The following is a 109,299-nucleotide window of genomic DNA, read 5'->3' as shown; positions in this document are numbered from 1 at the left end:
GATATTTCGTCCAGTCGTTCCAGAAGGTGGAACCCGGCAATACCTCGCGCTTCACCTTGAAGCCGGCCTCGCGGATCTGCGCGGCAATCGCATCGCCCGTGTTCTTGTGCCAGTCCTCGTCGACCGTGATGAGCACGTGCTCGTAGTTTGTCTGGCCGGCCTCTTCCATCAGCGCCTTGGCCTGCTCGACGTCACGCGCGAAGGGCGCAAGCTCGGCATATTCGGGATGGATCGGGCAGACATGGTGGTTTTCCGCCGGTTCACCGGCATTGCCGTAGCCGAGCGCCAGCACCGTGGCGGGGTCGACCGCAAGCTGCAGCGCCTTGCGCACCTTCTGGTCTTCATAAGGCGCGTTGTTGACATTGGTGCGGGCGACGATGGTTGCCGCCGTCACCACCTCCGACTTCACGAGATCGAGAGAGTCGAGGATGTCGACGAAGTCGGCACTGGTCTCGTAGTTGGTGTGTATCTCTCCCGCCTCGAAGGCGGAGACCATGGCGGAGGGATCGGTGCCGTAGTCGATGAACTCGATGCCGTCGAGATAGGGTTCGCCGCCCCACCACGTCCCGTTCTCGCGCCGCTTCAAGACGACCCGGTTGCCGACCTCATAGGAGACCAGCTCGAACGGCCCGGTGCCGATCGGGTTCGCCACGAAGTCGCGGCCGGTATCCTCGAAGCTCGGATGCACGATAAGGCCCGGATAGTCGGCGAAGCCGGCGATGATGGAGATGTCCGGCTCCGGCAGCACGAGCTTCACCGCGTGGTCGTCCACCTTCTGGATGGCACCCTCGCGCGCCTTCTTGGTCTCCGGATCAATGAGCGAGGACATGCGCGCGGCCATCGAATTGCCCTCGACGCTCTGGTCGCACCAGCGGGTGATGTTGTAGATCACGTCGTCGGCGGTGAAGTCGTCGCCATTGTTCCAGGTCACGCCCTGGCGCACGTTGAGGATGTATTCCGTCGCGTCCTCATTCACCTCCCAGCCTTCCAGCAGCCGGCCCTCGAAGGTGAAGTCGCGCGTATACTTGACCAGCGGCTCCAGTGTCTGGCGCATGGCGTTGGCGATCTCCGACCAGTCGGCCGTCATCGGATCCTTGTTTTCCTTGATCCACATCGCAACGTTCAGGACGCCGCCCTTCTTCGGCTCCTGCGCCAGCGCCCGGACCGGCGCCGCCAGCCCCGCCATGGCATAGGCACCCGCCGTTGTGGCGCCAAAGATGCTCGCCAGCGCGAGGAACTCGCGCCGGTCCATCCCGTCCGTTCTCGCCTTCTCCGCCAGCGCCGCTATTCGCTCCGGGACACGGCCGCCATTGCTCTTGAAGAATTTCATCGACGCACTCCCATTTGTTCGTTTGCGTGTTCTTCCCAATCACCCACGGGTCTGACCGTGCGCTAGCATTCCGCATCCGCACCGGCTTGTCAAAATAACTTGCTGTGAAACCGTCCCCCACAAATTGCTCCCGCAGTGTGCTTCCTGAACACGCTCCGGAACGCCGGAAATACGACAGAAATGACGCAAAAGCGATAGCCTCCAACGATTCTGCGGCACGAACATGTCTGTTCCCGCCAAGCCGGAAAATCGCCGCCCCCGACACTGCTGCGCAGCGCCCGCCCGACTGATTGACGGCATCGGGGGCGATTGATAATCCTGCCCTCGTGCCAGAGGTGCCCGGGCGGCCTGCCGCCGGGGTTAAAAGGGAATACGGGAGGGCCAATTCCGCCCCAACCGTAGCTGCTCCCGCAACTGTGAGCGCCGAGGCTTCCACACATGCCACTGGGCTTGAAGCGGCCTGGGAAGGCGGGAAAGCCGGAGAAGCGCGAGCCAGGAAACCTGCCTCGGGTCGTCACCGTCCGGATGCGGGCAGCTTCCGGGGCTGTGGTTTTCGCAGTGGTGGCGGACGACGTGTCATCGCTGGCGGAAACTGCGGCCGACAAAGGCGTCCGTTCCCTCCAGCATCAATCGGGATACTGCGGAGGGGCATCATGATCGCATCTTTGAACAAATCCTTCTTCCTCATCACCGTTTCAGCCATCTCGCTGGCATTCGCCGCCGGCCAACCGGCCGCCGCCCAGGATCTCGAACTGGGCGAGATCGTCATCACACCGAACCGGACGCCGATGGAACTGTCGACGACCGGATCGTCTGTCACACGCATCGACCGTGAAGAGATCGAGGAGCAGGCGCAGCCGCTGGTGACCGACTACCTCAACCAGGTGCCGGGCGTCTCCATCACCTCGCCCGGCCCCGGTTCGGAAACCAGCCTCGCCATCCGCGGCGCCCCGCGCCGCTACGTCAAGACGCTCTATAACGGCATCGACATCTCCGACCCCACCAACACGCAGGTCCAAACCTCCTATCAGTATCTCCTTTCAAGCGGCATCGACTCGATCGAGGTCCTGCGCGGCTCGCAAAGCACGCTCTACGGCTCCGACGCGATTGCCGGCGTCATAAGCATGTCGACCCTGGGCGACATCGATCCGGGCGTAACCCACCTCCTCGCCGGCGAAGGCGGCTCCCACGGCACCGCCCGCGCCTCCTACGGCCTGCGCGCCGCCGCCGGCGGCTCCCGCCTCTCCTTCAACGCCACCGGCTTCCACACCGACGGTATCTCGGCGGCGGACGCCGGCGCAGAACGCGACGGCTATGAGAACGTCACGCTGGATGTCGCCGGAGAGCACGAATTTTCGGATATGTTCTCGGTGTTTGGGTCGGCGCTTTTCATCGACGCGGAGGCGGAGTTCGATAATGGCTTTGTTACACCTCCAGTCGATGATCTCTTCAACAAGAATCTATCTCGCCAGCTAGCTGGCCGCGCTGGTTTCAATCTCGATCTCATGGACGGGCGCTTTCGCAATACCTTTTCAGTACAAGCTTTCGATCTGGAGCGGACCATCAGCACGGAATTCGGCGACACAGTATTCGAGGGAAAACGCTATAAGGCTGACTACCAAGGCGCCTTCGACGTCAATGAACAGCTTACGGTCCAAGCCGGAGCTGACTACGAGAGTCAGGAAGCATTTTTTCCTGGTTCCCCGGAATTTTCTCCGGACGTAACAGAAGACTTTTCCATAACCGGCATTTGGGGACAGCTAACAGCCGCACCAATCGAAAACTTCACGGTCACAGCCGGCATCCGTCATGATCAGCATTCAGAGTTTGGAGGTTATACCACTTATCGCGCCACTGGTTCCTACCTCTTTGCAGACAGCAGGACGAGAATCCACTCATCGGTCGGAACGGGCTTTCGGGCACCGAGCCTCTACGAAATGTTTGGAGATACGGTCAGCAATCCAAACTTGGAACCGGAGACTAGTTTTAGCTTTGACCTGGGTGTGGAGCAGACACTTTTGGGCGGCAACTTAATCGCCGACGTAACCTATTTCCATTTGACGGTCGATGACATGATCGACTGCTATCCGGTTGGCGCTTGGCCCTGCCAATATCAGCGCATCGAAGGCACCTCGAAATCCCGCGGCGTCGAAACCTCGCTCGCCTACCGGATCAATAGTCAGCTTTCACTCGGCGGCTCCTACACCTATACCCACGCCGAGGACCAGAATGGCACGCGCCTGCCGCGCATCCCGCGCCACGCCGTCGGCCTCACCGCCGCCTACAAACCGGCCGAGAAATGGACCGTCTCCGCCGCCGGCAAGATCGCCGTCGACACGGTGGATACCGATGGCGCATCTCTCGATGACTACGTCCTCCTCAACGCCAAGATCGCCTATAAACCCACGGAAGACACGGAGCTTTACGTGCGTGCCGAAAACATCCTCGATCAGGAGTACCAGACCGCCCGCGGCTTCGGCACACCGGACTTCTCCGTCTTCGCCGGCTTCAAGGCTAAGTTTGGGCCATGAGTGAAAAGGCCGCCCCCTCGCGCTTCCCCTCCCCCTTGAGGGGAGGGTGGACGGCCGCCAAAGGCGGCCGGACGGGTGGGGTCCTCTCGGCCGTACTCAACGCTTACCTTCCCCGCCTGCGCCGCACACTTCGATCGGGCGCCTCCCTCTGGCTGCTGCGCAGCCATCTCCCCCTCAAGGGGGGAGACCGCGCCTCGGTCCTCCCGGCCGCCCTCCTCACGCTTGCAACGCTGACAGCCCCTGCCGGCGCCCAGCCCCCCGCCCGCGTCATGTCGCTCAACGTGTGTACGGACCAGCTCGCCATGGCGCTCGCCGCCCCCGGCCAGCTCGTTTCCGTCTCCTTCCTGGCGCGTGAGCCGGACCTTTCGCCGCTCCACCGCGAGGCCGAGCGTTATCCCGTCAACCGCGGCATGGCGGAGGATGTGTTCCTGGCGCGGCCCGACCTCGTCGTCACCGGCACCTACACGCTTCACAACACCACGCAGCTCCTGAAGCGGCTAGGCTTCCGCGTCGAGGAATTCAGCTTCGTGCAGACCCTCGACACCATTCCCCGCGACATCCGCCGCATGGGCAAGCTGCTGGGCCGCGAAGAAGAGGCCGAGGCGATGGCCGCCGAGTTCGAGGCAGGCCTTGCCGAGGTGGAGGCCAGCCAGTGCGGGCCGCGCCCGACGGCCCTCGCCTACGAGCAGAACGGCGTGGCGCTGGGCAAGGGCACGCTGGCGGACTCTGTGCTCACCGCCGCCGGCTTCAAGAATCTGGCCACTGAGGAGGGCGTCGAGGGCATGGCCCCCTTCCCGCTGGAACTGGTGGTGGAGAAAAAGCCCGACATCGTCATCGTGCCCGGCAGTAAGGGCGACGCCCCCTCCCTCGGCGCCTTCGTGCCGCGCCATCCGGCGCTTCGTGCGCTGCCAGCCACCCGCATCGGCGCCTTCGTGCCGCGCGGCAGCTGGTCCTGCGGCGGCCCGGCGGTGCTGGAGGCGGTAAAGGCGCTTAACGCGCTGCGCCAGGAGATCGCATCCTGCGAGGCATCGCCATGAAGCCCCTCGCCCTCAACCTGGCGCTCGCCCTCCTGGCGCTCGCCCTCTTCCTCGCCTCGCTCGCCGTCGGCCCCGCCGAACTCGGCGTTTCGGAAAGCGTGCGCGGCCTCTTCGCCGGCGGTGGCGAGGCGGCGGCGATCATCATGCGCGAAATCCGCCTGCCCCGCGCCCTGCTGGGCTTGAGCATCGGCTTCACGCTCGGTATGGCCGGCGCCGTACTGCAGGGCTTCCTGCGGAACCCCCTGGCCGAACCCGGCATCATCGGCGTCTCGGCCATGGCCGCCTTCGGCGCCGTCGCCGTCTTTTATTCCGGCCTTGCCGGCAGCGCGCTCTACGCGCTTCCGGCCGGCGCCCTCACCGGCGCCCTTGCCGCCGTCCTCCTCCTGATGGCGCTCGCCGCCCGCAACGGCTCCACACTCACCCTCATCCTCGCCGGCGTGGCACTTTCCAGCCTCGCCGGCGCCCTCACAGCCCTGGTGCTCAACCTCTCGCCCAACCCCTTCGCCAGCTACGAGATCATCTTCTGGCTGCTCGGCTCCCTCAAGGACCGGTCGATCGCGCATGTCTGGCTCGCGCTCCCGCTGATGGCTGCGGGTTGGCTGCTCATCGCGCTGTCGGCCCGCGCCATAGACGCCCTGTCGCTCGGCGAGGAGGCGGCCGCCAGCCTCGGCATCCACATGGCGCGCACGCGCTTCCTCATCGTCGCCGGCGTGGCGCTGGGGGTCGGCGCGGCAACGGCGGTCGCCGGCACCATCGGCTTCGTCGGCCTCGTCGTGCCGCATCTCATCCGCCCGCTGACCACCCGCATGCCGAGCCGCCTCCTCCTGCCGGCGGGCCTCGGCGGCGCTGCCCTGCTGCTCGCGGCGGATGTCGCCGTGCGCCTCGTCCTGCCGGCTGGTGAACTCAATGTCGGCGTGCTCACCGCCCTCATCGGCGCCCCCTTCTTCCTGTGGCTGGTCGTGCGCGCGCGCCGGGAGGTGTTCTGATGCGCCTTGCGGTGGAAAACCTCGACGTCTCACTCTCCGGCCGTCCCGTCCTGCACGGGGTCGGGTTGACGGTTGAACCGGGCGAGGTCGTCGGCCTCCTCGGCCCCAACGGCGCCGGCAAATCCACCCTCATGCGCGCACTCGCCGGCCAGATCGCCGCCTCAGGCACGATGCGCCTCGGCGCAGACGACCTTGCCGCCCTCCCATCCGCCGCCCGTGCGCGGCTCCTCGCCTATCTCCCGCAGTCGCGCATCATCGGCTGGCGCCTCATGGTCGGAGATCTCGTCGGCCTCGGCCGCCTGCCCTGGCGCGGCTTCGGCGCCCGGCTGAGACCGCACGACGCGGAGATCGTCGCTCGCGCGCTCGACCTGATGGACGTCGCTCACCTCGCCCACCGCCCGGCGACGGAGCTTTCCGGCGGCGAGCAGGCGCGGGTGCTCGCCGCCCGCGCCGTCGCCCAGGACACGCCGGTCCTCATCGCCGACGAGCCCGCCTCCGGCCTCGACCCCGCACACCAGATCACCATGATGCGCGCGCTCGCCCGGCTCGCCGGCGAGGGCCGCGCCATCCTCGTCTCCCTGCACGACCTCACGCTCGCCGCCCGCTGGTGCGACCGCGTGGTGATGCTGAAGGACGGCCGCCTTGCCGCCGAAGGCGCTCCCGAGGCCGTCATGACCGCCGAAAACCTCGCCGCCATCTACGGCGTCGCCGCCCATATCACGCGCGACGAGGGCGGCCTCATCCTGGCCCCCATCGGATTGACGGACGGAGGTGCGCCATGATCGCTTGGCCCGATACCGCCCGCACACGCGAGATCGCCGACGCCGAGCCGGTGGAAGCCCCCCCGCCCTCCGCACCGCGGACCGATGCCGCCCCCTCTCCGCCCCTCGAACCCCACGGATCGCCGCCACAGGAGGCCGCCCCCGCTCTCCCGGCCGCCGCACCGCCGCTTTACCTTTCGGCGAAGAGGGCCCGCGCCCTTTCCCTCGGCCTTATCGTGGCGCTCAGCTTGTCGGCGGCGGTGCACGCCGCCGTGCTCGCCTATCTCGGCGAGGGCATGGCCCGGGAGGGCCTGGAAGCGGCCGACGACGCCATCAGTGTCGAGATCATCCTGGAAGCACCCCCCGCGCCGCCGGCCAGGCCAGTGGAAGGCGAGGCGGTGGAGACGCCGGAGCCGGAGGCCGCACAGAAACCGGCTGCAAACCCTACGTCGCAACCGGTAGAGGCGGTGGAGGCCGACATCGCGCACTCTCCCCTACCCGCCGAGGAGACAGCCCCTACGACAGCCGAAACCGCTTCAACCGGGGAAGGCGAGCCGGCCGATACCATAGAGCCGCAGCAGGCGACGGAAGATATCCGGCCCACCGAAGCACAAGAGAACCAAGCTCCCGAAGTGGCCTTACCGGAGCCGGCTGAAACCCCATCGCAGCTCGTCGCAGAGCCCGCGCCGGAGACCGCAACCGCCCTCGCCCTATCGCGCGAGAATATCCCCGTCCCCACACCGAGGCCCGAGCCGCAGGTGAAGGCGGAAGCACCCACCAAGCCCGCCCGCAAGGCGCCGGGAAAACCGCCCCGCAGCCAGGCCGCGGCCCCGGCAAAACCCACCGCGAAAAAGGCACCCGTCCAGGCCAGCACGCAAGCGCCCGCTGCCAACGCCGGCCGCAAGGGCGGCGCAACGGCCGGCGAGAAGGCCGCCTACGCACGCCGGCTCCTGAGCCACGTCGAGCGCCACAAGCGCTATCCCTCCGGGGCCGCCCGGCAGGGCGCGGCGGGAGCCGCCGCCCTGTCGATCACCATAGACCGGCGGGGCCGGTTTTCAGGCGCGCAGCTTGCCCGCAGCTCCGGCCACGCGATCCTCGACCAGGAGGCGCTGGCGGTCGCCCGCCGCGCCGCCCCCTATCCGCGCCCGCCCGAGGGCGTCGGCGACCGCACCATCACCTTCTCCGTCACCCTCCGCTTCAAACAGTAGGGAAAGCCCGGAAACCCTTGACCGGAGAAGCCGGCGCCCACACCTTCAATCCGGTCATCGGGAGAAACGCTGTGGCCAGGAGCCGCACTGCCATGCACGGCAATACCGCGAGCACGGCGCCTGCGCGGCGGCGAAAGCACCTTGCTTTCTACGCTGCGGCTCTGGCGCTCCTGGCCGCCGCGGCGCTTTCCTCCCCCTCCCACGCCCAACGGTCTGCCACCGAGCGCTGCCCGCCCGGCACCACTACCATCGGCAGACACTGCAGTCCGGCACCGCCCGCAGAATGCCCGCCCGCCACCCTCGGCATCTATCCCAATTGCCGCCCGGTCGTCAGCTCACGCTGCCCACCCGGCACCTTCGGCGTCTTCCCGAGCTGCCGGCCCACAGTGCGCGGCGCCTGCCCGCCAGGCAGCACCGGCATCTATCCCACCTGCCGCCCCTTGCGCGGCACGCCGCCGCAAGTAACCCTGCCGGAGGTCAGGCGACCGCCGCGGCAGATCGACCCGAAGATCCCGCTGCCGTAGGGGCTGTTGGGGCCCGTCACGCGCGGTTTCAACACCCTGGCATTATCGTCACAGGAAATATCTCCGCCCTTCGCCCCCTCTGGCCTGCCAGAGGGGGCGCGACGCAAACGCAACTGTAGTGTTAGTCGAAAGCCAACCGTCGGAAATCGGAAGGGCTGCCCGCCCCCCACCAAAACAAGCCCGGCCGGCGGAGGGATGGCCGGCCGGGCTCCTTCCCGTACGTCCCCAAGGCTCGGGGAACGGGGCCGGGAAACCCCTTACTGTTGTCTCGCCACCGGGGTCACCAACGGCGTGATGCGGCGAATGGCGACGCGGCGGTTTTCCCGTTCAGGCTCTTGCGTCGCAACCTTCAGGTACTGCTCGCCATAGCCCTGGGTGACGAGGTTTTCCGGCGGCACCCCGAAGACGTTCGTCAGCCCGACAGCGACGGCCTCCGCGCGGCGGTCCGAAAGCGCCAGATTGGCCGTTTCCGAGCCGACCGCGTCCGTGTGACCCTCGATCAGGAAGGTCTCCGCCGGATTCTCCTCCAGCATCCTCAGCATCGCCTCGGCCACCGCCTCGAGATCGGCGATCTCGCTCTCCTCGATACGCGCCGAGCCGAACTCGAACTCGATGGTGTCGAGGTCGATCCGCCGCACCGTGTCGCGCACGCGGGCCGAATATTTCACCTCCTCGAGCGAATAGAGGCGGCGCACCGGCTCCACCGGCGGCTGCTGCAGGAATGTGTAGTAGCGGTCCGGATCCTCGACCTGGTCGGCCTCCAGGACGTACTCGCTGGCGGGGATGGTGAGCCGCAAGGGCGGCAGGCCGTACGTCGGGTCCTCGAAGGAGAGCACCTCGTCGTAGCGCTCTTCCGGCACGTAAACGAGCACGTACTCTCTTCCATCCGGCAGCACCCGCACGCGGCGGATCACGTCGCCATAGCGGTTGCGCACGGTGATGACGCGCGTGCCGTCGGCCCGCTCGATCACCTCGCGCACGCGCTCGCCGCGCAGTTCCTCGTAGTAAACCTGGTCATCCTGGAGCGCGATGCGGTCGTAGTCCGGGCTTTGCACGTAGATGTTGTTGTTGATCTCCACGATTGTGCGGTTGTCGTTGTATTCCTCGACCACGCGCACCTCTTCGCGCCGCTGATAGAGTTCGGCACGCTGCACCCGGATGTCCTCGGGCGTATCGCCAAGTTCGATCGGCTGCCCTTCCTCCTCGACAAGCGCGCGGATTGCCTCCTGCACCTGCTGCGGATCGACAAGTTCCTCCTGGGCCTGTTCGTCAGACTCCGGCACCGGCGCCTCTTCCGCCTGCTGCTCGGGCGCCTCGTCGGCCGGTTCCTCGGCCTGTTCGGCAGGTTCCTCGGCGTCGTCGACTGGTTCTTCGGCCTGTTCGGCAGGCTCCTCGCCCTCGACGGGCTGTTCCTCACCCTCGCCGGTCGTCTCCTTCTGGCTGTCGAGCACCGGGGCGGCGTCCTCGGGCGACACCTCTTCCTCACCCGCCTCCGCTTCCTCGTCGACGGGTGCCTCTTCCGGCTCAGCCGGTGCGGCCTCTTCCGCCGGCGCTTCCTCGGCAGGTGCTTCCTCGGCAGGCTGCTCTTCCAGCGGAACGTCCTCGTCTATGACGACGCACCCGCCGGCTTCCGTCATTTCGGCGTTGGGCGGGCATTCACCGGCCTCGGGCGCCTCCTCGGCAGGCGCTTCTTCGGTGGCCTCGGGCTCTTCCGCTTCACCAGCATCGGCCGGCGCTTCCTCCATGGCAGGCGCCTCATCCTCGGGTGCTGCCTCCACTGGCGCCTCCTCAGGGGCCTCGCCGCCGTCGGCAGGTTCCTCGGCAGCAGGCTCTTCGGCGGCCGGCTCTTCCTCTACGGGTTCTTCAGCCGCAGGCTCTTCCGCCTCGGGCGCCTCCTCGGCCGGCATCTCCGCCTCAGGTTCTGCAGATGGCGCAGCCTCGGGCTCGGCCGGTTGCATCTCCGCTGGCGGCTCCTCTTCAACCGGAGCTTCTTCGGCGGGAGCCTCCTCAGCAGGCGCTTCCTCGACCGGAGCCTCTTCGACAGGCGCTTCTTGGACAGGTGCTTCCTCTACCGGAGCCTCTTCGGCAGGAGCCTCTTCGGCAGGCGCCTCCTCCGCCGGAGCTTCCTCTACCGGAGCCTCCTCGACGGGCGCTTCCTCAACCGGCGCTTCCTCAACCGGCGCCTCCTCTTCGGCGGGAGCCTCTTCCTCCACCGCCGCGCATTCGCCGTCTACGGGCGCGGTGCCTGGGGGGCATTCGGCTGCACCCGCCGGCGCCTCGCCGGCTTCAGGCTCGGCCGGAGCCTCCTCCTGTGCCAGCATCAGCGGTGCTTCACCGCCATTTGCCGGCGCCAGACCACCGTCCGCCTGAGCGCCAATCGGCGCCATCATCATGAGGTAGAGCGCCGATCCGGCGAGGAATTGATTTGTGTTTTTCATCTATTCTGTCTCCTTGAACAGGAGCATCCCTTCGGCGCATGTAATCGGCGAACCCTCCTTTTGGTTCCCTTCGCCCGGCGACGGAAATGGCTCCTCCCCTCTTGAGAACACGGCAAAGGCACCTTTTAGGGCAGTGTTTTCCGCCCCTTGCTTGACCTCTGCGCCGCCACGCGCCACATCGTCGCCATGGACCCCTTCTGGAAAACCAAGCCGCTCGAGGCCATGAGCCAGGCCGAATGGGAATCGCTGTGCGATGGCTGCGGCAAGTGCTGCCTGGCCAAGCTCGAGGACGAGGACACCGGTGACATCCACTGGACCAGCGTCGCCTGCCGCCTCTTCGACGCCGGGACCTGCCGCTGCAACGACTATGCCGGGCGGCTGAAGCGCGTGCCCGATTGCGTGCGCCTGACACCTGAGAACGTGCGCAAGCTCACCTGGCTCCCCGCCACCTGCGCCTACCGCCTGGTGGCCGAAGGCAAGGATCTCGCCTGGTGGCACCCCCTCATCTCCGGCGATCCCGAGACCGTGCACGAGGCCGGCATCTCCATGCGCGGCCGCGTCAGGGCCCTTGAAGACGAGCTCGACGCGCCCGAAGACTATTTTCCCTATGTTTTGGAGGAAGAGCCATGAACGAGGCTGACACGCGGGCGCTGGTCGAGCGCTATCTGACTGCCTTCAACGCCAGCGACCACGAGGCCATGCTTGCCTGCCTTTCCGAGGATGTCGTCCACGACACCCGCGAAGGTGAGCGCCAGATCGGCAAGGAAAAGTTCCGTTGGTGGCTTGCCGAAAACGCCCGCCACTTCCGCGAGGAGCTTGCCGACATCATCATCATGACCGCCCCCGGCGGCGTGCGCGCGGCGGCCGAATTCACCGTGCGCGGCACCTATCTCGCCACCGCCGAAGGCCAGCCGGAGGCGCGCGACCAGAGCTACCGCCTCCAGGCCGGCATCTTCTTCGACGTCGACGACGATCTCGTCACACGCCTCACCGACTGCTTCAACCGCGCAGCCTTGAAGGCACAGCTCGAAAAAGGCTGAAGCCCGGCTGAACGTATTATGAACGTCCGGTTCGCGCCCAGTTCAGGCGCCCTCTGGCAGCGTTGCCCCAATCGCTTCGACGAACAGGCATCGAAACCAGGAGGAAAGCGCCATGTTTCGCCAAATCGGGATCGTCGCCCTTTCGGCCTTTCTAGGTCTCGGCACGCTGGCGGCCATACCGGCGGTCGCCCAGGCCGACGGCTTCTATTTCAGCTTCGGTCATAAAAACCCCCACTACGGCACGCCCCGCGGCCATAGCCGCTACTACCGCCATCACCGCCCGCGGCATGCTGCCGCCTGCACGCCCCGCAGTGCCATCCACAAGGCCTATCGCATGGGCCTTCGTCACGCCCGCGTGGCGGATGTCGGTCGTCGGGCGATCCGCGTCTCCGGTGTCCGGCATCACCGCCGCGCCAGCATCGTCTTCGCCCGCGCGCCCCACTGCCCCGTCATCCGTGCGCTTTAACCTCAGGCAGGGCCGAAACGAAAACGCCGCCGGGATTGCCCCGGCGGCGTCTTTCATTGCCGGATTCAGGCGCTGGTCAGTCCTGCTCCAGCGCGAAAGTAACGTTCACCCGAACTTTGTAGCTGTTCTCGCCCGCCTCGATCGGCACCGACGAATCGGCCGCCGCCTCCATCCGCATCGCCCTGGCCATGGGCTGGGGTGGGGGTGCGCTCATCTGCTCGGAGATTTCCTGCACGTCGCCCAGGGAGACGCTTGCCGCCTCCGCCAGCGTGCGCGCCTTCGCGAACGCGTCCTCGACGGCGCGCGTGCGCGCCTCCTTCAGCGCCTCCGCCGGATCGTCGTTGGTGAAGGTGATGTCGCCGCCCTGGTTGACGCCGAGCGAGACGGAGCGGTCGAGCACCTCTCCCACCTTCTCGATGTCGCGCACCCGCACAGTCAGCGTATTGGTCACCTGATAGCCGGTGATCCGCGGTCTCTCCTCCTCGTTACGCTCATTGGGGTAGACATATTGCGGATTGATCGCCAGCCCGCCGGTCTGCAGGTCCCGCGCCTCCACGCCCTCTTCCTTCAGCGCTGCGATGACCGCGGCCATGGCCGCATTGTTCTCGTCCATCGCCGCGCGCGCCGTCTCCGCCTCGCGCAACACGGCGAATGTAATGACCGCCATATCCGGGCTGACATTTGCCTCGCCCTCACCGGTCACCATGATCTTCGGTCCGACGTCGGCTTCCTGGGCGGCGGCCGGTGCGACAGCCAGAACGGCCACCGCGAACGCCAGCGGAATGAAGCAACGGGTCATCGGCAATCTCCTTTTGGATTTTTGAAGCCTGAGTCTTGAAGCCGGCATTGGATAAGCGCCGATTATGGATCGATTGCGGCGTCCCTGTCTTGTGCGCAGCCGCGAAAGCCACTAATTCAGCGACACCGGGCCTGTAGCTCAATTGGTTAGAGCCGGCGGCTCATAACCGCTTGGTTGGGGGTTCGAGTCCCTCCGGGCCCACCAAAGCCTTTATTTTCAAGGGTTTTTGTGAGGTTGGTCAGCTGCCCCGGCACGTCGGCATTCGCTCGCCGTCTCGCCCCTCCACGAGGAGGCACCCCCCTACCACAGCGCAACCGCCTGCACCCCTGCTGCCACGGCCATGTAGCGCGCGGTCTTGCCGAGCGCCACGAGAACGAGAAACGGGCCGAAGCCGGTTTTCAGCACCCCTGCGATGGCCGTCAACGGGTCTCCGACAATGGGTAGCCAGGAAAAGAGCAGGCTCCATCGGCCGTAGCGGCCGAACCAGCCTTCCGCCTGTTCCAACCGCTTCTTGGTGAGAATGAAGGGAAGACGCTCGGCCACCGGCCGCCCGATCCAGTAACCCAGCGCATAATTGACGGCGGATCCCGCCGTGTTGCCGGCAGCCGCCACGGCAACGAGGATGCCGGCCGCCTCCGGCGACTGCGTCAACAGCGCGATCAGCAGCAGTTCCGACGCCCCCGGCAGGAGCGTCGCCGACAGAAACGAGGCGAAAAAAAGAGAAAAGGACGCGGCGATCAACGGTTCCGCGTCCTTATCCCCATGCCCTTCCTTCCTTCGTTCATCGGCTCAGTCGCACTGGAGGCGGCGGCAGGCCCGCCGCCGCCTGGCGGCACGGTCCTCCGGCGAAGCTGCGGTTCTGGGAAATGGCCGGGAAAGGGGCGGACAAGGCCGGTATGGCCTGCCTCAATGGGCCTCTCCCGCCAGGTCGTCGATGATGGGACAATCCGGACGGTCGTTTCCATGGCAGTTGGCGACGAGATGCGACAGGACCGCGCGCAGGCTCTGGAGCTGAGCGATCTTCTTGTCGATCTCGTCGAGCTTGTTGCTGGCAATCGCCTTCACGTCCGCGCTGTCGCGGTCCTTGTCCGCATAAAGCGAGAGGAGCTGCCGGCACTCCTCGACCGTGAAACCGAGGCTGCGGGCCCGCTGAAGGAACTTCAGCCTGTGCAGGTCGTCGGTCGAATAGTCACGGTAGCCGTTCGTGGCCCTGGACGCCCGCAACAGGCCGATATCCTCGTAATAGCGGATGGTCTTTGCGGGAAGGCCCGAGTGCTCCGCCGCTGCTCCGATGTTCATGAACTGGTCTCCACGGTCTCGCTTCGCATTCCGGCCAATAAAGGTTCTAGTAACTGGAAGTTCAAGCCCTTTCAGGAATAACGGACGATGGTCATCATGCCGGCCGCCATGTGGTAGAGATGGTGGCAGTGGAACGCCCACTCGCCGGGATTGTCGGCGTCGAAGGCGATGGTGACTTCCCGTTCCGGCGGCACCCAGACTGTATCGCGCAACGCCCCGCTGAAGCGGCGGCCGTCGATGGCGACAACCTGGAAGCGGTGTCCGTGCAGATGCATCGGATGTCCCATCACGCTCTCGTTGCGCATGACGAATTCCACCCGCTCGCCCTCGCCCACCTCCAGCACCCGGTGCGTCCCCCACGCCGCGCCGCCCAGCGTCCAGGTGTAACCGTCCATCGAACCGCCGAGCGGAACCTGCTCCGACCGCGCGGCAGCCACCTCCTCAAGCGGGTTCTCGCCCTGCAGGGATTCCTCGATGGCCAGATCGAGCGCCCCCGGCGCCTCTTCGCCCAAGGAAGCGATGCGTTTGACCGCGCCACCGGCCGTGGCGAGATAGAAGCCCGTCCGCTCCCGCGCCCCCTCGCGCAGCGCGAGGATCGGCCAGGCGCCCTCCTGCCGCGGCAGCCGCAGGCGGATATCGATACGCTGGCCCATGCCGAGCGGAAAGCGCTTGCCGGCAACCGGCGTGACCGGATTGCCGTCGACGGCGATCGCCTCGCCTTGCAGCGCCCCCAGGTCGATCCAGAAGGCCGTCGCGGAAGCGCCGTTGATGAGTCTCAGCCTAACCGTACCCCCGCGCTCCACCTGGAAGCTCTGCGGATCATCAAGTGTGCGATCGTTGGCGAGATAAGCGTCGTATTCGATATCGTTGAGGTCTGGAGCCATGCCGCCATGCCCCCCGCCGTGCCCCCCATGGCCGCCGCCATGCCCGGCCATCCCGCCGGACATTCCCGTAAGGCCCGAAAGCAGTTCCTCCGGGCTCCTGAAGCTGAAGTCGTGCAGCAGAACCACGACATCCTGCTCGTCCGCCGAGGCTTCCTGCACGTCCCTCACGATCAGCGGAGCGGCAAGAAGCCGCTGTTCTTGCAGGGTGTGCGCGTGCATGAAATGGGTGCCCCCACGGTCGACCGGGAAGCGATAATCGTAGCTCGCTCCCGCCTCCAACAGAGGCTGCGGCATGTCGGGCACGCCGTCCTGCCCGAAGGGCGGTGTCAGCCCGTGCCAGTGCAGCAGCGTCGGCTCGTCCAGATGGTTCTCCAGCCGAACGTCGAAATCCTCCCCGGCTTGCAGGAAGAGGCCGTGCGTCCCGTCCGGCTGCACCAGCCCAAAGACATCGGCCGCCTTCCCCGCCACCTCGATCACCCGCTTCTCGGCGCGGATGATCGTGGGTGAGCCGGCGAAGGCGCGGACCGACGTGGAAAGGGGCAGCATCGCGCCGGCCGCGCAGGCGGCGGTGGAAGCCAGGAACTGGCGTCGTGAAATCATGTGCATAGTGGCATTCTCTCATGCTCGTTGCGCATGGCCGGAAGATCCGGCCGGCCGTCGGACAGCGCACGGGCAGGAGAGGCACGCGCGCTCAGGAGCGGGCGGGCCGGGGCGGTGGGAATTCGGGAACGGGCGAGATAGAATCGAGCGAACGAAGCGGCAGTTCATCCTGCTCGCTTGCAAAGGCGCGGAACGACAGCGGATGCGCCTCGTGAGCAAGAAAAAGCCCGCATCCGGCAGCCGGCACACAGCACTCGCCGTCGGCAGGGATGCCCGCGGCGCGGTCCTCGCATGGCTCCTGCGGAACATGCGCTTCCGCAGTATGGCCATGCGGCAGCGCCGCATGCACCGTTCCTTCATGGGCATGCAGACCGCCGACGAGGGTCATTGACGCAACGAGCAGCAACGCAAGCACCATCCGCTGCGGCGCCGCGAGCGCGTGCCGGAGACGCACGAGACGCCCTTCCCTTCCCTTGGCCCGCAGGATGCGCATCGCCCTTCTTCCGCCGGCTTCCAAAACTTCACCCTCGACCGCTCACCCCGGAGCGTCCTTGAGGTGGATCAAGCGATAACGCCAAAATTGCGGCGACCCTTGACCTTACACAATCATCCGCACTTCGGTGTCCGTCTCCTCGAGCACCTCGTCCGGCACGAAGAAGTCGCCGGCGAGCGGGCCGGTCACTCCGGGGGCGTACTTGGCGAAATCCATCACCCCCTCCTCGCGCAGCACCATCTCGTCGATGAAGAAATTGCCGGTGCATTCGCGCGCCGGCCGGCTGAAGATCGCGTGCGCTGCATCGGCTACGATCTCCGGCGTCCGGCACACCTTGGCCATCGCCTCGCCGCCGAGCACGTTGCGCACCGCCGCCGTGTCGATCGCCGTCAGCGGCCACAGCGCGTTGACGGCAATGCCGTCGGCGGCGAATTCCGCACTCATGCCCAGCGTGCACATGGACATGCCGAACTTGGCCATCGAATAGGCGACGTGGTTCTTGAACCATTTCGCCTTCATGTCGAGCGGCGGCGCCAGGCTGAGGATGTGCGGGTTCTCCGCCTTCTTAAGATGCGGAATGCAGGTCTTGGAGACGAGGAACGTGCCGCGCGCGTTCACCTGGTGCATCAGGTCGTAGCGCTTCATGTCCGTCTGCAGCGTGCCGGTAAGCTGTATGGCGCTGGCGTTGTTGATGCAGATGTCGATGCCACCGAAGGCTTCCACCGTCGCCGCCACCGCCTCCTCCACCTGCTCCTCGGAGCGGATGTCACACAGGATCGGCAGCGCCTTGCCGCCCGCCGCCTCGATATCGCCCGCGGCCGTATGAATCGTCCCCGGCAATTTCGGATGCGGCTCCGCCGTCTTGGCGGCAATGGCGACATTCGCTCCGTCCCGCGCCGCCCTCAGCGCGATCGTCAGCCCGATCCCCCGGCTGCCGCCGGAAATGAAAAGCGTCTTGCCCGCAAGCGACATGTCCGTTCCTCCTGGCCAGCACCACACGTCATCCCGGAAGTCGGAGCGACAGCGGAGGCCCTTCGCTCAGCTCAGGCCGGCTTTCGGGACGACGCGGTGAGGTTCGAGCCGGCCTACATCCATCTTGTCCCGCACCAGGCGAAACCTTATGCGGACTTTTACGTCAACGTCAACCAGACGCCTTCGGCAACTCCGCAATCCCGCCATGGGCAGCCGACCATGCCAGCGGCTGGTTCAGGAAACGCTCCGCCTCGTCCAGCGCATCGGCCCCGAAACGCTCCTCCTTGCGGCAAACATCGAGCACATCCCACCACGTCGTCAGGTAGTGCAGCCGCATGCCCGCGGCCTTCAGCCGGTCCGGCGTGTCCGGGAAGATGCCGTAGTAGAACACGGCGAAGGTGTCCGTCACCTCGGCCCCGGCATTGCGGATCACCTCGGCAAACTTGACCTTGCTGCCGCCATCCGTCGTCAGGTCTTCGACCAGGAGCACCCGCGCCCCCTCCGCCAGATCGCCCTCGATCTGTGCATTGCGCCCGAACCCCTTCGGCTTCTTGCGCACATAGAGCATCGGCAGTCCCAGCCGGTCGGCAAGCCAGGCCGCAAACGGAATACCCGCTGTCTCGCCGCCTGCCACCGCATCGAACTGCTCGAACCCCGCCTCGCGCAGGACCACGGAGGCGCCGAAATCGGTCACCGCCGAGCGGATGCGCGGATAGGAGATGAGCTTGCGGCAGTCGATATAGACGGGACTGGCGATGCCGGAGGTGAAGGTGAAGGGCTTGTCGGCGCGGATATGGACGGCCTCGATCTCCAGAAGCATTCTGGCGACCGTCTCGGCGATCAGCGCCTTGTCGGGAAAGGTGTTGGCGAACATGGGCAGGCTCCCGCTATGATGCTCTCTCGCTAGCAGGGTAGCACCCGGCTAGGAAGCGTCGTCCTCGACTTTCCAGTGGATGGGAGACATCGGGTCGAACACGGTGATCGTCTCCGCCCCGGCCGTCACCTTGCGCACCGTCTCGATCGGCTCGCTATGGCGCGTAAGCCTGATGCGCCTCTCGTTGGGCGGCAGACGATAGAACGCCGGCCCGTTGAGCGAGGCAAACGCCTCCAGCTTCTCGAGCGCACCTTCCTCCTCGAACACCTGCGCCAGGCAGGCCATCGTGTTCGGCGCGTTGAAGACGCCGGCGCAGCCGCACGCGCTCTCCTTCAACGGGTCCACATGCGGCGCTGAATCCGTGCCCAGGAAGAACTGCCCCTCCCCCGAAGTCGCCGCTTCACGCAGCGCCAGCCGGTGCGTCTCGCGCTTGGCCACCGGCAGGCAGTAATAGTGCGGCCGGATGCCGCCGGCCAGAATCGCATTGCGGTTGATGATGAGGTGATGCGTGGTGATGGTGGCGCCAACATTGTCGTCCTGTGCCCGCACGAACGCCACGCCGTCCTTCGTCGTCACATGCTCCATGGCGATCCGAAGCTCGGGCAGCCGCCGCCGCAGCGGCGTGAGCACCCGCTCGATGAACACCGCCTCGCGGTCGAAGATATCCACCGCCGGGTCCGTCACCTCGCCGTGCACGCAAAGCGGCATGCCGATCGCCGCCATCCGTTCGAGCACGGGATAGACCGCCTCGATATTGCGCACCCCGCTCTCGGAATTGGTGGTGGCCCCGGCCGGATAAAGCTTCACCGCCGTCACCAGCCCGTCGCGGAAACCCGATTCTACATCAGCGGCTTGCGTCGCTTCGGTAAGGTAAAGCGTCATCAGCGGCGTAAAGCCGCTCCCTTCCGGCAGTGCCGCCAGAATACGCTCCCGGTAGGCCGCCGCGTCGGCTGTCGTCACCACCGGCGGCACCAGGTTCGGCATGACGATGGCCCGCGCGAAATGCGCCGCCGTATAGGGCGCCACGGCCTCGAGCACCGCTCCGTCACGCAGGTGAAGGTGCCAGTCGTCGGGCTGTCTTATGGTGAGCGTCTTCATGTCGGCGCCGACTAGATACCCGGATTCTGCCCCCACGCAAGGGGAAACAGCCCTCGCCCCGCCCCACAAAAATCCTCGACCGCCCCTGTCGGATTGAGGCATGCTCCAGCGTCTTCCAACCGAACGAGGTGAACCGAATGCTCTACGCCATCCTGTGCTACCACGATGAAGACGTCGTCAGTTCCTGGTCCAAAGCCGAGGACGACGCCGTGCTGGCCAAGCGCGAACGCGTGCAGCAGGAGTTTGTGGAAAAGGGCAAGATGGGCCCGGCGATCCGCCTCATGCCCACCTCCGCCGCCACTACCCTGCGCGTGTCGGGCAATGAGCAGCTCGTCCTCGACGGTCCCTTCGCCGAAACCAAGGAACAGCTCCTCGGCTTCTACATCGTCGATTGCGACAGCCTCGACGAGGTCGTCGAGTTCAGCAAGCGCCTGAAGGAAGGCGAGGCCTGCACCTTCGAAATCCGTCCTCTGAGCATCTTCAAGGAAGGTGTTCTGCCCGAAAAGGTAAAAGTAGCATCATGAACGACCTCGCCTGGATCGAGACCGCACTGACAGGAGCCCGCCCGCAGGCCATGGGCGCGCTTCTGCGTTATTTCCGCGATCTCGACCGGGCGGAAGAGGCGTTTCAGGAGGCATGCCTGCGCGCCGTGAAGACCTGGCCGATCAAGGGGCCGCCGCGCGACCCCGCCGCCTGGCTCATCTTCGTCGGCCGCAACGCGGCGCTGGATGCCGTGCGCCGCGACAGCCGCAACACGGAGCTTCCCGAAGACGCGGCCATCTCCGACATCGAGGACGCGGAAGCCGACATGGCCGAGCGTCTCGACGATGCGCACTACCGCGACGATATCCTGCGCCTCATGTTCATCTGCTGCCACCCGGACCTGCCGGCCACCCAGCAGATCGCGCTGGCCCTGCGCATCGTCTGCGGTCTCACCGTGCCGGAGATCGCCAGCGCCTTCCTCGTCAACGAAAAGGCGATGGAGCAGCGCATCACCCGCGCCAAGCGCCGCGTCACCGGCGCCGACGTGCCCTTCGCCGCGCCGGACGCGGTCGAGCGCTCCGAGCGCCTCGCCGCCGTGGCCGCCATGATCTACCTGATCTTCAACGAGGGCTATTCTGCAAGCGGCGGCGAGAAGCATGTGCGCGAGCAGCTGTGCGAGGAGGCGATCCGGCTTGCCCGCCTGCTCTTGCGCCTCTTCCCCGCCGAGCCCGAGATCATGGGCTTGCTCGCCCTGATGGTTCTCCAGCACGCCCGCACCCCCACCCGTCTCGACGCCAACGGCGACATCGTGCTTCTGGAAGATCAGGACCGCAGTTTGTGGAACCGCGAGAAGATCGCCGAGGGCCTGGCGCTGGTCGACAAGGCCATGCGCCACCGCAAGCCCGGCCCCTACCAGCTCCAGGCTGCCATCGCCGCGCTCCACGCCCGCGCGGCAAAGCCCGAGGATACGGACTGGCAGGAGATCAACCTCCTCTACCAGATGCTGGAGCGCTACCAGCCCTCCCCCATCGTCCGCCTCAACCGCGCGGTTGCCGTCTTCAAGGCGCAGGGCCCGGAAGCCGCGCTGCTCCTTATCGACCCGCTCGCCGAGCGCCTGTCAGGCTACTTCTATTTCCACGGCGTGCGCGGCGCCCTCCTGATGGAGCTCGGCCGCAGCGCCGAAGCCCGCACCGCCTTCGACAAGGCCATCTCCCTCGCCCGCACCCCCGCCGAAGCCGCCCATATCCGCCAGCACATCGACCGGCTTCTCGCTGACAGCAAGAAGCGTGCGAGCTAGGCTTTCCCTCCGATGAGGGGGAAGAAAAATGTCGGCTCCGCCCCTAGCCAATCGTCCTGCGACCGCACAACCCGCAGCAAAAGGAGAAGGAACATGCGCTACGTCTGCCTGGTCCACGGCAACGAGGCGAACCTGATGGCCTTGCCGGAAGAGAACGCCCGCAAGCTCACACGCGATTCCATCGACTATGACAGCAGTCTTGATAAAGCCGGCCACCTGATCGTCGCCCACGCCCTGGAATCGCCCTCGGCTGCTACCTGCCTGCGCACCAAGGGCGGCAAGGTCGTCGCCACCGACGGCCCCTACTCCGAGACCAAGGAGCAACTACTGGGCTTTCTCCTGATCGAGGCGAAGGACCGGGAAGAAGCAATCGCCCTCGCCTCCAGAGTGCCCATGCTGCAGCACGGGCCGATCGAGGTGCGCGCCGTGCGCCGCCTGGAAGGAGAGTAGCCGTCGAGGATGCAAAAAATGTCGGATACCCCGCTCGCCGCCCCGTCCTACGGCCGCACGATTCTGAACAGGAAAGAGGAAGATCATGCGATACGTGTGTCTCGTCTACGGCGACGGAACGGCCATCGGAGCCCTGCCCGAGGATGAGCTGCGCCAGCTCCAGCGCGATAACATGAACAACGACGAGGCCCTGGCCGAAAGCGGGCACCTGATCGTCGCCCACGCGCTGGAGCCCCTCGCCGCAGCAACCTGCCTGCGCACCAAGGGCGGCAAGATCGTCGCCACCGACGGGCCCTACGCCGAATCAAAGGAGCACCTGCTCGGCTTCCTCCTGATCGAGGCGAAGGACCGGAACGAAGCCGTCGAACTCGCCTCGACCATCCCGATGCTGCGGCATGGTCCCGTGGAGGTACGGGAGGTGATGACGCTGGAAGGGGAGTAGCCGCTCTCGACCCCAGAGCGGACCGCGACGTAAGGTTAGCTGCACTTTGTGATCGCCCGGGCGAGACCGACGAATCCGGGTGGAGAAACCCTGGCTTCAAAGCGAAAGGAACACACGATGGCAAAGAATACGATTTGCGTCTGGTACGACAAGGATGCCGAGGCTGCTGCCCGCTTTTACTCCGAGACCTTCCCCGACAGCGTGGTGAGTGCCGTGCACCGCGCACCGAGTGACTACCCCTCCGGCAAAAAGGGCGATGTGTTGACTGTCGAGTTCACGGTTGCGGGCATTCCTTGTCTCGGCCTCAACGGAGGGCCCGCGTTCAAGCATAGCGAAGCCTTCTCGTTTCAGATCGCCACCGACGATCAGGAGGAGACCGACCGCTACTGGAACGCCATCGTTAATAACGGCGGCCAGGAGAGCATGTGCGGCTGGTGCAAAGACAAGTGGGGGATCTCCTGGCAAATAACTCCTCGTGTAATGACTGACGCGCTGGCGGCTGGCGGCGAGGAAGCAAAGCGCGCGTTTGAGGCCATGATGACCATGAAGAAAATCGACGTCGCCGCGATCGAGGCAGCACGGCGCGGGTGACGCTCTTCTGAGGCACTACCCGAAATTTCCCCTCCTCACGGCTCGAAAGTGTCGGAACAGCCCCCTCTCGTTCGTCCTGCGGCTGTGCGGGGACTGAAGGAGAAGGAGAGGACCATGCGCTACGTGCTGCTGGTTTACGGCGAGGAGGCAGCCCTGAAAGCGCTGTCGGAGGAGGAATTGCGCGAACTCGACCGCCAGGGCGCCGTCACCGACGAGATCTTGGGGGAGTCCGGGCATCTGATAGTCGGCCACCCCCTGGAATGGACGTCTCAAGCCACCTCGCTGCGCACCAGGGGCGGCAGGCTCGTTGCCACCGACGGCCCCTTCGCCGAGACCAAGGAGCAGTTGCTGGGCTTTATCCTGATCGAAGCGAAGGACCGCGACGAAGCCCTTTCCCTCGTCGCCAAGCTGCCCATGCAGGAGGGATACACGATCGAACTCCGCGCCGTGGGAACCTGCGGAAAAATGCCGTCCTGAATCCGGCGCCGCCTCCGAAAAAAAATGTCGGAGACGGGCTCCCGCTTTCGTCCTGTGTGAAGGATCGCCCCCGCGATCCCTGAGAGAGAGGAGAAGGACAATGCAACATCAAGTCGTTTCTCGCGAAGAGTGGCTCGCCGCCCGCAAGGCGCTCCTGGAAAGGGAAAAGCAGGCCTCGCGCCTGCGCGACGAGATCAACGAGGCGCGCCGGGCGCTGCCCTGGGTGAAGATCGACAAGGACTACGTCTTCGACACGCCGCAAGGCCGCAAGACGCTTGCCGATCTCTTCGATGGCCGCAGCCAGCTCGTCGTCCAGCACTTCATGTTCACACCGAGCTGGGAGGCCGGCTGCCCCGGCTGCTCCTTCGAGGCCGACCATGTCGACGGCGCCCGCCAGCACTTCCTGCACAAGGGCGTTACCTACGTCGCCATCTCGCGCGCACCCGTCGAGAAGATCGAGGCTTACCGCAAGCGCATGGGCTGGAGCTTCCCCTGGGTCTCATCCGGCGACAGTGACTTCAACTACGACTTCAACGTCTCCTTCCGCAAGGAAGACCTGGAAAAGGGCACCGCCACCTACAACTACACGCCCCTCAAGGAAGACCCCGGCGTCGAGGACCTCCCCGGCATGAGCGTCTTCTATAAGGATGCCGACGGCACGGTCTACCACACCTATTCGACCTTCGGCCGCGGCGGCGAAGAGGTGCTCGGTGCGCTGATGTATCTCGACCTGACCCCCATCGGCCGCAACGAGAAGACCCCGCTCGACTGGATCCACCGCCACGACGAGTATCCGGAAGAGCAGCGCAAGGCATCCTGACACAAGGCTGACAGGAGCCCTGTGCGATAACACGAAAAACCAGGCTGCCGGGCCACGCCACGGCGTCTCCCGGCGGCCCTCCCAAGATTGCGACCCATCCATGCCGCGGCGGGACAGCCGGCCCTGGCCATAGGTTGAAAGGACTTTGCCATGAACAAGGCCCCGGAGATGCCCCGCGCGGGCCGGCGCGAATGGATCGGCCTCGCCGTCCTCGCCCTCCCCTGCATCCTCTATTCCATGGACATGACGGTGCTCAATCTCGCCGTCCCGGCGCTCAGCGCAGACCTGAAGCCGTCGAGCGCACAGCTCCTGTGGATCGTCGATATCTACGGCTTTCTCGTTGCCGGCGCCCTCATCACCATGGGCACGCTGGGCGACCGCATCGGCCGGCGCAAGCTGCTTTTGATCGGCGCCACGGCCTTCGGCCTCGCCTCCGTCTTCGCCGCCTTCGCCACCAGCGCCGAGATGCTGATCGCCGCCCGCGCCATCCTGGGCGTCGCCGCCGCCACGCTCGCCCCCTCGACGCTGTCGCTCCTGCGCAACATGTTCCATGACCCGAAGGAGCGCACCTTCGCCATCGGCGTGTGGATCTCCAGCTATTCCGCCGGCGCCGCCATCGGTCCCGTGGTGGGCGGCGTTCTGCTCGCCTATTTCTGGTGGGGCTCGGTGTTTCTGATCGCCGTCCCGGTCATGCTCTTGCTTCTGGTCGTCGCTCCGTTCCTCCTGCCGGAATTCCGCGATTCCAATGCCGGCAGGCTCGACATCCCGAGCGCGATCCTGTCGCTCACCGCCGTCCTCGCCGTCATCTACGGCATCAAATGGGTGGCCGAATGGGGCTTCGGCGTTCCCGCCATCCTCACCATCGCCGCCGGTCTGGCGCTCGGCTACGTCTTCGTGCGCCGTCAGAAGGGCCTCGACGATCCGCTGATCGATATCGGCCTGTTCCGCAGGCCAGCCTTCAGCGCCGCCCTCCTCACAAACCTTTTGAGCCTGTTCGTCGCCTTTGGCGCGTTCCTCTTCATCGCCCAATACCTGCAGCTCGTCCTCGATCTCACGCCGCTTCAGGCCGGCCTGTGGTCGCTGCCCTCCAGCCTTGCCTTCATCGTCGGCTCGATGATGACGGGAAAGCTCACCGCGCTCGCCCGCCCCGCCTTCGTCATGGCCGGCGGGCTGCTGCTCGCGGCAATCGGCTTCGCGGCGATCGCCTGGGCCGCGCGCGCGGAAAACCTGGTCGCCGTGATCGCCGCCTTCACCGTCTTCTCGCTCGGCCTCGCCCCCGTCTTTACACTGACGACGGACCTCATCATCGGCACCGCACCGCCGGAGCGCGCGGGCGCGGCGTCCGCCATCTCCGAGACGGGTGCCGAGCTTGGCGGAGCGCTCGGCATCGCCGTGCTGGGCAGTATCGTGACCGCCGTCTATCGCGGCACCATGCGGGCCGACGGCCTCGCCGAAATCCCCGCCTCCATGGTCGAGACCGCGCGCGACACGCTGGGCGGCGCGCGCGCCGTCGCAAGTGAACTGCCGGACGCCCTCGGCGCACCGCTGCTGGCCACCGCCCGCGCGGCCTTCACGGAAGGTCTGGTGCTCGCGTCCCTCATAAGCGCGGCCATCGCCATCCTGACCACGCTCCTCATCCTCGGCATCCTGCGCCGTGAAGGCACATCCGGCCCGGCCGAGGAGGCCGAAAAACCCCTGCCCGCGACTGCCTCCTGAGCCCGCTTGCGGCCGCACCGTTCCCCCATCTTTTGGTGCGGCCGCCTTTTTTTCCTGAACCCCGCCCTGTCGGATTTCTGCTCCCCTGCCCGTCCTTTGTTCGAGTTCCACAAGAGAACTCGTGACAAACCATGGAGAGAAAAATGTCGGCAATCGAACTGGCCCCCGGAGAAACCGGCGAACCGCGCGGCGGCGTCATCGCCTATCTGATGCTCGACGGCACGACCAAGGCCGCCGCCCTTTACGAAAAGGCCTTCGGCGCCAAAGAAGTGGCGCGCCACCCGGTCGACGAGAAGGGGCGCACGATGCACCTCCATCTCTACATCAATGGCGGTTCGCTGATGCTCAGCGATCCCTACCCCGAATACGGCCATTCAGCCGAGAAACCGGCCGCCGTCACGCTCACGCTCTGCGTCGACGACGTCGATTCCTGGTGGAACCGCGCCATCGCCGCCGAGGGTGTCGAAGTGGTCATGCCGCTGGAAAAGATGTTTTGGGGCGACCGCTACGGCCAGATACGCGACCCCTTCGGCGTCTCATGGGCGGTGGTCGGCAAATAAGGCGTGGCGCCCGGTGCGCTGCATGCCGAGCGCCGGGCGCGGACCACCGGCCACGTCCGATTTTCCACATCTTCGATTTTTCAGGGAGGCTCCGATGCAATATCTGGCCATTTCGGCACTCGCAGGCTTGCTCCTGTTCGCCGCACCCCCGCTTCTCCTTGCACAGGAGCCCGCGCCCCCCAAGAATCAGGTAAAGCAGCATCCACAAACACCTGAGCCGGACCGCGCAGGCTATGCCTCCGTCCACGGTCTTGAGATGTATTACGAGATCTACGGCGAAGGCGAGCCGCTGCTCCTCCTGCACGGCGCCTACGGCACCATCGGCAACAATTTCGGTGCCTTCATTCCCGCACTGGCCGAGCACCGCCAGGTCATCGGCGTAGAGCTTCAGGGTCACGGCCGCACCGCCGATATCGACCGCCCCATCACCTATGAGGCAATGGCAGCCGACGTGGCGGCGCTCATGGATGTGCTGGAAATCGGCGAGGCCGACATCTTCGGCTATTCCATGGGTGGCGGCGTCGCTATCCGCTTGGCGATCGACCGCCCGGACCTGGTGCGCCGGCTGGTCGCCGCGGCGGCGACCTTCAAGACCGAGGGCATGTATCCGGAGGTCTACCAAATGATCCAGACCATCACGCCGGAGACCTTCGCCGGCACACCCTTCGAAGAGGACTATCTGGCACTGGCTCCCAACCCGGAGGACTGGCCCGTCCTCGTCGAGAAGCTCAAGGCGCTCGACAAGAAAATTCAGGATTGGCCGGAGAGCGAGATACGCGGCATTGAGGCTCCGGTTCTGATCATCATCGGCGACGGCGATATAGTCCGCCCCGAACACGCGGTTGAGATGTTCCGCCTCCTGCGCGGCGGCGTGCCGGCGGATCTTACCGCCCCGCCAGCCTCGCAGCTGGCCATCGTTCCGGGCGCCACCCATATCACGCTGATGTTCAAGACGGATCTGCTCCTGTCCATGATCGTGCCCTTCCTCGATGCCGCGATCCCGGACGGGAAAACCGATTGATCGGCCGCCGCCGGTGCAGTCTTCCTCGGCGAAAATATCTTCGCCACAAGGGTTTACATCCCGCGCTCATGTCCTACCCTTGGGGAGTAAGGCTGCGGCAGTCGTTTTGACGCGGCCTTTTCGCCGGTGCGGAAGGTTCTGGCTAGGACCAAGGATTTCCCGCGCCAGGATTGATCACAGCGAAAGACAGAGAGCCCACCCATGAGCCAGGCGAAAACCGGCGACGTCGTGCGCGTCCATTACACCGGCAAGCTGGAGGACGGTACCAAGTTCGATTCCTCCGAAGGCCGTGAGCCGTTGCAGTTCCAGGTTGGCGGCGGTCAGATCATCCCCGGCTTGGAAAAGCAGGTGGAAGGCATGGAGGTCGGCGAGAAGTCGACCGTCACCGTCCCCGCCGAGGAAGCCTACGGTCCGCGCGACGAGCGCCAGGTGCAGACCGTGCCGCGCGACGCTCTTCCCGCCGATCTCGATCTCAGGATCGGCGCCAGCCTGCAGGCCACCACCCAGGACGGACGGCAGATCCCGCTCACCGTGGTGGAGGTCGACGACATGCAGGTGACCGTCGACGCCAACCACCCGCTTGCCGGCCACGACCTCGTCTTCGACGTCGAACTGGTGGAGATCGTCGGCACGGAGCCCGGCCCGGCCTTCGGCTGACCGCACCGGCACGCACCGCCGCTCCCCTCCCGACCTTTTCGGAGGGGCTACGGCATCGGCCGAAAACCGGAATCGGTTTTTGGAAAGCACGATGCGTAGATTCAAAGTCTTAGAGCGTCCTTGTGGAGCGTCCGAACGGACGCACGGCGCTCTAAGGAACGGCGCCCACACGGCCGCCCCTTCCCTCCTCAGCTTCTCGAAGGGGGCCATCGTATATGGACAGCGTCTTTGTTCGGCTTCGCCGGCCCCCACCCCTAACCTCAGGGGGAGGAGAAGGTATGGCTCGCCGGGCTTCCCTCCCCCTTGAGGGGAGGGGTTGAGGGTGGGGGTCGGCGCAAAGCGCCAACAAGGCTCTTCCCCCTGACAGGCTGACGCACCCCTACTCCGGCAACGCCTCCACGTCATACTGCGCCGCGAACTCTGCCGACGGCGGGATGGGCTTAATCACGTCGATCAATACACCGTTCGGGTCGGCGGTAATGAAATGCCGCTGCCCGAATTCCTCGTCGCGCAGCTCCTGCAGGATCGGCAGCCCCGCAGCCCTCGCCCGTGCGTATTCACCATCCGGGTCGGCGACCTCGAAATTGAGGATCAGCCCCGACACCCGCCCCCGCCCGGCCTCCGGGATGGTGGCGTGATCGCCGTCGAGGATAGCGAGATTCACCCGCCGGTCCTCGCGCGACTGAAGATGCACATACCAGTCGCTTTCGAACAGCGCCTCGAACCGGAAATGCGTCCGATAGAACGCCGCCGTCCCGGTCACATCGCCCGTCATGATGACGGGATAATAGCTGGTCGTCTTCATCGCCCGCGCCTTCCTTCCTTATCGACATTGACATACAGTGTGCATGTAAATTGAACTAACATACAGGCTGCATGTATGCAAGATCGAAACGACCGCCGCTCCAACCGTGAGCGCACGCAAGAGACCCGCGAGAAGCTGATCGAGGCGGCGCGGCGTCTGTTCGTCGAAAAATCCTATGCCGAGACCGGCACCCCGGAGATCGTCGCCGCCGCCGGGCTGACACGCGGCGCCCTCTATCACCACTTCGCCGACAAGCAGGCCCTCTTCCAGGCGGTGGCAGAGCGGGAGGCGGCGCGGGTGGCGCAGGAGATTGAGACAGAAGCGGGCGCTGCGCGCTCCCCGATCGATGCCCTGATCCTTGGCGGAGATGCCTATCTGGCGGCTATGGCCGTCCCGGGCCGCACGCGGCTTCTGCTGCTTGACGGGCCCGCGGTCCTGGGGCGCGCGGCCATGGACGAGATCGACGGCCGGCATGGCAACCGGACCCTGCGGGAGGGTTTGGCGGCAGCAATGAGGACAGGCGCAATCCGCCGCCTTCCGCTCGATCCACTGACCTCACAGCTCGGCGCCGCCTTCGACCGCGCCGCTCTAGCCATCGCGGCTGGCGGTGACCTTGCGGCCCACCGCGAGGTCCTCGCCGCCCTCATCAAGGGCTTGGCCGCTCAGTCCACCCGCAAGACGACGCATCCAACACAATTGGGATTGCCGCTCTGAGAGTGGCCGATGCCTTCCAAGGGAGCCCCTGGTCCGTGGCAGGCGCGGGGCGAATTCCTCCTCCTGCAACTCCAGCAGGATAGGCGTAGCGACGTTCAGTGCCAGCAACAGATCGCCGTGGTCATTGCGTGGTCAGATCTCGAGCCTGTCTATCCGAAGATCGTCTCGCCCTGCTCGTCGATAATCTGCTTGCCCTTGCGCAGGGCCTGATCGGCGGCCAGATCCGCGCTCGGGAAACGGTCGGCCCGGATGAACTTGTGCTCCTTCACCGCTCCGTCGATCTCCTTGGAGATGATGCCGCAGGTCTGGTACTGCCCGTCCTGCGGGAATGGCGTGGCGCGGATGGTGAAGCCCTTGTGCTCGGCCGGCGTGCCCACGACCTCCGCCGTGCCGCCACCCTGCCCCGCACCGCCGAAAAGCCGTTTCAGAAATGACATCGGAATACTCCCTTGACTTGCCCTCTTTTCTAGCGCGGATGCACGCCGCCTGCCACCCTGGCGAGCCTCAGCTTGAATTTCGGCTGAGGGTGGGCGCGGAAACTTGAAGCGGACATGCACAGTGGCTGCATGAGCTACAACCGGACCTACATCGCGACCGGCAGCGCATTCGCAGCCCTTGCTTGATGCGCTGTAGGCTAGCTTACGCTGCACATATCGATGATAAGGCGATCTCCCGATCGGCCGCCGCGAAAGTCGCTAATGAGCCGCTTTCGGCTTGTCCACGAGTTTCTCGACCAGCCGCCTGAGTTCGGATGGAGTTGTGTGGCCGGCCAGGACCTCGTGATAGCCGATGCCTGCCCGCCGCAACGCCTCCTTCTTGACCGCATCACGCGCTGCGGCAGCACTCTGATGGTGCGCAGCACCTTGATATTCGATCGCATGCCGAGGCCGGCAATCCTCGTCCACCAGCAGGAGGTCGACCCGTTTCGAGTTCACGCAGCGATAGGCATCGGCGTCCTTGCACCGCAGAATCTCGCCCAGCGACACCTGCGCCATCACCTGCCATCCGGGATTGCAGCTAATTACGAAGCGGTCGAGTTCCTTGAATACGCGCGCTTCGCTCTTGTTGAGGAGCGGTTGAATCGTGAAGTTAGCCCCTAAAACAATCCGTAATTGATCAGCAGCATCGGGTTGCCTTGGCAAGACCTGATCAGGCTTCGGCGATGGCATTCTGTAAATGTTGCCGAAGTTGCGCTTCCGCTCCCAGCGCCAACGGTTCTTCTCCCGCCACGCCCGCCGTTGCATGTCGGACAAAACATGTTCGACGGTCATGCCAGCAATATAGCCTGCCAAGGCGCCGACCAGCAGAACGGCGACCAACAGATAAGGTTTCTCGACTAGCGCAACAATCTCCGGCGGCATGCCGACAACTTATCCTGGTCGAGTAGAGAAACTATTAAAGCCCATTTCCACTTGTTCCACCAGCAAGTAACGACACACGGAGCGCTTTTGGACAGAGGGGCGAATCAAATATAATTGTGAGTACTAGGCTGCGTACTCATAAACGGTTACGCTTGCTTTCAGCCACCGGGCGGATAGGTACTGCGCGGCCGGCCATGTCTCAGATGCGGACGAAGCTGCAAATGAATGGGTGCCGCTTACCGCCTCGCAAGCATTGGCAAAATCAAGCCCCACCGCGTCTCTTGAGGTGATCCGAACGGTTCGAAACCCAGTTTCTTGTAGACGGCAATCGCCCGTTCATTGGCCGGGTGAGGATCGGTCGCGATAACGGGTACACCCACATCGAAGAGAGCCCGCATTCTCGCCCCGATAAATGCTGATCCGTGCCCAACACCGATCATTTCGGGGTCTCCTATGTATTGATCGATTCCCCGCGATCCCCTGGGAAGCTTGGCAAAATGGTGATCTTCCCAGCCGTGGACGGTATAGTCCTGCATGAACGCAAAGGGGCGTTCGGCGGTTGAAACAATCCAACGCGCTACCCGAGGATCAGCCAAGTCTGCTGCATCGTACGGGTCATCTGAGTCCCACCATGCGCGGACATGCGGGTTCGATTGCCATGCTGTAAGCAACGGGAGATCATCCAACGTCGCTTTGCGAAAACTGTATTGGTTGGCCGCCGTCATTTAACAAGCTTAGCACGTCGCTGGCCGGTAGAAACGGGCTCTTTTGAGACGATCAAGCTGCGGCGCACGAAGTCTGGTCACGGAGGCGAACCAGACATTGAACGAGGGCCTGCCGGCGTGGTTCAAGCTCCGAAAAGGAACCGTCCGAATGCGCTATGCCCTCACCGACGTCGAGTGGCGTCTGATCGAACCGATATTGCCCCGCAAGCCGCGAGGCGTCCCCCGGGTAAACGATAGGCGGGTCCTGAATGGGATATTCTGGGACTTGAAGTCCGGAGCGCCGTGGCGGGACTTGCCGAGCGGCGGCATGGTGCTCGCCGACAAGGCTTACGACGCGACCGATATACGAGCGTTCGCGCGTTCACGTGGAGGCGAATATCCCACCCCGTCGGAACCGGTGTGATCCGATTTGCTTCAGCCCATACCTCTACCGACAAAGAAACCTGGTCGAGCGGTTTTTCAACCGGATCAAGCATTGTCGGCGCATTGCCACGCGCTACGACAAGCGCGCTGCCAACTACCTCGCTTTCGTCAAGCTCGCGGCCATACGGCTCTGCTGAGCGTTTATGAGTCCACGACCTAGAAGAAGTCGTCCGGTTCCTTCAGTCTCAGATCAAAATCCGCCCAAGCCGACTAAATAGCGTCAGGAATTTTCGCTTCGGCTCGAAACTCATACCGAGCCCCACGGCGCCTCGCTCACACCCGCTCGCCGTTTATCGCCGGCGCTCACGAAGAAAATCGACAAGCGCCTTCAGGGCAGGCCGCACGTGACGGCGGCTCGGATAGTAGAGAAACCAGCCTTCGACCGGAGGCGGCGCCCAGTCGTCAAGAACCGTCACAAGCCGTCCCGCGGCAAGTTCGGGCTCCACGATATCGCGCAGCCCCTGGACTAGGCCCGTGCCCTCCACCGCGGCCCTGAGCAGCATCGTCGTATTGGCGTTCAGGCGCCCCTCCAAATGCGCTTCGACCCTGCGGCCCTTCATGGTGAAGCGCCAGGGTATCGTCGCCCCGCTCGGCAGAAGAACGCCGAGGCAATTGTGCCTCGAAAGCTCCTGCGGCGTCTTGGGCTCCCCGTGCTCGGCAAGATAGCGCGGTGACGCCGCGACCACGACCGGGAGTTCGTTGCTGACACGCACCGCGATCATGTCGCGCTCGAGCTGCTGCCCCGCCCGGATGCCCGCATCGAAACGGCCGGCAACGATGTCGACAAACCCGCCGTCCACGGAAACGTCGAGGCTGATCTCCGGATAGAGCGCGAGGAAGTCCGCGACCACCGGCTCCAGGACCGAATCCGCCGCCGGCGGCGCCACCGTCAGGCGCAGCCGGCCCGCGGGTTTTTCGCGGAATTCGTTGGTGGATTCGAGCGCTGCCTGATAGTCGTCGAGTACGGGCCGGAGCCGCTCCAGAAGTCGCTCGCCTGCCGCTGTCGGGCTGACCGAGCGCGTGGTGCGCTCGACGAGGCGCACGCCCAGGCGCTCCTCGAGATTGCGCACCAGTTCGCTGACGCGCGGCAGCGAAAGCCCCAGCTGTTTCGCTGCCTTGGTGAAACTCTTCTGCTCGAGCACCGCGACAAAGGCGCTCGTTTCCGCAAGCCCCGGTGCATGCACGGCGCGACCCCTTCCCTCGGCAAATCTGGCGCGATTCCCACCCGGTCGTTCTACCTCATTATTCGGGAAAACAATATAGTCCATTCGGACAATTCGGAATTATCGTATTCTCTCTCTCGGTTCATATTGGCGGCCATAGAGAGCGCGGGAACGAAACCAAGCCCAAGACGCCCTCTCAACCCGAACCTGAAGGAGAAATATCATGCGTAAATTCCTCGTCGTCGCTTCCGCTCTGTCGGTCCTTGCTGCTGGCAGCGCCTCCGCCCAGGGCTTCAAGGTCAGCAACCCCGATGCCGCGCCGGGCGATCTCGGCCCCGTGGCGATCTACACGGGCGAAACCGCCGGCGCCTCCCCGGTCCAGATCGGCTACAATGCAGCGGACGACTTCGGCCCGAGCCGCTCCAACGCCACTCCGAAGGATCGGACGGCGCAGCAGGCAAAGGCCGTAGATCAGGAGATCGTCACCTCCAGCACCGGCACGCACAAGGTGTACACCGGCTACAATGCCGCCAACGGCTTCGGCGCCAGCGACAATTGAGTTCTCGCCGAACGCTCCTCCCGGCCCCACCGAAAGGCAGTCTTCCTCCGAAGGCTGCCTTTTGGCCTGCCGCACACCTACCCCAGATGCAAGACCACCTCGCGCCGATGCGGCCGCTCGCGGTGCTCGAACAGGTACAGCCCCTGCCACGTGCCGAGCACCATCCTGCCCTCCATCACCGGAATGCCGATGGAGGTCTGCGTCAGCGCGGCCTTGATATGCGCCGGCATATCGTCGGGTCCCTCGATCCGGTGTGTGATCCAGCTCATCGACTTGTCGTCCGACGGCGGCACCAGCCGGTGGAAGAAGGCAGCAAGGTCGCGCTTCACATCCGGGTCGGCGTTCTCCTGAATGATGAGCGAGCAGGACGTATGCCGCACAAACACCGTCAGCAGCCCCGCCTCGACGCCCGCCTCGCGGACGAACCGGACCGCCTCTCCGGTGAACTCGTAGAGACCGGGACCGGACGTGGAGACCGTAAGAACCGTCTGTCGCATACCCCGGTGGTGCATCCGCACGCCTTACCTGTCAAGAACGCCGCTTGAAGCACCAGCCCGAAAATCGACATCGATTTTCGGAAGGCACGATGCGTACATCCAAGACTTGGAGCGTCCTTTTTGCGGACGCACGGCGTTCTAGTCGAGCGACTTGACGATCTCCCGATAGGCCTCCTCTGGAAAAGCCTTCAGCGTGCGGGTGCGCACATTACCTGCCATGCCGAGCTCCAGCGCGAAGCGCGCCGCCACCGCGTCGTCAGGCGCCTCGGCGATCGCCACCATGTCGTACTCGCCCATGGTGAGATAGAACGCCTTGAAAGCGCCGCCCATCTCCGAGAGCGCCTCCTTGGCGGCGTCGAGCCGGCCGGGCGATTCGCGCACGTTCTTCACGCCCTGCTCAGTCCAGTTCACAAGCATGATGTAGGTAGTCACGACACACCTCCCCCGGCGCCGTGCCACGCTCGGGAAAGCCCGCCGGCGCCGGACCTTTCGCGCCCCATCGCCACCGCCAACTATGCGCCCGCCGCGCCCGTGCTGCAAGATGTGCGGTCCCTCCCCCTTTAAGGGGAGGGATTGAGGGTGGGGGTCCGGCGCAGCCGAACAAGACTCCATCCATAGGCGAGAGCCCTCGCCCCTGGAAGAAGAAGGGCCGGCCCAGCGGACTGGCCGACCGCGCCCAGGACACGGCGTCAGTGCGAGCTCAGAATGAAACGGCGGTTCGGGGAGACGATCGGCCGGGCATTGGCCGGATAGAGCGCAGTGAACCGCTCGATGTCGGCGGCGGCCACTTCCACCGGCTCCCTGGCCACCATCCAGTCGACGTTCTCGCTGCATGGCGGCGTCGTCAGCGAGCCTTCATAGGTAAAGTAGCGCAGGGAGTTCGGCAGAAGGCCGTTGGGGTCGACGGCATCGACGGACACCTCGGCGCCTTCCCGCGGCGGAAAAGCCGCGGCAAGACCTGCGAAGGTCGCGTTGGCGGCACCCGGCGTCAGGAACACGGCAAGCACGCCGAGGGCGCCCGTGTCGCGGTCCTTGTGCACGAAATGCGCTTCCATGGGGTAGGTCCTGCCTTCCACATGATGTTCGCTCGGCGCGTGGAAATGGAACTGCAGCAGGTCGTATCTCTTGTCCCCACGCCCGAGCGTGCTGCCGGCGGGCATGTCGACCTGGATGGTATGGCTGTTGTTGACCATCACGCCGCCGCCCCTGTGCCAGCCGATGGAGATGGGCGGCAGATCCGCCTCGATAGCGCCTGAAACATCCACCGGCGACTGCTGCGAGCCGTCCGAGCAGACGAAATTATTCCTGTCCAACTCGGCCCAATGCTGCGGCCCTTCCCGTCCGGAATAGCTCCAGTGAGCGCCTGCCGCACCAGCGGCTTCAGCGCAGATCGGGCAGGCACCAAGCGCGATAAACCCCTTGATGAAATTACGCCGTTCCATAAGACTTTCCTCTTTTTCATTAATAAAATCAATAAACTATGTCTCGCCAAACTAAGGCGACGCGCAAATACGCCCCTTTTGATCCTTCTTGATGATGACGAAATCGCGGCGAACAGGCGCAGCCGCCGCACACTGCAGGGCGACAAATCTTCGCACCCGCGAAAAGAAAAAGCCGGGCGCGAGGCCCGGCTTAAAGAGTGGTCGGCTATGGCTTTCTAGCTGTCGAGGAAGCTCCTGAGCTTCCTCGAGCGGCTCGGATGCTTCAGCTTCCTCAGCGCCTTCGCCTCGATCTGGCGGATACGCTCGCGCGTCACCGAGAACTGCTGGCCGACTTCCTCGAGCGTATGGTCGGTGTTCATGCCGATGCCGAAGCGCATGCGAAGCACGCGCTCCTCGCGCGGCGTCAGCGAAGCGAGCACCCGCGTCGTCGTCTCGCGCAGGTTCGCCTGGATCGCCGCATCGATCGGCAGCACCGCCATCTTGTCCTCGATGAAGTCGCCGAGATGTGAATCCTCCTCGTCGCCCACCGGCGTTTCGAGGCTGATCGGCTCCTTGGCGATCTTCAGGACCTTGCGCACCTTTTCGAGCGGCATGGCGAGCTTCTCGGCCAGTTCCTCCGGCGTCGGCTCGCGGCCGATCTCGTGCAGCATCTGGCGCGAGGTGCGGACGATCTTGTTGATCGTCTCGATCATGTGCACCGGAATGCGGATCGTGCGCGCCTGGTCGGCGATCGAACGGGTGATCGCCTGCCTGATCCACCACGTCGCATAGGTGGAGAACTTGTAGCCGCGGCGGTACTCGAACTTGTCGACCGCCTTCATCAGGCCGATATTGCCCTCCTGGATCAGATCCAGGAACTGCAGGCCGCGGTTCGTGTACTTCTTGGCAATCGAGATGACGAGGCGCAGGTTGGCCTCCACCATCTCCTTCTTGGCGATGGCCGCCTCGCGCTCGCCCTTCTGCACCTGGTTGACGATGCGGCGGAATTCGCCGATGGAGATCGCCGTCTCCTGGGCGAGGTTCTGGATTTCCGTCCGCAGCGCCTCGATCGTGTCGGCCTCGTTCTTCGTGAACTCCTTCCAGCCGCGGCTGGTCAGCTCGGCCACGTTGCCGGTCCAGTTCGGGTCCAGTTCGGAACCTTGATAGGCCTGAAGAAAGTCCTCGCGCCTCACACCGTAGCTTTCGGCGAGGCGGAGAAGCCGCCCCTCGTTCTGCACCAGGCGCTTGTTAATGTCGTAAAGCTGCTCGACCAGCGTCTCGATGCGCTGGTTGTTCAGCGACAGCGACTTCACGGACGTGATCAGCTCACCCTTGAGCTGCTTGTAGCGGCGCTCCTGACCGGCCGAAAGGTTATCGCCGTCGGAGAGCCGGCTTTCCACCTTCTGGTCCTGCAGCTTGCGCAGCTTGGCGTAGGTGTCGGCGATGAAGTCGAGCGTCTCCATGACGGCGGGCTTCAGCTCCGCTTCCATGGCGGCCAGCGACAGGTTGGCCTCGTCTTCCTCGTCGTCCTCTTCCTCGGCGCTGCTTTCGCCGCCGACATCGGTGATGTCGTCCTCGCGCGCCCGCTTCGGCTTCTCTTCGGCCGGCTTGGCGTCCTCGTCCGGCCGCGTCACCACCGGCGCCTGCTTGGCCTCAGGGCCTGCATAGGTCGCTTCCAGATCGATGATCTCGCGCAGAAGGATCTTGCCGTCGTTGAGCTCGTCACGCCAGATGATGAGCGCCTGGAAGGTCAGCGGGCTCTCGCACAGCCCGGCGATCATGGTCTCCCGGCCGGCCTCGATGCGCTTGGCGATGGCAATCTCGCCCTCGCGCGACAGAAGCTCCACCGAGCCCATCTCGCGCAGATACATGCGCACGGGGTCGTCGGTGCGGTCCGTCGGCTCTTTCTTCGTGGCGGTGGGCGCGACCGCGGTGCCGGTCTGCTCCGTCAGTTCGGTGCTTTCCTCGCTGTCGGAAGTATCGCCGTCTTCGCCCGCCTCATCGTCCTCGACGACGTTGATGCCCATGTCGGAGAGCATCGCCATCGTGTCCTCGATCTGCTCGGACGAAACCTCGCCCGAGGGGAGAACGGCGTTCAGCTCGTCCATGGTCACGTAGCCGCGCTTCTTGGCGGCCTTGATCATCTTCTTGACAGCGTCGTCCGAAAGGTCGAGCAGAGGGCCGTCGGCGCTCTCGCGTTCCGTTTCGACTTCTTCTTTTTCCTTGGTTGTCGCCATGCCTTGCTTTCTCCAACCGGTTCGCGCTTCATGCGTCACCGCGCCGCATGATTCGCGCATTCACCTGGCTCTAGCCGCTGCAGCGTTAACGCGCGGCTAACCTTAACATCTATAGCGGACCTTACGGTCTTCCATGCCGGGCGCCGTTTTCGTTCGTTTTACGCCCTGTCGAATCGATCCTGATTCCTTCAATCGGCGCCGAGGTCAAGCTGCTGTGCCATGATTCGCATGAAAAAAGCGAATCACCCGCCCTTTGCCGGCGATCCGCTCTACGGGCCACATCATGACCGTCCAGCGCGCCCGGAGAGGAGTCCAAACCCCTCGATCAGCGCTTCTGTCGCTTGCACATTGCGCAACTCGGCCTGAATCTCCACCAGATGCCGATAGTTCTCTTCGGTCGGTTCGTTGGCGAGCGCCTGCTCGGCCACTTTGAGCTCCTTATGTAGAAAGCCGGCGCTGCGGTGCAAGTGCAAGGTTTGAAGAAACGCCTCGCGCGCGTCCTCCAGCGCCGCATCCGGCAGTGCCGGCCACTGGTTGGCCCGCCGCACCAGCATCTCCGCCTGCTCCAGGGCCCCACCGGCGCCAGCGGCGTCCAGCGCCTCCCTCAGCGCCTCCCGCTCGTGCGCCACCCCGTGGGCGAGCGCGTCGAGCAGGGCCGAGCGCAGGCGGACGAGCTCGGCGCTTGCCAGCGCCATCATCTCCACCGCGTCGAAATGCTCGTCGATAAGGGCCGGATGGTTGACCAGCGCCACCATGATGGCCGCTTCGCGCAGCGACATATGCCCGCCCGCCGAGCGCACCAGGCCCGAACGCGCCAGGCTTTCCGAGACGGCCAGCCTGCCCGCCGCCGCCCCCGGCCTGCCCTGCTGCTTGCCGCCGAAGCCGCGCTCACCGCCGCGCCTCCTTTGCTGCGCGGCTCCGAAGAAGGTCTGCACCCTCTCGCGCAGCTCCTGCGCGTAGTGGCGCCGCACGCTCTCGTCGCGGATCCGGCCGGACAGCGCCCTGAGGTTCTGCTCGAGCTCGGCCCGCCGCTCCGGCGTGTCGAACACCCGCCCCGATGTCTCGCGCATCCACAGGATGTCCGCCAGAGGCCGTGCCTCTGCCACGAGCGCGTCGAAAGCCTCGCGGCCCGCCTCTCGCACAAGGTCGTCCGGGTCCTTGCCCTGCGGTAAAAGCGCGAAGCGCAGCGTGCGGCCCGCCTGCACCATGGGCAGCGCCATCTCGGCGGCCCGCCAAGCCGCGCGCAGGCCCGCCTCGTCGCCGTCGAAGCACAGGACCGGCTCCCCCGTCATGCGCCACAAGAGTTCCAGTTGATGTTCCGTCAGCGCCGTGCCGAGCGGCGCCACCGCATTCTCCACCCCCACCTGGGCGAGCGCGATGACGTCCATATAGCCTTCCACCGCCACCACGGGCCCGCCCCGCGCCGCCTTGCGCGCCCGCGCATGGTTGTAGAGCACACGCCCCTTGTGAAAGAGCTCCGTATCCGGTGAGTTCATGTATTTGGCCGGCACGTCGGAGGAGAGCGCCCGCCCGCCGAAGGCGATCACACGCCCGCGCACATCCTCGATGGGAAACATGATGCGCCCGCGGAACCAGTCGTAGGAGACGGGGATATCCGGCCCGTGCCGCACCAGCCCACATGCCTCGATCTGGCCTTTCCCCACTCCTTTGCCGGCCAGGAACTCCTTCAACCCGTTGCGGCTGTCCGGCGCAAAGCCGAGCCGGAAGGCCTGCTGCGTCGCCGACGAGATCCCCCGCCCGCGCAGATATGCCCGCGCCTCCGCCCCTCCATGCCCCTGCAGGTTGTCCTGAAAGAAGCCGGTCGCCATCTCCATCACGTCGGTGAGGCTCGCCCGCTCCTTCTCCTTGCGCTCGGCTTCCGGGTCGCGCGCCGGCATAGGCACGCCCGCCATCTCCGCCACCCGCTCCACGGCTTCGGGAAAGCTCATCCCGTCGAGCTCCGTCAGAAACCGGAAATGGTCCCCCGATACCCCGCAGCCGAAGCAGTGGTACCGCCCCTTCCGGTCCTCGCAGTGAAAGCTCGGCGATTTCTCCCCGTGAAAGGGGCAGCACGCCCAGTAATCCCCGCGCGCCGCATTGGTCTTGCGCTTGTCGAACGTCACGCGCTGCCCCACCACCTGTGAAATGGGCACGCGGTCTCGGATTTCGTCCAGGAAACTGGTGGAAAAGCGCATGGTCGACCGTTAGGTTTGTCTACCGTCTATACATGAGAAGCCAGCCCGCCACGACGACAAAAGAAGGCTTTGCCCGCTTTTCACAATCGGCATCGGTTCCTGTTTCATACGCGTGATATGGTGCACAACGTTGGAAGCAGTCCTTGAACAAGCGAAGCATTGGGCGGAGGAGGGTCGGCAAGATTTGGCCGACCATGCTCGTGTGATCGAGGCGCGTCGAACCGGCACATACCGTGTGAGCGAAGCCGAGCGCGAAACGTTGACCACGGCGCTGAAGGAAGCTGACCAGGGCGAGTTCGCCACCGAGGGCACTGTTCGTCGGTCACTATCCCTACAAGATATTCTGTCGCGCTAAGGCCTGTAGACATTCGAGCTGGAGGCCCCCTCACTCGCAAGGGGAGAGATAGGCGCTGCACCAGCGCCGCTGCAAATCGCCAACCTTTGCGATTGGCCGCAAGGGCGAGGCTGGCGATATCTCCCCCTGGCGGGGAGAAAGCAAATTCTTGGGCTTAGCCGAAGCTAAGTCCGTGGAATTTGCAAGAGAGAGGGTCGTCGCACGCGCATTACCTGCCGCCTCACGCAACGCTCGACACCACAGTCAGCGTCCTTCTCTTGACGCCCAGAAGCGCGTCGATCTGACTGAGCGTGACCGGGGACGAGAACAGGAAGCCCTGCAGTTCGTCGCAGCCGACCTGCTTGAGATAGTCGCTCTGCTCCCGCGTCTCGACGCCTTCGGCTGTCGTGCGAAGCCCTCGGGCACGGGCGAGATGGATCATCGCCTGCACGATCGCCTCGTCGCCGCTCAGCCGCCCGAAGCCGTGGACGAAGCTGCGATCGATCTTGATCCGGTCCACCTGGAGCTGCTTCAGCCTGCCGAGCGAGGAAAACCCTGTTCCGAAATCATCGAGCGCGATCTGCACGCCCATCTCCCGCAACGCCCTGATGTTCTGCTCGCAATGGCCGACATTGTCCGAGATGGCACCTTCCGTCACCTCGATCTCCAGCCGTCGCGGGTGAAGACCGCACGCGCGCAGCGTCTCGCCCACCTTGGCAGCGAAGCCGGGATTGCGCAGTTCGATCACCGAGGTGTTGACCGAGACCGTCACCTCCGACCACAGGACGGCCGCCTTGCAGGCCTCCCGCATCACCAACTCGCCGAGCGCCTCGACAAGCCCCGTCTCCTCGGCCACCGAAACGAAGACCGAGGGGGAGATCCACCCCTTCGTCGGGTGGTTCCAGCGCAGCAGCGCCTCGACGCCCGTGATCCGCATATCTTCGGCGGCGTAGCGGGGCTGATAGTGGATGCTGATCTCGTCTTTCCGGCCCATGGCCAGCCGCAAGTCGCGCTCGATGTCCCGGCGCGTCTGCAGCACCGCATCCATGGCATTGCCGAAAATGGCATAGCGGCTGCGGCCGGCGCTCTTGGCGTGGTAAAGCGCGATATCCGCCTTCCGGGTGAGCTCCGTCCGCTCCGCGCCATGCGCCGGGGCGAACGCCACGCCGATGCTCACGCCTGAAAAGACCTGATGGCCGTCGACCTCGAACGGCCGCTCCAATGTCTCGACGATCCGCTGGCACAGGGTCTCGACCTCCCTGGCCTGCCTCAGCTTCGGCATGATCACGATGAATTCGTCACCGCCGATGCGTGCGACCGTGTCGCCCCTGCCCGTCAGCGCCTTCAGCCTCTCGGCAAATTCCCGGATCACCATGTCCCCCACGGGATGGCCGAGCGTATCGTTGACGTGCTTGAACCGGTCGAGGTCGAGATAGAGCACCGCCACTCTGGCGCCCGCTTCCCGGACCGCCCGCAACGCATCATCCAGCCTTTGGTCGAACAGGGCCCGGTTCGGCAGGCCTGTGAGCGGATCGTGCAGGGCGAGAAACTGCATCCTGGCCTCGCTCGCCTTCAGCTTCTTGGACCGTTGGTTGATGACAAGCAGGAGCGTGGCGATGGTCACGAGCACCAGCCCCAGGATCACGAGGAGCACCGGAGCCATTCGGTAAAGCACCGCCTCTCCCGGCTTGTAGGGTTGCCAGATGAAGTAGCCGATCACCTGCCCGGAGACAGCCTGTAAAGGCATCGCCTCCTCGCCCTCCGCCCTCTCGTCCGTCCAGGCAAAGCGCATCCCCTCGAAGAGATAGTCCCCCTCCAGCTCCGTCACGAAATCGCCGTCCAGATATCTGATGGCGACATGCAGATACTCCTCCCCCGGGGTCTGCTCGATATCGCCCGTATCGGAGACGATCGGCTTGACGCTGACGACGGCTGGATGGCCGTGCACCACAACGAGGTCCGAGGCACCCGGAGAGAGCATGCGGTCGCTCACTCCCTCCATGTCCCCGGTCAGCATCTTCGTGCGAACCACCTTCAGGAGAGGCGCCGCCGGGCCGGCGACTTCTGCGAAGGCTTCCTCCCCCTTCTCGATCTCCGTCGAAAAGGCATAAACGAGCTTGCCGGCCGGATCGAGGATGAAGGCCCCGTCATGGCCGAAATAGGTGTGCATCCACTCGCCAAGATTATAGTCCAGCCATTCCCGATCGGCGCCGTCCCTGACGGCCCTCACCGCGTCGTCCCAGACGGTAACGCTCTCCTGGTTGTGTGCGATCGACGTCTGCAATTGCGACACGACCAGCTGCACCAGCCTTTCCTGCCGCTCGATCGCGACATGGTCTGTCTGCTGGCTCGACCACATAAGAAGCCCCGCGACCCCCACGCCTACCACGGCAGCGATCGCAAAGACTGGAATGACAATTTTTGCAGTGAAGTGACCAAAGAGCGCGGAAAGCCGCATTAGCTGTACCCCCGGGGAATCGCACAGCACCGTGCGGCGGAATTATTTAATCTTGGATTGATGTCTTCGCGCAAGTTGAAGCTTTCACCGCCTTGGTCAACGGTATTGGCGGCGCAGCAGATGCGCGAATCGCCGCAGCCGAGCGCTGGCCTCTCATCTTCTTGCGCTCGGAACAGGCGATCGGCGGGCTAGAGCGTCTTGCACCATCCCGCAGCCGCACCTACAGCACCCAGTGAAAGGCCCGCTTCAGTTCCGCCGCACCATCCTTCTCGTACCAGCGGCCGTGGGCGATGATGATGCGTTTCGGGTTCCAGGCGATCATCCTCTCCACCGCCGCCTTGAGCGCCGGCTTTTCCTTGGCGAAGGTCAGCCGCATGTCGCGCGGCATCTGGCCGTCGGGATCCAGGACACCGCCCAGATGGGCGAGCAAGCGCATCGGCCGGCCGAGCTTGTCCGGCTCGAAGTTCTCGATGAAATCCGTCAGTACCAGCGTCCGGCTGGCATGGTGGAAGAACTCGACCTCCGTCATGAAGCTGCCGGTAACCGGCAGCGTGTCGATCTCCCTGTCCCACGGATAGCCGCTCTCGCGCTCAAGCTCCCGCGCCGCAAAGTCGATGCGCCCGCCCGCCTGCTCGCGGATGCGCGGGGCGAGCCAGACCTGCGCTTGGCCATAAGCCTCGCGCCACTCCGGAATCCACCAGTAGTGGATGCGGTTCGGCCCGATGATGAAGCGCACCTCGCCGATCGTCGCGATCTCCTGTCTGAGCCCCTCGGTGAGCGGCGTCGGCGAGTGAATGAAGAGGCCGCCATCCTTGAGCCGGATCACCGTCATGCGCGTCGGAAAGGGCATCTTCGGCCACGGCATGCCGAAGCGGATCGTCGGGCCGTCGACGATCCAGACACTATCGCAGACCGGCTTCAGCGTGTTGAGTGGCGGATAGGTGGCTTCATCTTCTGTCATGGCGGCAGCATGCACCGCCGATCCCCAACCGGGCAACAACCCGCCACGGGCGCATTTTCGGGGTTCCGTCGCCGCCCGCCATTGCCTATAAGGCCCGCCTAGCCTGACAGTTTTGACTTCCTCTGCCGCGGGGGCGCAACGCCCGCGCAGGCCCGAGCCACGGACGGACCCTCCATGCCAAAACGCACCGACATCAAGTCGATCCTGATCATCGGGGCCGGCCCCATCGTCATCGGCCAGGCCTGCGAGTTCGACTATTCCGGCACCCAGGCCGTCAAGGCGCTGAGGGAGGAAGGCTACCGCGTCATCCTGGTCAACTCCAACCCGGCCACCATCATGACCGACCCGGAGCTGGCCGACGCTACCTACATCGAGCCCATCACCCCCGAGGTGGTCGCCAAGATCATCGCCCGCGAGCGCCCCGATGCCCTGCTCCCCACCATGGGCGGCCAGACCGCGCTCAACACCGCTCTCTCCTTGCGCCGCATGGGCGTGCTTGATCGTTACAATGTCGAGATGATCGGTGCCAATGCCGAGGCCATCGACATGGCCGAGGACCGCAAGCTGTTCCGCGAGGCGATGGCCCGCATCGGCCTTGAAACGCCCATATCCAAGCTCGCCAACGCGACCGACGTGAAGGAGGAGGACCGCAAGACCCACGAGGCCCGCCGCGCCGAACTGCGCGCCAGATACACGGACGAAGAGCTCGACGCCGCGCTCGACGCGCTGGAGACCGAATGGCAGCTCGGCGAAGGCGACCGCAAGCAGCGCTACATGACCCACGCCATGGCCGTCGCCGCCACCGCGCTCGACGAGGTCGGCTTACCCGCCATCATCCGCCCCTCCTTCACGCTGGGCGGCACCGGCGGCGGCATCGCCTACAACCGCTCGGAGTTCTTCGAGATCGTCGAGCGCGGCCTCGACGCCTCCCCCACCACCGAGGTCCTCATCGAGGAATCCGTGCTCGGCTGGAAGGAGTACGAGATGGAGGTCGTCCGCGACAGGGCGGACAACTGCATCATCATCTGCTCCATCGAGAACATCGATCCGATGGGCGTGCACACGGGCGATTCCATCACCGTCGCCCCGGCCTTGACCCTCACCGACAAAGAATACCAGATCATGCGCAACGCATCGATCGCGGTCCTGCGCGAGATCGGCGTCGAGACCGGCGGCTCCAACGTCCAGTTCGCCGTCAACCCTGAGACCGGCCGCCTCGTCGTCATCGAGATGAACCCGCGCGTCTCCCGTTCCTCCGCGCTGGCGTCGAAGGCCACCGGCTTCCCCATCGCCAAGGTCGCGGCAAAGCTCGCCGTCGGCTACACGCTCGACGAGCTCGAAAACGACATCACCGGCGGCGCCACCCCGGCAAGCTTCGAACCCTCCATCGACTACGTCGTCACAAAAATCCCCCGCTTCGCCTTCGAAAAGTTCCCCGGCTCCGATCCGGTGCTCACCACCGCCATGAAATCCGTCGGTGAGGTCATGGCCATCGGCCGCACCTTCGCCGAATCCCTCCAGAAGGCGCTGCGCGGCCTGGAGACCGGCCTCACCGGCCTCGACGAGATCGAGATCCCCGGCCTCGGCGAAAACGGCCCCGACGACAAGAACGCCATCCGCGCCGCCCTCGGCACCCCCACGCCCGACCGCCTGCGCATGGTCGCCCAGGCCATCCGCATGGGCACCTCCATCGCCGACGTGCACGCCATGTGCCACATCGACCCCTGGTTCCTGGAGCAGATCGCCGCCATCGTCGCCATGGAAGAGCGCGTCCGCGAGCACGGCCTGCCCGAGGACGCCGCCAATTTCCGCATGCTCAAGTCAATGGGCTTCTCCGATTCCCGCCTCGCGTCGCTTGTGAGGAAAGAGACGGAAGAGATTCTGAAGATTCGCGAATCCCTTGACGTCCACCCCGTCTTCAAGCGCATCGACACCTGCGCGGCCGAGTTCGCCGCCCCCACCGCCTACATGTACTCCACCTACGAGACCCCCTTCGCAGGCCGCCCCGCCGACGAAGCCCGCGTCTCCGACCGTAAGAAGGTCGTCATCCTCGGCGGCGGCCCCAACCGCATCGGCCAGGGCATCGAGTTCGACTATTGCTGCTGCCACGCCGCCTTCGCGCTCGCCGACGCCGGCTACGAGTCGATCATGGTCAACTGCAACCCCGAGACCGTCTCGACCGACTACGACACCTCCGACCGCCTCTATTTCGAGCCCCTCACGCCGGAGGACGTGCTGGAAATCCTCCGCGCCGAGCAGGCCAAAGGCGAGCTCGTCGGCGTCATCGTCCAGTTCGGCGGCCAGACCCCGCTCAAGCTCGCCGACGCGCTGGAAAAAGCCGGCATCCCCATCCTCGGCACCGCGCCGGACATGATCGACCTTGCCGAAGACCGCGACCGCTTCCAGAAGCTCCTCGTCAAGCTCGGCCTCAAGCAGCCCAGGAACGGCATCGCCTTCTCCGTGGAGCAGGCCCGCGTCGTCGCCTCCGAGCTCGGCTTCCCCCTCGTCGTGCGCCCCTCTTACGTGCTCGGCGGCCGCGCCATGCAGATCATCCACGACGAGACCCGCCTGCAGTCCTACCTCCTCGACACGGTGCCGGGCCTCGTGCCGGAGGAGATCCGCCAGAAATACCCAGCCGACAAGACCGGCCAGATCAACACGCTGCTGTCGAAAAACCCCCTCCTCTTCGACACCTACCTGACGGAGGCCATCGAGGTCGACGTCGACTGCCTCTCCGATGGCAAAAACGTCTTCGTCTCCGGCATCATGGAGCATATCGAGGAGGCCGGCATCCACTCCGGCGACAGTGCCTGCTCGCTGCCCGTCCACTCCCTCACCCCCGACCTCGTAGGCGAACTGGAGCGCCAGACCGCAGCCCTTGCCCGCGCGCTCAACGTCGGCGGCCTCATGAACGTGCAATACGCGGTGAAGGACGGCGAAGTCTACGTGCTCGAAGTCAACCCCCGCGCCTCCCGCACGGTGCCCTTCGTCGCCAAGACCATCGGCAAGCCCATCGCCAAGATCGCCGCCCGCATCATGGCCGGCGAGGCCCTCGAAGACGCCTTCGCCCACTACGGCGCCATGCCCGACGTGCGCAACCCCGGCCACATCGCCGTCAAGGAAGCCGTCTTCCCCTTCGCCCGCTTCCCCGGCGTCGACACCCTGTTGGGCCCGGAGATGAAGTCCACCGGCGAAGTCATGGGCCTCGACCACGACTATGCGCTGGCCTTCGCCAAGGCCCAATTGGGCGCCGGCGTCGATCTCCCCCGCTCCGGCACCCTCTTCGTCTCCGTCCGCGACGACGACAAGCCGCGCGTGCTTCCCGCCGTCAAACGCCTCTCCGACCTCGGCTTCAAGATCCTCGCCACCGGCGGCACCGCCCGTTACCTACGCGAAAACGACGTCCCCGCCGAAAAGATCAACAAGGTCCTCGAAGGCCGCCCCCACATCGAAGACGCCATCCGCAACCGCCAGGTGCAGCTCGTTTTCAACACGACGGACGGGCAGAAGGCGGTGTCGGATTCCAAGTCGCTGCGGCGCGCGACGCTGATGCAGAAGGTGCCGTACTATACGACGATGTCGGGGGCGCAGGCGGTGGTGGAGGCGATTGCGGCGTTGAAGGCGGGGAGCTTGGAGGTCAGGCCGCTGCAGGGGTATTTTTGATACCAGCCGCTGTGCCTCTTGGTTAGCAGACATAAATAATTAAGAATGCGGTCCGCTTCATTTGGGAGGGCGGGCCATGGCGACAATTCACTCTATCGGTTTCTCCGAGTTCAAAAAATTCGAGCGCTTTTCAATAGTCTGCAAAGAGACAAACGTTTTTGTCGGCCCAAACAATGCTGGCAAGTCTACAACCTTAGATGCACTCAGGGTTTTTCGGGATGTTTATCGGTATGCCAGTAGAAACAACCCTCAGCTTAGGGATCACGAGGGAATAGGAGTTTGCGCATCATATCGAATGCCACAAACCCTCATTGGCATTCCTATTGAAAACGTCGTACGCGACTATGGTGACGAGCCCGCAAAAATTAACATTAGACTGAACAATGACGTTCAAGTCCACATTTGGCTTCATCCTGAAGAGCCCGTAAACGCGTTCATTCAGACGGATAAGGCACTTCCACGAACAGCATTAGATTTTAGGAAATTACTTCCAGTAGATTTAGTTATAGTTCCAACACTATCAGCCCTCGAAGAAAGGGAAATCTCTGTTAGACCAGAGACAGTAGCGCGAAATGAGAATACCCGCCTTGGAAGTCGAAATTTTCGAAACATATTGCATTTAAAGTCGGAAAGAGAATTTCAAGGATTCATTGAGCTATGCAAGGAGGGATGGGAGGAAATTGATATTGAGAGACCAGAGATTGTAAGGGGAGATCCATCATACTTAACAATGATGTACATAGAAAATAGAATTCCAAGAGAGGTATATTGGTCTGGATTTGGCTTTCAGGTTTGGATGCAGATGATGGCGCAGTTCTTGCGCGCAAAACAAGAGTCAATTTTGATACTAGATGAGCCCGACATCTACCTTCACCCGGAGCTACAGAAACGTATCCTCAAAATGGCTAAGGAACGCTTCGCCCAAACGTTCGTCGCAACGCATTCAACCGAAATCATGAACGAAGCGGATCCAGGCGATATTGTATCTATTCTCCCGAGCAAACGCACCGGAGTACGCGTCACGACAGATGAAGGATACAAAAAGGTATATTCTTATCTCGGCTCCTCAGAAAACGCCGAGTTCGCTCGGATTGCACGAGCTGACAGGATAATTTTCTTTGAAGGCAGAGAAAAGAACCTAATACGAAAATTTGCAACCAAAGCCCGAGTCGACAAGATATTTCAAAGTCCAAAAACTGCTTATCTACAGGCAGGGGGATTCTCGCAGTGGATTAGAGTAAGGGAAGTTGATTGGGCGTTGCATAATATATTTGGTCTGGACGTAAGAATTGCAGCGCTATTTGATAGAGACTACAGGTGCGATGAGGAAATTGAAAAATTTAAGAAGACACTTAATAATCAAGCTCTGTGGATAGACGTCCTTTCTCGTAAGGAGATCGAGAACTACTCATTGGTTGGCAGACCCTTATTAGCTGCTATTCATAAACGATTGCGCGCTCGGGGTGCTCAGCAAACGGATCAGCAAATTGAAGCGCACTTGTTGGAGTTGACGGAAAGGTTTCGAGGCGCTTGCCAAGCGCAGTATTCAGCGAACTATCTCTCATTTCACAGGGAAGTAGATAGACGCACTGCGGAACCAACGCATTTGGAGAGAGCGAATCAGCGTTTTGAGGCGTACTGGCGCGATCTAGAATCGCGGCTTTCTATCGTGCCGGGCAAGGAATTCATTGCTGTTCTGTCTACTGAATTACAGCGGGATTTTGGAAGTAGTATCACGATCAATCAAATTATTGATGAAATGGAACCTGCGGATATCCCCGCCGACTTAACCGGGAAGCTGGAGTCGATGGCGGCATTTCTGCATTAGCCCAGGCGCGCTGGCCGAAGGACTGACAGGCATGACCCGCTACATCGCGCTCATCCACAAGGAGCCGGACAGCGGCTACGGTGTGTCCTTCCCCGACGTGGCGGGCGTGATCGCCGTCGCGGATACGCTGGACGAGACCTTGCGGGAGGCTTCCGCCGCCCTCGGCTTCGCCTTCGAGGACTGGCCGGGCGAGCGCCCTGAGCCGCGCTCCCTCGACGACCTGCGCCGCGACCCCGATTTCCTGCGCGAACCCGCCGACGCCGTCGTCGCGGCAATAGCCCCCGCCCCGAACATGGCCGACGCGGCTTAGCCCCACGGGAGCCATAGCGGAGGGCGGCGCCAGCGGGGATAAATTCCCACCCCCTCAAAAAAACATTCGTTCCAAAACAATCGCTTATAATTTCTTTGCTCCGCCAACCGCGCATTTTATCCCCGCTGCCCGAGCCGCCCCTATCATGCTCCCCGTCCCTCCTGCGGGAACGCAGATCGCGACGGCGGTCTCGTGGGGAGGGGCCGGCGCCTCCGGCGGGCCGCTAACGTGGCGGCCGGCCCGGGGAGGCTCCGCCCAAGGGTTCCCCTGCCGCCACTACGGGCGGCGCGTGCCGGACGGTGCACTTTAAAGGGGAGTGGAGGAATGACGGGCAACGTGGCAGCCCCGAGCGGGTCGAAGGGCCACCCCCGTCGCGGAAGGCAAAACCTTCCACAATCCACTCCCTGGAAGCGGAACGGGCGGAGACGGAAATCGCCGGACGGGCGGCCGAGAGGTCGCTTAAAAAATTTAGACTGGCGACACTTCGGCCGCCCGTCTTCCCACCACCTCAAGGGAGCCTTCCCGAAGGGTGGGTTCTTTGAAATGGCCAGACGCGAGCAGCGGGCGTGGCAATGATGCCGCGCGCCATCGCCCTTGCGGGAAGGGCGATGCGTCGCAAAATCCCCTCCCCCTTGCGGGGAGGGAAAGGGAGCCCTCAATTCCGCCGATAAAGCCACAGCACCACCGGCGCCAGCACGATGGTCAGCACCACCGGCGCCGCCAGCGCCAAAAGCACCTCCCCCGTCGTCGCACTCCCCGCCATCAGCCCGCGCAGCGCCGTCGTCTGGTGCGAGACCGGGTTGCGCACCACGAAGGCCTCGAGCAAGCGGGGCATGGTCTCCGGCCGCACCATGATGTTGGAGGCGAAGACCAGCGGGAAGATGAACGTGAAGCCGATCGTCATCACCGTCATCGGCGTGCGGATCAAAAGCCCCAGCACGAGGAAGATCCACCCCGTGCCGAAGCCGATGGCGATCAGGAGCAGGAAGGAGAAGAAGACACCCGAAATCCCCGCCTCCGGCCGATAGCCCAGCGCAAGCCCGATGCCGAGGATGATGCCGCCGGCGATCACGTGGCGCAGGACGTCGCCCACCATCAGCCCGGCGAACGGCGACAGCGACCAGATGGGCAGCGACCGGAAGCGCTCGAACAGCCCCTTGGAAAGGTCCGTCGAAAGCCCCATGCCGGAATAGACCGAGTTGAACACCACCGTCTGCACCAGGATGCCCGGCAGGAAGAACTGCAGATATTCGCCCGGCGAGCCCGCCAGCGCGCCGCCGAAGACGAAGGTGAAGAGCAGCGTGAACATGAGCGGCGTCATGATCAGATCGAAGAGCTGCTCAGGCACGTGCTTGAACTTCAGGATCGCCCGCCATCCGAAAACGAGCGCATTGGAAAAGGCCGAAGGTGCCGCCGGGCGCGGCACGTCCTTGAGCATGGCGGGCGTGATCTCGCTCATTCTTCTTCTTCCTTCTTCTCGTCTTCCAGCCCCTGCCCCGTGAGCGCGAAGAACACCTCGTCGAGGCTCGGCGACCCCATTGAGAAATCCGCAAGCTCGATGCCGGCGGCGATCAGCGCGGCAAGCGCCTCGTTCGCCGCCTTCGGCGTCTCGGCGACGACGGAAAGCTGCGCCCCTTCGGCATTCCGCTGCACGGTGTTGCCGAGGCGGGCTTCCAGGATGCCCTCCGCCTCGTCGAGCCGCCCCTGGTCGGCCAGCGCCACATGCAGGAAACCGGAGCCGATCTCCGCCTTCAGTTCGCGGCTCGTCCCCTCGGCGATCTTCTTCCCGTGGTCGATGACGGCGATGCGCGCGGCCAGCTGGTCGGCCTCCTCCAGATACTGCGTCGTCAAAAGCACGGTCACGCCCGACTGCGCCAGCTGCCGGATCATCCGCCACACGCCCTGCCGCGCCTTCGGGTCGAGGCCGGTGGTCGGCTCGTCCAGGAAAAGGATGCCCGGCGTGACGATGAGCGAGGCGGCGATGTCGAGCCTGCGGCGCATGCCGCCGGAATACGACTTCACCTGCTTCTTCGCCGCATCCGAAAGGTCGAAGGCGGCCAGAAGCTCATCCGCCCGCTGCTTCGCCGCCCGCCCGGCAAAGCCCCACAGGCGCGCCAGCATCAGAAGATTCTCGCGCCCCGTCAGGTCCTCGTCGAGCGAGGCGAACTGCCCCGTCATGGCGATGGCCCCGCGCACGGCCCGCGGCTCGGAAACGAGGTCGTGCCCCATCACCGTGGCCGAGCCCGCGTCAGGCGAAAGAAGCGTGGCAAGCACGCGGATCAGCGTCGTCTTGCCCGCACCGTTCGGCCCGAGGATGGCGAAGATCATGCCGCGCGGCACATCGAGATCGATCCCGTCGAGGGCCTTCACATCACCGAAATGCTTGACCAGCCCACGCACGGAAATGGCGAGCGGCAAGGCCCTCTCGGCGGCCGCGGGACGGTTCGCCAGCACTGTATCGTTCATGACAGCCCTCTCTCGGCAAATCTTCTATCGAAGACGAAGCGGCCCCGCCCAAACCGACAGCGCGGCTACATACACCCGTTTGGCTGTACTTTTAAAGACAGTCGCAAGAGGCAGCGGACACCTCTTGCCATCGCCCCCGCGCGCAAAGAGCGGCCGGCCGGCAGACGACGCTTCAGCTGCGCAGCCCGGTTTCCTCGAGCAGCCCCTTGCGCTTGGCGTCGTAATAATAGCCGCTCGCGTAAAAACCCACCGCCCGGTCCTCGTTGCCGCCGGCGGTGATATAGGCCCCGCGCAGATATTTGACGGCATATTTGAGGTTGGTCTCGGCATCGAGTAGCCCGCTCGCCGGCCCGCGATAGCCCATGGTCCGCGCGGTGTCGTGGCGGATCTGCATCAGGCCCCAGTAGATGCGGTTCTGTGCCGCCGGATTGAAGTTGCTCTCCCGCTCGACCACGCGCCGCACCAGCCCCACCGGCACCCCGTAAAGCGCGGCGTATTTGGCGATCAACCCGTCGAGCTCGGCGCTCTGCGCTTCTACCGCGCGCACCGCCCCGCTCTCCTCGAAGGCGGTCAGCGCCGGCGACGGCGCACCCCCGGCATAGGCGTTGGGCGCGATCTCCGCGACACCGGCAAGCTCGGCATCCTGCTCCGCCGCCAGGCTGCTGGCGACCACCTTATCGTCCGCTTCAGCACTGGCCGTCGTTCCGCCACCCGTCGTGCTGCAGCCGACAAGAAACGGTGCACCAAGAAGCACGCCGAAGCTCAAAATTCGGGAGATTGGAGGCAAGACCCCTCTCGCTTTCCGTATAGACCGCTGCCCCAGTTGCCTTTGCATACAACGGCAGCGCCGGTCGTTCAATCTTCAAAGGATACCGTCACAATCGTTCTTGCTTTGTACCCGCCCGGCGTTATCATGGCCGCCGAGCGGAATTGCCGTGGAGTGCCCCATGACCTCCCAACACGTCTCCTTCCATCACGTCTTCGAGACCGCCTTCGGCTTTTGCGGCATCGGATGGACCGAACACGGCATCGCCCGCTTCATGCTCCCCATGGCCACTCCCGAGTCGGTCGCCGAAACGCTGGTAAAACGCACGCCTGGCTCCCGCGAGGCCGCCCCTACCGGTACAACGGCCGAGGTCGTCGCCGCCGCCACGCGCTATTTCGCCGGCGAGCGCGAGGATTTTTCCGCCATCGCGCTCGATCTCGACGGCGTCGATCCCTTCCGCCGCGCCATCTATGCGGCAGCGCGTCGGCTCGGCTACGGCGAGACCACCACCTATGGCGCGCTCGCCGAGGAGGCAGGCTTTCCCGAGGCCGCGCGCGAGACTGGCACCGCGCTCGGCCGCAATCCCGTGCCGCTCATCGTCCCCTGTCACCGCATCCTGGCGGCGGGCGGCAAGCTCGGCGGTTTCTCCGCGCCCGGCGGCACGACGACCAAACTCAAGATGCTGGCGCTGGAGCGCGCCGTCCCGCCCGGCGCGGAGCCCGCGCAGGCCTCCTTCGCCTTTTAGCCGCCCGACTCTTGCGCGCCGATTCGTGCCGGGCATAATGGCTCTGGGCTGATTCGCCCTCCCCGCCGCGCTTCGGCGGCCGCGTATTTTCCGTTTCGTGCAGCCGCGTATCAGGCTTGACGGCACATGTTGGATCCGTGCCACTCAGCCAGGGGAAGAACCATGCGCCACCTAAGGGAAGACAGCATCAAATCCCGTTTGACCGACCGCGCACAGCTCATGCTGGCGGTCGGCAAGATGATGGAGCGGGGCATACCGGAAGAGCTGATCCCAATTCATCTCGCCCGTGCCTTCTACGTAGACATGGACGAACTCAACGCCGTCCTGGACGCGATGCGTATGGCGCCGGAAGAGAGACCGCGCCAGCAAGCGCTGCGCGCCGTCGCCTGACGCGCGTCAGGCGTTAACTGCCTCTGCAAGCCGCTTGTCCGCTCGTGCCGGCACGGCCGGCAGATCGAGCTCTTTCAGCCTCGCACCGCTCTCCGCATCAAACAGATGCGCCATCCCCAGCTCGATGGCGAGCGCCAGCCGGTCGCCCGGCCGTACCTGCGTACTCCCCGGCAAGCGTACCACCAACTCGCCGCTGCCGTTCTCGACCCCCGCAAGCCGCCCGTGCGCCAGCGTGTCCGCGCCCAGCGTCTCCACCGCCGCCACGTCGAGCTCCAGATCGGCATTGGGACCGGAGACCGGCGCCATGTGTTCCGGCCTGACACCCAGGATCGCCTTGCGCCCCTTTTCCGGCAGGCGAATGTCGCGCGGTTTTACCGTCCTGCCATTGGCAAGCATGAGGCCGCGGTTGCCCGCCGCTTCCACCGGCAGCATGTTCATGGCCGGCGAGCCGATGAAGCCGGCGACGAAGGTGGTGGCCGGCCGCGCATAGACGGCCATCGGCGTATCGATCTGCTCGGCCACCCCGTCGTGCATGACCACCAGCCGGTCTGCCAGCGTCATCGCCTCCACCTGGTCGTGGGTCACGTAAAGCGCGGTGGTGCCGACGGACTGCTGCAATTGCTTGATCTCAAGCCGCATCTGCACGCGCAGCTTGGCGTCGAGATTGGACAGCGGCTCGTCGAGAAGGAATGCGGCTGGATCGCGTACCAGGGCGCGGCCCATTGCCACCCGCTGCCGCTGTCCACCGGAAAGCTGGCGCGGCTTGCGGTCGAGGAAGGGCTGAAGCTGCAGCATGGTCGCCGCCTTGTCGACGCGGGCGCGGATATCGTCCTTGGAAAGGCCGGCGATCTTCAGCCCGTACGCCATGTTGTCGAACACGCTCATATGCGGATAGAGCGCATAGTTCTGAAACACCATTGCGATGTCGCGCTCGCCCGGCTCCAGCCGGTTGACCACCCGGCCGCCGATTTCGATGGTGCCTTCGGTGATCGTCTCCAACCCCGCCACCATGCGAAGCAACGTAGACTTACCGCAACCCGAGGGGCCGACGATGACGATGAACTCGCCGTCGGCGATGTCGATGTTCACTCCGTGGATCACTTCGGTCTTGCCGTAGCTCTTCCTGACGTCGCGGATGGCTATTGCGCTCATGATCTATTTCTCGCTTTCAACCAGGCCCTTGACGAAGAACCGCTGCATCACCACCACCACGACCACCGGCGGCAGCATGGCGAGCACGACGGTCGCCATGACCAGGTTCCATTGCGGGATAGCGTCGGCCACCTCCGCCATGCGCTTGATGCCCATCACGACGGTGTAATAGCCGGGATCGGTGGTTACCAGCAGCGGCCACAGATACTGGTTCCAACCGTAGATGAAGAGGATGACGAACAGTGCGGCGATGTTGGTCCGCGACAAGGGCAAAAGGATATCGCGGAAGAACTTCAGCGGCCCTGCACCGTCCACGCGTGCCGCCTCCGTCAACTCGTCGGGGACGGTCAGGAAAAACTGCCGGAAGAGAAACGTTGCCGTCGCCGAGGCGATGAGCGGGATCGACAGCCCGGCATAGGAATTGAGCATACCGAGGTCGGCCACCACCTTGAAAGTCGGCACGATGCGCACTTCGACCGGCAGCATCAAGGTGATGAAGATCGTCCAGAAGGCGAGTTGCCGGAATGGGAAGCGGAAATAGACAATGGCGAAGGCCGAGATGAGGGAGATGGCGATTTTACCGATGGCGATGGCGAGCGCCATCACCAGACTGTTCGTCATCATCAGCGCGATGGGCGGCGCGCCGGAGGTAGATACCCCGGAGAACATGATCCGGCGATAGTTATCCAGCGTGTGCGGGCCGGGAAGCAGCGGGATGAGGCCCGACATGAAGTCGGTGGGCCCGCGCGTGGAGGCGATGATCGCTACATAGACCGGGAAAGCGACGACAACCACGCCGGCGATCAGCACCAGATGCGAAAGCAGGTTCAGGAGGGGCCTGTTCTCAACCATTCTTCGGCTCTCAATATTGGACCCGGCGTTCGATCCAGCGGAACTGGATGACCGTCAGGACGATAACTATGGCCATGAGCACCACCGACTGGGCGGCGGAGGAACCGAGGTTGAGGCCGATGAACCCATCCTCGAACACCTTGTAGACGAGGATGTTGGTCGATTGCGCCGGCCCGCCTTCGGTGGTGGCATGGATCACGGCAAAGGTGTCGAACATGGCGTAGACGACGTTGACGACGAGCAGAAAGAAAGTCGTCGGCGAAAGGAGCGGGAAGATGATCGTGAAGAAGCGCTTCATGGGTCCGGCTCCGTCGATCGCCGCCGCCTCCACCAGCGAGTGGGGGATGGCCGCCAGCCCCGCCACGAAGAAAAGGAAATTGTAGGAGATCTGCTTCCAGCTCGCGGCGACGATGACCAGGATCATCGCGTCGACCGAGGAACTGCGATGGTTCCAGTCATACCCGAGCATCTCCAGCACGTAGGGCAGGATGCCGATCGTCGGATTGAACAGGAACCACCACATGATGCCGGCAACCGCCGGCGCGACGGCGTAGGGCCAAACCAGAAGCGTCGTGTACGTCCGCGCAGCGCGCAGCGTACGGTCCACCGCCAGGGCCAGGATGAGGGCCGTGGCGAGCGACAGAAAGGCAACGCCGAGCGAAAAGATCACCGTCACCCAAAGGGAGTTGTGATACAGCGGGTCGGCGAACAGCTTCTCGTAATTCTCGAACCAGACGAACCGGGTCTTGAACCCAAAGGCGTCCTCGCGCAGGAAGGACTGGCGAAACGCCTGTCCGGCCGGCCACAGGAAGAAAACGCATGTGATGGCGAGCTGCGGTAAAAGCAGCGCATAAGGCAACACGCGATTGCCGAAGATCGTGCGCTTGGTCTGCATGTGAAGACTGCGAATGAGGTGGAAGCCCGCGCCGTGGCGCGGGCTTCACGGAGGGTGACGATCGGCGGCCTAGCTGTTGGAGTCCTGGAAGTCGCGGATCAGCGCGTTGCCACGCTCCACCACCGCATCGAGCGCTTCCTGCGCGGACTTGCCGCCCGAAAGAAGGTGCTCGAACTCCTCATCGATAATAGCGCGGACCTGGACGTAGTTGCCGAACCGCAGACCCTTGGAATTCGGCGTGGGCTTGTTGAGCGTGATTTGCCTGATGGCGACGTCGGTGCCGGGGGTCTTAGCGTAGTAACCCTGGCTCTTGCCGAGTTCGTAGGCAGCCGTCGTGATCGGCAGGTAGCCGCTGAACTGGTGCCAGTCGGCCTGCACCTCAGCCGAGGACAGGTAGCTGAAGAAGTCGGCGACGCCCTTATACTCCTCGTCCTCATGGCCGGCGAGGACCCACAGGGTGGCGCCACCGATGATGGAGTTCTGCGGCGCGCCCTCCACATCGTCATAGTAGGGCAGCATGCCGTAGCCCACTTCGAAGTCCTTGGCATTCGCCACCACGCCTGCGCGCGAGGCCGAGGAGTTCATGTACATCGCGCATTCCTGGGCATAGAACTTCGGCGGTGCGTCGTTGCCGCCGACCGGGCCGCCATACTGGAAGATGCTCTCGTCCTGCCACCGCTTCATATTCTCCCAGTGCTTGACCTGCGCCGGGCCGTTGACGGTCAGCTCCGAATCGATACCGCCGAAGCCGTTTTCAAGAGTGCCGATCTGCTGGTTATGCCAGGCCGAGAAGTTCTCCAGTTGCACCCAGGAGATCCAGCCGCTCGTGAAACCGCAGTTTGCCGCGCCCGAATCGATGATCTTTTTGGAGAATTCCTCGACCTCCGCCCAGGTCTCAGGCGCCTTTTCCGGATTGAGGCCAGCTTTCTCGAACACGTCCTTGTTGTAGTAGAGGATCGGCGTCGAGGAATTGAACGGCATCGACAGCATGTTGCCGTCGGTATCGGCGTAGTAGCCGACGACCGCCGGCAGATAATCCGCCGGATTGAACGTCGCGCCAGCGTCTTGCATGAGCTGGTAGACCGGATAGATGGCGCCTTCGGCGGCCATCATCGTGCCGGTGCCTACCTCGTACACCTGGACGATATGCGGCTGCTGCCCGGCGCGGAAAGCGGCGATTGCCCCGGTCATGGTCTCCGGATAGGTGCCCTTGAAGACCGGCACCACTTCGTACTGGTCCTGCGACGCATTGTAGCCGGCGACGATCTCCTCGAGCTTCGTACCGAGCTCGCCGCCCATTGCATGCCACCATTCGACCTTGGTTTGCGCCTGTGCACTCAAGGGCAAGGCGATCATGGCGGTCGCCGCCAGAAGAAACGTGCGAGTCATTAGGGTCTCCCTCATTTGTCATCCGTTGATGAGACCCTTTTGACGACGTTCTATAACGCTTGCATGACAGGTCTGAGTTAAGCTGTGAAGGTTGGGAAGGGAGGGTTCAGCGCTTCTCCTCGCCTATCCCGTATGCTCCATTGGCACATGGCCGGGATCGGCCTCGACCCTCTTCAGCCAGGCGGAGACGGCTGGAAAGGCGGCAAGGTCGTAGCCTCCCTCCTCAGCGTCGTGCGTATAGGCGTAGAGCGCGATGTCGGCCACCGTCAGAGCATCGCCGATGAGGAACGGCGTCTGCGACAATTGCCGTTCCATGACGCCGAGCGCCTGGTTGCCGCCCTCCAGCGTTGCCGCCATTTTCTCCGGCGTCGCCACGGCCGCTCTTTCAGGATACCGGATTAACGACCGGCGGACAGCGATGTTGGGCTCGTGGCTGTATTGCTCGAAGAACAGCCATTGATGGACCAGCGCGCGCTCATAAGCATCGGCCGGCAGGAAGCGCGTACCTTCTGCGAGGTAGAGCAGGATGGCGTTCGATTCCGACAGATGACGCCCGCCGTCGAGCTCCAGAAGCGGCACCTTGCCGTTGGGATTCTTGGCCAGATAGTCGGGTCTGCGGGTTGTGCCGTCACGCGAACTGGTCTCAACATGGGTGTAAGGGATGTCGAGCTTCGCCAGAAGCAGCCGCGGCTTGTAGCAGTTGCCGCTGTCGGTCATTCCGTAGAGTTTCATCACGTGTTCCCGTCGGTTCGCGCGCATCCCGCATCAGGTCCGATGCCTAACGCGGCGTGCGCACGCCCGCGAATGAAAAGTTGTGGTGAAACGATCAGCAGGATTGATAGCAAGCGGCTCAGCGCGCCCCGTTGCGGTCGGCGAACAGCGAGATCACCCCGTCGCCGGGTGCAAGCAGGCGTTCCGTGTTCAGCGGCTTCGTATCGAAGATGGCGCCGGCAAGTCTCGGCCGGCCGAGCAGATATCCCTGGAGGAAGTCGGTGCCCGTTCCGAGCGCGACCCGCAACTGCGAGGGTGTTTCGATGCCCTGGATCAGCACCTCCCGGCCCTCGCGCTGAAGCGCATCGACGAGCGAACGCAGAAGCTTGGCGGCCATGATCACTTCCGCGATGCGGCGGAACCACCCGCCATCCACCTTGACCACCTCCGGGTTGAGCAGCCTGACGCGGGACAGTGTCGAGCGCCCGATGCCGAAATCGTCGACGGCGATCCGGATGCCGTGGCGGCGCAGTTCGGCCGCAAGCTCCGTCATCAGCCCATCGTCCGTGGTCTCGGCGATCTCGCACACCAGAAGCGCCGGATCGACGGAAATCTCTTCGAGGAAGCGAACCACGTGCTCGACCTGGCCTATCGCCTTCTTCAGCCCGAAATCGGCGCTGGAGTAGAGCTTGACGAACAGCGTCAGCCCGTCGACGCCGATATTTGGGTAGTTATGCAGGTGTAGCGTCTGACAGAGGTTTTCGATGAAGAACGTGTCGTCCGCTGCGGTGACCTCGCGGAAGAACTCCCGCGCGGCGACCAGCTCACCATCCTTATGCGGTCCCGCCAGGCCTTCCAAGCCAATGGGCATCAAGTCCTTGCCGGAGTTGTGGAAGACCGGCTGGTACAGGGTCTTCAGAAAGTAGGGCCCGTAACGGCCCGTCTCGATCCCTACCTCGTCGACCAGGATCGCCTGATCGATGCGGGCAGAAAGACTGTCCACATCCGCCATGATGTCAGCCCTTCCCAAGCCGACAGGAGGCCGAACTGCGGCCCATCGGCCGCGCCTGCCGTAAAGTGTCCGATGCCGAAATGCAGGAACCGACAGCCAATCGAACGACCCTTGCCAAACCTGTTCTGTACGCCACCGCCCGCCTCTTTTTTTATCTGCGGCGAACCTTGCATCGAACGATTGAATCCCGGTTAAAAAAGTCGTCCGCATTTTTCGCGTCCGCCCGATTCAAGCTGAAAAAGCCGTCCGCGCCGGCCAGTCGATCACACGGGGGAGACAGGCCGCGACGCACGCCTGCCCTTGCGATCTGCCGCGTGATGAGACATTAAGACCTATCCCGCCCAAGCCCGGCGGAGACGGCTGAAAAATCCCAGTGGAGAAAACCGATCATGGCTTTCCTTGCCGATGCCCTTTCACGCGTGAAGCCCTCCGCCACCATCGCCGTGACCCAGAAAGCGCGCGAGCTGAAGGCGCAGGGCCGCGACGTCATCGGGCTGGGTGCCGGCGAGCCCGATTTCGACACGCCGGACAACATCAAGCGGGCGGCCATGGACGCCATCAAGCGCGGCGAGACAAAGTACGCGCCGGTCTCCGGCATCCAACCGCTGCGCGAGGCGATCGCTGCGAAGTTCAAGCGCGAGAACAACCTAGACTACGACTGGAAGCAGACCATCGTCGGCACCGGCGGCAAGCAGATCCTGTTCAACGCCATGATGGCGACGCTGAACCCAGGCGACGAGGTGGTGATCCCGGCGCCTTACTGGGTGAGCTACCCCGAGATGGTGGCGATCTGCGGCGGCACGGTGACGTTCGCCGAGACCCGGCTGGAGGACGGATTCAAGCTTAAGCCGGAGGCGCTGGAGGAGGCCATCACGCCGAAGACCAAATGGCTTATCATGAACTCGCCGTCGAACCCCTCGGGCGCGGCCTATACGGGCGAGGAACTGAAGGCGCTCGCCGACGTGCTTCTGAAGCATCCCAACGTCTGGGTGCTGACGGACGACATGTACGAGCACCTGACCTACGGGGACTTCGCCTTTCGCACCATCGCCGAGGTGGAGCCGCGGCTCTATGAGCGCACGCTGACCATGAACGGCGTCTCCAAGGCCTACGCCATGACCGGCTGGCGCATCGGCTACGCGGCCGGCCCCATCGAGCTCGTCAAGGCCATGGACATGATCCAGGGCCAGCAGACCTCGGGGGCGGCCACAATGTGCCAGTGGGCGGCCGTCGAGGCGCTGACGGGGCCGCAGGACTTCATTCCGCGCAACAAGGAAATCTTCCAGGGCCGGCGCGACCTCGTGGTCTCTATGCTCAACCAGGCAAGCGGCATCGATTGCCCGGTCCCCGAAGGCGCGTTCTACGTCTATCCCTCCTGCGCCGGTACCATCGGCAGGAAGGCGCCCTCCGGCAAGGTGATCGAGAACGACGCCGACTTCGTCTCAGAGCTTCTGGAGGCCGAGGGCGTTGCGGTCGTGCACGGCTCGGCCTTCGGCCTCGGCCCCAACTTCCGCATCTCCTACGCCACCTCGGAGGCGCTGCTGGAGGAAGCCTGCAGCCGCATCCAGCGCTTTACGGCGGAGCTGCGGTAGGGCTCGCAGCAGCTCGACGATCCGCTTTGGGCCTTGTGTGCCGCAAGTCCTGTTGACCCAGGATCCACGGCGAAGGGTTTCAGGCGTATATTTGACTCAGTCAACTAATTGCCCGACACTCGCTGCAAGGAGGTCGTGCCATGCAGCCTGTCCAAGCGCCCTCGGAAAGACAAATCGCCGACATGAGACGCTTCAACCGCTTCTACACGCGCCAGATCGGCGTGCTCGAAGAGGGCATGTACAAAAGCGAGTTCTCACTGACGGAGGCCCGCGTTCTCTTCGAGCTGGCGCACAGGGACCGCCTGACAGCCAGTGTCCTCGGTAACGATCTCGGTCTCGACGCGGGCTATCTGAGCCGCATGCTGAAGAAGTTCGAGCGGCACGGTCTCCTGAAACGGCAGCCTTCCACTGAGGACGGCCGGCAGTCCCACCTGACGCTCACCGAGGAGGGGCGCCGGGCCTTCGAGCCGCTCGACCGCGCTGCCCGCGACTTGGTGGAGGCACTGCTCGCTCCCCTTCCCGCGGCTGACCGGGAGACCCTGACGGCGGCGATGAGAACGGTCGAGCGCCTTCTGGGCCCGGCACCGGAACGCGAGGCCCCATACGCCCTCCGCCCGCTGCGGGTCGGTGATATCGGCTGGATCATCCACCGCCAGGGGCTGCTTTACCATCAGGAGTACGGCTGGGACGAAAGCTACGAAGCGCTCGTTGCGGAAATCCTGAGCGCATTCGTGACCAATTGCGATCCCCGCTTCGAAGCCTCCTGGATCGCCGAGTGCGACGGCGAGATCGTCGGCTCTGTCTTCGTCGTCAGGGCCTCCGAGGAGACGGCCAAGCTCAGGCTGCTTTACGTCGAGCCCGCCGCGCGCGGCCTTGGCATCGGCCGCAGACTGGTGGACGAGTGCATCGGTTTTGCCCGTGCCAAGGATTACAAGCGCCTGACGCTGTGGACCAACGACATCCTCGTTTCCGCGCGCCGCATCTACCAGGCGGCCGGCTTCCGGCTGGAGAAGGAGGAGCCTCACCATTCCTTCGGCAAGGACCTTGTGGGCCAGACATGGACCTTCGATTTGTGATCGGCGCCTCGCCGCCTCAACTCTTCTTCCACTTGCTCTCTTTCCCCTCTCGTGTGACGATGCCTTGACGGCGGAATACTGGCTAACGGTATCCGCCCGCGCGACGGCCGACCGAGGCCGGCCGCCGCTCATGGGAGAACGCGTGAGAGGAGGTCGGCAATCATGGGAAACCGCGCGGGAGAGAGACACACGGGGCCAAAATGCATCGCCATTCTTGGCCCCCTTGAAAGCGGCAAGACAACACTTTTCGAAGCCCTATTGGCGCGCACCGGCGCCGGCACCCAAGCCGGCAATCACGGGGAAGCGCGCGAGCACGCCATGAGCGTGGAGGCAACCTTCGCCACCACCAGCTTCATGGGCGAGAGCATGACTTTCGTCGACTGCCCGGGCTCCGTAGAATTCGCGCAGGAAGCCGAGCCGGTGCTGGCCGCCGCCGACGTGGCGGTGGTGGTGACCGAGGCCGACGACAAGAAGCTGCCGGCCCTCCAACTCATCCTGCGACGGCTCGACGAACTGGGCATGCCGCGCATGCTCTTCCTCAACAAGATCGACAAGAGCGCGGCCAGCGTGCGCGACACGCTGAAGCTGTTACAGCCGGCGAGCGGCAATCCGCTGCTCCTGCGCCAAATCCCGCTGCGTAAGGACGGCATCGTCGTCGGCTCGATCGACCTGGCGCTGGAGCGCGCTTACATCTACCGCGAGCATGCGGAGAGCGAGATCGCCGCCATCCCCGACGACGAGAAAGCGCGTGAGATCGAGGCCCGTTTCTCCATGCTGGAAACGCTAGCCGACCACGACGACAACCTGATGGAGCAGCTTCTTGAGGAGATCGAGCCACCACGCGACGCCGTCTTCGACGATCTGACGGCCGACCTGCGCGAGGGCGCGGTGACCCCGGTCCTGATCGGCGCGGCGGAAAAGGGCAACGGCGTTCTCAGGCTCCTGAAAGCGATCCGGCATGACGCGCCGGACGTCACCGCCACGCGCCGAAGGCTGGGCGTCGAAGGCGGCGACCTGATGCTTCAAGTGACGAAGACCATTCATACCGGCCATGGCGGCAAGATCTCCGTCGCCCGCGTGCTTTGCGGCAACGTCGCAGACGGGATGGAGCTTCCAAGCGCCGGCCGTGTTTCCGGCCTCTATCGGCTGATGGGCCGCGAGCAGACCAAGCTTCCCTCCGCCGGCGAAGGCGAGACGATTGCGCTCGGCAAGCTGGACGGCGCCAACACCGGCGATACACTGTCGGCTGGCAAAACCGCAGCAGCACAGCTTGTCCGGCTGGAACCTCCCCAGCCGGTCTTCGCCATGGCGCTAAACCCGCGCGACCGCAAGGACGAGGTCAAGCTTTCAACTGCCCTGCAGAAGCTCATTCAGGAAGATCCCTCGCTCATCATGGAACAGAACCAGGACACGGGCGAAACCGTGCTCTCCGGCCAGGGCGAGATGCATCTGCGGGTGGCCAGGGAGCGGCTGGAGGACAAGTACCAGATTGCCGTCGAGACCCGGCCACCCATGATCCCCTACCGCGAAACCATCCGCAAAGCCGTCACCCAACGCGGCCGCCATAAGAAACAGTCGGGCGGCCATGGACAGTTCGGCGACGTGGTGCTGGAAATCCGCCCACTGCCGCGCGGCAGCGGCTTCGAGTTCACGGAGACCATCACCGGAGGCGTGGTGCCGAAGCAATACATCCCCTCGGTGGAAACCGGCGTGCGCGATGCGCTGAAGGGCGGGCCGCTTGGTTTTCCCGTGGTCGACATCGCGGTGAACCTCTCCGATGGCTCCTACCATTCGGTCGATTCCTCCGACATGGCCTTCCAGCTCGCCGCCCGTCTGGCCATGCGCGAAGCCCTGGCGGCGGCAAGCCCGGTGCTGCTGGAGCCAGTGCTGAAGGTGCAGGTGGACACGCCGTCGGAGGCCACGGCGCGCGTGACGGCGATCCTGTCGCAAAGGCGCGGGCAGATCCTCGGCTTCGATACGCGCACGGACTGGCCCGGCTGGGACATGGTGGAAGCAATGCTCCCCGAAGCGGAGATCGGCAACCTGATCATCGAATTGCGCTCGGCGACGGCGGGCGCAGCCACCTATCGGGCCACCTTCGACCATATGGCTGAGCTCACCGGCCGGCTGGCTGACGAGGTGCTGAATGGGAGAGGCAAAGCGGCCTGAACCGCCCTTCCCCCAAAGGAAGGATAAAAAAAGAGCCGGATCGCGAAGATCCGGCCCAGTCGTTGGAAGTGCCATTTAAGGCGAAACCTCCAGAGGGGAACACTCGCGGGGGCAAATGGGAGGAGAACACCCCCGGGAGTGACCAAGATATGAGCATTGGATGCTCAATTAACAACCACGGGTTTTTGCATTTCAGCCATGCATTTTTGCATGGAACCTCCGCAAATTTTGCGTCAGAACGACCAGGTGCGCGATTTCGAGATGAGGAAATCCCTGAAAACCTGCAGCTTTGCCTGGTTTTTCATGGTGTCCGGATAGCAGAAGTAGGTGTCGAAGGAGGGCACCGCAGTCTCCGGCAGGAGCTGCACCAACCCGCTCTCGTTACCCACAACATAATCAGGCAGCATGGCGATACCGGCGCCGCGCTGCACGGCGAGCTTGATCGACAGGATGTTGTTGATCTGCAGTCCGACATTGCGTTTCGTGCCCTCCGGCCGCCCCGCCGTCTCCAGCCAGTTCATGTCGCTCAGATGCGCCGGCACCGTCTCTCCGAAGGTGACGATGCGGTGCCGGTCGAGATCGTCGATCGAAGCCGGCTTGCCGTGCCGGTTGACGTAGGCCGGCGAGGCATAGAGGTGGAAATGCACGGTGAACAGCTTGCGCTGGATGAGGTCCGGCTGCTGCGGCTGGCGCATGCGGATCGCACAGTCGGCCTGGCGCATGGTAAGATCCAGCTCCTCGTTGTCGAGGATGAGCTGGAGCTGGATGTCGGGATAAAGCTCACCGAACTCCGGCAGCCGCTCCGTCAGCCAGCCGGTGCCGAGCCCGACGGTCGTCGACACCTTGAGAAGGCCCGAAGGCCGGTCCTTCGTCTCCGAAAGGCGCACCTTCGCGCTTTCGAGCTTCATCAGGACCTCGTGGGCGGTGCGGTAGAGCATATCGCCCTGCTCCGTCAGCACGAGGCCGCGCGCGTGCCGATGGAAGAGCGGCACGCCCACCTCCTGCTCGAGCGCGCTCACCTGACGCGAGATCGCCGATTGCGAAAGATGCAGCGTCTCCGCCGCATGCGTGAAGGATCCCGCCGCGGCAGCAGCGTGGAATACCCTTAGCTTGTCCCAGTCCAACGCCGGATTCCCCTTTTATTTTTTAGGCGTTCGCCGTCTTTTTATTCAGCCGCCTCGCGGTGCGTCTCCATCTCCGCCAGATACTTTTCCGCTTCCAACGCCGCCATGCAGCCGAGACCTGCAGCCGTCACCGCCTGACGGTAGATGTCGTCGGTCACGTCACCTGCGGCGAAGACGCCGGGCATGTCGGTGCGCGTGGAGTTCGGCTCGGTCCATAGGTAGCCGTTCGGCTTCTGCTTCAACTGGCCCTCGAAAAGCTCCACCGCCGGCGCGTGACCGATGGCCACGAACACGCCATCGATGGGCAACTCCTTCGTCTCGCCCGTCTTCGCGTTCCGCACACGGATGCCGGTAGCAGACGGCGGCAGCGGCGGCTTGGGCGTCTCGCCAGTGATTTCCTCCAGCACCGTATCCCACATCACCTCGACATTGTCCTTCTGGAAAAGCCGCTCCTGCAGGATGCGCTCGGCACGAAACTCGTCGCGCCGGTGGATGACCGTCACCTTCCTGGCGAGGTTGGACAGATAAAGCGCCTCCTCGACCGCCGTGTTGCCGCCGCCGATCACCACCACATCCTTACCGCGATAGAAGAAGCCGTCGCAGGTGGCGCAGGCCGACACGCCGAAGCCCATGAAGGTCTGCTCCGAAGGAAGGCCCAGCCACTTGGCCTTGGCTCCGGTGGCGATGATGAGCGCATCGCAGGTATAGACCGCGCCCGAATCGCCGATGAGCCGGAAGGGCCGCTGCTTCAAATCGGCCGAGACGATGAGATCGTTGACGATGTCCGTACCGACATTCTCCGCCTGCGCGCGCATCTGCTCCATCAGCCACGGCCCCTGGATCGGCTCGGCAAAGCCAGGATAGTTCTCCACATCCGTGGTGATCATGAGCTGGCCGCCCTGCTCCAGTCCGGCGACGAGCATCGGCTTCAGCATGGCGCGGGCGGCATAGATTGCCGCGGTGTATCCTGCCGGTCCCGATCCGACAATGAGAACGGGCGCGTGGCGGCTGGTCATGGCTCCAAGTCCTTCTCAATACCAACGGGCCGCACGGCAGCGCCGCGAGCCGCAGTCGATCTAATTATTCCACACCCCTTCGCGCAAGGCGAAGAACGGTTTTCCAACAGCTACCGGTTGTCGCGCAGTGCCTGTCCTGTCGAAGGCGCGCGCTTTAAAATGCGGATCGTGCAAGGCAACTTACTTGGCTACAGCCAGCGTATGCCATAAGTTTTATTTCGCAAATACGACAGATTCGTGCGCATCGTCGCAGGATAGGAACCGCATGCCGTTGAAGGCTGACCTCGACGCCATCGACTGGAAGATTCTCCGCGAACTGCAGGACGACGGGCGCATCACCAATGTCGAACTATCGCGACGCGTCGGCATTTCCGCCCCGCCCTGCCTGCGCCGTGTGAAGCGGCTGGAGGAGAGCGGCATCATCAAGGGCTACCGCGGCCTCCTCAACAGCCCCGCACTCGGCTACGACGTCGTCGCCTTCTGCCTTATCGGCCTGCACCACCAGTCGGAAGTAGAGCTGAAGACCTTCGCCGAGCGCACCCGCAAGTGGCCCATCGTCCGCCGCGCCTGGATGGTCTCGGGCGATTCGGACTTTCTCCTGCACTGCGTGGCGACGGACCTGGGCACCTTCCAAACCTTCGTCATCGAGGAGCTGACCTCGGCACCGAATGTCGACACCGTGCGCACGGCGCTGACGATCCGGCAGGTGAAGGACGAGGGGCTGGTGGCGATTGAGTAGGCTACGTGCCACACTGATCAGTGACCTTAAGGTAAGCGAGTTAAAAAAAGCCTCTGTGGCAAGCGCTTGCTGGTGTGACATATTATTCCATGTCTTGCGAAATTGCCTACGGAAGATATCCCTTCACTCCCACGATGCTTTCGTCTATCAGGTTCCTTTTCGTCTATCAGGTTTCAGCACTGGTCATACCTAGACCGCTTTGTATTTTCCAAGGACAAAACTACACATGACAGATACGCACGATGTCAACCTCGTCACAACCATGCACCGCGGCGGCTATGAGAAATATGGTCAGACGATGGTGCAGACTTTCCTCGAATATTGGCCGGAAAATGTACGGCTCACGGTCTATGCCGAAAATTTTGAGTTGCAGGAACAGTCCAAGCGCCTTGAAGTCGTGGATCTGCACCAGGCATGCCCAGCTCTGGTAGCCTTCAAGGAAGCCAACAAAGAACCTTGGCAGAACGGGTTGCCGGAATCGAGCGCAGCAAAAGAGGCACGCACAAAGCTGACGTATAAGTACAATTTCAAGTATGACGCGGTGAAGTTTTCAAACAAAGTCTTTGCGTATTGCACCCAGGCATCGCGCACAAGTTCCCGTTACCTTGTGTGGCTTGATGCCGATACAGTGACGACAAAGCCTATTCCAGAAGACCTTATCTCCTCGCTAGGCGATGCCTTTCTCCTCTATCTCGGCCGCCGCTACACCCATAGCGAATGCGGCTTCCTGCGCTTCGACATGGGCCACCCTAACGCACTGGAGTTCTTCAGGACGATGCAGGCAATGTATGTGTCGGGCGAGATCTATACACTGAATGAGTGGCACGATTCCTTCGTTTTCGACGTGGTTCGCAGCGTCCTATGCGCAGTGGGCACAATCGATGCCGAGACAATTTCCAGTTACGAGGTTTCACGCCATCCATTCGTCCACTCGGCTCTCGGAACCTACATGGACCACTTGAAAGGTGATCACGCCAAACAGCTTGGTAGGTCAAGCTTGCGCTCTCGGGGGATGGAACCGCTACCGCGCAAGATTCTCCGTAAACTTGGGCTGGTAGGCGACGTCTAGAAATCGTGACTCTCTACGGCTTCCACACCGGGGTTGGTCTGAGCCCCACCGTAACGGGGGCATTCTGCCGCGGCGCAAAGGCCCCTCTGCGACACGTCTCAACGATCCTCGAGGACGGGCTTCCCGCGGACACAACAGCGGTGGCGATGTACGGCATACTCCGTGGTACGGGGCTGCTCTACAGATACTCTCAAAAACGGAAGATCGACTTCTACTACATCGATCACGGCTATTTCACTCGAAGTACGCATTGGCTTGAACGGCTCGGTCGCTCACATCGATGGTTCCGTGTCACCAAGAATGGCCACGCCACAAACTGGATGACGGGCGGGGTAAAGAACGCTTTCGTCGCTATTTTGCCAAGCACTATCCTCTCTTGCCTTGGCGCGGAGGAAAGGGCGATGCCATCCTTGTCCTACCGCCCACACCGGCCATCCGCTGGTTCTTCGGCTGCAACGACTGGTGCGAGGAGACTATCCGTCGCATACGGCACTTCTCCGACATGCCTATCATCTGGCGTGAGAAACCTGGCGCAAAAAACGTTGATGAACGGGGAAGTCCGGACGGGACGCTTTCAGAGCCCTCCCCTCCCGCCGATGCAAATCTGGTGGTAAGCAGCGGCAGCCTGCAAGACGATCTTGATCGTGCGGCGGCTGTCGTTTGCTTCAACAGCAATGTGGCGGTTGAGGCTATTCGGCAGGGTATCCCGGTGCTTTGCGAAGAGCATTGCGCGGCCTATCCCATTCGCTTCCCTTGGGAGGCGCTTGCCGGTCCGCAGATGCTGCGCATCGAGCCCGACCGGCAAGCTTGGTTTGCACATCTAGCAAACAACCAGTACTCGCTTTCGGAACTGAAAAATGGCTATGCGTGGGAACATCTTAGAGCCTGAATCGAAAAGAATGGCGTGATTTCAGGCTCTTAAAAAGATGCGGTCTCTCCTGTTCGAAGGTTGGCCTTGGCCCGGCGGGCGCTGGAAACCGGTCCGCCCGCCGCCGGCCCCTCAGATCGGCTTCCAGTTCGGATCAACTTTATCCGCTTCCGCGCGCCAGAGATCGCCGTAATCCACATTCTGCCAGTCCTTGAACCATGGACCGCCATTGGTGAAATGGATTGCACTCGGCGTGCCAGCCGCCGGCTTCTCGCTCCAGCCTTCCAGCCAGTTCCAGGTTTCAGGGATTCCGCCGATTTCCTCGTCCTTCGCCCACTGCATGCGGTGCAGGTAGGCGCCGGTCTCCCGGTTGATCACCTCCGGCGTGAGCGTCTTTGTAGAAGGATGCTCGCAGTTGAAAAGCATGAAGGACGACCAGTTCTTGCGCGGATAGTTGGTCTGCGCCTTACCGTCCATCTTCACCGTCGCCTTCGGGGTGTAGTCGTGCTTGACACACAGCACCGCCTTGGTTGGATCGCGGTAGTCGAGCAGCTTGGCCACATCATCGAGGAAGAGGAAGTCGCAGTCGCAGAAGAGCGCCCAGCCCTTGTAGTCGGCGAGCCACGGCGTGAAGAAGCGCGAATAGGTGAATTCCGTGGAGGCAAGCGGGTCGACCTCGCGCGTATAGGCGCCCTTCTCGACCAGGTCGGCAAGCTTGATCGGATGCACCTCGACGGGAATGCTTGTCCGTTCCATCAATGTCTTTTTTGCAACGTCATAGGCGATTGGCTCACGGGAATCCCAACCGATATAAATATTAAGCTTTCTATCCAATTTCCTTGTCCTTTTCGTTCGAGTCCGCCCGGTCTTTCTCGACCGACCATATGCGGATACTGCGCTCCCCCACCTTCTGCTTCACCCAGGCCTGCTCATCACCCCAAGCGTGGCGTTTCCAGCCTTGCCAACTGAAACCGGCAATCTCCACGTCCCATTCCTCAGCGGGAAGACGCTCAAGCGCGTACCGGATACCAAAGTATCCGGAGCTTGGGAACACGCTGGTCAGCATCGCAGATGTCAGGCCCAACTCCGCGCACCCCTCTTCGTAATAGGTCGGGGGCAGGATCGCCACCGTCTTGCCCGCCTCGCCGAACATTGCGAGCGCATCCTGGGTCCAGTCTCCGCGTCGCCCTTTGAGACGCGACAGGAAATTGGGCTGAATGAAGTAGTTGCGTATAATTGTCGGGTGATAGAGAAAGAAGACCATGTCTGCGGCCCGCACGATCGGCGAAGTGGGATAGTTTGGGTCGTTCAGCCGCCGCTGCATCGGCTTTCCCGAATTGGCGACAAACAGCCATTTGGTCTTTGTGCCGCTCATGCCGATGGACTTCTTCGGCTCGTTGAAGCGAACGACATGATCGCTGGCGTCGACACGCTCTGACATGTCGAAAGGCAAAGAGCCGTTGCCCACAATGAATGCTCTCTTTCTGACCATATCGACCATGCCTCTCGTTCGTCCGCCGCGCCTACCGTGCCAACATTCGCAGGTCCAGAACGTTGCGGGCCCTTACCGACGCCCGATAGATCGTCCGTTGCACCTCCCGCGCCAGAACTTCCACAAACGGCTTTCCCTTCCCCTGCACCGTCGTCCCGCCCAACTCCCCAGCCACTTCGCGGATGGCGACCGGCATGGCGCTCAGCACGCGCACGCCGTGCAGCCACTGCATCTGCACCGTCGTATCGACAGGCCTGTCGAACACATGCGTGAAGGTGAGCAGCGCTTTGGCCGCATCGCGGCTGACGAGCTGCGCCTGCATGCCGAGGCGCGGGTGGCGCGGAGCGATGAGTCGCGCCACACCGGAATGTGCCGCCACGCGACCCTTTTCGCCTCGCGCCTTCTTGGGAAAGCGCACGAGGTCGTTGCCTTGCATATGGGCAAGTGCCAAGTCGAAAACCTCGGCGAAGCGCGCAGTGTCGATCTCCACGTCGTCCTCGACCACCAGCCCGGCGTCGAGCTTGCGGTCGACGATCGCCGCCCAGGCCTTGCGGTGCGACAGGAAGCAGGCGATTTCTGAAATGCGCAGAGGAAAGGGGTAGCGCGGCCTGTGGAGCCGCGGCTTGTAGACCTCGGCGACCTTCTCCTCGGGCAACGTCTGCCCGTCCACCGCATCGATGACGGTAACGGGTAGCGGCAGGCTTTGCCGCAGGCGCTCCACTTGGCGTGCCCGGCCATGCGCGCGGGCAAGGTGGATGATGAAGGCTTCGGCTTTCATGCCTCCCCCTTCCAGAGCCCTTCATAAACCTCCGCGAGCGCATCCGCCTCGCGTGCCAAGGCGAACCGGGCGGTCACATGGGCGCGTGCGGCTTCGCCTTGCTGCTTCGCCATCGCAGGATCGGCCATATAGGCCTCGATGGCGCCGGTGAGTGCCCTGCCCTCGCCGGCCGGCACCACGGCGCCGGTTTCCCCCGGCACGATCATCTCCGCATAGGCGCCGGCATCGCTCGCCACCGTCGCTGTGCCCGTCGCCATGGCTTCGAGCGGTGTGAGCCCGAAGCCCTCGTTGCGTGAAGGAGCCACGCACAGTGTAACGCAACGGTACCACGGTGCCACATCCGGAACCTCGCCCATGAAACGGATCCGGTCGCCGAGCCCCGCCTCCCGCACGCGGTCTCGAAGCGCATCCGCGAAAGCACCATGCTCCGTCGTCACACGGCCGAACACCAGCGCCGTCCAGTCCGGGTAGCGTGGCAGCAATTCGACCATGGCGGCAATGAAGAGATCCGTCCCCTTCTGGTGGCGGATGCGCCCGAAACAGCCGATACCGTAGCGCCCCGGCAGCCCGGTGGCCGCCCAATCGTCCCCGATCCCGCGCGGCGGATGGAACCGCTCAACGTCGATGCCATGCATGACGACTTTATGAGGCACCTTGAGAAAGGAGCCGGAGCGCGCACTGGTGGCCACCACCGCATCCATGCGGCGGATGAGCCATTTGGTGTAGGCACGGTGGTCGCGCTGGGCCGCAGAGGTGAAGACAAGCCTTAGCGGCGCGCGGAAGACGTGCTTGGCGATGATCCCCGCCAGCATCTCCGTATTGCGCCGCGCATGCCAGATGCGGAACGGCCTTTCCGCCGGCTTGGTCAAAAGCGCCGGCACCTGCCACCACCGCATCTTCGGCAGATCCTCGGGCAGGCCGGGCCCCAGCGCGGCAACCCCAGTCGCCCGCGCCTGCAGCGGGATCAACTGCACGATAGTGCTGGTGACGCCGGAGAGGCGGCGCTTGAAGTTGGGCGCCACCACCTCGACGCGGCGCATGTCGGGCGGAGCGGCGGCAGCGCTCGCCTCGGCACCCGCCGTCACGGCTTCGGCCTCCATACTCAGCCGTACTGGACCCGGAGCACCTCGTAGCCGCGCGCGCCACCCGGCGCGTTGACCTCAATGGAATCGCCCGCGCCCTTGCCGATCAGCGCCCGCGCGATTGGCGAGGAGATGGAGATGCGGCCGGACTTCACGTCCGCCTCCTGATCGCCGACGATCTGGTAGGTCTTCTCCTCGTCCGTGTCCTCGTCCACCAGCACCACAGTGGCACCGAACTTAACCGTATCGCCGGAAAGCTTCTTGACGTCGATCACCTCGGCACGGGCGATGAAATCCTCAAGCTCGCTGATGCGGCCCTCGTTCATGCTCTGGGACTCTTTGGCCGCGTGATATTCGGCGTTTTCGGAAAGGTCACCATGGGCGCGAGCCTCAGCGATCGCCTCGATGATGCGCGGCCGCTCTTCCTGCTGGCGCCAGCGCAGCTCCTCCTTCAGCGAATCGTATCCGGCCAGGGTCATCGGGACCTTGTTCATCTGCACTACCTTCCTGACGTCATCCGGGCTGTTCTCCGGGCACTGGCCCGGCGCCTGCGGACACAAAAAGAAAACGGTCCGGCAGCCTTGGCCAACGGAACCGCTTCGTTCGATTTCTACGAAATATAGCAATCTTTGTGACTTTTTCACGCGGAATCTTCGCCCCGCGCCGGAAACCCAATGGTTGGCTGGCAAACGGATATGATCGTTCCAAAGGGAGGAACGCCCCAACGATGCACAGATCCGGCCTTGGCCTGCCGTTTGCCTTACACTATTTCAACCGGATCGAGGGTTGAGCAAGGGGTCGAAGCAAATGCCGAAAATCGTTCTGGCCGCGCTCGTTGCGGCGCTCCTTCCCGCCAGCGCCGGTGCGCAGGTCTTCCAGGCCGGTGACGTGGCACTGCGTGCCGAAATACTGACCGACGGGCTGGAACATCCCTGGGGCATCGATTTTCTTCCCGACGGCGGCGCAATCGTCACCGAGCGCACCGGTACCGTGCGCATTTTTGCCGACGGCAGGCTCTCTGAGTCGGTCTCCGGCGTTCCCGAAGTGGCCGTGATGGGCCAAGGCGGGCTCCTGGACGTCGCGCTCGCCGCCGACTTCGAGGCATCGCGCACGCTCTTTCTTTCTTATGCCGAGCCCGGCCCAGGCGGCGCCGGCACGGCGGTCGCCCGTGCCCGCCTGGTGCAGGAAGAAGGCTCGGCGCGGCTGGAGGATGTCGCGGTCATCTTCTCCATGGACCGCAAGACCGGCGAAAGCCGGCACTTCGGCTCGCGCATCGTAGCGGCCCCGGACGGCACCCTGTTCTTCACCATCGGCGACCGCGGCGACATGAACCGCGCTCAGGATCCCTTCGACCACGCCGGCTCTGTGATGCGCATCAATCCCGACGGCAGCGTACCAGAGGACAACCCCTTCGTCGGCACCGAGGAGGCCGCGCCCGAGATCTGGTCCATCGGCCACCGCAACCCGCAAGGAGCGGTGTTCGATCCGGTGACGGACGCGCTGTGGACGGTCGAGCACGGCCCGCGCGGCGGCGACGAGGTCAACCGACCGGAAGCCGGCAAGAACTACGGCTGGCCCGTCATCTCCTACGGTCGCCATTATTCCGGCCGATCGATCGAGCGCGGCGCCGAGGCGCCCGGCTACGAGCAGCCGAGATATTACTGGGACCCCTCCATCGCGCCCTCCGGCATGGCGGTTTATGACGGCCCGATGTTTCACGAATGGGAGGGCGATTTCCTTGTCGCGGCGCTCAGCTTCCAGCTCCTGGCGCGGCTCGAGCGTGACGGCAGCGGTGAAATCACCGGCGAGGAGCGTTTGTTCGAAGGTACCTTGGGGCGCCTGCGCGACGTGGAGGTGGCGCCGGACGGCTCCGTCTGGCTGCTGACGGACGAGTCCAACGGAAAAATCATCCGCATCTCCCGCGCGGAATGAGGAGCGGGCGTCCCGTTTCTTGAGAAGCAAGAAATCGGATCGGGGAGAAGCAAAAAGCTTTGCACCCTGCAATGCCGCTGCTAAGACCGCCGGATCCCAAATCGCTCCCACACACCCCGCCGATGACCCGTTTCCGAGCCAACACGCTTCTGCTTGCCGCCGGTGCCATGTGGGGCATGGGCGTTGTCGCCCAGTCGACGGCAATGGAGGCGGTGGGACCGTTTCTCTTCATCGGCCTGCGTTTTGCCATCGCCTGCCTTTCCATGCTGCCGTTTGCGCTGCGCGAAAGCAGGCAGGCGCACACGCCGCTCGCGCCAGAGCACTGGCGCGCCTTCACGTTGATCGGTCTCCTGCTTTTCGGGGGCATGGCCGCGCAGCAGGTGGGGCTGATGACAACCACGGTCACCAACGCCGGCTTCCTTACCGGCCTTTACGTCGTGATGGTGCCCTTTTTCGGCGTGTTGTTGTTCCGGCAATGGCCGCACCGGGTGGTATGGCCGGCGGCCCTTTTCGCGCTCGCCGGCATCTGGCTGCTTTCGGGCGGCGGCGCGGTCGCGCTCGTCATAGGCGATTGGCTGACGATCCTGTGCGCCGCCTTCTGGGCGCTCCAGGTCATCTATATCGCCCGCGGCGCCAGCATTACCGGGCGGCCCGTCACGCTCGCCGTCACCCAGTTCGCTGTAACCGCCGTCGTGGCGCTGGCAATCGCAGTTATGATCGAGCCGATCGAACTTCCTGCCATTCGCGCTGCCCTTCCCGAAATTCTCTATGCCGGCATCTTCTCCGGCGGCATCGCATTCACGCTCCAGGTCGTCGGTCAGCGCTACACCACGGCGCCGCAGGCAGCTATTTTCCTGTCTACCGAGGCCGTATTCGCCGCCCTTTTCGGCGCCCTCTTCCTGGGCGAGCGACTGCCGGCATCAGGCCTTGCCGGCTGCGGCCTGATCTTCTCGGCCATCCTCCTTGTCGAGGTCGTGCCGGCGCTGCGCGCCCGCCGCGCAACGTCCTGACGCCACAGGCCTGCATAAATCTGCTGCAAGATGCGCTATGATTGGCGGCGGGGCTCATGTGTCGATGGAGCGGTACGTGAAGAAGCCGGTCGAAAAAGAATGGGAACTGTCGCTGGGGCCGGACACGGTGCGCCTGCTGGCCGAGAAGGCCCGCGCCATCTCGGCTGCGGTCAACGACGATTATGACGACGGCAAGGAGCACGAGGTGGAGTTCAGCGGCGATGCTTCCGACCGTCACAACCATGATGGGCTTGCCGAGGAAAAGGAGGAGAACCTCACGGAAGAGGAGTTCCGCGAGCTGATCGCCGACCTCAACGTCGACGAGGCGTCCGAGCTTTTGGCCATCGCCTGGATCGGCCGTGGCGACTACGATGCGCAGGAATGGCCGGACGCCGTGGCAGACGCACGCCAACGGGTGAACAGCCGCCTGGCCGGCTATCTTCTCAGCATGCCCATGCTGGGCGATTGGCTGGAAGATGGGCTGGCCGCCATCGGTGCCTAAGCGTGCATCACAAGTTGTACTGTTTCATTGAATATACGACTTTCACTAGATATTGCAGTTCAATGTCCCGCCGACACTTTCGCGCCAGCCTTGCATCCATAACCACGCTCTGCCTCGCCGCGGGAGCCTCCATGGTCGGCGCCATCGAACTTCCCGATCACGCCCCGATCCCGCAACGGCGCGCAGATGCGCTGCGGCAAGAAGCACCTGCTGTGGAAAAACCGGCTTCACCTGCCACGCCGGCGGCCGAAAGCGCCTGCCGAAAAGAGCTCCGCACCCTCGGTATCGCCTTCACCGCCATATCCGCTATGAAGGCGAAAGGCGGCTGCAGGCTGCCCTACCCGCTGAAAGTAACCGCGCTTTCTGCAAAAATCCGCTTGCAGCCGGCGGCTGTTCTTAACTGCCGCACCGCCCGCGCCGCCGCCATCCTGTTCCAGAACAAGGGTGCTGCGGCTGCGAAGAAGCATTTCGAGGCCCGCATAGCGACTGTGGTCCACGGCTCCGCCTATGTCTGCCGCCCGATCAACGGCATGGCGAAGCTCTCCGAGCATGCCTATGGCAACGCGCTCGACATTTCCGCCGTCGAACTGTCCGACGGGCGGCGGGTGGAGGTCAGCGGGAAGGCCAAGGGTGCGGAAGGAAAGTTCTTGGCCGACATCCGCACCGCCGCCTGCGGCCCCTTCACCACCGTACTCGGCCCCGGCACGAATGCCGACCATTCCAATCACTTCCACTTCGACCTGAAGAAGCGCCGCAAGCCCTACTGCCGTTAACAGCCGCATTTTGGCCACAGATCTGAATCGACGCACTGAGCATTCCTTTACCCTTCGGCGCTAGGCTCGCCTCCGTGACAGGGAGCCGGCTGCTGGCCGGTGGTGGGCCGATAGTGAACAGAGTGCGTGTATTCGAGTGGCCGCGGCGGCGCCCCCGCGCGGCGTGGACGAGCCTGGCGCTCCTTGCGCTGACGGCAGTCTCCGCCTGCACGGTGGACACGGTGCTGCGCCCGGAAGTGGATGTCGGCACAACGACGGCGGCCGTCTCCGGCAGTGGTCTGCAGAACCTCGTGCCGTCCAACCCCATGATGACGAGCTATCCGCGCTTCACCCTGCCGCGCGCTCCCTCTTCCGTCATGCCCGCCGACGAGGTGGCCTGCCGCCGCGAGTTGAAGCGCCTGGGCGTCACCTATCGCGACCTGGAACCCATCGACGACGGCGGCGCCTGCCGCATCGACTACCCCGTGGAGGTGAGCGGGCTCTCCGGCGGCATAGAGATGAAGCCCGCCGCCACACTCAATTGCCAGATGGCAGCCACCGTTGCCCGCTGGACCAAGAACGAGCTCGCCCCCGCCGCGCGCTGGCGCTACCTCTCCGGCATCGGCACCATCCGCCAGGGCTCCAGCTACTCCTGCCGGCGCATCCGCGGCACCTCCGTCGCCTCGGAACACTCGAAGGGCAATGCCCTCGACATCATGAGCATCATGCTCAAAAACGGCAAGGACATCGACGTGCGCCGTCCCGGCTTCTTCGCCTTCCGCCAAAAGAGCCTGCTCAACAAGGTGCGCGCCAAGGGTTGCGGCTATTTCACCACGGTGCTCGGGCCGGGTTATGACGCCGATCACAAGGACCATTTCCACTTCGACATAAAGGACCGGAACAACGGCTACCGCGCCTGCCGGTAGCCTCCCGCCTTCCCCGCTCTATGTGCGCGATGTGGCACCGGCTCGCACCGCGCGCGTTTCGCTGATAGAGAACCCTTCATGCTCGCCGTCGAGATCACGATCCTCCTAGTGCTCATCCTCTTCAATGGCTTCATGGCCATGTCGGAGTTGGCGGTCGTTTCCGCCCGCCCTGCCCGGCTGAAAGCGCGCCAGCGCGAGCGCGGCGCCGGCGGCGCGCTCAAGCTTTCGGCCGATCCCGGCCGCTTCCTCTCCACCGTACAGATCGGCATTACGCTGGTGGGCGTGCTTTCCGGCGCCTTCTCCGGCGCCACGCTCGGCGTCCGCCTTGCCGGCTGGCTGGAAACGCTCGGCGTCTCCCCAGGCATTGCCAATTCGGCTGGCGTCGGCCTCGTCGTCGCCCTCGTCACCTATGTCTCCCTGATCTTCGGAGAGCTGGTGCCGAAGCAGCTTGCCCTGAAGCATGCCGAGAGCATCGCCATCCGCGTCGCCCCCTTCATGATGGCGATGGCCCGCGTCACCCTGCCGCTCGTCTGGCTGCTCGATACGTCCGGCCACGCAGTCCTCGCCCTCCTCGGCCAGAGCGCCGAACGATCCCGCCGCGTCACCGACGAGGAAATCCGCACCCTCATCGCCGAGGCCGAGCATACCGGCACCATCGAAACTGACGAGCGGCGCATGATTTCCGGCGTTATGCGGCTTGCCGACCGCAAAGCCCGCGCCATCATGACGCCGCGTGGCGAAGTGGACTGGGTGGACCTATCACAAGGCCGCGAAGCACTGGCAAAGACGCTGCGCGAGACGGATCATTCGCTGTTACCCGCCGGCGACGGCTCCACCGACAAGCTTCGGGGCGTCCTGAAGGTCCGCGAGCTTCTGGCCGCCCAGCTTTCCAAAAAGCCGCTGGACATGCGGGCGCATGTCCGCGTCGCGCCGGTCGTGCACGATTTTGCCGATGCGCTCGACGTGCTCGCCATGCTGCGCGAGGCCGAGGTGCCGATGGCGCTGGTGCATGACGAGTACGGGAGTTTCGAGGGTATAGTAACGCCAGCCGACATATTGGAGGCGATTGCCGGCGTGTTCCGCGCCGATGTGGAGAAAGGTGAGCTCGACATCGTCCAGCGCGAGGACGGGTCGTGGCTGCTGCCCGGCCTGATGCCGGCCGACGAGATGGCAGACCATCTGGGTATTCGCCTGCCGGAAGACCGCAACTACACGACGCTTGCCGGCTTCCTCCTGTCCCACACGCAGGAGCTGCCGAAGACCGGGAACATGGTGGACACGATGGGCTGGCGTTTCGAGATCGTCGACCTCGACGGCCGGCGCATCGACCGCGTCCTTGCCAGCAAGGCCGACGCGCCGGCCGGGAAGGTCTAAGCAATTTTCAGAATAGCGGCAAAGCAAAGGTCGGATCGGATCATCGGCTCCCTGAAGCGATGATCCGATCCGGAGGCCGTCAGGCGGCCTGCGACACGGCCGCGTCTTCATCCCGCGCCGCCTTGAGCGCCTTCGCCCACCAGACGAACTGGTCGAGCATGTCGCCGCCGCCCTGGTTCAGGTGCTCGATCCCGGAAAGCGATTTTTCTCCGCTCCTGACCGCCATGAAATCAGGCAGCAGGACGTGGACGGCCGTGCGGATCGGCGCCATCTGCAGTTCGACCGCGTGCAGCCTGAGCTGCTCCACCGCCCGCGCACCGCCCACGCCGCCATAGCCGACAAAGGCCACGGGTTTGTTGTTCCACTCCCTATAGGCGTAGTCGAGTGCGTTCTTCAGAACGCCCGTGGGCCCGCGATTATATTCGGCCGCCGTCAGGATGTAGCCGTCGAGTCCGGCGATCTTCTTCTGCCACGCCTGCACATGCGCGTTCTCCGACGGCCCATAGGCAGGCGGGACTGCGTCGGTGAAGAAAGGCAGCGGGTAGTCCGCCAAGTCCACCAGTTCCACGTCCAGCTCCTCGCGCACCTTCGCAAGGCCGTAGATCCAGTCCGCGGCCTTCGCCGCGAAACGGCCCTCGCGTGTCGAGCCTATGATGATGCCCGTCTTCAGTTTTGCCATTGATCGGTCCTTTCGGTCTCGTATGGTATCGATTGGAAACCGACGCTATATTGGATACTGAAAAACACTGCACAAGGAGGCACTTTTTTGAAACCCGGTCACCTTCAGTCGACCACCCGCGATCAAAGCGGCGCTCACGCGGGCGTCTATCCCGATGAGGCGTGCCGGCCGATCCACGAGATCCTCAACCTTGTCGGCGACAAATGGTCGGTCCTGGTCGTGCGCCTTCTCGGGGAGGGAACCATGCGCTTCAACGAGCTTCGCCGTGCCATAGACGGCATCTCGCAGAAGATGCTGACGTCAACACTCCGCAATCTCGAGCGCAACGGCTTCGTCACGCGCACGATCTATCCCACCATCCCACCACGCGTCGACTACGCGCTGACTGAACTCGGGCGCGAGCTTCTCGTGCCCGTGACGGCGCTCGCCAAATGGGTGGACACCAATCGGGAGCGCATCGATGAAGCGCGGGTACGCTTCGACGAGCAGCAGGCGTGAAACAGAGTTACATCTCCGGCGGCACCGGCGTCGGCTTCCCTGTTGCGTCCAGCGCCACCATGACGAAGTCGGCGCTGGTCACCATCTCCATCACGTCGGAGAGATAGCGCTGCGCCCATGCCTCCACCTTGAGCACCATCGAGGTGCGGCCGACCCGCTCCACCCGCGTGTAGACGCACAGTGTATCGCCGATCTTCACCGGCATGGCGAAGGCCATCTCCTTGACTGCCGCAGTGACCACCCGTCCCCGTGCCCGCTCTGTCGCACGGATGCCGCTCGCCGAATCCATCTGCGCCATCACCCAGCCGCCGAAGATGTCGCCGGCCGCGTTGGCGTCGCGCGGCATGGCCGGAGTGCGAAGGGTGAGATCGCCTTGGGGTTCCGTATGGTTCTCTGGCATGGGCGTTGTCTCCGATGATTCACATTTCGGATTCGTTTTCAGGGTGTTGCAGGCACAACCGGAATCGGACTGCAAGCAAACTCAGGCAAACTCTCAACGACTTGAATCATTTTGTGAAGCCGGCAAAGCGGTTCTCGGCGACAATCTTGTGCTCGACGTTCAACCATCCTTCACCAGCCGCGCGACCGTTTTCTCCAGCAACGCCATGCCGCCCGGCCGCCAGCCAAGGGCGGAAAGCCTTTCGCAGCGCATAGCGTTGACGGCCTTGTCTGCCGCCTCCGGCAGTGGGTGCGGCACGCCGGTCTCCCGCTTCACGATCGCAAGAATGTCGCGCCGATCCACCAGAATATCCGAGACATTCAGGACTGGCCCCACAGGCCCGTCCGCTCCCAAAACCAGCCGCACCGCCGCCGCCACGTCACGCCCATGCACCTCCGTTCCGGCGCGAGGATCGATCGCCCTGCCGGCCACGTAATCGGCAAAAAGGCCCGCCCACTTATGCGCTCGCCCCGGCGCTGCCGGACCGTAGACACCGGTGACGCGCAGGCTGATGCCGCGAAAGCGAACATCGGACAGCCCTTCCAGCGCCCGTTCTGCCGTAAGTTTAACCTCTCCGTAGAGCGTGTCGGGCCGCGCTTCATCTGCCTCTTCCAGCCACGTCCCCGGCGGGCGCGGACCATAAACGGCGCGGCTCGACAGGAACACCGCACGCCGCACGCCGGCATCCGTCGCCGCCGCGAAGAGCGCCGCGGTACCTTCAAGATTGCGGCGTCGGAAAACCTCCGGGTCCTCTCCCTCCCCACCACGATATCTTCCCGGCACATGGTCGAAGGCCGCGTGCACAAAGTAATCCGCACTCCTGAGTAGCGCGGGCGAAATGGTCGCCGGCTCCAGCGAAAGGGGCCGGAATTCCACCGGTGCCGAAAAGAAGCCCTCCGCCGGCGCTGACCGCCCCAGGACTGCAACCGTATGGCCGGCCGCAAGAAGCGCCTCGACGATGAAACGGCCAACGTAGCCCGTACCGCCTGAGACCACGGTGTGCGGCATGCTCATGCTGCCCGGGCCGGGTTTTCCAACCAGTCGATATTAGGGATGCCCTCGCCCACATGGTAGGCATGCCAGAGGTCGATCAGCGGCCGCAGCTTCTCTGCCTTCGGGTGATCCTTCTCCCAGGGCTTCTCATACTGGTAGTGGACCACGGATACCGACTTCCAGTCCCACAGTTCCGGTAGATTGAACCAGACATATTGCAGCATATTGAAGAAGACCGGCAGGCCATGCCAGTCGGGGAAGAAGGCCTGCAGGAACGTCTGGTCCGTGCGCCGCCATAAGGCGCCGGGCCGGTCGAGCATGGCCAACATGTCTCCATATGTCTTCTCACTGGGCCGGGCGACGAAGACGCCGGAATTCAGCCGGTGAAAATCGGCGAGGCTTTCGTAGACGTTTGGGGCGGCGGAGAACTCCGGATAGGAAAACAGCCGGTCGATATTGCGCAGAACCAGCGCATCGGCGTCGATGAAGATAACCCGCTCGTAGTCGGTAAGCAGCCACAGGCGCAGCTTGGCGAAATTGTCGAGCGGTGTATGGAAGGCCGGCTTGTTGCCTTTTGTGAAAGGGGCATCGGCATGCAGCTTCGCCCGCTGGTGACGTTCGTTGAAGGCCGCCGACGTCGGCAGAAGTTCGGCTTCCACGAGCCTGGCGCCGAGTCCGGCCAACGGCCGGAGCGTCTCTGTCGTCACCCCGCCCGTGTGGAGCACCACGATATCCGCTTTGGTGCCGCTCAGCTTCAGCGAGCGCACCAGCGCTTCCGCGCCCATGGCGTAGTCCGCATTGGTGACGAGTGTCACATAGGCATGGCGCAAAGTCTCAGCCCACGCTCTTCAGCCTCTTGCCTTCCGGATCGCGCTCGATCGTAGGGGCGATGTCCTTGGTCCAGGCTGAGACGGACGGGATGCGGCTGCGGTCGACGCGATAGGCGTATTTCTTCGCCACGTCGACCACTTCAGCCAGAAGCCCCTCCTCCAGCGTTGTCGGATTGAGGCCAAGTTCCAGGAATTTCTCGTTCTTCACCACCAGATCGTTCTCCGCGGCTTCCTTGCGCGGATTCGGCAGATAGGCGACCTTCGCACCGGTCATGCGCGCAACCAGCTCGGCGAGGTCACGCACCCGATGCGTCTCGGTCATCTGGTTGAAGATATCCGCCCGGTCGCCGCGTTTGGGCGGGCTCTTTAGCGCCAGTTCAATACAGCGCACAGAGTCCTGGATATGGATGAACGCCCTCGTCTGCCCGCCCGTGCCGTGCACGGTGAGCGGGTAGCCGATCGCCGCCTGGATGAGAAAACGGTTGAGGACCGTGCCGTAATCGCCGTCATAGTCGAAGCGGTTGATGAGCTGCTGGTGCAGCTTCGTCTCGTCCGTGTGCGTGCCCCAGACGATGCCCTGGTGCAGGTCGGTGATGCGCAGGCCGTCGTTCTTGGCGTAGAACTGGAAGAGAAGCTGATCCAGGCACTTCGTCATGTGGTAGATGGAGCCGGGATTGGCCGGGTAGAGGATCTCTTGACGTGCCGTTTCGCCTGAGAGCGTCTCCACGCCGACCGGCAGGTAACCCTCCGGGATCGCCGCCCCCACCGAGGAATAGCCGTAGACGCCCATGGTACCCAGATGCACCAGATGCGCGTCGAGATCGATCTCGACCATCGCGTTGAGGAGGTTGTGAGTGGCGCTAACGTTGTTGTTGACCGTGTAGTTCTTGTGCCGGTCGCTCTTCATGGAATAGGGCGCGGCGCGCTGTTCGGCGAAATGGACGATGGCGTCCGGCCGGTGCTCCGCCAGCCAGGCCTTCAGCACCTCATAATCGCGGGCCAGGTCGATCAGGTGGAAACGGATGCGCCGCCCCGTTTCCTGATGCCAGATGCGCGTGCGCTCCTGGATGGAGTCCATCGGCGTGAGCGACTGCACGCCGAGTTCCGTATCGATCCACCGGCGCGAGAGGTTGTCGAGGATGTGGACCTCGTGGTCCCTGGCGGACAGGTGCAGCGAAGTCGGCCAGCCGACGAAGCCGTCGCCTCCCAGAACAGCAATCTTCATTGAATCGAATCCCTCGTTTTGAAACCGCGAGAAATGCTTATCCGGCATTTGTGACAGCAATTGTATGCCGGGCAGAAGCGGAAAAGGAAGCGGCGGAAAATGTGTTTTTTACCTTGACAACCGGCCAAACGAATCAAATCACTTCATCTATCAGCCATATTCGTGCATCATAATAGGCTGGTGATCGTCCCATATGCGGGTGCGCAGGCTTTGTGAAGGAGACCGGGCATGGCCACGTCCGGGAAGGCCGAGATAGGTATATTCGATGCGGAGGAGCTGGCGGAGATCCGCACGGCGGTAGAGGCCGTATGCGCGGAGCTGGGCATCGGCCGTGACGACACGAAGGGCCGCGAAGAGGTGGCGAGCCGCATGATGCGCTCCTGGGTGCTCGGCCGCCGCACGCCGCTCGGCCTCGTGAACGCCGGGCTCGACGCCGCCTGATCACCGAGGCCCCCCGTTCTCGCGGTGGGGACATCTACGATTGCTGCCCGTTGGACGGGAGGAGACAGGACACCGTTCCGGAGAGGGTCCTTTCCGATGAGCGACATTACCCTCAAGCCCCGTACCAGGACCAAGCCGAAGACGGCGCGGCCCAAGCTGCACAAGGTCATCCTCGTCAATGACGATTTTACGCCGCGCGAGTTTGTCGTGACGGTGCTGAAGGCGGAGTTCCGGCTTTCGGAGGACCAGGCATACCGGGTAATGATCACCGCGCATCAGCGCGGGGTGTGCGTGGTGGCGGTGTTTCCGAAGGACGTGGCGGAGACCAAGGCGACGCGGGCGACGGACGCCGGGCGGCGGCAAGGATTTCCACTGCTCTTCACGACCGAGCCGGAGGAGTGAGAACGGCGCGGCCCGGGGCCGCGCCGTTTGCATGGAAAGCGGGCATCCCTACCATCCGAGCTGCACGATGGCGCCGGCCTGGCCGTGGCCGTTCTGGACGGCGTGGGCTTGCGTGTTCTTGCCGAACTGGAAGAGGCCGTAGGTGTTGCCGTTTCCGTTCTGCTGGACGGTGCCGGTGTGGCCGTTGCCTTTCTGGTGGATGATGCCGAGATTGCCCTGGCCGTTCTGGAGAAGGCCGGCGGCATTGCCGAACCCCTTCTGCTTGATCGAGCCGCTCTTGATGCCCTTGGCGAGGGCGTAGAGGCCGAGGCCGGTCTGCAGGGCCTGGGCCTGACCGGGATCGCTGGGGATGTAGCTGAGCGAGACCGAGCCGCCGGCGAAGGCCGGGGCGGTGGCGAGGCCGGCGGCGATGGTTGCGGCGGCGGCGATGGCGCGGATGGTGCGGAACATGAAACTCTCCTCTCCTGGTTCAGTTGACGCGGGCTTCATTGCCAGGCGACGGGAGGAGCATGCCAAAGCCGGCTTGAACGGGTGCGGAACGGGGTGTTAACCGGTCGTTCATGGACAATGCCAGCCGGCAACGGAAACGGGCCCCGGTTGCCCGGAGCCCGTCTGTCCGTGTGCTGCGGCAGGCCGGGGTCATAGGTGGCCGGCGCGCTTGCTGCAGGTGAAGCGGCCGTCGGGCGCCTCCACCTCCAGCGTTGCCTCGTAGACGGCGCCGGAGCCGCCGAGCATGACGCGGCCGAGCTCTGCCGGCTTGCCGGGCGCGGCGGAGAAGGAGCCGCCCTGCTTTATGTTCGAGCTGCCCGATCCGCCGACGGTCTCGACGCGGAACGAATAGGAGCCCGACATCGCGACCTTGGCGTGGACCACGCCCTGAAGGGCGATCATGCCGCCCTCTGTGCTGGCGAGGATCTCGCAGCGCGTATCCTCGGAGCCGGCCGTAAGAAAGCCGGCCTTGCCGGAGCCGGCCATCAGGGCCGTGCCCGAAATCGCCAGCGCCAAGGCGGCGGCGGTGGCGGCATGCGTGCGGTTCTGCAACATGGAAACCTCCTTGGTTGCCGGTACGGCGGAAGGCCGAGGGCGGAGATTATCCCCCTCGGCCGCTCGCGCCTGCAACGGCTGTTGCCTTACGGGCAGGTCTGCACGAAGGCCGCGACATTGCCGCCGCCGTTCTGGCTGACCTCGGCATCGCAGCCGTTGCCGACCTGAACGCCGGCCGCCACGTTGCCGTTGCCGTCCTGGGTCATGATGGCGTTGTGGTTGGCGCCGAACTGACCGACGCCGGCGGCGTTGTGCTTGCCCTTCTGCCAGATGTCGGCGTAGTTGTTGTGGCCCTGCTGGCCGACAGCCGCGGTGTTCTTCTTGCCCTTCTGCTTAACGATGCCCGTGTTCCAGGAACCGCTCTGGTAGACGCCGATCTGGTTCTTCTTGCCCTTCTGCTCGCCGCCGGCGGCGTTGGCCCAGCCATACTGCTCGATATAGATGCCGTTGGCCGAGGCGGGCACGGCGGCGATGCCGAGAAGCGCGGCGGCGGCGGTGGCGATGATGAACTTGCGGGTCATTTCGGTACTCCTCCTGATGGGTGCGGGTGTCCCCCGCGGGTTGTCAACGATTGCCGTTTTACGGGAGGCTTGCGGAACCGTTGCTGAACCCGTCGTTCAGGTGGGGTTCACTGGCGGGGGGCGCGAAGGGCGCGGGGCTCTCCGACGATTCACCTGCGCCACGGCAGATCGGCCTCCTCCGGCTCTTCGCCGTCCGCCATGGGCAGGCCCCGCATCCAGTTCACCAGGGCGCGCTTGCGCTGCCTTTCGTAGACCCAGCCCAGCTCGAGGGCGAGGAAGGCGGTCATCATGCAGTGCGAGCCGGCGTCGTCCCACAGCTTGCCGCAGGCATCGCTGTCCCCCGGCCCGAGGCCGCCGTGGCAGCACCCCGTGCGCCCGCAAATCCGCCGCGGACAGCGTTTCGGCAGGCCCGCGTCGTTGGCGAGGAAGCGGTACATGACCGTCATCTGCTCGCGCGGGAAGGGCGGCGGCTCGTCCGGCCCGGTCTCCACGCGCATGGAAGCCGGGATGGTCTTCATCGCCTCGCCGATCGATTGCATCATTTCCTGCATGAACTGTTCGTCGTCGTCCATCGTCTTCTCCTTTTCGGGGTTTCGGTCGGATGCGGCCGGCCACGGGCGCGCTTCATCCTCGCCACGCCCGGTTTTCACCGTCTGGCCATTGACCCTTCGACAAGCTCAGGGTGGGAAGCGGGGCGCGTTGTCCGAGCCACTCTATTTATTTTTAAGGCGCGTCCAACGCGCCCCGCCGGAGTCTGTCCCGACGGTCGGCCGGTCACCCGGCCCCCCGCCCTTCCCGGCTGCACCCGAATGGGGGCTTTACCGGGCCGGACGGGAAGCCTGGCGGCTTCTCCGCAATGCCGGCGACGCTGTCTGTAGCGCCTCCGGCACCGCCGGCCTGTCGCGGGCCCTCAGGCCTCCGGGCACCGGCAGCCCGAAGGGGGAGGTCTCCGCCGCCCTCCCCGTGTCCCCGGTCCGGACCGGGTTCCCGCGAGAGCGATGGGGAGGATTGTAGGGGTGGCTTGGGGAGGGGGGATAAAAAAGTGGGACGAGGGAGTGAAGAAAATGCGAATGGTAAGTGGGGACAATGGGTTGGCGGGGGAGAAAAATTTTGCGAGTGCAGATTTATCCCCGCGCGAGAGGCGTTGGGGCCTCTCTTGCGGCGTAACATAGTAAAGGGCTGCTCATTGCGGAAGCGAATTGCAATTTTCGGTGGTGAATGCTATGCGGAAGGCGGTGCGGGTGGAGTGGAACGAAGTTTCCACTGATTCAGTTTGTCCTGGGTCTCCGTTATACATTGAGGGTAAATCTCTCAGCTTCGGCTACCCTTCTTGAAGGGTGTAGTTGTCCTTGAGTTCGTGCGCCCGCACCGCTTTTTTTGGGGTAGGCACATTGGGCGCAGAGCATTCGAACATTTGGTTAACCTCCCGCACTCGGATGGAAGCCGAACGGCGACTACTTTTGTATGGAAAAATTTCTCACTTGGTAATTTCTTATTACTCGATAATACTCATCATATTTAATGTTTTCTCAAACTTCTTTGAAGAAAGGTATACATATTATTACGAGATAAACATTGCTCTATCTGTAATAATATTATGCGGATCGCTTATATCACACGGATTTCGTTTTGAGAAAACAGCAGCCTCTCATCGAGATTGCTATCTTAAACTACAAGAACTTTTTTCATCTCCACTAACTGGACAAGAGAAAGACAGTCGTTACAGCCAGATACTGTACGGATATCCAAATCATGGAACACAAGATTACAACAACATGATAGTCAGGGAGATATTATTTTTCAAAAAAAACCTTGCAAACTCGACCGGACCAATTTTGCTTAGCAAATACAACATAGTCAGTTTCTTTGTATGGAAAGCGTTACTTGTTATATCTGTCGCCGCGGTATTTCTAATTCCAGTTGTACTATTTGGAATAGCGCACCTGGAGTTTCTCAATGGGGTCTAAGGAAGTCTTTGCTGCGGAATTTTCCACCGATCGTCTTGTAACCCTTTTTAATGAGCGCATTGAAGTTGGTTCCAAGGCCCTCGGAAAAGATGGCATTAACGTGGAGGCGTTCAAAGCGGGCCTGGACAGAGAAGTAGAGGTCATACGGCGCAAGATCTTCGACAAATCCTACCGCTTCACCGGCTACAAACAGCGATTGATATCGAAGGGAGCTACGAAGTATCCCCGCGAAATATCTGTCGCCACCGTCCGAGATCGCCTAGTCTTGCGCGCGCTTTGCAATGTGTTAATGCAAATTTTTCCTGAAACACTTTTACCTGCTCCGCAGGCGTATGTACGGGAAATAAGCGAGCTTCTAGACCGGGCGGACGACGGATTCTCATTTGTTCAAATTGACATCAAGGATTTCTACCCGAGCATAAGGCACGACCTAATGCTCAGAAGGGTTCGAGCCAAAGTACGATACCCTCCAATGTTAAAGTTGATAGAAGAAGCGCTTAAAACACCAACAGGACTAGCCCGGGCGCTAAATAGTAGAGAAAAAGGGATTCCTCAAGGTTTAAGCATATCAAACATTCTTTCATCTATATATATGAATGCAATTGATGGTAAAATGAAAGAGGCGACTACGTACTTCCGATACGTTGATGATATACTCATTATTTGCCCCGACAGTGAGGCCAGTCGCCTCTTTCGCTCTACCGAAGGAAGACTAAAGGCTGCAGGTTTAGAATGCCATTCTATAAAGCCAGGCTCGAAATCAAAAATCGCCAGCACAAGTGAGAGCGTTGACTATCTTGGATATAAAATTTCAAAGAATATGATTTCAGTTAGGTCATCGTCATTCAAAAGAATGATTGACAACATTATTAAGGTAATTACAGAATTTAAATATAAGAAAAATCATAAGAGGCTTATTTTACGTATAAACCTCAAGATAACAGGATGCATAATAGAAAATAAGCGATACGGATGGATGTTCTTTTTCTCACAAACGAGAGATATGAGTCAACTTGCGCGATTGGACGCTTTTATCGCCAAGCATGTAAGTAAATTTAGCCCTGAAAATGTAAACATGTTAAAGACGTACATTAAGACTTTTCACGAAATAAGATATAATATTCATGATACGAAATACGTCCCAAAATATGACAAATATAGTTTCGATCAGAAAGTGAAAATGATTTCAGAATTATATGGGACAACGGAAGAAGACATCCGAAGCCGCGACGAACAGACGGTTGAAAACTTATTTCGGAGGCTCGTTAAGCGCGAGATTTCCGAATTGGAGAAAGATTTAGCTGAAGCTTTCTCGTGAGCCCCTATCCTGCCGCGCTCCCCAAACGCGCGTCCTCAATCAACTGGTCGAGCTTGCCGGCTCTAACATCCGCCTCAAGCTGGCGGTCCCAGCGCTGCCAGCGCAGTTCGTCGAACCACTCGGCGAAGGACTTCAGTTCCTCGTCCGAGAGGGAGGCGACGGATTTTTCGATCTGGTCGAGCTTGCTCATGGGAGTGCATATAGCATGGAATGAGGGTCGAAGGGGCGTGGCTTTTGCGGCGGAGCCCGCCTTGCCGGTGTCATCCCTGCCGAGCGGAGCGAGGGCCGGGATCCATTCCGGAACGTCACCAAGTCACGGAATGGGTTCCGGACAGCCTGCGCTTTGCTCCGGCTTCCGGGATGACGGCCGCGAAGGGTTTGTGACGCAGCCTTCCTGTCTTCTCCGATGGCGCCGATACAATAGCTGGTGCCATTGCCGTCCCTTGCCATCACCCCCTGTCGGCTACCTCCAGCCCCAAACGTCTTCCACCCATAACACCATTCCAACAACCACAGGAGAAGCGTGATGAGGAAGGTTATCGTCGGTGCGATGGTGAGCCTGGACGGGGTGATGCAGGCGCCGGGCGGGCCGGATGAGGATCCGGTCAGCGGGTTCGAATATGGCGGGTGGGTCTGGCCGCTGTTCGACGAGACGCTGGGCGAGGCGTTGGACGAGATGTTCTCCAGGCCCTTCGACCTGCTCCTGGGGCGCAAGACCTATGACATCTTCGCGGCGTACTGGCCCTATGTGGAGCCGGACAATTCGATCGGGCCGCTGTTCGACCGCGTCAACAAATATGTGGCGACGCGCGATCCGGAGCGGAAGCTTGAGTGGCAGAACAGCCATAGGCTGGGGCCGGATGCGGTGGCCGCCGTGAAGAAGCTGAAGGAGGAGGACGGGCCGGACCTTCTGACCCAGGGCTCGACGGTTCTTATAAAGGCGCTGTTCGAGAACGGGCTGGTGGACGAGATCAACATGTCGGTCTTCCCCGTCGTGCTCGGCAGGGGGAAGCGGCTGTTCGGCGAGGATTCCATGCCGGCAACGTGGAAGCTGGTGAGCTCGAAGACCTCCGGTTCCGGGGTGACGGTCAACCGGTATGTGCGCGACGGCGAGGTCGCCACCGGGTCGTTCGCACTCGTGGAGCCGACGGAGGCGGAGCTGGAGCGGCGCAGGAACCTGACCTGAAGGCGGGGCACCGGGCTGGCGGTGGGCCTGTCTTTTAAGCGTCATCCCGGCCGAGCGGAGCGAGAGCCGGGATCCATTCCGGAACGTGGCCAAGTCACGGAATGGGTCGCGAACAGCCTCCGCATTGTTCCGGCTTCCGGGATGACGGCGGAGGTTAGCGGTTCGCTTACTCCTCTTCTTTGCCGGTTCACAAAGGAGCGTCCCGACAGACCAATCGACACGCCGGCGGCGACGGCGGCAGAAGGATGATATCCACCTAGCAATACCGCACGAAGTCAGCGCCCCGGCCGGCCCGTCTTCTTCGGCCGGCGGCGGCGTTCGCGCTCGTCGGCAGGATCCTCGTAGGAGCCGGCGCCGGGCTTGTTGCGTGGTTCGTCAAGCTCACCATGAGGGGCATTGGTGCCGGGCTTGGCGCGCGGGGTCTTGCCGCCGACGGGCTTTTCGGTGCGGCCGACGGTCATTTCGTCGAGGGTGTTCTTGCGGAAGAGCGACTTGTCCTTGCCGGCCGGGACCGCGTAGGCGCCAGAGCGGCCCATGTCGTCCAGGTCGGGCTTGGCGAAGAGGGGTTTGTTGGCCTCGCGCGCGGCCGCGGGGTCCCCATCCTGCCCGGCTTCGCGGGACTGCCCTCCCCTCGAGGGGGAGGGAGCCGCGCTCTGTGATTGTCTCGCCGCCCTTCCCTTGCGCGCGGCGTCGCGTCTGCTCTTTTGGGTGTTCTCCACGCCGATGTCGCGCGAAAGCGGGTCGTCGAGGATGGCGAGTTCGGTTTCCTTGAGGCGCTTGATCTCGTCGCGCAGGCGGGCGGCTTCCTCGAAGTCGAGGTCGGCGGCCGCGTCGCGCATGGATTTTTCGAGGTGCTCGAGGTGGGCGGCCAGGTTGTTGCCGACGAGGTTGTTCAAGTCCTCGCCCTTGGCGCCGGCGATGTCGGCGCGCACATGGTCGCGCTCGTAGACGGAGCCGAGGATGTCGCCGATGTTCTTCTTGATGGATTCAGGCGTGATGCCGTGGGCGGTGTTGTATTCGAGCTGCTTTTCGCGGCGGCGGCCGGTTTCGGCCATGGCGCGGTCCATGGAGCCGGTGACATTGTCGGCGTAGAGGATGACGCGGCCGTCGACGTTGCGCGCGGCGCGGCCGATGGTCTGGATCAGCGAGGTCTCGGAGCGCAGGAACCCTTCCTTGTCGGCGTCGAGGATGGCGACCATGCCGCATTCGGGGATGTCGAGGCCCTCGCGCAGGAGGTTGATGCCGACCAGGACGTCGAAGGTGCCCAGCCGCAGGTCGCGGATGATCTCGATGCGCTCCAGCGTGTCGATGTCGGAATGCATGTAGCGCACGCGGATGCCCTGCTCGTGCAGATATTCCGTCAGGTCCTCGGCCATGCGCTTGGTGAGCACGGTGACGAGGGTGCGGTAGCCGGCGGCCGTGGTGGCGCGGATCTCGCCGACGACGTCGTCGACCTGGGTCGTGGCCGGACGCACCTCGACGGGCGGGTCGATGAGGCCGGTGGGGCGGATCACCTGCTCGGCGAAGACGCCGCCCGCCTGCTCCATCTCCCAGCCGCCGGGGGTGGCGGAGACGCAGACCGTGGGCGGGCGCATGGCGTCCCACTCCTCGAAGCGCAGGGGGCGGTTGTCCATGCAGGACGGCAGGCGGAAGCCGTATTCGGCGAGCGTTGCCTTGCGGCGGAAGTCGCCCCGGTACATGCCGCCGATCTGCGGGATGGTGACGTGGGACTCGTCGACGAAGACCAGCGCGTTGTCCGGCACGTATTCGAAGAGGGTGGGCGGCGGCTCGCCGGGGGCGCGGCCGGTGAGATAGCGCGAATAGTTCTCGATGCCGGCGCAGGAGCCGGTGGCCTCCAGCATCTCGAGGTCGAAGCGGGTGCGCTGTTCGAGGCGCTGCGCCTCGAGCAGGCGGCCGGCCTTTTCGAGCTCAACAAGGCGCTGCTTCATCTCCGCCTTGATGCCCTTGATGGCCTGGTTGAGGGTCGGGCGCGGGGTGACGTAGTGCGAGTTGGCGTAGATCTTGACCGATTTGAGGTCGTCGGTCTTCTTGCCCGTAAGCGGGTCGAACTCGGTGATGGACTCGATCTCGTCGCCGAAGAGCGAGATGCGCCAGGCGCGGTCCTCGAGGTGGGCGGGGAATATCTCGATCGTGTCGCCGCGCACGCGGAAGGAGCCGCGCACGAAGTTGAGGTCCTGGCGCTTGTACTGCTGGGCGACGAGGTCGGCGAGGAGCTGGCGCTGGTCGAGACGGTCGCCGATCTGCATCTGGAAGGTCATGGCGGTATAGGTCTCGACGGAGCCGATACCGTAGATGCAGGAGACGGAAGCGACGATGATGACGTCGTCGCGCTCGAGCAGCGAGCGCGTGGCCGAGTGGCGCATGCGGTCGATCTGCTCGTTGATGGAGGATTCCTTCTCGATGTAGGTGTCCGAGCGTGGGACGTAGGCCTCCGGCTGGTAGTAGTCGTAATAGGAGACGAAGTACTCGACCGCGTTGTCGGGGAAGAAGGACTTGAACTCGCCATAGAGCTGGGCGGCGAGCGTCTTGTTGGGGGCGAGGATAAGCGCCGGGCGCTGCGTCTCCTCGATGACTTTGGCCATGGTGAAGGTCTTACCGGAGCCCGTGACGCCGAGGAGGACCTGAGTGCGGTCGTTTTGGTTGGCACCTTCGACGAGGTCGCGGATGGCCGTCGGTTGGTCGCCGGAGGGCGAGAACTCTGTCGCCATCTTCAGCGAGATGCCGCCCTCAGACTTGTCCGGGCGCGGCGGGCGGTGCGGGGTCCAGGCACTCCTCAGGTTCGGGTCGCCGCCCTCGATAAGCTTCGAGAGTGCGGCGACGGTGGCGGTGACGCCTGCCGACGACAGGCCCTCCGCCTCCTCGAGGCTGACGTCGAGGCCGGCGACGGGATTGAGGCCGGCGGCGGCGCGCTCCTTGGCCGACGCCGCGCCACCCATGGAGGTGCCGCGCGCCGTCTTGCCGGGCGCGGCGGAGCGCTCGGGGATCTTCTTCTTCGGCTTCATCGGCTGATCCGCCTCTCGCTCGATCTCCTCGGCCCAGTCGGCGACGGAGCCTGACAGCGGCGCGCCGGAAAGCGGCGGCTGGGGCTTTTCAGCGAAGCCGCCACGGTTCTTATTCGGGGAATTGGCCATGAGGGCGAATATGGAATCTCGCGGCGCAAATGGAAAGGGGGTGGCGGGCGGCTGCGCGGTCCTGGCGCGGGGTTGCTGACAGAAGGCTGTCAGGAGGCGAAATCCCTCGGGCACAGGAAATGCGTGAGCTGCGCACCGGCGAAGCCGAGGCCCGCCCACGGCCCCTCCACGGTGAAGCGGGCAAGCGCGGCGGTGGGAAACTTGGCACGCATGCGGGCAAGCGCCTGCGCGTCCGAGCCCGGCCCGGCAAGGCCCACCGCCAGGTCCTCCATACCGGGATTGTGGCCGAGGAGGAGAAGCCGGCGGCAGTCTTCCGGCGCTTGGCGGATCAAGGCCAGGAGCCGGTCGGCCGAGGCCATGTAGAGCGCCTTGTCGCGGGTCGCGCTCGGCGCCCCCTCGCCCATCTCCACCGCCGCCAGCCGCCAGGTTTGGCGCGTGCGCAGCGCCGCCGACACGAGCGCGGTGTCCGGCACCCAGCCGCGTACGGCCACTTCGCGGCCCATCAGTGCCGCCGCCGCCTCACCGCGCGCCGCCAGCGGACGGTCGAAATCGTCGAGCGTCGGATTGTCCCAACCCGACTTGGCGTGGCGCAGAAGAAGGAGTTCGCGCATTCAGACCTCTTGCCGTTGCAACCCCCGCCGGCAAGCGCGCTAGCACGAAACGGCCACGGCCGCCAGCGGAGCTTTCTATCCGGGTTATATTGACGCTTGTTTTATCCGGGTATAAATGATGGCGGGGGCTCCATGGAAAAGGACAAAAACATGTATACGGCTTTCGAAGGTGAGCGGCGGGTGGTGGCGGGGACGCGGCTGGAAGTCGCCCTGGCGCTGAAACGCGACGGGCGAGCCGAAAACGTCCTGATCTTCGACGACGAGACTGGGCGGCAGGTGGATTTCGACCTGTCGGGCAGCCTGGAGGCGGTGGCCGCCCGCCTCGGCGGTGGGCAAGACGCACCGGCCGCCGCCCGCACGCCGGGCCGGCCGAAGCTCGGCGTGGTGGCGCGCGAGGTCACGCTGCTGCCGCGCCACTGGGAGTGGCTCGGCGGGCAGCCCGGCGGCGCCTCGGCGGCGCTGCGCAGGCTGGTCGACGCAGCGCGCGGCAGCGACAGCGGGCGCGAGGGTGCCCGCAAGGCGCAAGCGGCCGCCGACCGCTTCATGATGGCGATGGCTGGCGACCTGCCGGGATACGAGGAAGCGTCACGCGCCCTCTACGCCAGCGACAGCGACCGCTTCCGCCGCCACATTGCCGACTGGCCAGATGATGTGCGGGGGTATGCGGAGCGGCTGGCGGGGCCGGCGTTTGCCTCATAACCGAAAAAGAAGACGGCCGCTGTGCGCGGGGCGTACCGGCGCTGGGTGCACAGGGTTATCACACCGCGATTGGAGGCGATGGCCGGCGATCTGCCGGCTACGAGGAGGCGTCACGGGCCCTCTACGCTGGCGACGATGACCGCTTCCGCCGTCACATCGCCGACCGGACGGCCCCCACCCGGCTGCGCTCCGAATGCTTCTTCGAATGTTGACGCATCGCCGAAGCTCATCAAAACCGTTGCGCATCGAAGCCCGCGATGAGGCATTGTGCAAGTCCAAAACCGGCCCATGGCGATCACGATCGATCTGCGGCGAGTTCGCCCCAGGTGCTCCTCGGTAATTCTGCACTGACGCGCTTGAAAAGCGCCCGACGCGCTCCCAAATTTTTAGCGGTCCGGGCCCCTCTGGCAGTGCCTCAGGCACTGTGATGTCGGACTTCGAGTTAGCTGCGATGAGTGCACCTGACTGGTTGGCCGACCCTTCACTAAGCACAGTCGTCCTCCAAGTATGGTCTCAAGCCGCAGCCCGATGGCCGCGGTACGGCCAGAGCATGGAGAGACGAAATGAAGTGCCCGATCGACCAGACGGAGCTGATGATGACGGAGCGGCAGGGGATCGAGATCGATTACTGCCCGAAATGCCGCGGCGTGTGGCTCGACCGCGGGGAGCTCGACAAGCTGATCGAACGCTCCGGCCCGGCCGAGCGCCCCACGCGACAGGAGGAGGCGCGGCCGCAATACCGCGAATCCGGTTACGAGCCGCGCCACAAGAAGCGCAAGTCGCTGCTCGGCGAACTCTTCGATTTCTGACGTCACCACGTGACGATGGCCGGCCCGCCAAGGGCCGGCTTTTTCTTGCCGTCTTCAGTTTCTTCTTCCCCGCGCGGGATAATCGACCGGAAACAACATCATGGAATCGAGCATCTGGCTCTGGGTCGGGTTCAATCTGTTCGTGCTGGCGCTGCTGGCCTTCGACCTCGGCGTCCTCCACCGTAAGGAACGCGAGATCAAGGTCGGCGAAGCCCTGTGGCTGAGCCTCTTCTACATCGCGCTTGCGCTCTTGTTCGGCGCCGGGCTCTTCTGGCTGCGGGGCAGCCAGGACGGCGTCGATTTCCTGACCGGCTATTTCATCGAGAAGTCGCTCAGCGTCGACAACATCTTCGTCATCGTCCTGATCTTCACCTATTTCTCCGTGCCCGCGCAGTATCAGCACCGGGTACTCTTCTGGGGCATTCTGGGCGCGCTCTTCATGCGCGGCGTACTGATTTTCGCCGGCGTGCAGCTCATCCACCAGTTCGCCTGGATGGCGCTTATCTTCGGCGGCTTCCTCATCGTCACCGGCATCAAGATGCTGATCGTGGCCGACCAGAAGCCGGATCTCGAAAACAACGTCGTGCTGAAGGCGGTGCGGGGGCGGTTCCGCCTGACGGAGACCTTTCAGGGCAAGCACTTCTTCGTGCGCCAGAACGGACTGCTCTACGCCACACCGCTTTTCCTCGTGCTGGTGATGATCGAGTTTACCGATCTCGTCTTCGCCGTCGATTCCATTCCGGCGATCATCGCCATCACCACAGACCCCTTCATCGTCTACACCTCCAACGTGTTCGCGATCCTGGGGCTGCGGGCGCTCTATTTCGCGCTGGCCGGCATCGTGCCGCGCTTCATCTACCTGAAATACGCGCTGTCGCTTGTGCTGGTGGTGATCGGCTTCAAGATGATCGCCAACTACTTCTACGGCGGCAAGTTCGTTCCGACGGAGCTTGCGCTGCTCATTACCGTGGTGCTGATCGGCGGCTCGATCCTGCTTTCGCTCATCCGCACCCGCGGCGCGCCGCCGGCCGAGCCGCAGGCACTGCCTACCGGCTGGGTGCCGGGCAGCCCGGCGGAGAAGCCCGTCGAGAAGCCGGCGGATACGGAGTAGCAGATGCGCGCGCTGTGGGCCGGCCGGCTGCCGCTGGGTGAGGCGTTCTGGAAATACGCGCTCCTCTACGGCACGCTGGCCAGCATGCTTGCCACGGGAGGCGCGCTGGCACTTTTGGCTGCCGGTATGCCGGCGGCCGCAGCACTGGCCGTCCACTTTCTTCCCCTGCCCTATCTCCTGGCGGCGGTGGTGGGCGTCTACCGCAGTGCCGCCCGGTATGCCGGCCCGCCGCTCTGGGCGCGGACGGCGGAAGTGGCGGTCGTGCTTTGGGCGATAGTCATGGCGGTGCTTTGATTTTCGAGCGCTAGAGCGGGATGAATTTGGTCAGGTCAATCCCGGCGCGTCATCCCGGCCGAGCGGAGCGAGGGCCGGGATCCATTGCGTGACTTTTCAACGTTCCGGAATGGGTCCCGAACAGCCTTCGTTTCGCTTCGGCTTCCGGAATGACGCCGTCGGATCAAACCGGCTTGAAATCTTGCATTAGGTGCGGCCTGTCCGTCAGAACCGTTCCGCCCGCAGCACCTGCGTGTCGGTGACGCTGACGACACCGATGTGCCGCTCGACGACGGCGAAGGCGGCTTCGAGCAGTGGGTCCAGCCGTTCGGGGCGGATAAGGCAGATGACCGCGACCATGCCGCCGGCCCGGCTCACCTGCCCTTCGCGGCTCCACTGGCCCGAGCGTCCCGACCCGCCGCTGACGGGCAGGATTGTGTAGCCGGTCACGCCGGCTTCGTTCAGCGCGTTGGTGAGCTGCCGCTCCATAACGGCTTCGATGATGATCTCCACGCGTTTTGCATTATGCATTTCCATTGCTTTCAGCTCCCCGTCACGGCGGCGGCGGCCATCATATAGAATGGAATGCCGAGCGTCAGGTTGAACGGAAAGGTGACCCCCAGCGCCAGCGTCAACGACAGGGCGGGGTTGGCTTCGGGCAGCGCTACCCGCATGGCCGCCGGCACGGCGATATAGGAGGCCGACGCCCCCAGCACCATGAGGAGCACCACGCCGCCGAGCGACAGCCCCAGCGCCAAGCCGGCTGCAAGGCCGAGCGCGGCGCCGACGAGCGGCATCAGGATGCCGAAGGCGACCGTCCCCGCCGACAGGACACCGCGGCTGCCGCGCAAGCCCCGGCCCGCCACTATCCCCATGTCGAGCAGGAAGAGGCACAGGACGCCCTTGAAGGGCTCGACGATGAAGCTCTGGATCTCCGCCAGCCCCTCCTCTCCGGTGACCCAGCCGATGACGAAGGCGCCGAGCAACAGCACTATGGAGCCGTTGAGCAGGATCTCGCGCCACAGCTCCGCCCCCACCTGCTCGGTGCCGCCGCCGCGCTTGGCGGCAAGCCACAGCGCCGACAGGATGGCGGGCGCCTCCATCGCAGCGGCCACCGCGACCATGTAGCTCTCGGCTGGGATGCCGCGCCCGGTGAGAAGGGTGCTTGCGGCAACGAACGTCACGATGGAAATCGATCCGTAATGACCGGCGACCGCCGCCGCATCGGTGACCGAAACGCGCGTGAGGAAGCGCAGCAGGGCGAAGGCGATAAAGGGAAGGAAGAGCGAGAGCGCCACGCCCGAAAGCAGTGCGGCGACCAGCCGCGCATCGACGCCATGGGCCGCCACGCCCGCTCCGCCCTTGAAGCCGATAGCGAACAGAAGATAGAGGGAAAGCCCCTTTGCAATGGCTTCGGGAAAGCTCAGATCGGATCGGGCAAGGCCTGCCACCAGCCCGAGCACGAAGCTGAGAATGATCGGCGAGACCAGATTGGCCGCCGCCAGCGCCAGGATGCTGTCCATGCCCACCCCTCGAAATGATTCGCGGGAATATAGGCGGGAGCATCAGGCGCGAAAAGCGGCCAGGGCCGGTGTTTCGTGGTCAGCCGCGTGCACGCGGCGGGGATGATTTCGAGGATCGCTGCGCTGTCCCCGTTTTCTACGAAGGCGCCAATCGTGCAGCAGCCGCTATGAAGGTATTCCCTTTATCGCCTGTGAGGTGTCGCTTCCGCACCTTCCAGGTACGCGAGCAAAACGTAGATGAAAATAAGCACCCCGGCTATCTCGAGGCCCTCCTCCATGTTCGTCAACATTCGAAAACGAAACGACTCTATGCCTTCGATTTCCGCGACACTGCCGCCGATCATCTCGAGCCCGACAGCGCCGCAAAGAAACGCCGCGGCGGAGAGTATCAAGAGGACCGCGAGACGTGGAGGAAACGATCGGATGAACGGAATAAAGGCCGCAAGCCCGATCAGACTGACGACGCCGGCCGGCGCTGCCCAGGCGAAATACATCAGGCCGGTGTTTTGTACCCTCGATGACAGAATGGCAGAAATCTTCTCATGAATGCTTGCGAATTCATCGAACGATAGCAGCAGGAAAAGAGCCGCAAGGAAGTACCAGTGCCACTTGAAGCGGCTACCGCGCATCGCCGCATCGCCCGCTGCCTGAAAGAGCAGCCAAGCTGCAGCGAATGTCGCCACTATCGAAAGCCACGTGAACGCGCTCTGCTCGGAATCAACATCCAGCAGCCATATCTTATCGGAAGAACCCGCGTTTGCTCTGTAATTCAGGATCAAGTCTTGTGCAAAGCTTGCACCGACAAGCAGTGCGGCAACAAGGCAAGATATCGCGAATATCTCCTTCCACTTCGCGAGCATGTCGACGGTGAACGGAAGGTCTCTATGTGAGAGTTTATGAACCGGGGCACTCATAGGGTCACCGGGTTCCCCTGTTAGGGACGTGTCATAAAACCTTCATGAGTTTGTCACACCTCGGTGGCTGGTTGTCAATGTATGGCGCTGCTCGCTCGCTCCGGTGCACGAGAGGAAGGGAAGCCTTCCACCCTTGCGCCGCCGCGGACTGATCGCCGTGGAACCGGCCCTGCCTCTGATATCGCTGCACTCAGTCCAGGAGAAAGCTCAGCCGCTCGTCGGTGCGGTTGGGGGTGATTTCGAGGATCTCCGTACCGACCACGTTTTCGGCGACGAACGGATCCTCGTTCACCCGCGCCTGAAGCTCCGGGAGGGAGGTGGCGTGGGCGAGGATGGCCCCGCCGGCGTTGGGCTGCAGGCTGCCGACCACCAGGAAGACGCCGTCTTCGATGCCGCGTTGGATCCATGCCTTGTGGCCCTCCATGAATTGCGGCGCCTGGGCTTTGTTTTTGGAAAATCTGAGCAGGACGACGAACATAGGGGGTTCCTTGAGTTTTGCGGGTGGATTTCCGGGGTTACGGTGAGGCGGTCTTTTGCGTGTGTGCCTCCAGCCAAGCGCACATCTGGTCGACCTCGCTGCGGATGAAGCTTTCGTCGTGAAAGGCGTTGGCGAGTGTGGCCACGCCCTGGCTGCGGGCGAGGATGTGCATCGCCAGGGCGTCGGCCTCCGCCTCCAGGCCGAGCAAGGCGAACTGGCGGCGCAGCCAGTCCCGGAACAGAGTGAAGATCTTGTTGGCCTCGGTTTGCGCGATGTGGTCGAGCTTGGCCAGTTCGGCGCAGAGTGTGCCGACGGGGCAGCCATAGGCCATGATCTTCGCGCGGTTGGCCACGAGGACATGGATGAAGCTGCGGATGCGGTCTGCGGGGTGTGCGCCCTCGGCGTCCCAGCGGTCAAGCATTTCCCGGGTGTTGGACAGACGCAGAGTGATCACGGCATTAAGGATGTCGTCCTTGGTCTTGAAATGATAGTAGAAATTCCCGCGCGAGATCTGCACCGTCTCGGCGATGTCCGTAAACGAGGTGTGCTCGTAGCCTTGCCGGTAGAACAGTTCGTCGGCCGCCTCGATTATCTGCTCGCGGGTTGTCTCGGCGTTCATATTGGGCTCCGCCGGTTGGACGAAATGGGTTTAGGACGTTTGACCTAGAGATTAGGACGAGCGTCCTATACCCGTCAAGGGCGATGCGGCCTTCGCCTAGCGGCGCGGCCTTGCCTCCTACCGCGGCCCCTCCAGAAGGTGCAGCGGCGGCAGACGGCGGGGGACGGGGGAGGACTGGATGATGGAGGAGTTGGTCATGGCGAACGGCATCACCTTGTCGATCAGGCGCTCCAGATCCTCCATCGAGGCGACCGTGGCACGGGCGATGAAGCAGTCCTCGCCGGTGACGCGGTCGCACGCTACGATCTCCGGCAGGCTCGCTAGGACCTCGGCCACCTTGGGAAGCTGGCCGGGGACAGGGCGGATGCGCAGCCAGGCCGCAATAGGCAGGCCGAGGGCGGCGGGATCGATCTCCACCGTATAGCCGGTGATCACGCCGGCCTCCTCCAGCCGGCGGATGCGCTCGGCCACGCTCGGCGCCGACAGGCCCACCTGCCGGGCGAGCGCGGCGGTGCTGATTCGCGCGTCGTCGGCGAGCGCGGCGAGAAGCTTCATGTCGGTACTGTCGAGCGGGCCATTTTCGTATCGAAGGCGTTTCATGTCAGAAGCCTTACATTCGTGGGAGAAAGACAGATATCTTCTTTCGATAATATTCGCACAAGAATACCGACCTTACATATCGATGGCAAAGAAAGTGGCGCGCCAGCGGGCGTCGGTCCTTGCGTTTTGGGCAATGGCGGGGCTGGCCCTGGGAGAACGACCATCATCTCGCCGCAATCCGGTCCGGTACGCGTGACGCGGTGGCGCGGGGAAAGGCCCCGCACAAACGATTACTTGCCTTTAACCGAACGTATGCTTAGTTCAGGTTGGGGGCCTAAGCAAAATGGAATTTGGGCGTGGACTTCTTCGATAACGAACCGTCGCCACTACAAATAATGGAACGCTTGCAGGCAGGGGCGGATCCGGTCGACGTGCTCTATGACCTATCCTATGTGGCCTTGTTGAGGGTCATGGGCGAACCAAACCCGCCCTCCGGGGTTCCGACGGTCTCCGTGCCGCTGCCCTTGCTGGAGGGGGTGCTGGAAAAGCTCAACCGTCCGCTGCCAGACGACGATGAGTATTTCCACGGCATGGACTGGTAGATGCGACACCACTGATGCGCATGCGGGTGGCGCGTGCCGTCGCAGGCTTCTTGTCCGTGGCGCCGGGTACGCAGTCTTCGTATCGAAGGTGCTTTGTCCTTAGGGCCTCGTAATCCAGATAGGAAGACCGCTTCCTCCCTTTCAAAACATATTCATTCCAGGACATCGCCCTTTCATAGTGATGGCAAAGGGAGTTGACCCGATGCCATCTTCGACGGGCGCGCTGAACAGGGCAGCCGAGACCGTTCCGCCGCATGCCTGGTTCGGCGTCAGCGCCGTCTTTCACTATCTGGGACCGTCGTTTGCGGTGCTCTTGTTTCCGGCGGTGGGGGTTCTCGGCGTTGCCTGGTTCCGCATCGCCTCGGCGGCGCTGATCTTCGCGCCCTTCACGAGGCCGTGGCGGACTTTTCGCGAGGTGGACGCAAGGACGCGGTTGCTGCTTGTCGGGCTGGGCGCTTGTCTGGCGGTGATGAACACGGCCTTTTACCTGGCGCTCGACCGGCTGCCGATGAGCCTGGTGGCGGCGATGGAGTTCGTCGGCACGCTCGGCGTCGCGCTCTACGGGCTACGCACCCGGCGCAACCTGGCAGCGCTGGCTCTGGCGCTGACGGGTGTCTTCGTCCTGATCGACGTGACGTGGGCGAACGATCCGCTGGGACTTTTCTGGGCGGCTTTGAACGGGGCGCTGTTCGTCGGCTATATCGTGCTCGGCCATGCGGCCGCCAGGAGCGGTGCCGGCGCCGGGGTGGAGCGGCTGGGCGCGGCAATGGCCGTCGCCTTCTTGATCCTTATGCCGATCGGCTTCGCCGAGGCCGCACGCGCCTTCGGTACGGTGGAACTGGTGCTGGCGGGCATCGGCGTGGGCGTTTGCTCGTCCGTGATCCCGTATATCTCCGACCAGCTCGCCATGTCACGCCTGCCGCGGGCGACGTTCGCGCTGTTCCTGGCGCTGCTGCCGGCGACGGCGACGGTGATCGCGGCGGTCGTGCTGGCGCAGGTGCCGACGGTTCGGGATGTCTTCGGCGTGGCGCTGGTGATGGCCGGCATCGCGATCCACAGGCCACCGGGGACAGGGTGAGGCTTCTCACTGCACCCCGAGGAACTGCCTCAGCTCCGGCGTCTTCGGCCTGGCGAAAACCTCTTCGGGCCGGCCGATCTCGTGGACGCGGCCCTGGTGCATGAAGACCACGCGGGAGCACACATCGCGAGCGAACTTCATCTCGTGCGTGACCATGAGGAGGGTCATGCCTTCGGCGGCGAGCTCGCGGACGACTGCGAGCACTTCCGCCACCAGCTCCGGATCGAGGGCGGAGGTGACCTCGTCGCACAGAAGCGCGATGGGCTGCATGGCAAGCGCGCGGGCGATGGCGACGCGCTGCTGCTGGCCGCCGGAGAGCTCGTCCGGATAGGCGTCGAATTTTTCGGCGAGGCCGACGCGCTCCAGCATCTTTCGCGCCATGGCCTCGGCTTCGCGCTTCGGCGTCTTCTTCACCACCGTCTGCGACAAGATGACGTTGCCGCCGGCCGTCAGGTGCGGGAAGAGGTTGAACTGCTGGAAGATCATGCCGACCTTGAGGCGCAGGGCCTTGAGGTGCGCCTCGTCGGGCAGGAGCTGCGCGCCGGCGACGGAAATCGAGCCGCCGTCGATGGTCTCCAGGCCGTTGATGCAGCGCAGAAGCGTCGACTTGCCGGAGCCGCTCTTGCCGATGACGGCGATCACCTCGCCCGGCTTCACGTCGAGGTCGATGCCCTTCAGCACCTCGGTCTGGCCGAAGCTCTTGCGGACGTCAGTGATTTCGATGAGCGACATTGAGCTTCCTCTCCAGGATCTGGCTCGACTTCGACAGCGGCCAGCAGAGCGCGAAATAGATGAGGGCGACGAGGCCGTAGACGGTGAAGGGCTGGAAGGTGGCGTTGGTGACCACGGTGCCGGCCTTGGACAATTCGACGAAGCCGATGATGGAGGTAAGTGCGGTGCCCTTCACCACCTGGACAGAAAAGCCGACGGTGGGCGGGATGGCGACCGTGAGCGCCTGCGGCAGGATGACGTAGCGCATCTGCTGCACGTATCCCATGCCGAGACTGGCCGACGCCTCCCACTGCCCGCGGACGACGGATTCGACTGAGCCGCGCCAGATCTCGGTGAGGAAGGCGGCCGTCCACAGGATGAGGGCGATTCCGGCGGCGAGCCACGCCGGCACGTTTATGCCGAAGAGGCCGAGGCCGAAGAAAGCGAGGAAGAGCTGCATCAGGAGCGGCGTGCCCTGGAAGAACTCGACATAGTATTTCGTGAAGGCTGTCGACAGACGGTTTCCGCCGATGCGCAGGAAGAGGAGGAGCGCGCCGACGATGCCGCCGCCGAGGAAGGAGACGAGGGAGAGGACGACGGTCCAGCGCGCAGCGAGGAGCAGGTTGCGCAGGATGTCCCAGATCGTGAACTCGATCATCGTGCCGGCCTCCTCGGGAAAATCATGGCGCCGATGCCGGCCAGCACCTGGCGCAGAAGGATAGCCAGGGCCAGGTAGATGGCGGTGGTGACGAAATAGGCCTCGAAGGCGCGGAAGGAGCGCGACTGGATGAAGTTGGCGGCGAAGGTGAGGTCCTCGGCGGCAATCTGCGAGACGACCGCCGAGCCGAGCATGACGATGACCACCTGCGAGGAGAGCGCCGGCCAGATGCGCTGAAACGCCGGCACGAGCACGATGTAGCGGAAGGTCTGGATGGGCGACATGGCGAGGCTGGCGCCGGCTTCGAACTGGCCGCGCGGGGTGGCCTGGAGGCCGGCGCGGACAATTTCACAGCTATAGGCGCCGAGATTGACGACCATGGCGAGATTGGCCGCCTCGAGCTCGGTGAGCCTCACTCCGAGCGACGGCAGGCCGAAGAAGATGAAGAAGAGCTGGATGAGGAAGGGTGTGTTGCGGATGAGCTCGACATAGGCCGAGACGAGCGGCTTCAGCCAGGCGGGCCCGAGGGCGCGCGCCCAGGCACAGGCCGTGCCGAGCGCGACGCCGAAGAGGCCGCCGACGACGATCAGCTCGATGGTGATGAGGATTCCCTTGAGGAGGACCGGATAGTATTCGGCCAGCCATGAGAAGCTGAAGGCGTAGGTCACGGGAGGCGGCCTCTTTGCGACGTGAATTTGACTGGGATTTGCGCATGCCCGAAGGGGACGAGCTTCGGTGGTGCCTCTCCGCATCGCCGCTCCCCACATGGCAGCCGACGGCGCCGCCCCCTCACCGTCTCGGCCTTCAGCCGATCCACCTCTCCCCCACGTCGTGGGAGCAAGGCGTAGACGCCTTCACCACGGCCGGCGACTCCCCTCCCCTGTTTGCGGCGGAGAGGTGGGCCGCGAAGCGGGTCGGTGAGGGGGAGCGACATCACCATGTGCGATAACCCCTGCGCTGTTGGGCCGGAGAGAAGCGGAAGAAACCGCTCATGCGCGCAGCGTTCACAGCCCTTCCGGCAGGCCCGCCCCGAGCCATTTCTGCGAGATGGCGTCGAGCGAGCCTTCGGCTTTCGCCTCGGCGATGACGGCATTCACCTTCTCCATCAGCGCTGGCTCGTTCTTATTAAGGCCGATGTAACAGGGCGAGTTCTTGATCAGGAACTTCATCTCCGGGCGCTTCGGCGGGTTCCTCTCGAGGATGGCGGCGGCGACTACGTTGCCGGTCGCCACGACGTCCACCTGGCCGGACAGGAAGGCCGAGATGGTGCCGTTGTTGTCCTCGTAGCGCTTGATGACGGCGTCGGACGGGGCGATCTCGGTCAGTTCCAGGTCCTCGATGGCACCGCGGGTGACGCCGATTGTCTTACCGGAGAGGTCTTCCGCATCCGATACAGTGACATCGTCGGGCGCGAAGACGCCGTTGAAGAAGGGGGCGTAGGCGTCGGTGAAGTCGATCACGGCCTCGCGCTCGGCGTTCTTGCCGAGGCTGGAGATGACGAGGTCGACCTTGCCCGTCTGCAGGTAGGCGATGCGGTTGGCGCTCGTCACCGGCACGAGCTCGGCTTCCACGCCGAGCTTCTCGGCGATGAGGTTGGCCATGTCGATGTCGTAGCCGACCGGCGCCATGTCCGTCCCGACGCTGCCGAAGGGCGGAAAATCCTGCGGCACGGCGACGCGCAGGGCGCCGCGCGCCATCACGTCCTCAAGCGCATCCGCCATGGCGAGCTTTGGCGCCACGGTGGCCGCGGCCGCCAGAATCGCCGCACCGGCCATCCCGATTAATGTCCGACGGTTCATATCGATCTCTCCTTGTTTGCTTGTTCCAGGCTTGTTTGTTCCGGCTATCCGCTTGCCCTCTGCAACTGGCGTGCCAGCCGCCGGCACTCTGGAGGAAAGCCCGCATTTCGACGGGCGCGAAGGGTGAGATCGAGCGGTCGAATATGGTCGCCTGCGAGAGCTAGCTTACGCAATTGGCCAGCACTGCCTATAAATTAGGCAGTGGAAGAGGTCCGGCGCATATGGTGCAACAGTCAGGCACAAGCTCCCTCCTCCTGAACGAATGCTGTCAGTAAGCCCCCGCTATGGTCGGCAACCTTCCGCCAAACCGGACCCGCCCCATGACCGCATTGCCGACCGACAACCCCGCAACGCCACCCTTCGAGGAGCAAGACCCCCGGCAGGCGGTGGTCGAGCTACGCAGCTACCGCCTGCACACCGGGCAGCGCGACACACTCATCGCCCTCTTTGACCGTGAGTTCGTTGAGAGCCAGGAGGCTTGCGGCATGTCTGTTCTCGGCCAGTTCCGCGACCTCGACCGGCCGGACGAGTTCGTCTGGCTGCGTGGCTTTGCCGACATGGAGACGCGCCGCGCGGCACTGACCGCCTTTTACGACGGCCCGGTCTGGGCCGAGCATCGCAACGCCGCCAACGCGACGATGATCGATTCCGACAATGTTCTTCTCCTCAAACCTGCAGACCATGGCGCAGGGTTCGATCTGGCAGGTGTGAAACGACCACGGCCGGGCAGCAGTGAAGGCTTTCCCGCCGTCTATGCCGTCTACGTCTTTCCGCTGGCGCTCCACCGGGTCCACTCCTTTCCCGCCTATTTTTCGCAAAGCCTGATGCCGGCTCTAACCGAGGCCGGTGCGCCGGCGGGCGCGTGCTTCGTGACCGAACAGAGCACCAACACCTTCCCGCGCCTGCCTGTCCGTGAAAATGAGCGGGTTTTCGTGTGGATCGCACGTTTCGACAGCGCAGAGGCGCACGCGGCCTTCACGACACATCTTGCCGAGACAAGGGGATGGCGGGCTGCGCTGGAGAGCGGCTTCGACGGCTGCACGGCCGGGCCGGCGATGCGGTACCGGCTTTCCCCGACCGCCCGCTCGCTGCTGCGGTAACCTTCCGGCACGCGAGCTTGCCGGGCTTCGCAGACTGGGCGGAATCGGGCTGAAAACGCTATCTTGCTTCCGGCGCGTTTCCGTGCCATTTATATGCGGCGCTCGGGTGGTTGCAGACCCGGAGACTGGACGCGTTTTGATTGGACGGCCCCTTTCCCCGACATCGTAAGCTCTCGACGAAAGTGAAACTGCGCACAGTGCGCAGGCACATACTCACCAACGGGAAAAGGAGTTTCCCATGGCCCAGACCGGCACCGTAAAGTTCTTCAACGCCACCAAAGGCTTCGGCTTCATCACGCCTGACGACGGCGCGAAGGACGTTTTCGTTCATATCTCCGCAGTCGAGGCTTCCGGCATGCGCTCGCTCGTTGACGGGCAGAAGGTTTCCTTCGACGTCGAGCCCGATCGCATGGGCAAGGGACCGAAGGCGGTCAACCTCTCCGAGGCATAAGCTGCAGGCCGCTCGCGCGGCACAGCGATAGCGAATTTGCGAAAGGCGCGGCGGATCATCCGTCGCGCCTTTTTGCTTGATGGGCGTTCGCGGGGTGGGCAGCGCGGCTGCCTTTGACACAAAACTTTCCCTTGCCCGTCATTCCAAAATGAGGGAAGATTTTGCCCGTTCGGGCATTTGCCGGCCCGGAGACTGGAATAGCATGCCCCGGCATACGACCCTGAAAAAGGCACCCGGGACGTCGCGTGTCACAAGAAGTCCGGCAGGATCCCCACGCGAGGCTGTCTGTTTCTTCTCCCCCAGTAAAGGACCGAGACAACCTGGACCATGGCCCTCGCGAAGAGACTTGGTCCGAAAGACGATGAGTGACGGGAGAAAGGATCTCTTCCCATGCCGCAGAGTGGTATCGTAAAATTTTTCAATCATGCCAAAGGGTTCGGCTTCATTACGCCGGACGACGGGGAGAAGGACGTGTTCGTGCACATCTCCGCCGTTCAGGCTTCCGGCCTGCCGGGCCTGGAAGACGGCCAGAAAGTGACCTTCGACACCGAGCCGGACAAGCGCGGCAAGGGACCGAAGGCCGTCAATCTTTCCGTCGGCTGAACAGCCGTGGCCGCCGAGGACGGCGGCATGACAGCTTGCGCCGGCCTCGAGGCCGGCGTTTGTTTTTTCATCAGAAGCGAATGGCGGCCGGCAGTACTTGAGGACTCAATACCTGGAACGCGTAGACTGGAGTTTTCCACGTTGAAACGCCGGGCAGACTGTTTCGCACAGTTGCGTCATCGTTCAGGTACCGTTCAGCAAGGGAGCGCTAAAGCCTCATCCGAAGCCGCAGATGGTCCCCCCGGCGGCGTGTTGAAGATGAGGTGAGTGCCATGAAACGCATTCTCAAGACCAGTGTCCTGACCCTGGCCGTCGCCGCCACCGCGCTGGCGACCGTTCCCGCCAACGCCGACCATTGGCGCCACGGCGGTTACGGCGACTATTCCCGCTACGAGCGCCATGGCTGGCATGAGCGGCACTATGTGCGGAAAAAGAAGGGGAGCGACGGCGACCTGGTGGCCGCCGGTGTGCTGGGCCTTGCGGTCGGCGCGATTGCCGCCGGCGTCCTGACGCAGCCGCGCCAGCCCTCAAGGGTCTATATCGACCCGCCGGCGCCGCAGCCCACCTACCGCTACGAGCGCAATTACTATCGCACTGCCCCCACCTACCGCAGCACCGCGAGCTATTCGCCGGAGCCC

The 109,299-nt window shown here is 63.7% G+C and carries 116 protein-coding genes, 1 tRNA gene, 2 pseudogenes and 1 riboswitch (2 of these 120 cut by a window edge); of the genes and pseudogenes, 59 read left to right on the top strand and 60 right to left on the bottom strand.

Features of this window, described 5'->3' with window-relative positions; all coding sequences use genetic code 11:
• Nucleotides 1-1,330, bottom strand: partial view of an ABC transporter substrate-binding protein gene (locus N5A92_RS07820; RefSeq protein WP_260901549.1) — the 5' portion only. The gene continues 323 nt to the left of window position 1, outside the view; only the first 1,330 of its 1,653 coding nucleotides appear in the window; its start codon is at nt 1,328-1,330; its stop codon lies off the left edge, out of view.
• A gap of 316 nt (nt 1,331-1,646) precedes the next feature.
• Nucleotides 1,647-1,853, top strand: a riboswitch (cobalamin riboswitch).
• Nucleotides 1,854-1,983: 130 nt separating this feature from the next.
• Here N5A92_RS07820 and N5A92_RS07815 point away from each other — a divergent pair.
• From N5A92_RS07815 to N5A92_RS07790, 6 genes are all read left to right on the top strand, one after another.
• On the top strand, nt 1,984-3,861 hold the full coding sequence (locus N5A92_RS07815) for a TonB-dependent receptor plug domain-containing protein (protein WP_260901547.1): 1,878 nt from the start codon (nt 1,984-1,986) through the stop codon (nt 3,859-3,861).
• Nucleotides 3,858-4,898, top strand: coding sequence for an ABC transporter substrate-binding protein (locus N5A92_RS07810; protein ID WP_260901544.1), 1,041 nt, complete (start codon nt 3,858-3,860; stop codon nt 4,896-4,898). Before N5A92_RS07815 ends, N5A92_RS07810 begins: the two co-directional genes overlap by 4 nt.
• Nucleotides 4,895-5,884 (top strand): FecCD family ABC transporter permease, encoded by a 990-nt coding sequence (locus tag N5A92_RS07805; protein WP_260901541.1) that lies wholly within the window; start codon nt 4,895-4,897, stop codon nt 5,882-5,884. The genes N5A92_RS07810 and N5A92_RS07805 overlap by 4 nt, the downstream gene beginning before the upstream one ends.
• The gene (locus tag N5A92_RS07800; RefSeq protein WP_260901540.1) at nt 5,884-6,666 is read left to right on the top strand and encodes an ABC transporter ATP-binding protein; all 783 of its coding nucleotides are present in this window, start codon (nt 5,884-5,886) and stop codon (nt 6,664-6,666) included. Before N5A92_RS07805 ends, N5A92_RS07800 begins: the two co-directional genes overlap by 1 nt.
• A complete protein-coding gene (locus N5A92_RS07795) occupies nt 6,663-7,853 on the top strand; it encodes an energy transducer TonB family protein (protein ID WP_260901538.1) in 1,191 nt (396 codons plus the stop codon). Before N5A92_RS07800 ends, N5A92_RS07795 begins: the two co-directional genes overlap by 4 nt.
• Nucleotides 7,854-7,945: 92 nt before the next feature.
• Nucleotides 7,946-8,377 carry a hypothetical protein gene (locus N5A92_RS07790; protein WP_260901537.1) on the top strand — a complete coding sequence of 144 codons (432 nt, stop codon included), beginning with the start codon at nt 7,946-7,948 and terminating at the stop codon, nt 8,375-8,377.
• Nucleotides 8,378-8,634: 257 nt separating this feature from the next.
• On the opposite strand, the gene N5A92_RS07785 is transcribed toward N5A92_RS07790, so the two are convergent.
• Entirely contained in the window at nt 8,635-10,815 is a 2,181-nt protein-coding gene (locus N5A92_RS07785; protein ID WP_260901534.1) for an OmpA family protein, read from the bottom strand.
• A 186-nt stretch (nt 10,816-11,001) separates the two neighbouring features.
• Here N5A92_RS07785 and N5A92_RS07780 point away from each other — a divergent pair, with 186 nt between their 5' ends.
• From N5A92_RS07780 to N5A92_RS07770, 3 genes are all read left to right on the top strand, one after another.
• Nucleotides 11,002-11,445 (top strand): YcgN family cysteine cluster protein, encoded by a 444-nt coding sequence (locus N5A92_RS07780; protein WP_260902310.1) that lies wholly within the window; start codon nt 11,002-11,004, stop codon nt 11,443-11,445.
• Nucleotides 11,442-11,855 carry a ketosteroid isomerase-related protein gene (locus N5A92_RS07775; protein ID WP_260901532.1) on the top strand — a complete coding sequence of 138 codons (414 nt, stop codon included), beginning with the start codon at nt 11,442-11,444 and terminating at the stop codon, nt 11,853-11,855. The genes N5A92_RS07780 and N5A92_RS07775 overlap by 4 nt, the downstream gene beginning before the upstream one ends.
• Before the next feature lie 112 nt (nt 11,856-11,967).
• Nucleotides 11,968-12,321: a hypothetical protein gene (locus N5A92_RS07770; RefSeq protein ID WP_260901530.1), complete on the top strand. Its 354-nt coding sequence runs from the start codon at nt 11,968-11,970 to the stop codon at nt 12,319-12,321.
• A 76-nt stretch (nt 12,322-12,397) separates the two neighbouring features.
• Here N5A92_RS07770 and N5A92_RS07765 read toward each other — a convergent pair whose 3' ends face one another.
• Nucleotides 12,398-13,120, bottom strand: a complete 723-nt coding sequence (locus N5A92_RS07765) for an SIMPL domain-containing protein (protein WP_260901527.1) — start codon at nt 13,118-13,120, stop codon at nt 12,398-12,400.
• A 127-nt stretch (nt 13,121-13,247) separates the two neighbouring features.
• Between N5A92_RS07765 and N5A92_RS07760 the strand changes: the two genes are divergently transcribed.
• Nucleotides 13,248-13,324, top strand: a tRNA-Ile gene (locus tag N5A92_RS07760).
• A 96-nt stretch (nt 13,325-13,420) separates the two neighbouring features.
• On the opposite strand, the gene N5A92_RS07755 is transcribed toward N5A92_RS07760, so the two are convergent.
• The 7 genes from N5A92_RS07755 to pyrC all read right to left on the bottom strand — a co-directional run bounded on the left by N5A92_RS07755 (nt 13,421) and on the right by pyrC (nt 19,340).
• Nucleotides 13,421-13,861 carry a YqaA family protein gene (locus N5A92_RS07755; protein ID WP_260901526.1) on the bottom strand — a complete coding sequence of 147 codons (441 nt, stop codon included), beginning with the start codon at nt 13,859-13,861 and terminating at the stop codon, nt 13,421-13,423.
• 165 nt (nt 13,862-14,026) lie between these two features.
• Complete coding sequence (gene cueR / locus N5A92_RS07750; protein WP_260901524.1) at nt 14,027-14,419, bottom strand: Cu(I)-responsive transcriptional regulator; 393 nt, start codon at nt 14,417-14,419, stop codon at nt 14,027-14,029.
• A gap of 71 nt (nt 14,420-14,490) precedes the next feature.
• Nucleotides 14,491-15,909, bottom strand: coding sequence for a multicopper oxidase family protein (locus N5A92_RS07745; RefSeq protein ID WP_260901522.1), 1,419 nt, complete (start codon nt 15,907-15,909; stop codon nt 14,491-14,493).
• A gap of 85 nt (nt 15,910-15,994) precedes the next feature.
• Nucleotides 15,995-16,396, bottom strand: a complete 402-nt coding sequence (locus tag N5A92_RS07740; protein ID WP_260901520.1) for a hypothetical protein — start codon at nt 16,394-16,396, stop codon at nt 15,995-15,997.
• A gap of 105 nt (nt 16,397-16,501) precedes the next feature.
• Complete coding sequence (locus N5A92_RS07735) at nt 16,502-17,368, bottom strand: SDR family oxidoreductase (RefSeq protein WP_260901518.1); 867 nt, start codon at nt 17,366-17,368, stop codon at nt 16,502-16,504.
• A 169-nt stretch (nt 17,369-17,537) separates the two neighbouring features.
• A complete protein-coding gene (locus N5A92_RS07730; RefSeq protein ID WP_260901516.1) occupies nt 17,538-18,242 on the bottom strand; it encodes an orotate phosphoribosyltransferase in 705 nt (234 codons plus the stop codon).
• A 48-nt stretch (nt 18,243-18,290) separates the two neighbouring features.
• Nucleotides 18,291-19,340 carry a dihydroorotase gene (gene pyrC / locus N5A92_RS07725; RefSeq protein WP_260901514.1) on the bottom strand — a complete coding sequence of 350 codons (1,050 nt, stop codon included), beginning with the start codon at nt 19,338-19,340 and terminating at the stop codon, nt 18,291-18,293.
• A 137-nt stretch (nt 19,341-19,477) separates the two neighbouring features.
• Between pyrC and N5A92_RS07720 the strand changes: the two genes are divergently transcribed.
• The 11 genes from N5A92_RS07720 to N5A92_RS07670 all read left to right on the top strand — a co-directional run bounded on the left by N5A92_RS07720 (nt 19,478) and on the right by N5A92_RS07670 (nt 27,854).
• Nucleotides 19,478-19,864 carry a YciI family protein gene (locus N5A92_RS07720; protein ID WP_260901511.1) on the top strand — a complete coding sequence of 129 codons (387 nt, stop codon included), beginning with the start codon at nt 19,478-19,480 and terminating at the stop codon, nt 19,862-19,864.
• Entirely contained in the window at nt 19,861-21,120 is a 1,260-nt protein-coding gene (locus N5A92_RS07715) for an RNA polymerase sigma factor (protein ID WP_260901510.1), read from the top strand. Before N5A92_RS07720 ends, N5A92_RS07715 begins: the two co-directional genes overlap by 4 nt.
• 93 nt (nt 21,121-21,213) lie before the next feature.
• Nucleotides 21,214-21,570 carry a YciI family protein gene (locus tag N5A92_RS07710; protein ID WP_260901509.1) on the top strand — a complete coding sequence of 119 codons (357 nt, stop codon included), beginning with the start codon at nt 21,214-21,216 and terminating at the stop codon, nt 21,568-21,570.
• Between the two features lie 85 nt (nt 21,571-21,655).
• Nucleotides 21,656-22,012 carry a YciI family protein gene (locus tag N5A92_RS07705; protein WP_260901507.1) on the top strand — a complete coding sequence of 119 codons (357 nt, stop codon included), beginning with the start codon at nt 21,656-21,658 and terminating at the stop codon, nt 22,010-22,012.
• A gap of 117 nt (nt 22,013-22,129) precedes the next feature.
• Entirely contained in the window at nt 22,130-22,603 is a 474-nt protein-coding gene (locus tag N5A92_RS07700) for a VOC family protein (RefSeq protein WP_260901505.1), read from the top strand.
• Between the two features lie 114 nt (nt 22,604-22,717).
• A complete protein-coding gene (locus N5A92_RS07695) occupies nt 22,718-23,080 on the top strand; it encodes a YciI family protein (RefSeq protein WP_260901504.1) in 363 nt (120 codons plus the stop codon).
• Nucleotides 23,081-23,180: 100 nt separating this feature from the next.
• Nucleotides 23,181-23,900 (top strand): DUF899 domain-containing protein, encoded by a 720-nt coding sequence (locus N5A92_RS07690; RefSeq protein WP_260901502.1) that lies wholly within the window; start codon nt 23,181-23,183, stop codon nt 23,898-23,900.
• Between the two features lie 150 nt (nt 23,901-24,050).
• Nucleotides 24,051-25,616, top strand: a complete 1,566-nt coding sequence (locus N5A92_RS07685) for an MFS transporter (protein ID WP_260901500.1) — start codon at nt 24,051-24,053, stop codon at nt 25,614-25,616.
• 143 nt (nt 25,617-25,759) lie between these two features.
• Entirely contained in the window at nt 25,760-26,176 is a 417-nt protein-coding gene (locus N5A92_RS07680; RefSeq protein ID WP_260901498.1) for a VOC family protein, read from the top strand.
• Nucleotides 26,177-26,270: 94 nt separating this feature from the next.
• Nucleotides 26,271-27,197: an alpha/beta fold hydrolase gene (locus N5A92_RS07675; protein ID WP_260901495.1), complete on the top strand. Its 927-nt coding sequence runs from the start codon at nt 26,271-26,273 to the stop codon at nt 27,195-27,197.
• A 201-nt stretch (nt 27,198-27,398) separates the two neighbouring features.
• A complete protein-coding gene (locus N5A92_RS07670) occupies nt 27,399-27,854 on the top strand; it encodes an FKBP-type peptidyl-prolyl cis-trans isomerase (RefSeq protein ID WP_260901492.1) in 456 nt (151 codons plus the stop codon).
• 379 nt (nt 27,855-28,233) lie between these two features.
• Here the strand turns inward: N5A92_RS07670 and N5A92_RS07665 are convergent, their stop codons facing one another.
• Nucleotides 28,234-28,659: a VOC family protein gene (locus N5A92_RS07665; RefSeq protein WP_260901490.1), complete on the bottom strand. Its 426-nt coding sequence runs from the start codon at nt 28,657-28,659 to the stop codon at nt 28,234-28,236.
• 75 nt (nt 28,660-28,734) lie between these two features.
• Between N5A92_RS07665 and N5A92_RS07660 the strand changes: the two genes are divergently transcribed.
• Nucleotides 28,735-29,373 (top strand): TetR/AcrR family transcriptional regulator, encoded by a 639-nt coding sequence (locus N5A92_RS07660; RefSeq protein WP_260901487.1) that lies wholly within the window; start codon nt 28,735-28,737, stop codon nt 29,371-29,373.
• A gap of 149 nt (nt 29,374-29,522) precedes the next feature.
• On the opposite strand, the gene N5A92_RS07655 is transcribed toward N5A92_RS07660, so the two are convergent.
• The 3 genes from N5A92_RS07655 to N5A92_RS07645 all read right to left on the bottom strand — a co-directional run bounded on the left by N5A92_RS07655 (nt 29,523) and on the right by N5A92_RS07645 (nt 31,459).
• Complete coding sequence (locus N5A92_RS07655) at nt 29,523-29,810, bottom strand: HlyU family transcriptional regulator (RefSeq protein WP_260901485.1); 288 nt, start codon at nt 29,808-29,810, stop codon at nt 29,523-29,525.
• A 258-nt stretch (nt 29,811-30,068) separates the two neighbouring features.
• Nucleotides 30,069-30,734, bottom strand: coding sequence for a DUF2726 domain-containing protein (locus N5A92_RS07650; RefSeq protein ID WP_260901483.1), 666 nt, complete (start codon nt 30,732-30,734; stop codon nt 30,069-30,071).
• Nucleotides 30,735-30,970: 236 nt separating this feature from the next.
• The gene (locus tag N5A92_RS07645; RefSeq protein WP_260901481.1) at nt 30,971-31,459 is read right to left on the bottom strand and encodes a GNAT family N-acetyltransferase; all 489 of its coding nucleotides are present in this window, start codon (nt 31,457-31,459) and stop codon (nt 30,971-30,973) included.
• Between the two features lie 148 nt (nt 31,460-31,607).
• Between N5A92_RS07645 and N5A92_RS07640 the strand changes: the two are divergent.
• Nucleotides 31,608-32,042: pseudogene (locus N5A92_RS07640) on the top strand (transposase).
• A 130-nt stretch (nt 32,043-32,172) separates the two neighbouring features.
• On the opposite strand, the gene N5A92_RS07635 reads toward N5A92_RS07640, so the two are convergent.
• Entirely contained in the window at nt 32,173-33,066 is an 894-nt protein-coding gene (locus N5A92_RS07635; protein WP_260901480.1) for a LysR family transcriptional regulator, read from the bottom strand.
• A 202-nt stretch (nt 33,067-33,268) separates the two neighbouring features.
• Here N5A92_RS07635 and N5A92_RS07630 point away from each other — a divergent pair, with 202 nt between their 5' ends.
• Nucleotides 33,269-33,604 (top strand): hypothetical protein, encoded by a 336-nt coding sequence (locus N5A92_RS07630; protein ID WP_260901479.1) that lies wholly within the window; start codon nt 33,269-33,271, stop codon nt 33,602-33,604.
• A gap of 77 nt (nt 33,605-33,681) precedes the next feature.
• On the opposite strand, the gene N5A92_RS07625 is transcribed toward N5A92_RS07630, so the two are convergent.
• The 5 genes from N5A92_RS07625 to dnaG form a co-directional block, all read right to left on the bottom strand.
• Entirely contained in the window at nt 33,682-34,101 is a 420-nt protein-coding gene (locus N5A92_RS07625) for a secondary thiamine-phosphate synthase enzyme YjbQ (RefSeq protein ID WP_260901476.1), read from the bottom strand.
• 138 nt (nt 34,102-34,239) lie between these two features.
• A complete protein-coding gene (locus tag N5A92_RS07620) occupies nt 34,240-34,533 on the bottom strand; it encodes a GYD domain-containing protein (RefSeq protein ID WP_260901473.1) in 294 nt (97 codons plus the stop codon).
• Between the two features lie 257 nt (nt 34,534-34,790).
• A complete protein-coding gene (locus tag N5A92_RS07615; protein WP_260901470.1) occupies nt 34,791-35,543 on the bottom strand; it encodes a carbonic anhydrase in 753 nt (250 codons plus the stop codon).
• Nucleotides 35,544-35,758: 215 nt separating this feature from the next.
• The gene (rpoD, locus tag N5A92_RS07610; RefSeq protein ID WP_260901469.1) at nt 35,759-37,759 is read right to left on the bottom strand and encodes an RNA polymerase sigma factor RpoD; all 2,001 of its coding nucleotides are present in this window, start codon (nt 37,757-37,759) and stop codon (nt 35,759-35,761) included.
• A 281-nt stretch (nt 37,760-38,040) separates the two neighbouring features.
• Nucleotides 38,041-39,954, bottom strand: a complete 1,914-nt coding sequence (dnaG, locus tag N5A92_RS07605) for a DNA primase (protein WP_260901468.1) — start codon at nt 39,952-39,954, stop codon at nt 38,041-38,043.
• 184 nt (nt 39,955-40,138) lie between these two features.
• Between dnaG and N5A92_RS07600 the strand changes: the two genes are divergently transcribed.
• Entirely contained in the window at nt 40,139-40,309 is a 171-nt protein-coding gene (locus N5A92_RS07600) for a hypothetical protein (protein ID WP_252409657.1), read from the top strand.
• Between the two features lie 220 nt (nt 40,310-40,529).
• Here N5A92_RS07600 and N5A92_RS07595 read toward each other — a convergent pair whose 3' ends face one another.
• Both N5A92_RS07595 and N5A92_RS07590 read right to left on the bottom strand, forming a co-directional pair.
• Nucleotides 40,530-42,746 carry a putative bifunctional diguanylate cyclase/phosphodiesterase gene (locus N5A92_RS07595; protein WP_260901465.1) on the bottom strand — a complete coding sequence of 739 codons (2,217 nt, stop codon included), beginning with the start codon at nt 42,744-42,746 and terminating at the stop codon, nt 40,530-40,532.
• A gap of 220 nt (nt 42,747-42,966) precedes the next feature.
• On the bottom strand, nt 42,967-43,707 hold the full coding sequence (locus N5A92_RS07590; RefSeq protein ID WP_260901463.1) for a DUF4336 domain-containing protein: 741 nt from the start codon (nt 43,705-43,707) through the stop codon (nt 42,967-42,969).
• A 174-nt stretch (nt 43,708-43,881) separates the two neighbouring features.
• Here N5A92_RS07590 and carB point away from each other — a divergent pair, with 174 nt between their 5' ends.
• The 3 genes from carB to N5A92_RS07575 all read left to right on the top strand — a co-directional run bounded on the left by carB (nt 43,882) and on the right by N5A92_RS07575 (nt 49,508).
• Complete coding sequence (gene carB, locus N5A92_RS07585) at nt 43,882-47,370, top strand: carbamoyl-phosphate synthase large subunit (protein ID WP_260901459.1); 3,489 nt, start codon at nt 43,882-43,884, stop codon at nt 47,368-47,370.
• 76 nt (nt 47,371-47,446) lie between these two features.
• Nucleotides 47,447-49,198: an ATP-dependent nuclease gene (locus N5A92_RS07580; RefSeq protein ID WP_260901456.1), complete on the top strand. Its 1,752-nt coding sequence runs from the start codon at nt 47,447-47,449 to the stop codon at nt 49,196-49,198.
• A 31-nt stretch (nt 49,199-49,229) separates the two neighbouring features.
• On the top strand, nt 49,230-49,508 hold the full coding sequence (locus N5A92_RS07575) for a type II toxin-antitoxin system HicB family antitoxin (protein ID WP_260901454.1): 279 nt from the start codon (nt 49,230-49,232) through the stop codon (nt 49,506-49,508).
• Between the two features lie 655 nt (nt 49,509-50,163).
• Here the strand turns inward: N5A92_RS07575 and N5A92_RS07570 are convergent.
• The 3 genes and pseudogenes from N5A92_RS07570 to N5A92_RS27635 all read right to left on the bottom strand — a co-directional run.
• Entirely contained in the window at nt 50,164-50,967 is an 804-nt protein-coding gene (locus tag N5A92_RS07570) for an ABC transporter permease (protein WP_260901452.1), read from the bottom strand.
• A complete protein-coding gene (locus N5A92_RS07565; protein WP_260901450.1) occupies nt 50,964-51,974 on the bottom strand; it encodes an ATP-binding cassette domain-containing protein in 1,011 nt (336 codons plus the stop codon). The genes N5A92_RS07570 and N5A92_RS07565 overlap by 4 nt, the downstream gene beginning before the upstream one ends.
• 181 nt (nt 51,975-52,155) lie before the next feature.
• Nucleotides 52,156-52,497 (bottom strand): annotated as a pseudogene (locus N5A92_RS27635) (transglycosylase SLT domain-containing protein); the annotation flags it as partial.
• A 424-nt stretch (nt 52,498-52,921) separates the two neighbouring features.
• Here N5A92_RS27635 and N5A92_RS07555 point away from each other — a divergent pair.
• Together N5A92_RS07555 and N5A92_RS07550 are read left to right on the top strand one after the other, a co-directional pair.
• Nucleotides 52,922-53,485 (top strand): methylated-DNA--[protein]-cysteine S-methyltransferase, encoded by a 564-nt coding sequence (locus N5A92_RS07555; RefSeq protein ID WP_260901447.1) that lies wholly within the window; start codon nt 52,922-52,924, stop codon nt 53,483-53,485.
• 162 nt (nt 53,486-53,647) lie between these two features.
• Entirely contained in the window at nt 53,648-53,875 is a 228-nt protein-coding gene (locus N5A92_RS07550; protein ID WP_260901446.1) for a hypothetical protein, read from the top strand.
• Nucleotides 53,876-53,881: 6 nt separating this feature from the next.
• Here the strand turns inward: N5A92_RS07550 and N5A92_RS07545 are convergent, their stop codons facing one another.
• From N5A92_RS07545 to N5A92_RS07520, 6 genes are all read right to left on the bottom strand, one after another.
• The gene (locus tag N5A92_RS07545; RefSeq protein ID WP_260901445.1) at nt 53,882-55,027 is read right to left on the bottom strand and encodes a sn-glycerol-3-phosphate import ATP-binding protein UgpC; all 1,146 of its coding nucleotides are present in this window, start codon (nt 55,025-55,027) and stop codon (nt 53,882-53,884) included.
• Nucleotides 55,028-55,030: 3 nt separating this feature from the next.
• Nucleotides 55,031-55,879, bottom strand: a complete 849-nt coding sequence (gene ugpE, locus N5A92_RS07540) for a sn-glycerol-3-phosphate ABC transporter permease UgpE (protein WP_260901444.1) — start codon at nt 55,877-55,879, stop codon at nt 55,031-55,033.
• Between the two features lie 10 nt (nt 55,880-55,889).
• Nucleotides 55,890-56,774: a sn-glycerol-3-phosphate ABC transporter permease UgpA gene (gene ugpA, locus N5A92_RS07535; RefSeq protein WP_260901442.1), complete on the bottom strand. Its 885-nt coding sequence runs from the start codon at nt 56,772-56,774 to the stop codon at nt 55,890-55,892.
• A gap of 69 nt (nt 56,775-56,843) precedes the next feature.
• Nucleotides 56,844-58,163 (bottom strand): sn-glycerol-3-phosphate ABC transporter substrate-binding protein UgpB, encoded by a 1,320-nt coding sequence (ugpB, locus tag N5A92_RS07530; protein WP_260901440.1) that lies wholly within the window; start codon nt 58,161-58,163, stop codon nt 56,844-56,846.
• 123 nt (nt 58,164-58,286) lie between these two features.
• Nucleotides 58,287-58,895, bottom strand: a complete 609-nt coding sequence (locus tag N5A92_RS07525) for a glutathione S-transferase family protein (protein WP_425248549.1) — start codon at nt 58,893-58,895, stop codon at nt 58,287-58,289.
• Nucleotides 58,896-59,013: 118 nt separating this feature from the next.
• Nucleotides 59,014-59,886: an EAL domain-containing protein gene (locus N5A92_RS07520; protein WP_260901436.1), complete on the bottom strand. Its 873-nt coding sequence runs from the start codon at nt 59,884-59,886 to the stop codon at nt 59,014-59,016.
• 389 nt (nt 59,887-60,275) lie between these two features.
• Here N5A92_RS07520 and N5A92_RS07515 point away from each other — a divergent pair, with 389 nt between their 5' ends.
• From N5A92_RS07515 to N5A92_RS07505, 3 genes are all read left to right on the top strand, one after another.
• Nucleotides 60,276-61,478 carry a pyridoxal phosphate-dependent aminotransferase gene (locus tag N5A92_RS07515; protein WP_260901434.1) on the top strand — a complete coding sequence of 401 codons (1,203 nt, stop codon included), beginning with the start codon at nt 60,276-60,278 and terminating at the stop codon, nt 61,476-61,478.
• A 140-nt stretch (nt 61,479-61,618) separates the two neighbouring features.
• Nucleotides 61,619-62,554 (top strand): bifunctional helix-turn-helix transcriptional regulator/GNAT family N-acetyltransferase, encoded by a 936-nt coding sequence (locus tag N5A92_RS07510; RefSeq protein WP_260901432.1) that lies wholly within the window; start codon nt 61,619-61,621, stop codon nt 62,552-62,554.
• Nucleotides 62,555-62,716: 162 nt separating this feature from the next.
• Entirely contained in the window at nt 62,717-64,723 is a 2,007-nt protein-coding gene (locus tag N5A92_RS07505) for an elongation factor G (RefSeq protein WP_260901430.1), read from the top strand.
• A 233-nt stretch (nt 64,724-64,956) separates the two neighbouring features.
• On the opposite strand, the gene N5A92_RS07500 is transcribed toward N5A92_RS07505, so the two are convergent.
• Together N5A92_RS07500 and trxB are read right to left on the bottom strand one after the other, a co-directional pair.
• Nucleotides 64,957-65,847 carry a LysR family transcriptional regulator gene (locus N5A92_RS07500; protein WP_260901428.1) on the bottom strand — a complete coding sequence of 297 codons (891 nt, stop codon included), beginning with the start codon at nt 65,845-65,847 and terminating at the stop codon, nt 64,957-64,959.
• Nucleotides 65,848-65,888: 41 nt separating this feature from the next.
• Entirely contained in the window at nt 65,889-66,863 is a 975-nt protein-coding gene (gene trxB, locus N5A92_RS07495; RefSeq protein WP_260901427.1) for a thioredoxin-disulfide reductase, read from the bottom strand.
• Nucleotides 66,864-67,128: 265 nt separating this feature from the next.
• Here trxB and N5A92_RS07490 point away from each other — a divergent pair, with 265 nt between their 5' ends.
• The 3 genes from N5A92_RS07490 to N5A92_RS07480 all read left to right on the top strand — a co-directional run bounded on the left by N5A92_RS07490 (nt 67,129) and on the right by N5A92_RS07480 (nt 69,560).
• Nucleotides 67,129-67,602 carry an Lrp/AsnC family transcriptional regulator gene (locus N5A92_RS07490; protein ID WP_159591616.1) on the top strand — a complete coding sequence of 158 codons (474 nt, stop codon included), beginning with the start codon at nt 67,129-67,131 and terminating at the stop codon, nt 67,600-67,602.
• Nucleotides 67,603-67,828: 226 nt separating this feature from the next.
• Nucleotides 67,829-68,671 (top strand): hypothetical protein, encoded by an 843-nt coding sequence (locus N5A92_RS07485; RefSeq protein ID WP_260901421.1) that lies wholly within the window; start codon nt 67,829-67,831, stop codon nt 68,669-68,671.
• 502 nt (nt 68,672-69,173) lie between these two features.
• On the top strand, nt 69,174-69,560 hold the full coding sequence (locus N5A92_RS07480; protein ID WP_260901418.1) for a DUF6716 putative glycosyltransferase: 387 nt from the start codon (nt 69,174-69,176) through the stop codon (nt 69,558-69,560).
• A gap of 111 nt (nt 69,561-69,671) precedes the next feature.
• On the opposite strand, the gene N5A92_RS07475 is transcribed toward N5A92_RS07480, so the two are convergent.
• From N5A92_RS07475 to greA, 5 genes are all read right to left on the bottom strand, one after another.
• Complete coding sequence (locus N5A92_RS07475) at nt 69,672-70,373, bottom strand: glycosyltransferase (protein WP_260901416.1); 702 nt, start codon at nt 70,371-70,373, stop codon at nt 69,672-69,674.
• The gene (locus tag N5A92_RS07470) at nt 70,366-71,040 is read right to left on the bottom strand and encodes a hypothetical protein (RefSeq protein WP_313958393.1); all 675 of its coding nucleotides are present in this window, start codon (nt 71,038-71,040) and stop codon (nt 70,366-70,368) included. Before N5A92_RS07470 ends, N5A92_RS07475 begins: the two co-directional genes overlap by 8 nt.
• A 22-nt stretch (nt 71,041-71,062) precedes the next feature.
• On the bottom strand, nt 71,063-71,809 hold the full coding sequence (locus N5A92_RS07465; RefSeq protein WP_260901414.1) for a glycosyltransferase family 25 protein: 747 nt from the start codon (nt 71,807-71,809) through the stop codon (nt 71,063-71,065).
• Nucleotides 71,806-72,849 carry a glycosyltransferase family 4 protein gene (locus N5A92_RS07460; RefSeq protein WP_260902307.1) on the bottom strand — a complete coding sequence of 348 codons (1,044 nt, stop codon included), beginning with the start codon at nt 72,847-72,849 and terminating at the stop codon, nt 71,806-71,808. The genes N5A92_RS07465 and N5A92_RS07460 overlap by 4 nt, the downstream gene beginning before the upstream one ends.
• Nucleotides 72,850-72,911: 62 nt before the next feature.
• Complete coding sequence (greA, locus tag N5A92_RS07455; RefSeq protein ID WP_260901412.1) at nt 72,912-73,385, bottom strand: transcription elongation factor GreA; 474 nt, start codon at nt 73,383-73,385, stop codon at nt 72,912-72,914.
• Between the two features lie 313 nt (nt 73,386-73,698).
• On the opposite strand from greA, the gene N5A92_RS07450 reads away from it, so the two are divergent.
• The 6 genes from N5A92_RS07450 to N5A92_RS07425 all read left to right on the top strand — a co-directional run bounded on the left by N5A92_RS07450 (nt 73,699) and on the right by N5A92_RS07425 (nt 79,387).
• The gene (locus tag N5A92_RS07450; RefSeq protein ID WP_260901410.1) at nt 73,699-74,823 is read left to right on the top strand and encodes a PQQ-dependent sugar dehydrogenase; all 1,125 of its coding nucleotides are present in this window, start codon (nt 73,699-73,701) and stop codon (nt 74,821-74,823) included.
• A 122-nt stretch (nt 74,824-74,945) separates the two neighbouring features.
• Nucleotides 74,946-75,833: a DMT family transporter gene (locus N5A92_RS07445; RefSeq protein ID WP_260901409.1), complete on the top strand. Its 888-nt coding sequence runs from the start codon at nt 74,946-74,948 to the stop codon at nt 75,831-75,833.
• 76 nt (nt 75,834-75,909) lie between these two features.
• Nucleotides 75,910-76,335 carry a DUF3775 domain-containing protein gene (locus N5A92_RS07440; protein ID WP_260901407.1) on the top strand — a complete coding sequence of 142 codons (426 nt, stop codon included), beginning with the start codon at nt 75,910-75,912 and terminating at the stop codon, nt 76,333-76,335.
• A 131-nt stretch (nt 76,336-76,466) separates the two neighbouring features.
• The gene (locus N5A92_RS07435; protein ID WP_260901405.1) at nt 76,467-77,108 is read left to right on the top strand and encodes an extensin-like domain-containing protein; all 642 of its coding nucleotides are present in this window, start codon (nt 76,467-76,469) and stop codon (nt 77,106-77,108) included.
• Nucleotides 77,109-77,230: 122 nt separating this feature from the next.
• Nucleotides 77,231-78,013, top strand: a complete 783-nt coding sequence (locus N5A92_RS07430) for an extensin-like domain-containing protein (RefSeq protein WP_260902306.1) — start codon at nt 77,231-77,233, stop codon at nt 78,011-78,013.
• A gap of 78 nt (nt 78,014-78,091) precedes the next feature.
• Nucleotides 78,092-79,387 (top strand): hemolysin family protein, encoded by a 1,296-nt coding sequence (locus N5A92_RS07425; protein WP_260901403.1) that lies wholly within the window; start codon nt 78,092-78,094, stop codon nt 79,385-79,387.
• Between the two features lie 79 nt (nt 79,388-79,466).
• On the opposite strand, the gene N5A92_RS07420 is transcribed toward N5A92_RS07425, so the two are convergent.
• The gene (locus N5A92_RS07420) at nt 79,467-80,066 is read right to left on the bottom strand and encodes an NADPH-dependent FMN reductase (protein ID WP_260901402.1); all 600 of its coding nucleotides are present in this window, start codon (nt 80,064-80,066) and stop codon (nt 79,467-79,469) included.
• A 171-nt stretch (nt 80,067-80,237) separates the two neighbouring features.
• Between N5A92_RS07420 and N5A92_RS07415 the strand changes: the two genes are divergently transcribed.
• Nucleotides 80,238-80,564, top strand: a complete 327-nt coding sequence (locus N5A92_RS07415; protein WP_260902305.1) for a winged helix-turn-helix transcriptional regulator — start codon at nt 80,238-80,240, stop codon at nt 80,562-80,564.
• 7 nt (nt 80,565-80,571) lie between these two features.
• Here the strand turns inward: N5A92_RS07415 and N5A92_RS07410 are convergent, their stop codons facing one another.
• From N5A92_RS07410 to N5A92_RS07395, 4 genes are all read right to left on the bottom strand, one after another.
• Nucleotides 80,572-80,964 (bottom strand): acyl-CoA thioesterase, encoded by a 393-nt coding sequence (locus tag N5A92_RS07410; RefSeq protein WP_260901400.1) that lies wholly within the window; start codon nt 80,962-80,964, stop codon nt 80,572-80,574.
• A 159-nt stretch (nt 80,965-81,123) separates the two neighbouring features.
• Nucleotides 81,124-82,011, bottom strand: a complete 888-nt coding sequence (locus tag N5A92_RS07405; RefSeq protein ID WP_425248548.1) for an NAD-dependent epimerase/dehydratase family protein — start codon at nt 82,009-82,011, stop codon at nt 81,124-81,126.
• 2 nt (nt 82,012-82,013) lie between these two features.
• On the bottom strand, nt 82,014-82,826 hold the full coding sequence (locus tag N5A92_RS07400) for a glycosyltransferase (RefSeq protein ID WP_260901396.1): 813 nt from the start codon (nt 82,824-82,826) through the stop codon (nt 82,014-82,016).
• A gap of 4 nt (nt 82,827-82,830) precedes the next feature.
• On the bottom strand, nt 82,831-84,051 hold the full coding sequence (locus N5A92_RS07395; protein ID WP_260901395.1) for an NAD-dependent epimerase/dehydratase family protein: 1,221 nt from the start codon (nt 84,049-84,051) through the stop codon (nt 82,831-82,833).
• 228 nt (nt 84,052-84,279) lie between these two features.
• On the opposite strand from N5A92_RS07395, the gene N5A92_RS07390 reads away from it, so the two are divergent.
• Complete coding sequence (locus N5A92_RS07390) at nt 84,280-84,492, top strand: hypothetical protein (protein WP_260901394.1); 213 nt, start codon at nt 84,280-84,282, stop codon at nt 84,490-84,492.
• Nucleotides 84,493-84,588: 96 nt separating this feature from the next.
• The gene (clpS, locus tag N5A92_RS07385) at nt 84,589-84,894 is read left to right on the top strand and encodes an ATP-dependent Clp protease adapter ClpS (protein ID WP_260901392.1); all 306 of its coding nucleotides are present in this window, start codon (nt 84,589-84,591) and stop codon (nt 84,892-84,894) included.
• A 48-nt stretch (nt 84,895-84,942) separates the two neighbouring features.
• On the opposite strand, the gene N5A92_RS07380 is transcribed toward clpS, so the two are convergent.
• The 4 genes from N5A92_RS07380 to N5A92_RS07365 form a co-directional block, all read right to left on the bottom strand.
• Nucleotides 84,943-85,344: a curlin gene (locus N5A92_RS07380; RefSeq protein ID WP_260901390.1), complete on the bottom strand. Its 402-nt coding sequence runs from the start codon at nt 85,342-85,344 to the stop codon at nt 84,943-84,945.
• Nucleotides 85,345-85,533: 189 nt separating this feature from the next.
• Nucleotides 85,534-85,938, bottom strand: a complete 405-nt coding sequence (gene csgH / locus N5A92_RS07375) for a curli-like amyloid fiber formation chaperone CsgH (protein WP_260901388.1) — start codon at nt 85,936-85,938, stop codon at nt 85,534-85,536.
• An 86-nt stretch (nt 85,939-86,024) separates the two neighbouring features.
• Nucleotides 86,025-86,459, bottom strand: a complete 435-nt coding sequence (locus tag N5A92_RS07370; RefSeq protein WP_260901387.1) for a curlin — start codon at nt 86,457-86,459, stop codon at nt 86,025-86,027.
• A 149-nt stretch (nt 86,460-86,608) separates the two neighbouring features.
• A complete protein-coding gene (locus tag N5A92_RS07365; protein ID WP_260901385.1) occupies nt 86,609-87,031 on the bottom strand; it encodes a hypothetical protein in 423 nt (140 codons plus the stop codon).
• A 771-nt stretch (nt 87,032-87,802) separates the two neighbouring features.
• Here N5A92_RS07365 and N5A92_RS27455 point away from each other — a divergent pair.
• Nucleotides 87,803-88,426 carry an SLATT domain-containing protein gene (locus tag N5A92_RS27455; protein ID WP_425248547.1) on the top strand — a complete coding sequence of 208 codons (624 nt, stop codon included), beginning with the start codon at nt 87,803-87,805 and terminating at the stop codon, nt 88,424-88,426.
• Nucleotides 88,416-89,744, top strand: coding sequence for a reverse transcriptase domain-containing protein (locus N5A92_RS07360; RefSeq protein ID WP_260901383.1), 1,329 nt, complete (start codon nt 88,416-88,418; stop codon nt 89,742-89,744). Before N5A92_RS27455 ends, N5A92_RS07360 begins: the two co-directional genes overlap by 11 nt.
• Before the next feature lie 4 nt (nt 89,745-89,748).
• Here the strand turns inward: N5A92_RS07360 and N5A92_RS07355 are convergent, their stop codons facing one another.
• A complete protein-coding gene (locus N5A92_RS07355; RefSeq protein WP_260901382.1) occupies nt 89,749-89,934 on the bottom strand; it encodes a hypothetical protein in 186 nt (61 codons plus the stop codon).
• Between the two features lie 336 nt (nt 89,935-90,270).
• Here N5A92_RS07355 and N5A92_RS07350 point away from each other — a divergent pair, with 336 nt between their 5' ends.
• The gene (locus N5A92_RS07350) at nt 90,271-90,930 is read left to right on the top strand and encodes a dihydrofolate reductase family protein (protein WP_260901381.1); all 660 of its coding nucleotides are present in this window, start codon (nt 90,271-90,273) and stop codon (nt 90,928-90,930) included.
• Between the two features lie 275 nt (nt 90,931-91,205).
• Here N5A92_RS07350 and uvrB read toward each other — a convergent pair whose 3' ends face one another.
• Together uvrB and N5A92_RS07340 are read right to left on the bottom strand one after the other, a co-directional pair.
• On the bottom strand, nt 91,206-94,082 hold the full coding sequence (gene uvrB / locus N5A92_RS07345) for an excinuclease ABC subunit UvrB (protein ID WP_260901380.1): 2,877 nt from the start codon (nt 94,080-94,082) through the stop codon (nt 91,206-91,208).
• Nucleotides 94,083-94,171: 89 nt separating this feature from the next.
• Nucleotides 94,172-94,693: a SixA phosphatase family protein gene (locus N5A92_RS07340; RefSeq protein WP_260901378.1), complete on the bottom strand. Its 522-nt coding sequence runs from the start codon at nt 94,691-94,693 to the stop codon at nt 94,172-94,174.
• A gap of 132 nt (nt 94,694-94,825) precedes the next feature.
• Between N5A92_RS07340 and N5A92_RS07335 the strand changes: the two genes are divergently transcribed.
• The 5 genes from N5A92_RS07335 to N5A92_RS07320 all read left to right on the top strand — a co-directional run bounded on the left by N5A92_RS07335 (nt 94,826) and on the right by N5A92_RS07320 (nt 97,606).
• Nucleotides 94,826-95,392 carry a DUF2239 family protein gene (locus N5A92_RS07335; protein ID WP_260901376.1) on the top strand — a complete coding sequence of 189 codons (567 nt, stop codon included), beginning with the start codon at nt 94,826-94,828 and terminating at the stop codon, nt 95,390-95,392.
• Nucleotides 95,389-95,604, top strand: coding sequence for a DUF2239 family protein (locus N5A92_RS27450; RefSeq protein ID WP_425248559.1), 216 nt, complete (start codon nt 95,389-95,391; stop codon nt 95,602-95,604). Before N5A92_RS07335 ends, N5A92_RS27450 begins: the two co-directional genes overlap by 4 nt.
• Before the next feature lie 351 nt (nt 95,605-95,955).
• Nucleotides 95,956-96,201: a TFIIB-type zinc ribbon-containing protein gene (locus N5A92_RS07330; protein WP_260901375.1), complete on the top strand. Its 246-nt coding sequence runs from the start codon at nt 95,956-95,958 to the stop codon at nt 96,199-96,201.
• Between the two features lie 100 nt (nt 96,202-96,301).
• A complete protein-coding gene (locus N5A92_RS07325) occupies nt 96,302-97,312 on the top strand; it encodes a TerC family protein (protein WP_260901374.1) in 1,011 nt (336 codons plus the stop codon).
• A gap of 3 nt (nt 97,313-97,315) precedes the next feature.
• A complete protein-coding gene (locus tag N5A92_RS07320; RefSeq protein WP_260901373.1) occupies nt 97,316-97,606 on the top strand; it encodes a hypothetical protein in 291 nt (96 codons plus the stop codon).
• Between the two features lie 204 nt (nt 97,607-97,810).
• On the opposite strand, the gene N5A92_RS07315 is transcribed toward N5A92_RS07320, so the two are convergent.
• From N5A92_RS07315 to N5A92_RS07290, 6 genes are all read right to left on the bottom strand, one after another.
• On the bottom strand, nt 97,811-98,122 hold the full coding sequence (locus N5A92_RS07315) for a P-II family nitrogen regulator (protein ID WP_260901370.1): 312 nt from the start codon (nt 98,120-98,122) through the stop codon (nt 97,811-97,813).
• 5 nt (nt 98,123-98,127) lie between these two features.
• Entirely contained in the window at nt 98,128-99,108 is a 981-nt protein-coding gene (locus N5A92_RS07310) for a sodium-dependent bicarbonate transport family permease (RefSeq protein WP_260901368.1), read from the bottom strand.
• Between the two features lie 182 nt (nt 99,109-99,290).
• Nucleotides 99,291-100,022: a hypothetical protein gene (locus N5A92_RS07305; protein ID WP_260901367.1), complete on the bottom strand. Its 732-nt coding sequence runs from the start codon at nt 100,020-100,022 to the stop codon at nt 99,291-99,293.
• Between the two features lie 190 nt (nt 100,023-100,212).
• A complete protein-coding gene (locus N5A92_RS07300; RefSeq protein WP_260901366.1) occupies nt 100,213-100,500 on the bottom strand; it encodes a YciI family protein in 288 nt (95 codons plus the stop codon).
• Between the two features lie 37 nt (nt 100,501-100,537).
• Nucleotides 100,538-101,119, bottom strand: coding sequence for a TetR/AcrR family transcriptional regulator (locus tag N5A92_RS07295; protein WP_260901365.1), 582 nt, complete (start codon nt 101,117-101,119; stop codon nt 100,538-100,540).
• 117 nt (nt 101,120-101,236) lie between these two features.
• Nucleotides 101,237-101,719, bottom strand: coding sequence for an Lrp/AsnC family transcriptional regulator (locus tag N5A92_RS07290; protein ID WP_260901363.1), 483 nt, complete (start codon nt 101,717-101,719; stop codon nt 101,237-101,239).
• Between the two features lie 335 nt (nt 101,720-102,054).
• Between N5A92_RS07290 and N5A92_RS07285 the strand changes: the two genes are divergently transcribed.
• Both N5A92_RS07285 and N5A92_RS07280 read left to right on the top strand, forming a co-directional pair.
• Nucleotides 102,055-102,261: a hypothetical protein gene (locus N5A92_RS07285; RefSeq protein WP_260901362.1), complete on the top strand. Its 207-nt coding sequence runs from the start codon at nt 102,055-102,057 to the stop codon at nt 102,259-102,261.
• Between the two features lie 202 nt (nt 102,262-102,463).
• Nucleotides 102,464-103,339 (top strand): EamA family transporter, encoded by an 876-nt coding sequence (locus tag N5A92_RS07280; protein ID WP_260901360.1) that lies wholly within the window; start codon nt 102,464-102,466, stop codon nt 103,337-103,339.
• A 6-nt stretch (nt 103,340-103,345) separates the two neighbouring features.
• Here the strand turns inward: N5A92_RS07280 and N5A92_RS07275 are convergent, their stop codons facing one another.
• The 4 genes from N5A92_RS07275 to N5A92_RS07260 all read right to left on the bottom strand — a co-directional run bounded on the left by N5A92_RS07275 (nt 103,346) and on the right by N5A92_RS07260 (nt 106,483).
• Nucleotides 103,346-104,071 carry an amino acid ABC transporter ATP-binding protein gene (locus tag N5A92_RS07275; protein ID WP_260901358.1) on the bottom strand — a complete coding sequence of 242 codons (726 nt, stop codon included), beginning with the start codon at nt 104,069-104,071 and terminating at the stop codon, nt 103,346-103,348.
• Nucleotides 104,049-104,708, bottom strand: coding sequence for an amino acid ABC transporter permease (locus N5A92_RS07270; RefSeq protein WP_260901357.1), 660 nt, complete (start codon nt 104,706-104,708; stop codon nt 104,049-104,051). Before N5A92_RS07270 ends, N5A92_RS07275 begins: the two co-directional genes overlap by 23 nt.
• Nucleotides 104,705-105,376, bottom strand: a complete 672-nt coding sequence (locus tag N5A92_RS07265) for an amino acid ABC transporter permease (RefSeq protein WP_260901344.1) — start codon at nt 105,374-105,376, stop codon at nt 104,705-104,707. The genes N5A92_RS07270 and N5A92_RS07265 overlap by 4 nt, the downstream gene beginning before the upstream one ends.
• Nucleotides 105,377-105,712: 336 nt before the next feature.
• Complete coding sequence (locus N5A92_RS07260; RefSeq protein WP_260902304.1) at nt 105,713-106,483, bottom strand: transporter substrate-binding domain-containing protein; 771 nt, start codon at nt 106,481-106,483, stop codon at nt 105,713-105,715.
• Between the two features lie 344 nt (nt 106,484-106,827).
• Here N5A92_RS07260 and N5A92_RS07255 point away from each other — a divergent pair, with 344 nt between their 5' ends.
• From N5A92_RS07255 to N5A92_RS07240, 4 genes are all read left to right on the top strand, one after another.
• Nucleotides 106,828-107,607, top strand: a complete 780-nt coding sequence (locus N5A92_RS07255; protein WP_260901342.1) for an NIPSNAP family protein — start codon at nt 106,828-106,830, stop codon at nt 107,605-107,607.
• Nucleotides 107,608-107,845: 238 nt separating this feature from the next.
• On the top strand, nt 107,846-108,058 hold the full coding sequence (locus N5A92_RS07250; protein WP_159593408.1) for a cold-shock protein: 213 nt from the start codon (nt 107,846-107,848) through the stop codon (nt 108,056-108,058).
• A 390-nt stretch (nt 108,059-108,448) separates the two neighbouring features.
• The gene (locus N5A92_RS07245) at nt 108,449-108,661 is read left to right on the top strand and encodes a cold-shock protein (protein WP_260901341.1); all 213 of its coding nucleotides are present in this window, start codon (nt 108,449-108,451) and stop codon (nt 108,659-108,661) included.
• A 272-nt stretch (nt 108,662-108,933) separates the two neighbouring features.
• On the top strand, nt 108,934-109,299 hold the 5' portion of the coding sequence (locus N5A92_RS07240) for a BA14K family protein (RefSeq protein WP_260901340.1). The gene runs 111 nt beyond the window's last position; the window shows 366 of its 477 coding nt (coding positions 1-366); it begins with the start codon at nt 108,934-108,936; its stop codon lies beyond the right edge, outside the window.

Origin of the sequence: Chelativorans salis (assembly GCF_025336525.1) — a bacterium.
Classification (GTDB): domain Bacteria; phylum Pseudomonadota; class Alphaproteobacteria; order Rhizobiales; family Rhizobiaceae; genus Chelativorans; species Chelativorans salis.
Note: the sequence above shows the minus strand (reverse complement) of the source record. Positions and strands in the feature narration are given on the sequence as shown.

Coding starts and splice junctions, on each gene's coding strand:
- N5A92_RS07630 (WP_260901479.1), top strand. CDS start 33,269: ATGCGTAAATTCCTCGTCGTCGCTTCCGCTCTGTCGGTCCTTGCTGCT.
- N5A92_RS07720 (WP_260901511.1), top strand. CDS start 19,478: ATGCTCTACGCCATCCTGTGCTACCACGATGAAGACGTCGTCAGTTCC.
- trxB (WP_260901427.1), bottom strand. CDS start 66,863: ATGACCAGCCGCCACGCGCCCGTTCTCATTGTCGGATCGGGACCGGCA.
- N5A92_RS07445 (WP_260901409.1), top strand. CDS start 74,946: ATGACCCGTTTCCGAGCCAACACGCTTCTGCTTGCCGCCGGTGCCATG.
- N5A92_RS07370 (WP_260901387.1), bottom strand. CDS start 86,459: ATGACCCGCAAGTTCATCATCGCCACCGCCGCCGCCGCGCTTCTCGGC.
- N5A92_RS07775 (WP_260901532.1), top strand. CDS start 11,442: ATGAACGAGGCTGACACGCGGGCGCTGGTCGAGCGCTATCTGACTGCC.
- N5A92_RS07520 (WP_260901436.1), bottom strand. CDS start 59,886: ATGGCGGATGTGGACAGTCTTTCTGCCCGCATCGATCAGGCGATCCTG.
- N5A92_RS07315 (WP_260901370.1), bottom strand. CDS start 98,122: ATGGAAATGCATAATGCAAAACGCGTGGAGATCATCATCGAAGCCGTT.
- N5A92_RS07310 (WP_260901368.1), bottom strand. CDS start 99,108: ATGGACAGCATCCTGGCGCTGGCGGCGGCCAATCTGGTCTCGCCGATC.
- N5A92_RS07325 (WP_260901374.1), top strand. CDS start 96,302: ATGGAATCGAGCATCTGGCTCTGGGTCGGGTTCAATCTGTTCGTGCTG.
- rpoD (WP_260901469.1), bottom strand. CDS start 37,759: ATGGCGACAACCAAGGAAAAAGAAGAAGTCGAAACGGAACGCGAGAGC.
- uvrB (WP_260901380.1), bottom strand. CDS start 94,082: ATGGCCAATTCCCCGAATAAGAACCGTGGCGGCTTCGCTGAAAAGCCC.
- N5A92_RS07780 (WP_260902310.1), top strand. CDS start 11,002: ATGGACCCCTTCTGGAAAACCAAGCCGCTCGAGGCCATGAGCCAGGCC.
- N5A92_RS07290 (WP_260901363.1), bottom strand. CDS start 101,719: ATGAAACGCCTTCGATACGAAAATGGCCCGCTCGACAGTACCGACATG.
- N5A92_RS07575 (WP_260901454.1), top strand. CDS start 49,230: ATGACCCGCTACATCGCGCTCATCCACAAGGAGCCGGACAGCGGCTAC.
- N5A92_RS07735 (WP_260901518.1), bottom strand. CDS start 17,368: ATGTCGCTTGCGGGCAAGACGCTTTTCATTTCCGGCGGCAGCCGGGGG.
- pyrC (WP_260901514.1), bottom strand. CDS start 19,340: ATGAAGACGCTCACCATAAGACAGCCCGACGACTGGCACCTTCACCTG.
- N5A92_RS07490 (WP_159591616.1), top strand. CDS start 67,129: ATGCCGTTGAAGGCTGACCTCGACGCCATCGACTGGAAGATTCTCCGC.
- N5A92_RS07285 (WP_260901362.1), top strand. CDS start 102,055: ATGGAACGCTTGCAGGCAGGGGCGGATCCGGTCGACGTGCTCTATGAC.
- N5A92_RS07740 (WP_260901520.1), bottom strand. CDS start 16,396: ATGCGCATCCTGCGGGCCAAGGGAAGGGAAGGGCGTCTCGTGCGTCTC.
- N5A92_RS07615 (WP_260901470.1), bottom strand. CDS start 35,543: ATGGAACGGCGTAATTTCATCAAGGGGTTTATCGCGCTTGGTGCCTGC.
- N5A92_RS07715 (WP_260901510.1), top strand. CDS start 19,861: ATGAACGACCTCGCCTGGATCGAGACCGCACTGACAGGAGCCCGCCCG.
- N5A92_RS07410 (WP_260901400.1), bottom strand. CDS start 80,964: ATGCCAGAGAACCATACGGAACCCCAAGGCGATCTCACCCTTCGCACT.
- ugpA (WP_260901442.1), bottom strand. CDS start 56,774: ATGCAGACCAAGCGCACGATCTTCGGCAATCGCGTGTTGCCTTATGCG.
- N5A92_RS07510 (WP_260901432.1), top strand. CDS start 61,619: ATGCAGCCTGTCCAAGCGCCCTCGGAAAGACAAATCGCCGACATGAGA.
- N5A92_RS07565 (WP_260901450.1), bottom strand. CDS start 51,974: ATGAACGATACAGTGCTGGCGAACCGTCCCGCGGCCGCCGAGAGGGCC.
- N5A92_RS07680 (WP_260901498.1), top strand. CDS start 25,760: ATGTCGGCAATCGAACTGGCCCCCGGAGAAACCGGCGAACCGCGCGGC.
- N5A92_RS07515 (WP_260901434.1), top strand. CDS start 60,276: ATGGCTTTCCTTGCCGATGCCCTTTCACGCGTGAAGCCCTCCGCCACC.
- N5A92_RS07275 (WP_260901358.1), bottom strand. CDS start 104,071: ATGTCGCTCATCGAAATCACTGACGTCCGCAAGAGCTTCGGCCAGACC.
- N5A92_RS07380 (WP_260901390.1), bottom strand. CDS start 85,344: ATGTTCCGCACCATCCGCGCCATCGCCGCCGCCGCAACCATCGCCGCC.
- N5A92_RS07745 (WP_260901522.1), bottom strand. CDS start 15,909: ATGCACATGATTTCACGACGCCAGTTCCTGGCTTCCACCGCCGCCTGC.
- N5A92_RS07300 (WP_260901366.1), bottom strand. CDS start 100,500: ATGTTCGTCGTCCTGCTCAGATTTTCCAAAAACAAAGCCCAGGCGCCG.
- N5A92_RS07360 (WP_260901383.1), top strand. CDS start 88,416: ATGGGGTCTAAGGAAGTCTTTGCTGCGGAATTTTCCACCGATCGTCTT.
- N5A92_RS07685 (WP_260901500.1), top strand. CDS start 24,051: ATGAACAAGGCCCCGGAGATGCCCCGCGCGGGCCGGCGCGAATGGATC.
- N5A92_RS07625 (WP_260901476.1), bottom strand. CDS start 34,101: ATGCGACAGACGGTTCTTACGGTCTCCACGTCCGGTCCCGGTCTCTAC.
- N5A92_RS07485 (WP_260901421.1), top strand. CDS start 67,829: ATGACAGATACGCACGATGTCAACCTCGTCACAACCATGCACCGCGGC.
- N5A92_RS07660 (WP_260901487.1), top strand. CDS start 28,735: ATGCAAGATCGAAACGACCGCCGCTCCAACCGTGAGCGCACGCAAGAG.
- N5A92_RS07695 (WP_260901504.1), top strand. CDS start 22,718: ATGCGCTACGTGCTGCTGGTTTACGGCGAGGAGGCAGCCCTGAAAGCG.
- greA (WP_260901412.1), bottom strand. CDS start 73,385: ATGAACAAGGTCCCGATGACCCTGGCCGGATACGATTCGCTGAAGGAG.
- N5A92_RS07525 (WP_425248549.1), bottom strand. CDS start 58,895: ATGAAACTCTACGGAATGACCGACAGCGGCAACTGCTACAAGCCGCGG.
- N5A92_RS07465 (WP_260901414.1), bottom strand. CDS start 71,809: ATGAAAGCCGAAGCCTTCATCATCCACCTTGCCCGCGCGCATGGCCGG.
- N5A92_RS07460 (WP_260902307.1), bottom strand. CDS start 72,849: ATGCGCCGCGTCGAGGTGGTGGCGCCCAACTTCAAGCGCCGCCTCTCC.
- N5A92_RS07570 (WP_260901452.1), bottom strand. CDS start 50,967: ATGAGCGAGATCACGCCCGCCATGCTCAAGGACGTGCCGCGCCCGGCG.
- N5A92_RS07655 (WP_260901485.1), bottom strand. CDS start 29,810: ATGTCATTTCTGAAACGGCTTTTCGGCGGTGCGGGGCAGGGTGGCGGC.
- N5A92_RS07545 (WP_260901445.1), bottom strand. CDS start 55,027: ATGAGCGCAATAGCCATCCGCGACGTCAGGAAGAGCTACGGCAAGACC.
- N5A92_RS07395 (WP_260901395.1), bottom strand. CDS start 84,051: ATGAAGATTGCTGTTCTGGGAGGCGACGGCTTCGTCGGCTGGCCGACT.
- N5A92_RS07690 (WP_260901502.1), top strand. CDS start 23,181: ATGCAACATCAAGTCGTTTCTCGCGAAGAGTGGCTCGCCGCCCGCAAG.
- N5A92_RS07795 (WP_260901538.1), top strand. CDS start 6,663: ATGATCGCTTGGCCCGATACCGCCCGCACACGCGAGATCGCCGACGCC.
- N5A92_RS07350 (WP_260901381.1), top strand. CDS start 90,271: ATGAGGAAGGTTATCGTCGGTGCGATGGTGAGCCTGGACGGGGTGATG.
- N5A92_RS07700 (WP_260901505.1), top strand. CDS start 22,130: ATGGCAAAGAATACGATTTGCGTCTGGTACGACAAGGATGCCGAGGCT.
- N5A92_RS07645 (WP_260901481.1), bottom strand. CDS start 31,459: ATGACGGCGGCCAACCAATACAGTTTTCGCAAAGCGACGTTGGATGAT.
- ugpB (WP_260901440.1), bottom strand. CDS start 58,163: ATGACTCGCACGTTTCTTCTGGCGGCGACCGCCATGATCGCCTTGCCC.
- N5A92_RS07280 (WP_260901360.1), top strand. CDS start 102,464: ATGCCATCTTCGACGGGCGCGCTGAACAGGGCAGCCGAGACCGTTCCG.
- carB (WP_260901459.1), top strand. CDS start 43,882: ATGCCAAAACGCACCGACATCAAGTCGATCCTGATCATCGGGGCCGGC.
- N5A92_RS07270 (WP_260901357.1), bottom strand. CDS start 104,708: ATGATCGAGTTCACGATCTGGGACATCCTGCGCAACCTGCTCCTCGCT.
- N5A92_RS07650 (WP_260901483.1), bottom strand. CDS start 30,734: ATGCCGCCGGAGATTGTTGCGCTAGTCGAGAAACCTTATCTGTTGGTC.
- N5A92_RS07595 (WP_260901465.1), bottom strand. CDS start 42,746: ATGCGGCTTTCCGCGCTCTTTGGTCACTTCACTGCAAAAATTGTCATT.
- N5A92_RS07580 (WP_260901456.1), top strand. CDS start 47,447: ATGGCGACAATTCACTCTATCGGTTTCTCCGAGTTCAAAAAATTCGAG.
- N5A92_RS07320 (WP_260901373.1), top strand. CDS start 97,316: ATGCGCGCGCTGTGGGCCGGCCGGCTGCCGCTGGGTGAGGCGTTCTGG.
- dnaG (WP_260901468.1), bottom strand. CDS start 39,954: ATGCGCTTTTCCACCAGTTTCCTGGACGAAATCCGAGACCGCGTGCCC.
- N5A92_RS07785 (WP_260901534.1), bottom strand. CDS start 10,815: ATGAAAAACACAAATCAATTCCTCGCCGGATCGGCGCTCTACCTCATG.
- N5A92_RS07555 (WP_260901447.1), top strand. CDS start 52,922: ATGACCTCCCAACACGTCTCCTTCCATCACGTCTTCGAGACCGCCTTC.
- N5A92_RS07355 (WP_260901382.1), bottom strand. CDS start 89,934: ATGAGCAAGCTCGACCAGATCGAAAAATCCGTCGCCTCCCTCTCGGAC.
- N5A92_RS07675 (WP_260901495.1), top strand. CDS start 26,271: ATGCAATATCTGGCCATTTCGGCACTCGCAGGCTTGCTCCTGTTCGCC.
- N5A92_RS07405 (WP_425248548.1), bottom strand. CDS start 82,011: ATGCCGCACACCGTGGTCTCAGGCGGTACGGGCTACGTTGGCCGTTTC.
- csgH (WP_260901388.1), bottom strand. CDS start 85,938: ATGTTGCAGAACCGCACGCATGCCGCCACCGCCGCCGCCTTGGCGCTG.
- N5A92_RS07710 (WP_260901509.1), top strand. CDS start 21,214: ATGCGCTACGTCTGCCTGGTCCACGGCAACGAGGCGAACCTGATGGCC.
- N5A92_RS07255 (WP_260901342.1), top strand. CDS start 106,828: ATGACCGCATTGCCGACCGACAACCCCGCAACGCCACCCTTCGAGGAG.
- N5A92_RS07800 (WP_260901540.1), top strand. CDS start 5,884: ATGCGCCTTGCGGTGGAAAACCTCGACGTCTCACTCTCCGGCCGTCCC.
- N5A92_RS07480 (WP_260901418.1), top strand. CDS start 69,174: ATGCCTATCATCTGGCGTGAGAAACCTGGCGCAAAAAACGTTGATGAA.
- ugpE (WP_260901444.1), bottom strand. CDS start 55,879: ATGGTTGAGAACAGGCCCCTCCTGAACCTGCTTTCGCATCTGGTGCTG.
- N5A92_RS07770 (WP_260901530.1), top strand. CDS start 11,968: ATGTTTCGCCAAATCGGGATCGTCGCCCTTTCGGCCTTTCTAGGTCTC.
- N5A92_RS07330 (WP_260901375.1), top strand. CDS start 95,956: ATGAAGTGCCCGATCGACCAGACGGAGCTGATGATGACGGAGCGGCAG.
- N5A92_RS07435 (WP_260901405.1), top strand. CDS start 76,467: ATGGTCGGCGCCATCGAACTTCCCGATCACGCCCCGATCCCGCAACGG.
- N5A92_RS07245 (WP_260901341.1), top strand. CDS start 108,449: ATGCCGCAGAGTGGTATCGTAAAATTTTTCAATCATGCCAAAGGGTTC.
- N5A92_RS07790 (WP_260901537.1), top strand. CDS start 7,946: ATGCACGGCAATACCGCGAGCACGGCGCCTGCGCGGCGGCGAAAGCAC.
- N5A92_RS07805 (WP_260901541.1), top strand. CDS start 4,895: ATGAAGCCCCTCGCCCTCAACCTGGCGCTCGCCCTCCTGGCGCTCGCC.
- N5A92_RS07730 (WP_260901516.1), bottom strand. CDS start 18,242: ATGTTCGCCAACACCTTTCCCGACAAGGCGCTGATCGCCGAGACGGTC.
- N5A92_RS07810 (WP_260901544.1), top strand. CDS start 3,858: ATGAGTGAAAAGGCCGCCCCCTCGCGCTTCCCCTCCCCCTTGAGGGGA.
- N5A92_RS07765 (WP_260901527.1), bottom strand. CDS start 13,120: ATGACCCGTTGCTTCATTCCGCTGGCGTTCGCGGTGGCCGTTCTGGCT.
- N5A92_RS07705 (WP_260901507.1), top strand. CDS start 21,656: ATGCGATACGTGTGTCTCGTCTACGGCGACGGAACGGCCATCGGAGCC.
- cueR (WP_260901524.1), bottom strand. CDS start 14,419: ATGAACATCGGAGCAGCGGCGGAGCACTCGGGCCTTCCCGCAAAGACC.
- N5A92_RS07815 (WP_260901547.1), top strand. CDS start 1,984: ATGATCGCATCTTTGAACAAATCCTTCTTCCTCATCACCGTTTCAGCC.
- N5A92_RS07590 (WP_260901463.1), bottom strand. CDS start 43,707: ATGACAGAAGATGAAGCCACCTATCCGCCACTCAACACGCTGAAGCCG.
- N5A92_RS07470 (WP_313958393.1), bottom strand. CDS start 71,040: ATGGTCGATATGGTCAGAAAGAGAGCATTCATTGTGGGCAACGGCTCT.
- N5A92_RS07365 (WP_260901385.1), bottom strand. CDS start 87,031: ATGGACGACGACGAACAGTTCATGCAGGAAATGATGCAATCGATCGGC.
- N5A92_RS07670 (WP_260901492.1), top strand. CDS start 27,399: ATGAGCCAGGCGAAAACCGGCGACGTCGTGCGCGTCCATTACACCGGC.
- N5A92_RS07250 (WP_159593408.1), top strand. CDS start 107,846: ATGGCCCAGACCGGCACCGTAAAGTTCTTCAACGCCACCAAAGGCTTC.
- N5A92_RS07505 (WP_260901430.1), top strand. CDS start 62,717: ATGGGAAACCGCGCGGGAGAGAGACACACGGGGCCAAAATGCATCGCC.
- N5A92_RS07340 (WP_260901378.1), bottom strand. CDS start 94,693: ATGCGCGAACTCCTTCTTCTGCGCCACGCCAAGTCGGGTTGGGACAAT.
- N5A92_RS07450 (WP_260901410.1), top strand. CDS start 73,699: ATGCCGAAAATCGTTCTGGCCGCGCTCGTTGCGGCGCTCCTTCCCGCC.
- N5A92_RS07260 (WP_260902304.1), bottom strand. CDS start 106,483: ATGGCCGGTGCGGCGATTCTGGCGGCCGCGGCCACCGTGGCGCCAAAG.
- N5A92_RS07420 (WP_260901402.1), bottom strand. CDS start 80,066: ATGGCAAAACTGAAGACGGGCATCATCATAGGCTCGACACGCGAGGGC.
- N5A92_RS07665 (WP_260901490.1), bottom strand. CDS start 28,659: ATGAAGACGACCAGCTATTATCCCGTCATCATGACGGGCGATGTGACC.
- N5A92_RS07295 (WP_260901365.1), bottom strand. CDS start 101,119: ATGAACGCCGAGACAACCCGCGAGCAGATAATCGAGGCGGCCGACGAA.
- N5A92_RS07305 (WP_260901367.1), bottom strand. CDS start 100,022: ATGAGTGCCCCGGTTCATAAACTCTCACATAGAGACCTTCCGTTCACC.
- N5A92_RS07390 (WP_260901394.1), top strand. CDS start 84,280: ATGGCCACGTCCGGGAAGGCCGAGATAGGTATATTCGATGCGGAGGAG.
- N5A92_RS07550 (WP_260901446.1), top strand. CDS start 53,648: ATGCGCCACCTAAGGGAAGACAGCATCAAATCCCGTTTGACCGACCGC.
- clpS (WP_260901392.1), top strand. CDS start 84,589: ATGAGCGACATTACCCTCAAGCCCCGTACCAGGACCAAGCCGAAGACG.
- N5A92_RS07335 (WP_260901376.1), top strand. CDS start 94,826: ATGGAAAAGGACAAAAACATGTATACGGCTTTCGAAGGTGAGCGGCGG.
- N5A92_RS07425 (WP_260901403.1), top strand. CDS start 78,092: ATGCTCGCCGTCGAGATCACGATCCTCCTAGTGCTCATCCTCTTCAAT.